This window comes from Brevibacillus borstelensis, assembly GCF_003710865.1.
Classification (GTDB): Bacteria; Bacillota; Bacilli; order Brevibacillales; family Brevibacillaceae; genus Brevibacillus; species Brevibacillus borstelensis.
Genome location: NZ_RHHO01000002.1, coordinates 57,672 through 173,014, shown reverse-complemented (window position 1 = coordinate 173,014; position 115,343 = coordinate 57,672). Strand labels below are relative to the sequence as shown.

The 115,343-nt window shown below is 50.2% G+C and carries 126 protein-coding genes and 1 pseudogene (2 of these 127 cut by a window edge); 12 read left to right on the top strand and 115 right to left on the bottom strand.

The window, feature by feature from the left end; translation table 11 throughout:
* The 5 genes from mutS to miaB form a co-directional block, all read right to left on the bottom strand.
* Positions 1-489: the start of a DNA mismatch repair protein MutS gene (gene mutS / locus EDM54_RS02000; protein ID WP_003385753.1), read on the bottom strand. Its footprint begins 2,088 nt before the window's first position; 489 of the gene's 2,577 nt are visible here — the first part of the coding sequence; it begins with the start codon at positions 487-489; its stop codon lies off the left edge, out of view.
* 110 nt (positions 490-599) lie between these two features.
* Positions 600-1,922: a putative amidoligase domain-containing protein gene (locus EDM54_RS01995; protein WP_259676337.1), complete on the bottom strand. Its 1,323-nt coding sequence runs from the start codon at positions 1,920-1,922 to the stop codon at positions 600-602.
* 118 nt (positions 1,923-2,040) lie between these two features.
* A complete protein-coding gene (cotE, locus tag EDM54_RS01990) occupies positions 2,041-2,601 on the bottom strand; it encodes an outer spore coat protein CotE (RefSeq protein ID WP_003385755.1) in 561 nt (186 codons plus the stop codon).
* A gap of 132 nt (positions 2,602-2,733) precedes the next feature.
* Positions 2,734-3,177, bottom strand: coding sequence for a YlbF/YmcA family competence regulator (locus EDM54_RS01985; RefSeq protein WP_003385756.1), 444 nt, complete (start codon positions 3,175-3,177; stop codon positions 2,734-2,736).
* A gap of 6 nt (positions 3,178-3,183) precedes the next feature.
* Complete coding sequence (miaB, locus tag EDM54_RS01980; protein ID WP_024983809.1) at positions 3,184-4,695, bottom strand: tRNA (N6-isopentenyl adenosine(37)-C2)-methylthiotransferase MiaB; 1,512 nt, start codon at positions 4,693-4,695, stop codon at positions 3,184-3,186.
* 449 nt (positions 4,696-5,144) lie between these two features.
* Between miaB and EDM54_RS01970 the strand changes: the two genes are divergently transcribed.
* From EDM54_RS01970 to EDM54_RS01960, 3 genes are all read left to right on the top strand, one after another.
* Positions 5,145-6,374 carry an S-layer homology domain-containing protein gene (locus tag EDM54_RS01970; RefSeq protein WP_003385760.1) on the top strand — a complete coding sequence of 410 codons (1,230 nt, stop codon included), beginning with the start codon at positions 5,145-5,147 and terminating at the stop codon, positions 6,372-6,374.
* 161 nt (positions 6,375-6,535) lie between these two features.
* Positions 6,536-7,384, top strand: a complete 849-nt coding sequence (locus EDM54_RS01965; RefSeq protein WP_003385762.1) for a lipoate--protein ligase family protein — start codon at positions 6,536-6,538, stop codon at positions 7,382-7,384.
* Positions 7,385-7,454: 70 nt separating this feature from the next.
* Positions 7,455-8,591, top strand: coding sequence for an acyltransferase (locus EDM54_RS01960; RefSeq protein WP_003385763.1), 1,137 nt, complete (start codon positions 7,455-7,457; stop codon positions 8,589-8,591).
* Between the two features lie 16 nt (positions 8,592-8,607).
* Here EDM54_RS01960 and EDM54_RS01955 read toward each other — a convergent pair whose 3' ends face one another.
* On the bottom strand, positions 8,608-9,315 hold the full coding sequence (locus EDM54_RS01955; RefSeq protein ID WP_024983811.1) for a hypothetical protein: 708 nt from the start codon (positions 9,313-9,315) through the stop codon (positions 8,608-8,610).
* A gap of 289 nt (positions 9,316-9,604) precedes the next feature.
* Here EDM54_RS01955 and cbpB point away from each other — a divergent pair, with 289 nt between their 5' ends.
* Positions 9,605-10,081 (top strand): cyclic-di-AMP-binding protein CbpB, encoded by a 477-nt coding sequence (gene cbpB, locus EDM54_RS01950; protein WP_003385765.1) that lies wholly within the window; start codon positions 9,605-9,607, stop codon positions 10,079-10,081.
* A 64-nt stretch (positions 10,082-10,145) separates the two neighbouring features.
* On the opposite strand, the gene EDM54_RS01945 is transcribed toward cbpB, so the two are convergent.
* The 3 genes from EDM54_RS01945 to EDM54_RS01935 all read right to left on the bottom strand — a co-directional run bounded on the left by EDM54_RS01945 (position 10,146) and on the right by EDM54_RS01935 (position 12,785).
* A complete protein-coding gene (locus EDM54_RS01945) occupies positions 10,146-11,225 on the bottom strand; it encodes a YheC/YheD family endospore coat-associated protein (protein ID WP_003385766.1) in 1,080 nt (359 codons plus the stop codon).
* Between the two features lie 223 nt (positions 11,226-11,448).
* On the bottom strand, positions 11,449-12,009 hold the full coding sequence (gene mnmM / locus EDM54_RS01940; RefSeq protein WP_122957671.1) for a tRNA 5-(aminomethyl)-2-thiouridylate-methyltransferase MnmM: 561 nt from the start codon (positions 12,007-12,009) through the stop codon (positions 11,449-11,451).
* A gap of 20 nt (positions 12,010-12,029) precedes the next feature.
* Complete coding sequence (locus EDM54_RS01935) at positions 12,030-12,785, bottom strand: MBL fold metallo-hydrolase (protein ID WP_122957670.1); 756 nt, start codon at positions 12,783-12,785, stop codon at positions 12,030-12,032.
* A 52-nt stretch (positions 12,786-12,837) separates the two neighbouring features.
* Here EDM54_RS01935 and EDM54_RS01930 point away from each other — a divergent pair, with 52 nt between their 5' ends.
* Entirely contained in the window at positions 12,838-13,878 is a 1,041-nt protein-coding gene (locus EDM54_RS01930) for a YkvI family membrane protein (protein ID WP_003385769.1), read from the top strand.
* Between the two features lie 99 nt (positions 13,879-13,977).
* Here EDM54_RS01930 and EDM54_RS01925 read toward each other — a convergent pair whose 3' ends face one another.
* From EDM54_RS01925 to EDM54_RS01475, 89 genes are all read right to left on the bottom strand, one after another.
* Positions 13,978-14,844, bottom strand: a complete 867-nt coding sequence (locus EDM54_RS01925; protein WP_003385771.1) for a 2-oxoacid:ferredoxin oxidoreductase subunit beta — start codon at positions 14,842-14,844, stop codon at positions 13,978-13,980.
* Positions 14,816-16,594 carry a 2-oxoacid:acceptor oxidoreductase subunit alpha gene (locus EDM54_RS01920; protein WP_003385773.1) on the bottom strand — a complete coding sequence of 593 codons (1,779 nt, stop codon included), beginning with the start codon at positions 16,592-16,594 and terminating at the stop codon, positions 14,816-14,818. Before EDM54_RS01920 ends, EDM54_RS01925 begins: the two co-directional genes overlap by 29 nt.
* Before the next feature lie 194 nt (positions 16,595-16,788).
* Entirely contained in the window at positions 16,789-17,727 is a 939-nt protein-coding gene (locus EDM54_RS01915) for a dipeptidase (RefSeq protein WP_003385774.1), read from the bottom strand.
* A 146-nt stretch (positions 17,728-17,873) separates the two neighbouring features.
* Positions 17,874-18,134 carry a stage V sporulation protein SpoVS gene (gene spoVS, locus EDM54_RS01910; protein WP_003385776.1) on the bottom strand — a complete coding sequence of 87 codons (261 nt, stop codon included), beginning with the start codon at positions 18,132-18,134 and terminating at the stop codon, positions 17,874-17,876.
* 117 nt (positions 18,135-18,251) lie between these two features.
* Positions 18,252-19,046 carry a TIGR00282 family metallophosphoesterase gene (locus EDM54_RS01905; protein ID WP_122957669.1) on the bottom strand — a complete coding sequence of 265 codons (795 nt, stop codon included), beginning with the start codon at positions 19,044-19,046 and terminating at the stop codon, positions 18,252-18,254.
* A 251-nt stretch (positions 19,047-19,297) separates the two neighbouring features.
* The gene (gene rny / locus EDM54_RS01900; RefSeq protein WP_003385780.1) at positions 19,298-20,824 is read right to left on the bottom strand and encodes a ribonuclease Y; all 1,527 of its coding nucleotides are present in this window, start codon (positions 20,822-20,824) and stop codon (positions 19,298-19,300) included.
* A gap of 306 nt (positions 20,825-21,130) precedes the next feature.
* Positions 21,131-21,772 (bottom strand): regulatory protein RecX, encoded by a 642-nt coding sequence (locus EDM54_RS01895; RefSeq protein ID WP_003385781.1) that lies wholly within the window; start codon positions 21,770-21,772, stop codon positions 21,131-21,133.
* Positions 21,773-21,837: 65 nt separating this feature from the next.
* Positions 21,838-22,896 (bottom strand): recombinase RecA, encoded by a 1,059-nt coding sequence (recA, locus tag EDM54_RS01890; RefSeq protein WP_003385782.1) that lies wholly within the window; start codon positions 22,894-22,896, stop codon positions 21,838-21,840.
* 162 nt (positions 22,897-23,058) lie between these two features.
* Positions 23,059-24,645 (bottom strand): DEAD/DEAH box helicase, encoded by a 1,587-nt coding sequence (locus EDM54_RS01885; protein WP_003385783.1) that lies wholly within the window; start codon positions 24,643-24,645, stop codon positions 23,059-23,061.
* On the bottom strand, positions 24,642-25,892 hold the full coding sequence (locus EDM54_RS01880) for a competence/damage-inducible protein A (RefSeq protein ID WP_122957668.1): 1,251 nt from the start codon (positions 25,890-25,892) through the stop codon (positions 24,642-24,644). Before EDM54_RS01880 ends, EDM54_RS01885 begins: the two co-directional genes overlap by 4 nt.
* 53 nt (positions 25,893-25,945) lie before the next feature.
* A complete protein-coding gene (gene pgsA / locus EDM54_RS01875; protein ID WP_003385785.1) occupies positions 25,946-26,521 on the bottom strand; it encodes a CDP-diacylglycerol--glycerol-3-phosphate 3-phosphatidyltransferase in 576 nt (191 codons plus the stop codon).
* Positions 26,522-27,868 (bottom strand): 30S ribosomal protein S12 methylthiotransferase RimO, encoded by a 1,347-nt coding sequence (gene rimO, locus EDM54_RS01870; RefSeq protein WP_003385786.1) that lies wholly within the window; start codon positions 27,866-27,868, stop codon positions 26,522-26,524.
* A gap of 114 nt (positions 27,869-27,982) precedes the next feature.
* Complete coding sequence (locus EDM54_RS01865) at positions 27,983-28,891, bottom strand: RodZ domain-containing protein (RefSeq protein ID WP_003385787.1); 909 nt, start codon at positions 28,889-28,891, stop codon at positions 27,983-27,985.
* 18 nt (positions 28,892-28,909) lie between these two features.
* Positions 28,910-29,689, bottom strand: coding sequence for a YmfK family protein (locus EDM54_RS01860; RefSeq protein ID WP_003385788.1), 780 nt, complete (start codon positions 29,687-29,689; stop codon positions 28,910-28,912).
* A 124-nt stretch (positions 29,690-29,813) separates the two neighbouring features.
* The gene (locus EDM54_RS01855; protein ID WP_003385789.1) at positions 29,814-30,083 is read right to left on the bottom strand and encodes a DUF3243 domain-containing protein; all 270 of its coding nucleotides are present in this window, start codon (positions 30,081-30,083) and stop codon (positions 29,814-29,816) included.
* A gap of 90 nt (positions 30,084-30,173) precedes the next feature.
* The gene (gene ymfI / locus EDM54_RS01850; RefSeq protein WP_024983819.1) at positions 30,174-30,908 is read right to left on the bottom strand and encodes an elongation factor P 5-aminopentanone reductase; all 735 of its coding nucleotides are present in this window, start codon (positions 30,906-30,908) and stop codon (positions 30,174-30,176) included.
* Positions 30,909-30,917: 9 nt separating this feature from the next.
* Positions 30,918-32,210 (bottom strand): EF-P 5-aminopentanol modification-associated protein YfmH, encoded by a 1,293-nt coding sequence (gene yfmH / locus EDM54_RS01845; RefSeq protein ID WP_031932893.1) that lies wholly within the window; start codon positions 32,208-32,210, stop codon positions 30,918-30,920.
* A 1-nt stretch (position 32,211) separates the two neighbouring features.
* Entirely contained in the window at positions 32,212-33,507 is a 1,296-nt protein-coding gene (gene yfmF / locus EDM54_RS01840; RefSeq protein ID WP_122957667.1) for an EF-P 5-aminopentanol modification-associated protein YfmF, read from the bottom strand.
* Positions 33,508-33,683: 176 nt separating this feature from the next.
* Positions 33,684-34,394 carry an ABC transporter ATP-binding protein gene (locus tag EDM54_RS01835; protein WP_003385795.1) on the bottom strand — a complete coding sequence of 237 codons (711 nt, stop codon included), beginning with the start codon at positions 34,392-34,394 and terminating at the stop codon, positions 33,684-33,686.
* Positions 34,381-36,150 carry a branched-chain amino acid ABC transporter ATP-binding protein/permease gene (locus tag EDM54_RS01830; RefSeq protein WP_003385796.1) on the bottom strand — a complete coding sequence of 590 codons (1,770 nt, stop codon included), beginning with the start codon at positions 36,148-36,150 and terminating at the stop codon, positions 34,381-34,383. Before EDM54_RS01830 ends, EDM54_RS01835 begins: the two co-directional genes overlap by 14 nt.
* Before the next feature lies 1 nt (position 36,151).
* Positions 36,152-37,042 (bottom strand): branched-chain amino acid ABC transporter permease, encoded by an 891-nt coding sequence (locus tag EDM54_RS01825; protein ID WP_259676336.1) that lies wholly within the window; start codon positions 37,040-37,042, stop codon positions 36,152-36,154.
* Positions 37,043-37,096: 54 nt separating this feature from the next.
* Positions 37,097-38,314 carry an ABC transporter substrate-binding protein gene (locus EDM54_RS01820; RefSeq protein ID WP_003385798.1) on the bottom strand — a complete coding sequence of 406 codons (1,218 nt, stop codon included), beginning with the start codon at positions 38,312-38,314 and terminating at the stop codon, positions 37,097-37,099.
* Between the two features lie 30 nt (positions 38,315-38,344).
* Positions 38,345-39,136: a 3-hydroxybutyrate dehydrogenase gene (locus EDM54_RS01815; protein WP_003385799.1), complete on the bottom strand. Its 792-nt coding sequence runs from the start codon at positions 39,134-39,136 to the stop codon at positions 38,345-38,347.
* 161 nt (positions 39,137-39,297) lie between these two features.
* Positions 39,298-41,007: a sigma-54-dependent Fis family transcriptional regulator gene (locus EDM54_RS01810; protein WP_003385800.1), complete on the bottom strand. Its 1,710-nt coding sequence runs from the start codon at positions 41,005-41,007 to the stop codon at positions 39,298-39,300.
* A gap of 82 nt (positions 41,008-41,089) precedes the next feature.
* Positions 41,090-41,245, bottom strand: a complete 156-nt coding sequence (locus tag EDM54_RS26315) for a hypothetical protein (protein WP_170208368.1) — start codon at positions 41,243-41,245, stop codon at positions 41,090-41,092.
* An 81-nt stretch (positions 41,246-41,326) separates the two neighbouring features.
* Positions 41,327-42,499: a stalk domain-containing protein gene (locus EDM54_RS01805; protein ID WP_039071453.1), complete on the bottom strand. Its 1,173-nt coding sequence runs from the start codon at positions 42,497-42,499 to the stop codon at positions 41,327-41,329.
* An 80-nt stretch (positions 42,500-42,579) separates the two neighbouring features.
* A complete protein-coding gene (locus tag EDM54_RS01800; RefSeq protein ID WP_003385802.1) occupies positions 42,580-43,539 on the bottom strand; it encodes an ABC transporter permease in 960 nt (319 codons plus the stop codon).
* A complete protein-coding gene (locus EDM54_RS01795; protein WP_003385804.1) occupies positions 43,539-44,609 on the bottom strand; it encodes an ABC transporter permease in 1,071 nt (356 codons plus the stop codon). Before EDM54_RS01795 ends, EDM54_RS01800 begins: the two co-directional genes overlap by 1 nt.
* Complete coding sequence (locus EDM54_RS01790; RefSeq protein WP_003385807.1) at positions 44,602-46,143, bottom strand: ABC transporter ATP-binding protein; 1,542 nt, start codon at positions 46,141-46,143, stop codon at positions 44,602-44,604. The genes EDM54_RS01795 and EDM54_RS01790 overlap by 8 nt, the downstream gene beginning before the upstream one ends.
* Positions 46,144-46,240: 97 nt before the next feature.
* On the bottom strand, positions 46,241-47,302 hold the full coding sequence (locus tag EDM54_RS01785) for a BMP family lipoprotein (RefSeq protein WP_003385809.1): 1,062 nt from the start codon (positions 47,300-47,302) through the stop codon (positions 46,241-46,243).
* 59 nt (positions 47,303-47,361) lie between these two features.
* A complete protein-coding gene (locus tag EDM54_RS01780) occupies positions 47,362-48,087 on the bottom strand; it encodes a GntR family transcriptional regulator (protein ID WP_003385811.1) in 726 nt (241 codons plus the stop codon).
* Positions 48,088-48,301: 214 nt separating this feature from the next.
* Complete coding sequence (locus EDM54_RS01775) at positions 48,302-50,725, bottom strand: FtsK/SpoIIIE family DNA translocase (protein ID WP_122957665.1); 2,424 nt, start codon at positions 50,723-50,725, stop codon at positions 48,302-48,304.
* Positions 50,726-50,831: 106 nt separating this feature from the next.
* On the bottom strand, positions 50,832-51,065 hold the full coding sequence (locus EDM54_RS01770) for a YlzJ-like family protein (RefSeq protein ID WP_003385816.1): 234 nt from the start codon (positions 51,063-51,065) through the stop codon (positions 50,832-50,834).
* Entirely contained in the window at positions 51,062-51,859 is a 798-nt protein-coding gene (locus EDM54_RS01765; RefSeq protein ID WP_003385817.1) for a ClpP family protease, read from the bottom strand. Before EDM54_RS01765 ends, EDM54_RS01770 begins: the two co-directional genes overlap by 4 nt.
* A 77-nt stretch (positions 51,860-51,936) precedes the next feature.
* The gene (locus EDM54_RS01760) at positions 51,937-53,202 is read right to left on the bottom strand and encodes a hypothetical protein (protein WP_122957664.1); all 1,266 of its coding nucleotides are present in this window, start codon (positions 53,200-53,202) and stop codon (positions 51,937-51,939) included.
* A gap of 527 nt (positions 53,203-53,729) precedes the next feature.
* Positions 53,730-53,864, bottom strand: coding sequence for a hypothetical protein (locus EDM54_RS26845; RefSeq protein ID WP_255320328.1), 135 nt, complete (start codon positions 53,862-53,864; stop codon positions 53,730-53,732).
* 48 nt (positions 53,865-53,912) lie between these two features.
* On the bottom strand, positions 53,913-54,098 hold the full coding sequence (locus tag EDM54_RS01755; RefSeq protein WP_122957663.1) for a hypothetical protein: 186 nt from the start codon (positions 54,096-54,098) through the stop codon (positions 53,913-53,915).
* 134 nt (positions 54,099-54,232) lie between these two features.
* Positions 54,233-55,330 (bottom strand): HigA family addiction module antitoxin, encoded by a 1,098-nt coding sequence (locus EDM54_RS01750; protein ID WP_122957662.1) that lies wholly within the window; start codon positions 55,328-55,330, stop codon positions 54,233-54,235.
* Positions 55,323-55,661, bottom strand: coding sequence for a type II toxin-antitoxin system RelE/ParE family toxin (locus tag EDM54_RS01745; protein ID WP_122957661.1), 339 nt, complete (start codon positions 55,659-55,661; stop codon positions 55,323-55,325). Before EDM54_RS01745 ends, EDM54_RS01750 begins: the two co-directional genes overlap by 8 nt.
* Positions 55,662-55,960: 299 nt before the next feature.
* On the bottom strand, positions 55,961-57,376 hold the full coding sequence (locus EDM54_RS26310) for an N-acetylmuramoyl-L-alanine amidase (RefSeq protein ID WP_183189144.1): 1,416 nt from the start codon (positions 57,374-57,376) through the stop codon (positions 55,961-55,963).
* Positions 57,373-57,840 (bottom strand): phage holin family protein, encoded by a 468-nt coding sequence (locus EDM54_RS01730; protein ID WP_170208369.1) that lies wholly within the window; start codon positions 57,838-57,840, stop codon positions 57,373-57,375. The genes EDM54_RS26310 and EDM54_RS01730 overlap by 4 nt, the downstream gene beginning before the upstream one ends.
* Before the next feature lie 88 nt (positions 57,841-57,928).
* On the bottom strand, positions 57,929-58,084 hold the full coding sequence (locus EDM54_RS26305; RefSeq protein WP_170208370.1) for a CD1375 family protein: 156 nt from the start codon (positions 58,082-58,084) through the stop codon (positions 57,929-57,931).
* Entirely contained in the window at positions 58,081-58,278 is a 198-nt protein-coding gene (locus EDM54_RS01725; RefSeq protein WP_122957659.1) for a hypothetical protein, read from the bottom strand. The genes EDM54_RS26305 and EDM54_RS01725 overlap by 4 nt, the downstream gene beginning before the upstream one ends.
* A complete protein-coding gene (locus EDM54_RS26300; RefSeq protein WP_174768856.1) occupies positions 58,278-60,755 on the bottom strand; it encodes a hypothetical protein in 2,478 nt (825 codons plus the stop codon). Before EDM54_RS26300 ends, EDM54_RS01725 begins: the two co-directional genes overlap by 1 nt.
* Positions 60,756-60,770: 15 nt before the next feature.
* A complete protein-coding gene (locus EDM54_RS01715) occupies positions 60,771-61,406 on the bottom strand; it encodes an integrase (RefSeq protein ID WP_122957658.1) in 636 nt (211 codons plus the stop codon).
* Between the two features lie 2 nt (positions 61,407-61,408).
* A complete protein-coding gene (locus EDM54_RS01710) occupies positions 61,409-61,708 on the bottom strand; it encodes a hypothetical protein (RefSeq protein WP_122957657.1) in 300 nt (99 codons plus the stop codon).
* Positions 61,702-62,253, bottom strand: coding sequence for a putative phage tail protein (locus EDM54_RS01705; RefSeq protein ID WP_122957656.1), 552 nt, complete (start codon positions 62,251-62,253; stop codon positions 61,702-61,704). Before EDM54_RS01705 ends, EDM54_RS01710 begins: the two co-directional genes overlap by 7 nt.
* A complete protein-coding gene (locus tag EDM54_RS01700) occupies positions 62,250-63,065 on the bottom strand; it encodes a baseplate J/gp47 family protein (RefSeq protein ID WP_122957655.1) in 816 nt (271 codons plus the stop codon). The genes EDM54_RS01705 and EDM54_RS01700 overlap by 4 nt, the downstream gene beginning before the upstream one ends.
* Positions 63,053-63,487, bottom strand: a complete 435-nt coding sequence (locus EDM54_RS01695) for a DUF2634 domain-containing protein (RefSeq protein ID WP_122957654.1) — start codon at positions 63,485-63,487, stop codon at positions 63,053-63,055. The genes EDM54_RS01700 and EDM54_RS01695 overlap by 13 nt, the downstream gene beginning before the upstream one ends.
* Entirely contained in the window at positions 63,488-63,736 is a 249-nt protein-coding gene (locus EDM54_RS01690; RefSeq protein ID WP_122957653.1) for a hypothetical protein, read from the bottom strand.
* Between the two features lie 3 nt (positions 63,737-63,739).
* Positions 63,740-64,693 carry an XkdQ/YqbQ family protein gene (locus EDM54_RS01685; protein ID WP_122957652.1) on the bottom strand — a complete coding sequence of 318 codons (954 nt, stop codon included), beginning with the start codon at positions 64,691-64,693 and terminating at the stop codon, positions 63,740-63,742.
* A 12-nt stretch (positions 64,694-64,705) separates the two neighbouring features.
* Entirely contained in the window at positions 64,706-65,296 is a 591-nt protein-coding gene (locus EDM54_RS01680) for a hypothetical protein (protein WP_122957651.1), read from the bottom strand.
* Positions 65,296-67,758 carry a phage tail tape measure protein gene (locus tag EDM54_RS01675; protein WP_141334186.1) on the bottom strand — a complete coding sequence of 821 codons (2,463 nt, stop codon included), beginning with the start codon at positions 67,756-67,758 and terminating at the stop codon, positions 65,296-65,298. The genes EDM54_RS01680 and EDM54_RS01675 overlap by 1 nt, the downstream gene beginning before the upstream one ends.
* Before the next feature lie 476 nt (positions 67,759-68,234).
* On the bottom strand, positions 68,235-68,615 hold the full coding sequence (locus EDM54_RS01665) for a hypothetical protein (protein ID WP_122957648.1): 381 nt from the start codon (positions 68,613-68,615) through the stop codon (positions 68,235-68,237).
* 2 nt (positions 68,616-68,617) lie between these two features.
* Positions 68,618-69,073 (bottom strand): hypothetical protein, encoded by a 456-nt coding sequence (locus EDM54_RS01660; protein WP_031931971.1) that lies wholly within the window; start codon positions 69,071-69,073, stop codon positions 68,618-68,620.
* Positions 69,074-69,075: 2 nt separating this feature from the next.
* Entirely contained in the window at positions 69,076-70,410 is a 1,335-nt protein-coding gene (locus EDM54_RS01655; protein WP_122957647.1) for a phage tail sheath subtilisin-like domain-containing protein, read from the bottom strand.
* A 211-nt stretch (positions 70,411-70,621) separates the two neighbouring features.
* Positions 70,622-71,068 carry a hypothetical protein gene (locus EDM54_RS01645; RefSeq protein WP_122957645.1) on the bottom strand — a complete coding sequence of 149 codons (447 nt, stop codon included), beginning with the start codon at positions 71,066-71,068 and terminating at the stop codon, positions 70,622-70,624.
* Positions 71,068-71,565: a hypothetical protein gene (locus tag EDM54_RS01640; RefSeq protein WP_039071462.1), complete on the bottom strand. Its 498-nt coding sequence runs from the start codon at positions 71,563-71,565 to the stop codon at positions 71,068-71,070. The genes EDM54_RS01645 and EDM54_RS01640 overlap by 1 nt, the downstream gene beginning before the upstream one ends.
* Complete coding sequence (locus EDM54_RS01635; protein WP_170208363.1) at positions 71,565-72,170, bottom strand: phage head closure protein; 606 nt, start codon at positions 72,168-72,170, stop codon at positions 71,565-71,567. The genes EDM54_RS01640 and EDM54_RS01635 overlap by 1 nt, the downstream gene beginning before the upstream one ends.
* A 10-nt stretch (positions 72,171-72,180) precedes the next feature.
* Positions 72,181-72,465, bottom strand: a complete 285-nt coding sequence (locus EDM54_RS01630) for a head-tail connector protein (protein WP_039071464.1) — start codon at positions 72,463-72,465, stop codon at positions 72,181-72,183.
* The gene (locus EDM54_RS01625; RefSeq protein WP_052259767.1) at positions 72,446-72,808 is read right to left on the bottom strand and encodes a hypothetical protein; all 363 of its coding nucleotides are present in this window, start codon (positions 72,806-72,808) and stop codon (positions 72,446-72,448) included. The genes EDM54_RS01630 and EDM54_RS01625 overlap by 20 nt, the downstream gene beginning before the upstream one ends.
* 59 nt (positions 72,809-72,867) lie before the next feature.
* Positions 72,868-74,055, bottom strand: a complete 1,188-nt coding sequence (locus EDM54_RS01620; protein ID WP_039071466.1) for a phage major capsid protein — start codon at positions 74,053-74,055, stop codon at positions 72,868-72,870.
* 37 nt (positions 74,056-74,092) lie between these two features.
* Positions 74,093-74,674 carry an HK97 family phage prohead protease gene (locus tag EDM54_RS01615; RefSeq protein ID WP_122957644.1) on the bottom strand — a complete coding sequence of 194 codons (582 nt, stop codon included), beginning with the start codon at positions 74,672-74,674 and terminating at the stop codon, positions 74,093-74,095.
* Positions 74,658-75,980, bottom strand: a complete 1,323-nt coding sequence (locus EDM54_RS01610) for a phage portal protein (protein ID WP_039071491.1) — start codon at positions 75,978-75,980, stop codon at positions 74,658-74,660. Before EDM54_RS01610 ends, EDM54_RS01615 begins: the two co-directional genes overlap by 17 nt.
* A gap of 89 nt (positions 75,981-76,069) precedes the next feature.
* Entirely contained in the window at positions 76,070-77,797 is a 1,728-nt protein-coding gene (locus EDM54_RS01605; protein WP_039071492.1) for a terminase large subunit, read from the bottom strand.
* A complete protein-coding gene (locus EDM54_RS01600) occupies positions 77,797-78,324 on the bottom strand; it encodes a phage terminase small subunit P27 family (protein ID WP_039071467.1) in 528 nt (175 codons plus the stop codon). Before EDM54_RS01600 ends, EDM54_RS01605 begins: the two co-directional genes overlap by 1 nt.
* 395 nt (positions 78,325-78,719) lie before the next feature.
* Positions 78,720-79,088 (bottom strand): HNH endonuclease, encoded by a 369-nt coding sequence (locus EDM54_RS27500; protein ID WP_122957643.1) that lies wholly within the window; start codon positions 79,086-79,088, stop codon positions 78,720-78,722.
* Positions 79,078-79,329: a hypothetical protein gene (locus tag EDM54_RS01590; protein ID WP_122957642.1), complete on the bottom strand. Its 252-nt coding sequence runs from the start codon at positions 79,327-79,329 to the stop codon at positions 79,078-79,080. Before EDM54_RS01590 ends, EDM54_RS27500 begins: the two co-directional genes overlap by 11 nt.
* 239 nt (positions 79,330-79,568) lie before the next feature.
* Complete coding sequence (locus tag EDM54_RS01585; protein WP_122957641.1) at positions 79,569-80,063, bottom strand: hypothetical protein; 495 nt, start codon at positions 80,061-80,063, stop codon at positions 79,569-79,571.
* Positions 80,064-80,110: 47 nt separating this feature from the next.
* On the bottom strand, positions 80,111-80,500 hold the full coding sequence (locus tag EDM54_RS01580) for a hypothetical protein (RefSeq protein WP_122957640.1): 390 nt from the start codon (positions 80,498-80,500) through the stop codon (positions 80,111-80,113).
* A gap of 69 nt (positions 80,501-80,569) precedes the next feature.
* The gene (locus EDM54_RS01575) at positions 80,570-81,001 is read right to left on the bottom strand and encodes a hypothetical protein (protein ID WP_141334184.1); all 432 of its coding nucleotides are present in this window, start codon (positions 80,999-81,001) and stop codon (positions 80,570-80,572) included.
* A 133-nt stretch (positions 81,002-81,134) separates the two neighbouring features.
* A complete protein-coding gene (locus EDM54_RS01570; protein WP_122957638.1) occupies positions 81,135-81,623 on the bottom strand; it encodes a sigma-70 family RNA polymerase sigma factor in 489 nt (162 codons plus the stop codon).
* A gap of 21 nt (positions 81,624-81,644) precedes the next feature.
* A complete protein-coding gene (locus EDM54_RS01565) occupies positions 81,645-81,935 on the bottom strand; it encodes a hypothetical protein (RefSeq protein ID WP_141334182.1) in 291 nt (96 codons plus the stop codon).
* A 188-nt stretch (positions 81,936-82,123) separates the two neighbouring features.
* Entirely contained in the window at positions 82,124-83,128 is a 1,005-nt protein-coding gene (locus EDM54_RS01555) for a zinc-finger domain-containing protein (protein WP_122957635.1), read from the bottom strand.
* Between the two features lie 204 nt (positions 83,129-83,332).
* On the bottom strand, positions 83,333-83,983 hold the full coding sequence (locus EDM54_RS01550) for a hypothetical protein (RefSeq protein ID WP_039071478.1): 651 nt from the start codon (positions 83,981-83,983) through the stop codon (positions 83,333-83,335).
* A 36-nt stretch (positions 83,984-84,019) separates the two neighbouring features.
* Complete coding sequence (locus tag EDM54_RS27305; RefSeq protein WP_170208362.1) at positions 84,020-84,232, bottom strand: helix-turn-helix domain-containing protein; 213 nt, start codon at positions 84,230-84,232, stop codon at positions 84,020-84,022.
* A gap of 14 nt (positions 84,233-84,246) precedes the next feature.
* Positions 84,247-85,113 (bottom strand): phage antirepressor N-terminal domain-containing protein, encoded by an 867-nt coding sequence (locus EDM54_RS26840; protein ID WP_255320325.1) that lies wholly within the window; start codon positions 85,111-85,113, stop codon positions 84,247-84,249.
* Complete coding sequence (locus EDM54_RS01530) at positions 85,110-85,751, bottom strand: hypothetical protein (protein ID WP_122957633.1); 642 nt, start codon at positions 85,749-85,751, stop codon at positions 85,110-85,112. The genes EDM54_RS26840 and EDM54_RS01530 overlap by 4 nt, the downstream gene beginning before the upstream one ends.
* A 35-nt stretch (positions 85,752-85,786) precedes the next feature.
* A complete protein-coding gene (locus EDM54_RS01525; RefSeq protein ID WP_039071479.1) occupies positions 85,787-86,020 on the bottom strand; it encodes a hypothetical protein in 234 nt (77 codons plus the stop codon).
* A gap of 337 nt (positions 86,021-86,357) precedes the next feature.
* Entirely contained in the window at positions 86,358-87,683 is a 1,326-nt protein-coding gene (locus EDM54_RS01515) for a replicative DNA helicase (RefSeq protein ID WP_039071481.1), read from the bottom strand.
* Entirely contained in the window at positions 87,680-88,642 is a 963-nt protein-coding gene (locus EDM54_RS01510) for a DUF4373 domain-containing protein (protein ID WP_052259770.1), read from the bottom strand. The genes EDM54_RS01515 and EDM54_RS01510 overlap by 4 nt, the downstream gene beginning before the upstream one ends.
* A 55-nt stretch (positions 88,643-88,697) precedes the next feature.
* A complete protein-coding gene (locus tag EDM54_RS01505; RefSeq protein WP_039071482.1) occupies positions 88,698-88,955 on the bottom strand; it encodes a hypothetical protein in 258 nt (85 codons plus the stop codon).
* Positions 88,937-89,245, bottom strand: coding sequence for a hypothetical protein (locus EDM54_RS01500; protein ID WP_039071483.1), 309 nt, complete (start codon positions 89,243-89,245; stop codon positions 88,937-88,939). Before EDM54_RS01500 ends, EDM54_RS01505 begins: the two co-directional genes overlap by 19 nt.
* Entirely contained in the window at positions 89,217-89,519 is a 303-nt protein-coding gene (locus EDM54_RS01495; protein ID WP_039071484.1) for a hypothetical protein, read from the bottom strand. The genes EDM54_RS01500 and EDM54_RS01495 overlap by 29 nt, the downstream gene beginning before the upstream one ends.
* A gap of 143 nt (positions 89,520-89,662) precedes the next feature.
* A complete protein-coding gene (locus tag EDM54_RS26295; protein ID WP_170208361.1) occupies positions 89,663-89,824 on the bottom strand; it encodes a hypothetical protein in 162 nt (53 codons plus the stop codon).
* A gap of 2 nt (positions 89,825-89,826) precedes the next feature.
* The gene (locus EDM54_RS01490) at positions 89,827-90,045 is read right to left on the bottom strand and encodes a hypothetical protein (protein ID WP_255320324.1); all 219 of its coding nucleotides are present in this window, start codon (positions 90,043-90,045) and stop codon (positions 89,827-89,829) included.
* Between the two features lie 28 nt (positions 90,046-90,073).
* Positions 90,074-90,721, bottom strand: a complete 648-nt coding sequence (locus tag EDM54_RS01485; protein WP_307723550.1) for a BRO-N domain-containing protein — start codon at positions 90,719-90,721, stop codon at positions 90,074-90,076.
* Positions 90,718-90,930: a helix-turn-helix domain-containing protein gene (locus EDM54_RS01480; RefSeq protein ID WP_255320323.1), complete on the bottom strand. Its 213-nt coding sequence runs from the start codon at positions 90,928-90,930 to the stop codon at positions 90,718-90,720. Before EDM54_RS01480 ends, EDM54_RS01485 begins: the two co-directional genes overlap by 4 nt.
* 156 nt (positions 90,931-91,086) lie before the next feature.
* On the bottom strand, positions 91,087-91,299 hold the full coding sequence (locus EDM54_RS01475) for a helix-turn-helix transcriptional regulator (protein ID WP_039071486.1): 213 nt from the start codon (positions 91,297-91,299) through the stop codon (positions 91,087-91,089).
* A gap of 104 nt (positions 91,300-91,403) precedes the next feature.
* Between EDM54_RS01475 and EDM54_RS01470 the strand changes: the two genes are divergently transcribed.
* From EDM54_RS01470 to EDM54_RS01460, 3 genes are read left to right on the top strand one after another with little or no spacing between them, the layout of a single operon-like run.
* Positions 91,404-91,802: a helix-turn-helix domain-containing protein gene (locus tag EDM54_RS01470; RefSeq protein WP_052259771.1), complete on the top strand. Its 399-nt coding sequence runs from the start codon at positions 91,404-91,406 to the stop codon at positions 91,800-91,802.
* Positions 91,803-91,816: 14 nt separating this feature from the next.
* On the top strand, positions 91,817-92,386 hold the full coding sequence (locus EDM54_RS01465) for an ImmA/IrrE family metallo-endopeptidase (protein ID WP_039071487.1): 570 nt from the start codon (positions 91,817-91,819) through the stop codon (positions 92,384-92,386).
* A gap of 27 nt (positions 92,387-92,413) precedes the next feature.
* On the top strand, positions 92,414-93,553 hold the full coding sequence (locus tag EDM54_RS01460; RefSeq protein WP_039071488.1) for a site-specific integrase: 1,140 nt from the start codon (positions 92,414-92,416) through the stop codon (positions 93,551-93,553).
* 117 nt (positions 93,554-93,670) lie between these two features.
* Here EDM54_RS01460 and EDM54_RS01455 read toward each other — a convergent pair whose 3' ends face one another.
* Entirely contained in the window at positions 93,671-95,347 is a 1,677-nt protein-coding gene (locus tag EDM54_RS01455) for a ribonuclease J (protein WP_024983824.1), read from the bottom strand.
* Positions 95,348-95,560: 213 nt separating this feature from the next.
* Here EDM54_RS01455 and EDM54_RS01450 point away from each other — a divergent pair.
* The 4 genes and pseudogenes from EDM54_RS01450 to EDM54_RS01435 all read left to right on the top strand — a co-directional run bounded on the left by EDM54_RS01450 (position 95,561) and on the right by EDM54_RS01435 (position 99,744).
* A pseudogene (locus EDM54_RS01450) lies at positions 95,561-97,220 on the top strand (spore germination protein).
* Positions 97,204-98,325, top strand: coding sequence for a GerAB/ArcD/ProY family transporter (locus EDM54_RS01445; RefSeq protein WP_122957632.1), 1,122 nt, complete (start codon positions 97,204-97,206; stop codon positions 98,323-98,325). The pseudogene EDM54_RS01450 and the gene EDM54_RS01445 overlap by 17 nt, the downstream one beginning before the upstream one ends.
* Positions 98,294-99,520 (top strand): Ger(x)C family spore germination protein, encoded by a 1,227-nt coding sequence (locus tag EDM54_RS01440; RefSeq protein WP_003385822.1) that lies wholly within the window; start codon positions 98,294-98,296, stop codon positions 99,518-99,520. Before EDM54_RS01445 ends, EDM54_RS01440 begins: the two co-directional genes overlap by 32 nt.
* An 11-nt stretch (positions 99,521-99,531) precedes the next feature.
* Complete coding sequence (locus EDM54_RS01435) at positions 99,532-99,744, top strand: CLC_0170 family protein (RefSeq protein WP_122957631.1); 213 nt, start codon at positions 99,532-99,534, stop codon at positions 99,742-99,744.
* Positions 99,745-99,805: 61 nt separating this feature from the next.
* On the opposite strand, the gene dapA is transcribed toward EDM54_RS01435, so the two are convergent.
* The 16 genes from dapA to infB all read right to left on the bottom strand — a co-directional run.
* A complete protein-coding gene (gene dapA / locus EDM54_RS01430; RefSeq protein ID WP_003385825.1) occupies positions 99,806-100,672 on the bottom strand; it encodes a 4-hydroxy-tetrahydrodipicolinate synthase in 867 nt (288 codons plus the stop codon).
* 47 nt (positions 100,673-100,719) lie between these two features.
* A complete protein-coding gene (dapG, locus tag EDM54_RS01425) occupies positions 100,720-101,946 on the bottom strand; it encodes an aspartate kinase (protein ID WP_122957630.1) in 1,227 nt (408 codons plus the stop codon).
* Between the two features lie 11 nt (positions 101,947-101,957).
* Positions 101,958-102,998 carry an aspartate-semialdehyde dehydrogenase gene (locus tag EDM54_RS01420; RefSeq protein WP_122957629.1) on the bottom strand — a complete coding sequence of 347 codons (1,041 nt, stop codon included), beginning with the start codon at positions 102,996-102,998 and terminating at the stop codon, positions 101,958-101,960.
* 40 nt (positions 102,999-103,038) lie between these two features.
* Positions 103,039-103,635 carry a dipicolinate synthase subunit B gene (locus tag EDM54_RS01415; protein WP_003385828.1) on the bottom strand — a complete coding sequence of 199 codons (597 nt, stop codon included), beginning with the start codon at positions 103,633-103,635 and terminating at the stop codon, positions 103,039-103,041.
* Positions 103,628-104,530: a dipicolinate synthase subunit DpsA gene (gene dpsA, locus EDM54_RS01410; RefSeq protein ID WP_024983827.1), complete on the bottom strand. Its 903-nt coding sequence runs from the start codon at positions 104,528-104,530 to the stop codon at positions 103,628-103,630. Before dpsA ends, EDM54_RS01415 begins: the two co-directional genes overlap by 8 nt.
* A 136-nt stretch (positions 104,531-104,666) precedes the next feature.
* The gene (locus tag EDM54_RS01405; RefSeq protein ID WP_003385830.1) at positions 104,667-104,927 is read right to left on the bottom strand and encodes a YlmC/YmxH family sporulation protein; all 261 of its coding nucleotides are present in this window, start codon (positions 104,925-104,927) and stop codon (positions 104,667-104,669) included.
* A gap of 146 nt (positions 104,928-105,073) precedes the next feature.
* Positions 105,074-106,327: a M16 family metallopeptidase gene (locus tag EDM54_RS01400; protein WP_003385831.1), complete on the bottom strand. Its 1,254-nt coding sequence runs from the start codon at positions 106,325-106,327 to the stop codon at positions 105,074-105,076.
* 101 nt (positions 106,328-106,428) lie between these two features.
* Entirely contained in the window at positions 106,429-107,406 is a 978-nt protein-coding gene (locus tag EDM54_RS01395) for a polysaccharide deacetylase family protein (RefSeq protein ID WP_122957628.1), read from the bottom strand.
* 174 nt (positions 107,407-107,580) lie between these two features.
* The gene (gene pnp, locus EDM54_RS01390) at positions 107,581-109,716 is read right to left on the bottom strand and encodes a polyribonucleotide nucleotidyltransferase (RefSeq protein ID WP_003385833.1); all 2,136 of its coding nucleotides are present in this window, start codon (positions 109,714-109,716) and stop codon (positions 107,581-107,583) included.
* 161 nt (positions 109,717-109,877) lie between these two features.
* Complete coding sequence (gene rpsO / locus EDM54_RS01385) at positions 109,878-110,147, bottom strand: 30S ribosomal protein S15 (RefSeq protein ID WP_003385834.1); 270 nt, start codon at positions 110,145-110,147, stop codon at positions 109,878-109,880.
* Between the two features lie 129 nt (positions 110,148-110,276).
* On the bottom strand, positions 110,277-111,218 hold the full coding sequence (locus EDM54_RS01380) for a bifunctional riboflavin kinase/FAD synthetase (RefSeq protein ID WP_003385836.1): 942 nt from the start codon (positions 111,216-111,218) through the stop codon (positions 110,277-110,279).
* Between the two features lie 2 nt (positions 111,219-111,220).
* Positions 111,221-112,147 carry a tRNA pseudouridine(55) synthase TruB gene (gene truB / locus EDM54_RS01375; RefSeq protein ID WP_003385838.1) on the bottom strand — a complete coding sequence of 309 codons (927 nt, stop codon included), beginning with the start codon at positions 112,145-112,147 and terminating at the stop codon, positions 111,221-111,223.
* The gene (locus tag EDM54_RS01370) at positions 112,140-113,135 is read right to left on the bottom strand and encodes a DHH family phosphoesterase (protein WP_031932903.1); all 996 of its coding nucleotides are present in this window, start codon (positions 113,133-113,135) and stop codon (positions 112,140-112,142) included. The genes truB and EDM54_RS01370 overlap by 8 nt, the downstream gene beginning before the upstream one ends.
* Entirely contained in the window at positions 113,128-113,499 is a 372-nt protein-coding gene (rbfA, locus tag EDM54_RS01365; protein ID WP_003385841.1) for a 30S ribosome-binding factor RbfA, read from the bottom strand. Before rbfA ends, EDM54_RS01370 begins: the two co-directional genes overlap by 8 nt.
* Before the next feature lie 22 nt (positions 113,500-113,521).
* The gene (locus EDM54_RS01360; protein ID WP_003385842.1) at positions 113,522-113,803 is read right to left on the bottom strand and encodes a DUF503 domain-containing protein; all 282 of its coding nucleotides are present in this window, start codon (positions 113,801-113,803) and stop codon (positions 113,522-113,524) included.
* Positions 113,803-115,343 carry the 3' portion of a translation initiation factor IF-2 gene (gene infB / locus EDM54_RS01355; RefSeq protein WP_003385843.1) on the bottom strand. It continues 922 nt past the right edge of the window, so 1,541 of the gene's 2,463 nt are visible here — the last part of the coding sequence; its start codon lies off the right edge, out of view; it ends in the stop codon at positions 113,803-113,805. The genes EDM54_RS01360 and infB overlap by 1 nt, the downstream gene beginning before the upstream one ends.

The window sequence follows — 115,343 nt, the reverse complement described above, 5'->3', positions numbered from 1 at the left end:
ATCCAGCGCTGCCTCTCGTCTGCCAATCAGCGAGGTTACGTACATCTCGCCGGTACTCATGTCACAAGCGGCGACACCCATGCTGCCCTCCGCTTGCGCAATCGCAACCATGTAATTGTTTTCCTTGTCGGAGAGCCATTTGCCCTCCATCATCGTCCCGGGAGTAATAACCCTCGTGACCTCCCGACGGACGACTCCTTTCGCTTCCTTTGGATCTTCTACTTGTTCACAGACGGCTACCTTGTAGCCTTTTTTCAGCAATTCGGCAATATAAGCATCAGCAGAGTGATGAGGAACGCCGCACATCGGGATTTTTTCTTCGCCGCCGCCCTCGCGCCCTGTCAAGGTAATTTCCAGCTCACGCGATGCCACGACTGCGTCTTCAAAAAACAGTTCATAAAAATCGCCCAAGCGAAAAAATAAGAAAGTATCCGGATAGTCACGCTTGATCGCCAGATACTGCTGAATCATCGGTGTATATTGTGCCATTGTAACCTATCTCCTAGCTTCATTCTCGTTCGTCCATTATAACACGGGGAAAGCCGTATGTTGAACCTTTCCCCGTGCATGGCTGCAAGAGATCGCGCTCATCCTGGCGATTATGCTTTGCCGACGTAATGGCACCATACCTTCCTCAGATCGCTGTTTGCCGGCCAAGTATGACCTGCCAGCAAAAAAGAAAAGTAATCGTCCAGACAGCTCCGCGAACGCTCGTATCCAGGCAGCGCAGATATCTCCTTCCAAATGCTGTTTACGTAAGGGACCAATTGTTCCTTTTCCCCCTTGTAATAGGCACGGATCAAGGCAGGGGCGATACAGCCTCGTGATAATATATCCGCCGAAGACGCAACCAGTCGCGCCAGATGAAGAACGCCTCTCGCCACGACGGGATGCACGAGCCAACTGGGCAAGGTGCGATACTCGAAGCCTTTTACGATTCCGTATTCCTTTTCGCGAACATCACCGAGAAATCCATAGCGTGGACGCCGTTTTTGACAGCCTTCATCTTCGATCAGGACAAGCGGAATCGCGAGGTATGCATCCAGGCGGCGCAGCAGGGAAAAATGGGGTCTGATCCCGCTGAAGTGTATATGGCCGCCTGTCGGGTAGCCGTCGAATGGCATCCCCCCGCTGATCCATTCCACTTCCTTGTCGACGATTTTCTTGGCTGCAGCTCCGAGCGCTTTGACAATGCGCGAGAACAACGCGTCCGGCTCTGCCGAGGGCGCGGGGCGGAGCTCGACCAGCGGATGCTGATGCAGTGCAAGGTCTTCGCGATAACGGGTTGAGTCGCACCCTACTACACCACTGATCCCCATGAAATCAGAGGCAAGCGCCATTTTTCCGTCGGGATGACGAAGCGCAAACTCCGGATCGGCCCCAAGCTGGATTTGAGGACTTTCCCAGCTACCCTGTTCCTTCAACCACCACGCTTCAGCCTCGGCGAGAAATCCCGGCTTATGCTCCGCGTCCCATTCGGCGGAGATACTGCGTACTTTCACACGAAATGGAGAGGCCGCCTGCAGGATGATCTGACCTAGGTGCAAACCGACCGCATACAAGCTGCGGATCGCGAGGCGGATAACCGCCCTTGCCTCATAATCGTCGACAGCCGGATCTATTCGCTGGAAATCGCTATGAGCGATGGAGTACTTGGTCCACTGCTGCTGCACATAGGATTTTTCGACCATCAGCACGTGATTTTCAAAAAGATGAACGCGGTAGATTCTGGTTCCGGGTTCAGGGGCCGCTTTCGTCGTCACCGGTATGCCGCTGGTTCGCAGCAAATAAAGAATTCGATCCGGTTTTTGCATAAATTTGATCGTACTCTCTTCATTTCCGGGCAAGGCTGTCTGGCATCCAGGATCTCCCCATCGAGCTGGAGAGCAATCCACTTCACTTTTTGCAAACAAGGGCCTCACCTCCACTCTGATGTGATAGCCTATGTCGCAATCCGGCAAAAAGTGAAGCCGCCGCGCTCTGCTTTTGCAGACGGGCTTCATTTGGCAAAAAGAAAAAGAGGAGACAGTTTCTCTCCTCTTAATCCAATTCGTCCAGCAGGGTGGCCGAATCAAAGTCATCAAACTCGTCGCTGTTGTCTTCGTAATCACCAATCAAATGGTAATCCTTGTCGTCGCAGCTATGGCAAACGACTACGCATACCTTGGTTTCCCCGATTATTTCGACGGCATATTCACTTTCGACTCTTACAGTGACGGTGCCACCGCCGCTCAGTTCGGCTTTGACGCACTTCGGCTGTTCAACGGCGCGGGCCAGGATTTCCAGGTCTCCGCGGCTGTTTCTGTCGAAGAACGTAAGCGGAACGAGTACGGAGAAATTGACTGTCTCCCGCTTTACTTCGGTTTGCGTGTTATCTGCAAACGAGTACCAAAGGTTGACGTCATACGTACCAGATACCTCAACCGCGTCCCCTACCTTCTCTGCCTGGAAGTTCGTGTTTATCACCCAGCATCCGAGGATCGTCGAAGGAGTATGCGACGGTATGATGGTGTGGGTCGTTTGTGTGAATTTATGACCTTTACCGCAGACGGCTTTTGCGATGAGTTCCCGGCACTGCAGGTCTTTGTCTGTACCCGACATTTCGTTACCTCCTCCATACAACTTTTCTGTACATTTGTATGCAGGGCATCCGACTAGGGTGCAAACACCTACTGCCATTTTGGCAGAGCTTGTCGCCGGTTCATCCTCCCGTATCTTTCCGTTGCCGGAGTATCAGGAGCAGCAGCCGCCTTTATGCTTTTTCTCTGGTCCGCCGCCAGTCTCGCCTGTCAACGGGTTCCCGCCGGTATCCAGTACGATGCGCTCTGAAACGGTGTTGGTGATAACCGTGGTGACCATTTGCAGAAGATCGTTTACATCGACTTGCGATTGCTTAAATTCCGTAACAATCGGAATGCTGTCCAGCTCATCGTGAAGCTGATTGTATTCTGCTTCCACTTTGCTGACCAGCTCCGGCTTGTTCATCGATTCAAACATGACCATCTGTTTTTGTTTCTTCTTTAAATCGTCGATCAAATCTTGCACGCGCTCATTGTGCTTGATCTGCAGTTCTGCCCGCTTGTAAAAATCTACTTCTTTGGTCTGTGCAATCATAGCTGCCAGCTCTCTTGCTTTATCCAAAATCTCTTTTTGCGTGTACAGGCCTGTTTGTTCCATCATTCATTACACCTCGATTTTTGTCACGATTTCGCCGTGCAAGGTCCATGTTTTTACGTCATTGATCTTTACATGCGTGTATTGTCCGATCAGCGATTTATCACCCGCAAAGTGAACCAGCTTGTTTGTCCGGGTACGCCCAGCGAGCACGTTCGGGTTGTTTTTCGATTCGCCTTCAACCAATACCTCGACGACTTGATCCTGCAATGGTTTATTTTTTTCCAAACTGATTTTTGCCATCAGCTCATTCAAGCGATACAGCCGCTCTTTTTTCACTTCCATGGGAACATTGTCTTCCATGACAGCTGCAGGGGTACCTTCGCGCGGCGAATACACAAATGTATATCCGGAGTCGTAGCCTACCTCTTCAACAAGCGAAAGCGTCTCTTCAAACTGCTCGTCGGTCTCTCCCGGGAATCCGACGATAATATCGGTTGTCAGCACTACATCCGGAATCACCGCTTTAATTTTACGCACCAGCTCCAGATAGTGTTCGCGCGTATATTTGCGGGCCATCCGTTTGAGTACCTCAGTCGAACCGGATTGGACAGGCAGGTGAATGTGTTCAACGAGATTGCCCCGTTTACCCAGCACCTCGATCAGATGATCGTCAAAATCACGCGGATGACTCGTCGTAAAGCGGATACGCGGAATGTCGATCTTGCGGATTTCGTCAAGCAGGTCGCCAAATCCGTATTCGATATCCTCAAAATCTTTTCCGTAGGCGTTGACGTTCTGGCCGAGCAGAGTGATTTCTTTAAAGCCTTGGCGGGCCAGTTCCCGCACCTCTGCGATCACGTCCTCGGGACGGCGGCTGCGTTCTTTGCCGCGCGTGTACGGAACGATACAGTACGTACAGAACTTGTCACAACCGTACATAATATTGACCCAGGCCTTGATATTGCCTACGCGGTTCTTCGGCATGTTCTCGATAATGTCGCCCTCTTTGGACCACACTTCGACGACCATTTCCTTGCTGAATATGGCATCCCGAAGCAGGAAAGGAAGCCGGTGAATATTGTGCGTCCCAAAGATCAGGTCTACCTGCTGGTAGCTCTTCAGGATCTTGTTGACAACCTTCTCTTCCTGGGACATGCAACCGCAGACACCGAGTATCAAGTTGGGATTGTTGTTTTTCAGACGCTTCATATGTCCCAGCTCGCCAAAAACCTTATCCTCGGCATTTTCGCGAATCGCACAGGTATTGAAGAGAACTACATCAGCCTCTTCGAAATCCTCTGCAAACGTATACCCCATCTGTTCGAGAATACCTGCAATGGTTTCTGAATCATGCTCGTTCATCTGACAGCCATATGTCCGTACATGATAGCGCTTGCCCTTCCCGATCTCTCTCATCTCTTCCGGGATATCAAAGTTGTAGTGTACCTGAATTTCTTCTTTGCCCCGTTTTTTTGCTTCCTTTAAAGAGGGCGGTTGAAAATATTTGGCGAAATCCTCTACCGTTTTGGATGACTTCCCGGATTTTAAGTCCGGAGTCGCTTCCTTGTTTACTGACATCAGTCTATCACCTCATCTGCAAGATGTGTTTGTAGGTAGTTACAACTCATGATTATAGCATATCAATGCCTTTTTCCTGAAATGAAATACGAATATCCTATGAAGATTCCAGAGAGCTTTATCCGCTCCTTCGCTCATCCAACCGAACGGTATGGCATGTCCGCGAAAAGCGGATTCATGAATGAGGAAACGGTCCCATATAATTTCCCAAGAGCACATCTGCTGTGGTCCGTGCCTCCCCTGTTTCCTTGTACTTGTCTCATACATACCGGCTCCCCTTTCAGAGCCCCTGCGTCATAGCCTTTTCCTGCTTTCTTCATAGAACAGCGTTTCTGCGTGAGACTAATTACACAATTTTGCCAAACGGGCTTGGTTTTCTGCAACTTATCCTTGTCCCCTGGCGTCATAGAAGCAGGCCGAACGAAATCAAAAGAGATCAGGAGGTTTCTATGAAAAGAGTTCTTACGTTTTTAATGGCGGTGATGCTCTTTGTCACTGTCGTGCCGTTCGTCAGCGCGTCGACGACCTTCTCCGATGTCCCTCGGAGTCACTGGGCGTACAAAGAAATCCAGGCAATGGCGTCCAAAGGGATTATCAAAGGCTACGAGGATGGAAAATTCCGTCCCAACAACAAGGTAACCCGTGCCGAATTTGCCAAAATCATGATTGCAGCAGCTGGCGTCGATATTCACAAGCAAAAGGTGAGCCAGACCTTCCAGGACGTTCCGCGCAATCACTGGGCGTTCTACTATGTAGAATACGCCAAGCCGTACCTGACCGGGTATAAATCCGGGAACAAATACACCTACAAGCCTGATCAGTATGCTGTACGGGAAGATATTGCCGTCGCGCTCGTCCGCCTGTTGGGCTACGATCGCACACACAAAGCCGACCTTAGCGTACTGAAGCGCTTCAACGATGACGACCGCATTTCGGCTGCGCTTCGCCCTTACGTTGCGATCTCGATCCAGACCGACCTGATGAAAGGAAGCAACAACTACTTCCGTCCGCAAGATGCGATTACTCGTGCGGAAGCGGCTTCTCTCCTGTATCGGGCTCTGTTGGATCGCGAAGATGATGAAACAAAAGTGGTCTTCCCATCCCCTGACAAGCCAACTCCGGAGCTTCCGACCAGCGTCAGCGACAATTTCTCTTCGGAGGAATTGAAAAACTGGGATACAGACAATGCAGTAGGCACATGGGGTGTCATTAACAAGCAAGCAACGGCCACGACTACTGACCGCAAGCTGGAGCATTTCTTCCTGCCTTTGATCTGGAACGAAAAGGCCAATACGGATCACTTTGAAATGTCTGTGGATGTCAATGCGAACGGGACAAACGGTTTGGGCGGCCTTTACTTTAACGCAAAGGACGGCAAAGCGCATGTCGTTTTCCTGAACAAAGATCGTGTGACCCTTGCGACCGTGGATGACGTCAATGACGACGATTTCGATACCATTGCATCCGGTTCTTACAAGCTGAAAGGGACGAACAAATTGAAAATCGTGGTAAAAGACGATGCCGTTTCGATTTACATGAACAACCAGTACTTGTTTGGCCAGGAAAAATTGAAGCTTTCCAATACTCAGCTTGGCCTTTATTTGCAAAAAGATGCGACAAAGGATGCTCCGCGCAAGCTGACCTCTCTTGATAACTTCACGTTTAAAGTGCTTGACTGAGTTTCGATATCACCGTTTCCGTCGGTTGTGCGGTCCGCTTGTGGCCGCCAGCCGGAAACGGTTTTTTTATTCGCGGCAAAAATTGCGTGTAGAAGATCACTAGAAATGAATGGCGTTCAGAGTTATAATGGTAGCGATTCTTGACCGGGAAGGGGTTTCCTATGTCATTTCTTGTAAACCAGCCGTTTTTGTGGATGGATTCGGGCATCTACCGGGAAAGCCCGCTTGAGCCTCTCTCCCGTGACGAAGCGTTGGCGGCTCAGATGAAGAGAGATGGAGCAGCCCCCATTTTACATTTGTGGGTGTATGACAAAGCCCTGTACCTGGGGCGGCGCGATGCCAAGCTCCCCCGGTTGGAGGACGCTTTACGCCATTTTGGACAGCAAGGCTTTGGCTGTGTGCTGCGGTCTTCCGGCGGCGCCTGTGTCCCGCTCGATGCTGGTGTGCTAAACTTGGCCTGTTTGCTGCCCGATACCACCATCTCTATCGATGCATTTTTCCGCTTCGTTACCGGCTTGCTCGCAGTCGGACTGCGTGACTACGGTGTCATCGAGTTCGGGGAGGTGACAGGCTCTTACTGTGCCGGAGAGTATGATTTTTCGATTCACGGAAAAAAAATCGGCGGCATGGCTCAGCGCCGCACTCGTTTTGGTTCCATCCTGCAGTTGTGCATCAATGTGGAAGACCAGCCCCGCGGAGAGTGGATGGAACATTTTTACGATTTGGCCGGCCTGGCTGAAATGGAGAAAAACAAGCCGATCCCCTTTATTGACGGAAAAACAGTGGGCAGTATTGATGCCCTCACCGGCAAAAGCGTCTCTGTAGCCGACGTCAAAGAACGGCTGCTTGCTGCCATTCAATCAGAATGGCCCGTACAGCCTGCAGCGTTTGCCGTTGATGCGCAAACACTTTCCGAGTCTCGTGTCCATTTGGCAGAAAGGCTTGACTTATTTGCATTTACAGCGGAAGAGTTGCGTAAACCAGACTGGAAATTAACAGCCGAACCGTAAAAACGTATTTCCTGGCAACCAGAAAAAAGCACGTGGATAAAACGTGCTGTTAAAAGCTTTAGGAGGAGATATGAATAGCAATCGAAAGGGGACTTTTCAGGATCTGAATGCCCTTTTTGTTTTTGGGGCTGCTACCGTATTGGTCATTCATATTCTGGGTTTCTTTATTCAGACACAGAGCGAGTATCCCTGGAATACGGACATCGAGGCTGTCTTGCTCATATTGCTGCGGTTTGGACGCTCGCTGTTTATCTTTGCAACGGGGATGCTGCTTTTTTACTGGTATCAGAAACGCCAGGTCGACTGGGGGGCATTCTGGCGAAAGCGCTGGAGAGTCATCGTTCTTCCCTATATCATTTGGACGGCGATTTATACAGTTTTCAAGCTGCAAACCGTTAACGTGGCCCAATTGGCTCCACAATTTTTTCACAGCCTGCTAACCGGCAGTTCTTTTTATCATTTATATTATATTCCGTTATATCTGCAGCTGAATTTGCTCTTTTTTGTTTGCAAGGAGTGGTTTGAGCGGTATTTGCGCTTTTGGATGGTCGCTCTGCTGTTTTTCTTGCAAAATGCGCTGTACGTCGCATTCCACTATTTATTTGCCGATCCTCAGTGGGCAATCGATTGGTCTGCGGGCCCGCTGCTCTCTCTGATCGAGCACGGATACGTAAGCGGTCAAAATTACGTCTATATGTACTTCTTTACTTTCGCACTGGGGGCATATGCCGGACTTCATGTGGATAAATGGCGGCTCTGGACAGATCGCATCAAGCTGCCAGCATGGATCTTGACAATCAGTCTGGGCGTTTGGATCGCGTACCGCTATTTGAACAACCACATCAGTTATGAACAGAGCCTGAATATTTTTGATCCGATTTACTTGATCTATACGACGAGCTTCCTGGTCAGTTTTTATCCGCTCTCCCGGTATCTTGGCAAACTACCGGCGCTCAGCGAATGGCTGTCCAAATGGGCGAGGTATAATATGGCCATCTACCTTGTGCATCCGCTGATCCTATTCCTGCTGGAGAGCTACGTCATCTTCCGGCTGAATTGGTCAACTCCGGTCTTAATGGCGGCAATGTTTGTAATTACCCCGCCATTGTGTATTTTCCTGTATGAGCACACCCTGATTTCCTTCTGGAACCAAAGGCCAAAACGCAAGAGCCGTAGACGGGTACAAATAAACACACATGGCGCCTAAACAACTTAGGCGCCTTTCACTTTTCAAAGCGATGGGTCCGTTCATTGTAACGCAGAAGCTGGTAGGAGCTCTTCTCCATCAAAGCGACTCCCGTCTGGTCCAAAGTGCGTTCCAAACTGAAATAAACCATGGTTTTTCCCTCTGGGTCCAGCTTTACGGTGGCATCGAGCACATCCATCGTCTCTTGTTGATTGCGGCGGTGGGCGATACCGCTCCAGGCCTCATGATAACCTTCGGGCGTCTTATGAATCACGTATAAGGCACGCTCATCTCCTTGCACAGCGGAGATGTCTGTCGTCAGAACCAAGTAATCCTCCCCGACAACCTGATAGCTGTATACGCTCTCCTGCTTGCTGAATACAGCTTCATAGTCACCATTTCGGCGTTCGTACAGGATTGTCGCCCCTAGTCCCTCTGGCAGTTTTACAGCCGCGAGCAGATCAGGAGCATCCGGCGTACCCTCAGTCGCCGAAGAGGGCTTTATAGATGCGTCTATTTTCCTTATCCCTATAGGGACAACTGTAATTTGGGCAGGAACAACCAGATTGCGCACGCTTTCATCCAGCTCTTTGCGCAAATCCTCCACGAGCCAGTCGGGGACTTCAGACATTTGGGCGCGATCAAATCCTGAGCCGTGCAAAGATAACTGTCTGCCCACAAAAAAACCGGCTCCTGCAGATAAGATCATGAACAGGGCAACAGCCCCCCAAATTGTTTTTCGCATGGCAACACAGCTCCTAGCAAAAGGGGATCCATCAGTAAGACGATTGAACCGGTAAAAAAGTTACGCCTGTTTTCCTACAAAATCCTAGTGTAAATAGCCCTGCGATCCTGCATACTACAGGGTAAGGGACGTTTGTTCCACACCTCGATATTTGCCCGGCTGTTTTGCCGGGCATCTTTGTTTTGTTTGCACGCAGCCCTACCCTTCCCTCTCTCCATACGGTATCATAGAGGTGAACCACATAAGGCGAATCAGGTTCGCCAATGTAGAGAAAGGTGGTGGACGTTGTTTGAATCCGGACTGGCAACTGCTCCATACAAAAATAAAAGATCTCGTAATTGCGTCGACAAAAGTAGCTCACGTACAACTGGGGAATTCTTTGGAACATGCCCTGCTCGTACTCATCAAGTCTGGCTATTCGGCAATTCCCGTATTGGATCACTCCTATCGCCTGCACGGTCAGGTCAGCACAACGAATATTTTAAACAAAATCTTGGGCTTGGAACGATTTGAATATGAAAAAATGGATGATTATACAGTCGATGAGGTGATGACGACCAAAATTGCCCGGATGAAGAATTCTGAGGAGTTTTTGAAAGCGTTGGAAATGTCGATCAACCATCCATTTATATGTATTGAGGACGAAGAAGGGGTTTTCCAGGGCATCCTGACGCGAAAATCCATCCTGGCAGTGGCATATCGCCATTTCCGCCAACTTCCTTACCCGGCGGCAGAAAATCAGGCCACTCCATCTGATGCTACATAGTGTCCCTCATTTTTGCTAAAAGAAAAAAGCAGGCCTGGCCTTTCGGCAAACAGGTCTGCTTTTTTTACTGGCTGCTTTTTCTGATAGACGGAACCATCCCTCTCATCAGGGAGCTGGCGTATTCAAGGGGATGGCGATAGGTCTGCTTAAACATTGCCATTTCCCCCGCGCTATAAAAGGAGTAGCGCTGATCTCGAATATTGATCTCGATGAGATAGGGGTTCCCTTTCCCATCAATCCCCATGTCCATTCCCAAATCGGCAAGCGAAGGGTAGTAGCTTTCATACTGCCTGGCCAACTGTATCGCTGCAAGCCCGATCCTTTCGATGATTTCCTTCTGCTGCTCAGGAGAAAAACTCTCTCTCAAAACGGTCTCCAGAGGGAAAGCTCTACCTCCGCGAGCCAAATTGCTCAGCTTGTTCTTTTGATTGGCCACTTTCGCAACCATTCCGCTTACAGACCACTTCTGCTCCCGGTTTTTTTGCACGGAGACCCGTATGTCAAATGTTTTGCCTTCATACCGGGCCAGAGGGATACCTTGCTGGATCAAGTACCGTTTGTTTCCGATCCACCTGGCAAGCTCCACAATCAGACCTTGCCGAGACAATACTTTTCGATACTGTGAAGAGATGAAATGGTAATGGTCCCCCTCTCGCTCGATGCGAACCACTCCGATTCCTACCGAACCAATCGATGGTTTCACGTAGACGATTCGATAGCGGTCGAGGAAATGACGCAGGTTGTCTCTTGAATAAGGGACCGTATGGGGCAAATAGCTGCGCACTTGCGGGTTTTTCCAAAGCATTTGATGGACTTTCCGCTTGTCTCTGACGACCAAACCGTTAAAAACGAGCTGTGTCTTACTCAGGCTTCTGATTACTTGACGGGCTTTCAGGTCTCCTGTCAACACGCGGTTATGGATAACCCGCGGCACAGGAACCACTCTCGGAACCAAGCGGCTCCCATTCCAAAAATAGCCTTTCACCTTTCCGTTCGACAAGACATGGCGAGGATGAAAAAAGACTGGCTCAAGACCTAATTCTCTCCCGATTTCCACATAATAAGGCAGTCGTTCATACGATTTTTTGCCGTTGATGCCGTGTTGGATGATGTTCCAATCCAGCATGATTCCGACTTTATTCACGGAGTTTTGCCCCCTTGATGCATTCCTCATCATAGGGTATGTATATGACCCGGGAAGGGCGTGCCTATTTTCCCGAACATGTTTGTTTGCTCCTTCGACACCCTTTTGCATTCTTTTTTAAGGTTGTCGGAACATGCGCTTGCCCGGGAAAGAAAAAATCTCTGCCGCCAGTCCAAAGCTGCGAAATACAAAAATCAGGCCTCCGTAAATGGCAAAACGCTCCTCACATTTCTCTCCGTTCTATCGCCAGCAAAAAAGGGGCCTGGTTCTGCTGATTGAGATACTGGTATTGGAGCACCAAAAATTCCAATTGGCTGAGTTGCGAGCAATATAACTGCACCGCTTCCTTTTCAGCGGAGCCAGCCGGATGCCCCCAATAAACCATGACGGTCATAATTCCGCCGGGCTTCAAAAGGGACAGACCCGCTTCGATCGCCCGGATCGTAGTCGCTGCCTGGGTCGTGATCTCTTTGTTTCCCCCTGGCAAATACCCCAGGTTGAACATAATCGCCCCGACCGGCCCCGTCAGCTGCGTCATCTCCTCGTGGCTCGCCAATTTCATCTCGACCCGTTCGAGGACTCCCTCTCGCTCGAGGCGTTCTTTTGTTTTCTCCATGGCTTGGGGTTGGATATCATAAGCGATTACCTTGCCGGTTTCACCCACATGACGAGCAAGGAACAGGGTGTCGTTCCCGTTTCCCATCGTTGCGTCGATCACCGTTTCCCCGGCAGCAACTCTCTCCCGTATTAATGTTCGTGCTACTTCCAAGACATTGGGAAACATCTTGCTTCTCTCCTCTCTTTCTATACCGATAGATCTATCTGCAAACCGATTTTTGCTACATAACAAGTGCCGCTCCGGTACGCTTTCGCTTCTTGCCGCACTTCCTCTTCTGTGTACTCGTGAAACAGATGAGTGATGAGAAGGGAGCCGCAGCGCAGTCTCTCCGCCCATTCCGCCGCCTGCCCAACGCTCAGATGTCCATTTGGGCGTGCAGGCTTGTTTCGCTCCAGATAAGTACCCTCGCAAATAAACAAATCGGCCTGGCTGGCGAACGGTGTCCAATCCGTTCCCGGACCGCTGTCTGCTCCATATACAATCGTTTTTCCCGACGATTCCAATCGGATTGCATGGCAAGGGTCGCCATCTCCATGATCGGTGCGGAGGAATGAGACGCGGATATCCCCGATCGTCAAAGTTGTCGTTTCATCTACCGGGTAAAAACGAGTCGCATCGCGGTACACCAGTTCCGCCGTTTTTTCAGCAGGTTTGCCCGGAGCGTAAATCGGCAGCGGAGACTCTTTGTCCCGCTGGCCAAATAATTGATGGACCATGAGGCCGTACTGCAATACGCCGACATCGGCTACGTGATCATGGTGATAATGGGAAAGGATGAGCGCATCCAGATCGTAAACCGGCAGATGACGGGTAAGCTGAGCTAATACACCACTCCCGCAATCGAGCAGAAGGTTGGTATATGCGGTCTGAATCAGGTAGCCGGGAGTCGCTCCGGCAGGGCCCGGATAAGGGGACTGAAACCCCAGGACAGTAAGGAGCATATTCATCGCTTCCTCTCTCATAGGATGAAGTAAGTGGGACAGGAGGTTTGTCATGCAGCGTTCTTGGAAGGCCGCACTGCAAATTGCCTTTACGTATATCGGTACGGTGGTGGGAGCAGGCTTTGCTTCCGGCAAAGAAATTGTTGAGTTTTTTGTTCAGTATGGCTCTCAGGGGCTGGTAGGCATTCTGCTTGCCACCGGCTTGTTTATCTGGGGCGGAATCCGGGTCATGGTGCTATCCTATCGGATTCAGGCCGATTCTTACCAGGACCTGAGTACCTATTTGTTTGGACGACCCGTCGGTACTATCTTCAACATGCTGCTCTTGACTGTGTTGTTTGGAACAACCTCAGTGATGCTGGCTGCAACTGGAGCTGTCTTCCTGGAGTCTTTCCAATTATCTCCGCAGCTCGGGATTTGGGTAAGCATGATCCTGATTTTTTTGGTGGCACGAAAAGGCTTGTTTGCCATTCATTCCGTCAACAGCTTGTTCGTCCCCCTTTTGATCGGCTTTACCCTGCTCGTATTTCTATATTCCCGGCCTTGGCTGGATGACGAGCCCCTGATCGAAGCCGTCAAGCCTTGGGCCTGGCTGAGCTCCCCTCTCTACTATGTTGCCTTAAATATCTCGCTGACACAAGCTGTGCTCGTTCCAATCGGTCGTCACAGCTTTAGCGAGAGACCGCTGATATGGGGAGGCATACTGGGCGGTTTGGGCATTGGCATTCTTTTGCTGTTGGCCTATGCTTCGATGTCCGTTCGCATGCCGGCGATCGGCCACGCAGAGATGCCCATGATCGCTCTGCTGCAGGGCCTCGGCAAAGGGATTCCGTTTTTCTTCTCGATTTTGGTCTACACGGAAATATTCTCAACGCTCGTCGCGAATGTTTTCGGCCTCTCCGAACAGATCAAGAAGGCAACAGGCCTACGCCGCTATACGATTGTAGCAGGCATCCTGCTGGTCGGATACGCCATCAGCTTCATCGGTTTTGGTCCCTTGCTTCGTCTTCTTTATCCCATGTTTGGACAACTCGTAATCTTGTTCCTCCTGATGCTGTTTATCCAGCAAATCCGCGGGAAACCGACATCGTGACGCATTCTGGAAGAGCACTCCGCAGCCATCAAAAAAACCTCTCCATCACCCGGAGAGGTTTTTCTCATGCTTTTCATCAAAAGGTGCGAATATGCATGCTTACGCGAATTCAGCTACCAGTTTCGCAAAGTCTTCTTCGCTCATGCGAATATCTTGACCAGCCAAGGATTCTTCTTTAAATCCGGTTACCAGCTGCTCGTAAGCTTTTTGTTCTGTGTTTTGGTAGATCAGACCGGTCAACAGGCCTTTGTACTGCATGGAAGTAGCCATCGCTTTGATGCGGTCATGCGGATCATAGCCTTCGATGGTGTCTACCGGCACAATGTTTTCTTTGAACCAGTCATAGGTGTTTACCTTGTTGTAGGTTACACAAGGACTGAATACGTTGATCAGAGAGAAGCCCTCATGCTTGATACCCATTTCGATCAGTTCAGTCAACCCTTTCAGGTCGCTGGAGAAGGATTGGGCTACAAAGGTAGCGCCGACAGACAGAGCCAATTCAACTGGAGAAATGGCAGATTCAATCGAACCAGCCGGAGTCGACTTGGTTACGAAACCGGTCGCGGAACGTGGAGACGTTTGACCTTTTGTCAAACCGTAGATTTGGTTGTCCATTACGATATAGGTGATGTTCATATTGCGGCGGATCGCATGAACAGTGTGGCCCATACCGATCGCGAAACCGTCACCGTCACCGCCGGCAGCGATAACAGTCAGCTCGCGGTTCGCCATTTTCAGACCTTGCGCGATTGGAAGTGCACGACCGTGCACGCCGTGGAAGCCGTAGCAATTGATGTAACCGGAAATACGTCCGGAGCACCCGATACCGGATACGACTGCCAATTGTTCAGGTTCGAGACCTACGTTAGCAGCAGCGCGTTGAATCGATGCCTGTACGGAGAAGTCTCCACAGCCCGGGCACCAGTTTGGCTTTACGTTATTGCGAAACTCTTTCAAAGTCGCCATGTTTAATCAGCCCCTTAACTTCGCTATAGATTTCCTTCGGCAAGAACGGGTTTCCGTCGTATTTCAGCACGGATTGGATCTTTTCAGCGTGTCCGACGTGCTGTTTGAGCAGATTGGTTACTTGCGCTTGTGCGTTATGTTCAACTACGATCACTTGTTTTGCTTTTTCAACATGCGCTTTCAGTTGTTCAGCCGGGAATGGATGAATCAAACGGATTTGTGCATGGTTTACTTTTACGCCTTCGTTTTCGAGACGAGCTTTTGCTTCCTGGATCGTACCGATCGTGGAGTTGATTCCTACGATCAATACATCAGCCTCTTCGTGCTTCGCATCGAATACGACTGGGTTTTTGAAGGTTTTCAGCACGCCTTCCAGTTTGCGCATGCGCTTATCCATTTGAGCGACACGGTTAGCTGCGTTCTCAGATGGACGACCCGTCTGGTCATGCTCAACGCCTGTAACGTGGTGCAAGCCGTATTTTTGTCCCGGAATAACACGCGGGGAAACGCCGTCTTCCGTTACTTCATAACGCTTGAACAGGTCGTTCTGCTCTTTTTCAGGCAGTTCTTGTCCAGCCAGCAGTTTTCCGCGGCGGATCTCAACCTTGCTATAGTCAAATGGGTCAACGGTTTGTTTACCCAAAGAGAGTGTCAGGTCGGTCATGAGAATGACTGGGAGCTGATATTCTTCCGCGATGTTAAACGCTTCCACAGTGTCATAGAAGCACTCTTCAACCGTGCTCGGCGCGATAACGACTTTCGGAATATCGCCGTGAGTACCGTAGATCATTGCGTTTACATCGGATTGTTCTTGCTTGGTAGGCATACCTGTAGATGGGCCGCCGCGTTGTGTATCCACGATCACAACCGGTGTCTCTGTAATACCTGCCAGACCGATTGCTTCCATCATCAGGGACAGACCAGGACCTGCAGAAGCAGTCATCGCGCGAACGCCACCGAAGTTAGCGCCGATAGCCATTGTAATGGCAGCGATTTCGTCCTCAGTCTGAATAACAGTACCGCCAAACTTCGGCAGCTTTTTGATCAGATATTCCATAATTTCGGAAGCCGGAGTAATCGGGTATGCAGGCATGAAACGGCAGCCTGCGGCTACTGCACCGAGGGCAATCGCGTCGTTTCCGATCAAGAACAATTGTTTTTGACCTTCAGCCTTCTCCAGTTGGAATTCAGGGAGTTGTCCACCCGTCAATTCGTTGACAAAGTCAAATCCGCGGCGAATAGCCTCCATGTTCTTTTCGACTACTTTTTCGCCTTTGCGGAGGAACATATCTTCAACAATGTTACGGTAGCTTTCCGCCGGAATGCCGAGGATCGCGCTGGAAGCACCAATGGACACCATGTTTTTCATCAGGGACGTACCCAGTTCGTCTGCAATCTCGGACAAAGGAACGGTAAAGAAGCGAACTTCTTTCAGACCTTCCGGCAGCTTCGGGTTAAATTTCGCGTCCGCAATGATGATACCGCCTTCGCGCAGCTCGTGAGCGTTAAAATCAATGGTCTCCTGGTCGAAAGCAACGAGGATGTCCAGATCGTCGGAGATTGCGCGCATAGGCTTGGTGCTCACACGAATTTTGTTGTTGGTGTGTCCACCCTTAATACGGGAAGAGAAGTGGCGATAGCTGTACAGATGGTAGCCCATCCGATTCATGGCCATCGAGAAGATTTCACCAGTACTCTCGATACCCTCCCCTTGCTGTCCTCCAACTTTCCAGGAAAGTTGACTAATCATTCAGATTCCACCCTTTCAGTGACTGTGAGAAAAAGCTGCCCCACCTTACACGACAGGTTCCGATAAGATGTGACAAAATTGTGCATAGACTGTACCAATTGTAGTCCGAGCCATGCAAAAAAGCAAGTGCTTTTACTCAACTTAACTTTGACCTGAATAAAACGTTGAACTTGGTACATTAATGTTCTCAATGACTATTGTAGCACGTTTCGGAAAACACGCAACCAGTTTTCACGCATAAATTTCTGTACTTCCGCCTCTTTATAACGCTTCTGGAGCGCATTCACCAGATTGTGGTAATCGCCCGCTCTGGCAAGGTCTCCAAAGGTTGTCGTGATGCCGTCAAAATCGGAGCCGAAAGCAACATGGTCGACTCCTCCCAAAGCGCAAACATGATCCAAGTGACGAAGCAGGTCGTCGATCCAGACCGTTCTCTTTTCCGAGGTGACAAAGAAGTCTACAAAGGTCAGGCCCATCACGCCTTTATTGGCAATGAGCGCTTTGATCTGCTCATCGGTCAGGTTGCGCGGATGATCACATATGCTGCGGGTATTGGAATGGGAAGCGATGACCGGATCTTTCGACAGCTCCAGCGTATCCCAGAAACCGGGCTCGGCCACATGCGAGAGATCGATCACCATCCCCAGGCGATTCATTTCCGCAATCACCTTTCTGCCGAACATTGTCAAGCCTCCCGGATTCGGTTCCTGGCAGCCTGACGCCACGGCATTTCCGTGATTCCAGGTCAAGGTCATGCCTCGCAAACCCAGACGGTGCCAAGTTCTCAGTTGAACCAGGCTTTCTTCCAGTGCATGCGCGCCTTCTACAAACAGAATAGCCCCTTTGGTTCCCTTTAATACACATTCCTCCAAATCAGCGTTGCTTAGAATTGGACGGAACTGTTCACTCGCCACGCGCTCATGAAACAGGTCAAGCATCTCCAGCACGGCCTGAAAGCGCCTTCCGAACGGAACATGCTGCGGCACGTAGCAAGCGAGCACTTGTATATCCACATTCCCTTTTTGGAGGTCAGGGAAACCTGCCTGCAGCTCCTCATGCCCCTGGTAAAAATCAAGCTCCGGTCTCTCCCACAGCTTGGACAACACGTCGCAATGGGCATCAAAAATCCCCACAGCCACCCCTCCATATCTATAGAAGCTCTCTGACATGCATCACTCTCAAATCAAACCGTACCATACCTGCCCTGCTTTCGTATACATGAAAAAAACCTGTTCATTCTACGAACAAACAGGCAGTCCAAAGCATGTTCAGTTAGGAATTATCTGGGTTCTACGATCAGCTTGATTGCTGTGCGCTCTTCTCCATCAATCACGATGTCGGTAAAGGCTGGAATGCAAATGAGGTCAACACCACTCGGCGCTACGAACCCTCGTGCGATTGCTACTGCTTTTACAGCTTGATTAAGTGCCCCGGCGCCAATGGCTTGAATCTCAGCCGCCCCGCGTTCGCGAAGCACACCTGCTAGGGCACCAGCAACGGAGTTGGGGTTAGACTTTGCTGAAACTTTTAATACTTCCATCCTTTTGAACCTCCCGTCTGATAGGAATCCTCTCATCATTAGAATGATATTCGCATAACCCCTAAAAATTCCTGCAACTGCACATGAAAGATTCAAAAAATTCAAATCTTATTCTTATTATTCCATAAATGGATGGTCGGCGTCAATTCGGATTCTCTCTAGTTTCTTCGCATTCCCTGTTGCTTTGTCGATGGTTATGAGCACAGCGTTCAGTTGGGCCGGTTCCCCGGCTACCTCGAATCTCGCAGGAAGCTGGGTCATGAACTTTCTGATGACGGCCTCGCGATCCATACCCAAAATACCGTTCATCGGACCGCACATCCCGACGTCACACAAAAAGCCTGTACCCTGCGGGAGAACCCGCTCGTCCGCTGTCTGCACATGGGTATGCGTGCCGACTACCGCGGTAACCCGGCCGTCCAGATACCAAGCTAGCGCTTGTTTCTCTGAGGTTGCCTCCGCATGAAAATCGACAAAGATGTATTTGGTACGCTTTCGCGCCTGCTCTACAAGCTGATCCGCCGTTTGAAACGGACAGTCCAGCGGCGGCAGAAAAGTCCGGCCCTGCAGATTGATGACCGCCAGCTCTCCTTCTGATTGCTTGATATACGTAATCCCGTTGCCCGGAGCTCCCTGCGGGAAATTGGCGGGACGGATCAGGCGAGGCTCACCGTCGATGTAGTCGAATATTTCTTTGTTATCCCAAGTGTGGTTTCCCATTGTAATGGCATGGACGCCTAAGCCAAACAGCTCCTTGGCAATTTTCTCTGTTATCCCTCTTCCGTGAGCAGAGTTCTCTCCGTTTACAACCACAAAAGCGGGTTGGTACTTTCTTTTCATTAATGGAAGATACGTTTTGACGATGTCTCGTCCAGGAGATCCCATGATGTCTCCAATAAACAGCAGTTTCATTTCGCCTTCACCTCAAGTACTAGTATAGCATTTCTTGCTCGCAGAAAAAAAAGCGGCCCTTCTCTTGGCGCCGGCACTTCCGCAACGGCTTTGCACGGTCGTAAACATTTCGGCCATCGAAGCTTTTGACGCGCCGCTGCTGGCTCTTTTGTGATGAAGAAGCATTTTATTCGCTCGAAAAAGGGCAGCAACTATGACTCCGCTCATTCCCCACAGCGACGATAAAAAAAAGTAAAGTGGCATCTGCCACTTTACTTTGCATACTCGACTGCCCTGGTCTCACGAATAACGGTAACCTTGATGTGACCTGGATAGTCAAGTTCATTTTCAATTCGCTTCGTAATCTCACGTGCCAGACGAGTTGCTTCGGCATCGTCGATTTTCTCAGGCTGCACCATGACGCGAATCTCGCGTCCAGCCTGAATGGCGTAAGATTTTTCCACGCCATCGAACGACTCGGAGATCTCCTCCAGCTTTTCCAGACGCTTGATATAGGTTTCCAGCGTTTCGCGGCGCGCACCTGGTCGTGCGGCCGACAGAGCATCCGCGGCTCCAACCAGCATGGCGATAACAGAAGTTGGTTCCGTGTCTCCGTGGTGAGATGCAATACTGTTGATAACCACAGGATGTTCGTTGTACTTCTTGGCCAGCTCGACGCCAATTTCCACGTGGGAACCTTCCACTTCGTGGTCGATTGCTTTTCCGATATCGTGCAAAAGGCCTGCCCGTTTTGCAAGCTTCACGTCCTCTTTCAATTCCGCTGCCATCAAACCGGCGAGATGAGCAACTTCCATCGAGTGCTTCAACACGTTTTGACCATAGCTGGTCCGGTAACGCAGGCGTCCCAAGATCTTGATCAGATCTGGATGGAGGCCGTGAACACCTGTTTCAAAAGTAGCCTGTTCTCCGTACTCACGAATTCTCTCATCCACTTCCCGACGAGCCTTTTCAACCATTTCCTCGATACGAGCCGGATGGATACGTCCGTCAGCAACAAGCTTGTCCAGAGCGGTTTTCGCAATCTCCCGGCGAATCGGGTCAAACCCTGACAAAATAACGGCTTCTGGAGTATCGTCGATGATAAGATCAATCCCGGTAAGTGTCTCCAACGCGCGAATGTTTCGTCCTTCTCGACCGATAATTCGCCCTTTCATTTCATCGTTCGGCAACGTGACGACCGAAACGGTTGTTTCCGCCACATGATCTGCAGCACAACGTTGAATCGACGTTGTGATGATTTCGCGAGCGCGTTTGTCGGCTTCCTCTTTGGCTTGGGTCTCGATCTCTTTGATCATGACGGCCATCTCGTGGCGAACCGTGTGCTCTACCTCAGTCAGAATGATGGTTTTCGCTTCTTCTTGCGTCAAACCGGAGATGCGCTCCAGCTCTGAAACCTGCTCTTTATATAAGTGCTCCACCTTGCTTTGCATGTCCGCAATGGTTCTGTCGCGTTCGGCCAATTCTTCTTCCTTGCGCTCCAGCTGTTCCATTTTGCGATCCAACGCCTCTTCCTTTTGCAGAATGCGGCGTTCCTGGCGCTGGATCTCGTTGCGCCGCTCGCGCAGTTCCGTCTCTGCTTCGGAACGAAGTTTGAATACTTCATCCTTCGCTTCCAGCACCTTTTCCTTCTTGACGGCTTCCGCGTCCCGTTTGGCTTCTTCCACGATCTGTCGTGCCGCTTCCTCAGCGCTGGAGATTTTTGCCTCCGCGATGGATTTGCGTACGAAGTAGCCAATGGCAAGTCCGACAAGCAGCACGGCAACAAGCACAATCATCATAACTATGGAGTTTTCAAAAATGGCACTCATAGGCTTTCTTGTTTCACCTCCTTGTGGTAAGACATCTCCCCGCTTTCCAAGCATTCGTTATTCACGGCGTACTGCTGTTCTATCGCTCTTACGAAAGGCTAAAAAACAGGACCGATTTTACTCGGTCCGCTGAATCCGTACATCCCGTACGGTTCTTCAGTTGTTCACTGGGTACGAGCGATCAAATCAGCGAAAAGGTATGATACAGCTAGTAAATACATATCTATTTTATTATTTGTGAACAAGAATTGTCAAGAACATGCAAATGGAGCCATTCTAGTCCGCACCGTGCTCTCTCAGCTCTCGGCGAATCTCCTGAATGACTGATTGCGAGAATCCCTTCCTGTACAGCATGGCCAGAATTTTTTGCTCGTCGTTTCGATCTAATTCCCCTTCGAAGCGGCGCAGTTTCTTTTGAACCAGTGCACGTGCGGCACCAAGCTCATCGTCTCTGGTGACTGTGCTCATCGCTCCTTCGGCTGTCTCCTTGTCGATCCCCCGCTGTTTCAGCTCCATCCTCAGCATCATCGGACTTCTCGGCTTTAACCGCAGCCGTTCATTTACCCATTGCCTCGCAAAGGCCTGATCATCGATATATCCCATTTGCTTGCATCGATTCACAATAGTTTCCGCCACTTCCAGCGGATACCCTTTCTCTTGCAGGTAGGAGACTACCTGCTGGGAAGTACGCGGTCTGATCCCCAAATAGCGCAGGGCAAGCAAAAATGCTCTGTGCTCTTCCTCAGCCAAAAGGATTTCCCGCACAAACCCATCGTCTACTTCTACGCCTTTGGCAAGCTGATACTTTACCAATATATCTTCGTGGACCGAGAAAACCAGTTCATCACCGATATAAAAATGATAGCGATGCTTATTTTTTATATCGCGGTGAACAGCGGTGATCTTGCCGCTCTTCATCGGCTTCTCCCCTCTCACAAAACAGGAACAGCCTGTCTAGAGCGACAGGCTGCCACATTTTCAGTTTACTCCAGATCGAACATCGGTTCCTCATCTTGCTCAGGATCGACGACCGGTTCGGTTGCCGGGATGGAACCTGGGTTCAGGCTGTAGTATTCACGTACCTTGGCCTCGATTTGGGCTGCGATTGCCGGATTTTCCTTTAAGTAGATCTTGGCATTTTCACGGCCTTGGCCCAAACGCTCATCATTGAAAGAATACCATGCTCCGCTCTTTTGCACCACGTCGATTTCGGCACCGATATCAAGAATGCTTCCTTCCTTGGAAATCCCTTCGCCGTACATAATGTCCACTTCCGCAGTCTTAAACGGCGGCGCTACCTTGTTCTTGACGACCTTCACCTTGGTTTTGGAGCCGATCACGTCATTGCCTACTTTGATCGATTCAGCCTTGCGGACATCCAGGCGAACGCTGGCATAGAACTTCAGAGCTCGTCCACCAGGCGTTGTTTCAGGGTTTCCGAACATAACCCCTACTTTTTCACGCAGCTGGTTAATAAAGATCGCAATCGTCTTGGACTTGTTGATGGCACCGGAGAGCTTGCGCAGAGCTTGCGACATCAGACGGGCCTGCAAACCGACGTGCGAATCGCCCATCTCCCCTTCAATCTCAGCCTTCGGTACGAGTGCCGCAACGGAGTCGACGACAATGATGTCTACCGCGCCTGAACGAACCAGCGCTTCCGCGATTTCCAGAGCCTGCTCGCCAGTATCCGGCTGGGACAGCAGCAGTTCCTCGATGTTGACGCCCAGCTTGGCGGCGTAAACAGGATCGAGTGCGTGCTCCGCATCGATAAATGCTGCCTGTCCTCCCTGACGCTGTACTTCTGCAATCGCATGAAGGGCGACAGTCGTTTTACCGGAAGATTCCGGTCCATAAATTTCAATAATTCGGCCACGCGGGAATCCTCCCACACCGAGAGCAATATCAATGGCTAGAGCGCCAGTGGATACGGTGGAAACTTGAACGTTCGCCATATCCCCCAGCTTCATGATGGAACCCTTACCAAATTGTTTTTCTATTTGACGCAATGCACTTTCTAAAGCGGCGCGGCGGTCTGACAAATACGACACTCCCTTTCCAAATCGTTACTGTTATCTTCTTGTCTTCATCATACATCGAGACAGAAGGGTTTGCCAAGTATTTTTTGCGAACAAATATTCGCATAGAAAAACCACCTGCCCGAAATGCGGGGCTCGGTGGTTTTTTCCAGCCTTGCAGAAGGATCAGGAGCGCTTGCCGCGCGGCTTTGCAGGCTCCAGGTTGATCCGCTTGCCGTTTATCCGCGTCTGGCGCAGCGACTCGTATACAAACGGCGCCACTTCCTCAGGCACCTCGACAAACGTGAAGTTTTCGAAAATGTCGATGCGGCCGACTGCCTTGCCGGGGATGCCGACAGACTCGGAGATTTCGCGAACCAAATCTTGCGGGCGAACATTCGCGTTGCGCCCTACATTCAGGAAGAAACGAACCATGCCTTTTGCTGCGCCGGTTTCACCAAAGTTGTAGGCTTCAGCCTCTTCCGTTTCGCCAATTTCACTGTGGAAGGCAAGATGCAGGGCTGCGGCTGCCACCTTTTCAGGAGGATACTGTTCCGTCAGCGATTCTGCGACCTTCGCGTACATTTCGGCGATCGTATCGTTTTCCAGAAGCGAGATCAGTTGCTCTCTTAGCTGCTCCTGCTTGCGCTCCGCCACTTCCTCCAGGGACGGAACATTGCGGGAGATGATCTGCGCTTTCGTCTGTTTCTGGATAAACATCATTTGTCTCATTTCGCGAGGGGTCACCAGCGTCATGGCGATACCTTTGCGTCCGGCGCGGCCCGTGCGTCCAATCCGGTGGACATAGCTCTCGGAGTCCTGCGGAATGTCGTAGTTGATGACGTGAGAGACATTTCCGACGTCGATCCCGCGGGCAGCTACATCAGTTGCGATCAAGAACTCGATCGAGCCTTCACGGAACGCATTCATTACTTTGTCCCGCTGCGCCTGAGAGAGGTCCCCGTGCAATCCGTCCGCCAAATATCCGCGTGTCTGGAGCACCTCTGTCAGCTCGTCTACGCCTCTTTTCGTCCGGCAGAAAATGATTCCAAGCTCGACGTCTTCGCTGTCCAGAATGCGGCAAAGGCTCTCTACCTTGTTGCGGTCAAAAACCTTGTAGTAGACCTGTTCAATCAGGGGAGCGGTCACTTCCTCGCGGCTCACTGCAATCGTTTCCGGCTGCTTCATGTACCGGCTGGCGAGGCGTTTGATCTCAGGAGGCATGGTTGCGGAGAAGAGCAAGGTTTGTCTCTCTTCCGGGAGGTGGTTGATAATCGTTTCGATGTCATCCACGAAGCCCATGTCGAGCATTTCGTCTGCTTCGTCCAGTACGAGTGTATGTACATTTTCCAGTCTGAGCGTTTTTCGGCGCAGGTGGTCGAGCACGCGTCCCGGAGTCCCCACGACCACTTGCACGCCTTGACGAAGCGCACGGATTTGGTGGCCGATCGATTGTCCTCCGTAGATCGGCAGGGTGCGGATTTTTTTGTACTTGGCAATTCGCATCAGTTCGCCTGCTACCTGAATGGCCAATTCGCGCGTCGGCGTCAATACAATGGCCTGCACTCTGTTGCCTTGCGTCACTTTTTCCACGAGCGGAATCCCGAATGCTGCTGTTTTTCCCGTACCCGTCTGGGCTTGACCGATCAGGTCTCCGCCCTCAAGCACTTTCGGGATGCACGCCGCCTGAATCGGTGACGGCTCCTCGAAGCCCATGTCATAGATGGCTTGCACAATTGATTTATGTAAAGGAAAATCAGAAAAAATCGTCATATACGTTCACCTTTCTTTAGTCGCTGAAGCGCGTAGAATAAAGCAAATTTGGCAGCACGTCCCACGATAGCGTGTCTTCTGCCGGCAAGTCGGAGCTCTTTGACAACAGTCGGCAGTCCATCTATTGCCACTCCAATGTAAACAAGTCCCACGGGTTTGCCCTCTGAAGGGTCCGGACCGGCAACACCGGTTACCGAAATGCCGCAGGTCGCGCGCAGTTTTTGACGCACGTTTTCGGCAAGCAGCCTTGCTGTTTGCTCACTTACCGCTCCGTCAGTGTCGAGTACAGCTTGGGGAACATCGACCAGCTCGCGCTTGGCATCGTTCGTATAGCATACGATTCCCCCGCGCATGACTGTTGAACTGCCGGGAACGGAGGTAACTAGCGAGGCGACTTTGCCGCCTGTGCAGCTCTCGGCGCATGCGATGGTCTTCCCGTTTTGTTTCAACTCTTCTACAAGGACCTCGTGGAGAGAGGTTTCCCCTTTGGCATAGATAAATTCGCCCAAACGTCTGTAAATCTCCCGCTCGACCGGCTCGATCAGCTTCTCTGCTTCGGCCACCGTTTTTGCCCGTGCCGTAATCCGCAGTGTAACCTCAAACTCTTTGGCATAAGGGGCAATCGTCGGATTCTCCTGGCTTTCAATCAGATCGAGCAGCTGTTCTTCCAACGCGGATTCGCCAATCCCGTAAAAACGCAGGACATGGGAGTGAACCACCTGCTGCTCCGGCAGCAAGCCGATCAAATAAGGCATGACGTACCGATCGGCCATCGGGTACAGTTCGCTCGGCGGCCCCGGCAAAAGTACAAATGTACGGCCATTGTGCTCTGCTGCCATCCCCGGCGCCATCCCCGTGTCGTTCGGAAACACCTGCCCGCGGTCAAAAACGAGCGCCTGCTTGCGATTGTTTTCTGTCATGACAATGCCGCGCTGGTGAAAAAACGATTCAATGCGTTCCATCGCCACAGGATCAGTCACAAGTCCGGCGTCAATATGTGCCGCGACCGTTTCCTTGGTCAAATCGTCCTGAGTCGGGCCCAGACCGCCGGTAAAAATAATCAGGTCGGAGCGGACAGAAGCTTGCTTGATGACCTGCATCAGCCGCTCGGTGTTGTCGCCCACAACCGTATGGAAATAGACTCCTACGCCGATCTCCGCCAATTTTTGCGACAAAAACTGCGCATTGGTATTGGCGATCTGCCCCAGTAAAAGCTCTGTTCCAACAGCAATAATCTCCGCTTTCATGCCCCTCATCCATTCTCTTTGAGGATTGAAAAAAGAGTCCAATACCCGTTTTCTTACGAGTATTGGATTACGTTGCGATTCTTGGCGAAGTAGTCATAGCCCGAGTATAGAGTGATCACTACCATGGCCCAGATCGCTACTGTATCAAATGGAATCCCAAAAATAGCAAACGGGAAGTTGCGGATAATCACGGCCGTGATCGCCACGATCTGAATCCACGTTTTTATTTTGCCCAAGGCGCTGGCTGCAATTACCTGTCCCTCTGCCGCTGCGACGAGACGCAAACCGGTAACAGCAAACTCCCGGCTGATGATGATAATCGCAATCCATGCCTCCAGCCTTTGCATTTCCACGAGAGAAATCAAGGCCGCAGAGATCAGCAATTTGTCAGCCAGCGGGTCGAGAAACTTCCCCAAATTGGTAACGATTTTTCTTTTACGGGCGATGTAGCCGTCTAGACCATCCGTACTGGCCGCTAGGATAAAAACCAATGCCGCAATCAGCTCGTTGTAGGTCATCGTCAGGCTGCCGATGGTAAAACTCCCGATATTGTAACGCACCAGCAGAAAAAACATGACTACGGGCACCAGGAAAATCCTGGCAAGGGTGATGCGGTTGGCGAGATTCACCTAGACTACCTCCCCGGCCAAGTCATATTCGTAGGAGTGCGTAATCTTTACTTTCACGATCTTGCCCAGCTCGCCTTTGTAGCCGGAAACAAACACTTCACCGTCAATTTCCGGTGCATCGTACTGGGTGCGACCGACGAAAATGTCATTGCGCCCTTCGTAACGTTCGATCAAAACATCCAGTTCGCGACCGACAAAACGTCCGTTCCGCTCAGCGGCAATCTCCCGCTGGATCTCCATCAGAATGTTTGCTCGCTTTTCCTTTGTTTCTTCATCGACATGGTCAGGAAGCCGTGCTGCTGGTGTATCGTCCTCATTGGAGTAAGTAAACACACCCAACCGATCGAATTTCACGTCCTTTATGAACTCGCAAAGCCGCTCGAAATCCTCTTCGGTCTCACCCGGAAAACCGACGATCAGAGATGTACGGAGAGCCACATCCGGCACCTGAGCCCGGATCTTGGCCACCAGTTCACGTGTATCCCGCTGGCGTCCTGGGCGGCGCATTTTTTTAAGGACATGGTCCTCGGAATGCTGCAGGGGCATATCCACGTATTTACATACTTTCGGGTTGGAGGCGAAAACGTCAATCAGCTCGTCCGTAAAGAAGCCCGGATAAGCGTAGTGAAGCCTCAGCCACTCTATCCCTTCCACCTCTGCCAGGCGGTTCAGCAGCTCGGGAAGCATGTGTTTTCCGTCGTAAATATCGGTTCCGTAATTGGTTGAGTCTTGCGCAATCAGACTGATTTCGACAATGCCCTGTTCGGCCAGATGCCTTGCTTCTTCCACAATGGATTCGATCGTGCGGCTGCGAAATCCTCCGCGCATGATCGGAATGCTGCAAAACGTACAGGCGTTGTCGCAGCCCTCGGCAATTTTCACATAAGCGGAGTAGGTGCCTGCTTTTACTTTCCGCTTGACTACTTCCTCGTACGTAAAAATGGGATTGCCCACATAGACCGGACGTTTTCCTGCAAGTGATTCCTCGATAATGCCGGTGATCGACATGAAGTCGCCCGTACCGACAATTCCGTCCACCTCGGGAATCTCGTTCAGGATATCCTCTTTGTATCGTTGCGTGAGACAGCCTGCCACTACCAGCGATTTCAGCTTTCCGGAGTCTTTCAGCTCGGCCATATCGAGAATCTTGTTGACCGATTCTTCCTTGGCAGCATCAATAAAACCGCAGGTATTGACGATGACGACAGTCGCTTCATCAGGATTGTCGACCAGTTCGTAGCCTTTCTCATCTATCAAATGGGCCATCATATCCGAATCGACCAGATTTTTTTCACAGCCCAATGTTACGATCGCAACTTTTTCTCGTGAGCCTACCTTCTCTGTCATCCTTCATTTCCTCCAATTGGTCACACCAGCCCAGATTACACCTATACAGTATAATATAAGCTACAACGGAGTGTCAAAGTTGAAGAACGCGCAAAAGGCAAGCAAAATGCTTGCCTACTCAGTGACTGGCTGCCCCAAAGTGATGCTTACGTTGGATGGCATGAACTTCAGTTTTGATGTATCCAATGCCGTTCCGTTGACGGTCACTTGCACTGCACCCGGTTTGCCAAGACGTATATACGCTGTTTTTCCCAGCTCGATCTCAACTTCCTGATCCTTGGTCAGCGTACCCTGTTTCGGGAATTTCGTCGTCTTCGCCTCCGCCGCGCCATACCAGCAGTTTTCTCCAACCGCTTTTATTTTTACTTTGATTTTGTCGCCGCCAGTCAGGGTGTACTTGTACAGAGAACCTTGCTGGGATTCAAACGTCAGTACCGACTGCGGCACCTCCTCCGGAACAACCGGTGCTGTCGAACCGTTATCCGGCGTTGTTTCCGGCGTTACAGCAGGCGGATTGGGGGTTTGCGCCTGTGGCACTTGTGGCACTGGTGTCGGATTTCCTGCCTGGCCCGGTCCTACAACCTCTGCCCCTGGATTCAAATTGCCTCCGGGAACCGGCTGCGTCGAAAACCCGTCGCTATTGACAGCAGCTACGTAAATAACCCCGATGATCAGCCCTACAAAGAGCACCAGCAGCGTCTTGGTAACCCACTTGCCTGCTTGAAGCGGATTGCTTGTTGTAGCGACTCGCCGCCGGCGGAGCCGTTCCAATTGTTCCTGTGGAGGTTGGGCTGGCAGGTCCGACTGGAAATGGCTCATGATATGGTTTGGATCTAGCCCAACAGCTTCCGCATAGCTCTTGATGAACGCGCGCGCGTAAAAGTGGCCGGGCAGTACGTGCAAATGGCCCCTTTCAATGGCTTCTAAGTAACGCCGTTGAATTTTTGTGATCCGCTGAATGTCGTCGAGCGTAATTCCTTTTTCTTCGCGGGCCTCTTTTAGTACTTGACCTAGCTCAGACACAGCTTACCCTCCTTCATCTTATGTCATGTCAAAATTGTCGAATCCGCGGTTGTTGATCAGTTCGTATGTAATTTCCTCATCAGGGTGCTGCCGCAGCTCGATAATGTAATGGAACTCTGACAGTTCGTACTCCGACTCCCGCACGAAGACATCGGGATGTTCGATAATTTTGGCTGCCGGAAAGCTCATGACTTCCCGCAGGAGAGAATGATGCTTCTCTGTCGCACGCATGGTGGAAACAATCCCGTCAATCAAATATACATGATCAGCGGACATCTCATCAATGGCAAGCGAGCTGCGGACCGTCTGTCTGAGCAGGGTTGAGGAAAGAAAGGTCCATCGCTTGTTGGCAGAAACACTGGCGGCAATCATCGATTCCGTCTTGCCTACGCGAGGCATTCCCCGGATTCCGATGAGCTGATGTCCTTCCCGCTTCAAAATCTCTGCCATGAAATCGACGAGCAAGCCCAGCTCATCCCGCACGAAACGAAATGTCTTTTTATCTTCGCTGTCACGCTCGATATAACGGCCGTGCCGAACCGCCAACCGGTCGAGCATCGTGGGTGGACGCAACCGCGTTATCGTTATCTTGTCCATCTTTTGGATAACATTGCGCAGAACTTCCATTTTCTCGTCATCATCCGTCGTGAGCAGCATTCCCCTTCGCATATCGTCAACACCGTTGATCGTCACGATGTTGATCCCGAGCATCCCCAAAATGGATGCGACATCTCCCAATAAACCGGGGCGATTTTTTGAAATTTCGTATTCCATGTACCACTCTTTTTGCGCTTCCATGCCCGATCCTCTCCGACACCCAAATTTCTCTTCCTAAGTAGTATAACACGTTCCGAATAATCGACAATGGACGGAAAAGAAAAATCCCCAAAAGACGGGGATTTGTGATTCATTACGACCCTATTTAATTGCCGCGATTTACATTGTTTGGATCTTGGACCAGCTTGACCATCAGAGAAGCGAGCGCCTTCTGCTGCTCTTCGTCGCCGGCGTCCCAGAGCTGCTTCAGCAGGCGTTCCTGATCGTTTTTCGGATCGACCTGCTCAGCCAGGTAGCCCCCGATTTGATAGGCTACATTTTGCAGCGTGTCGCTCTCCATCCCCGCTTGCTTCGCCTGCTCAACCCGCTCGCCGAGAAACGCTTTCCAATCGCGAAAATTGTCAAGAACTGACATGTATTTTCCCTCCTCCTATGCATTGCGGTCCCCTATGCGACCGTTACATTGGTAGAGTTCCAACAAGCAGGGAAAAATATGCACGATTTTCTACGCGTACCAACCGCCGTTCGGACTGATGATCTGCCCGGTCACGTAACCGGCTTCCGCAGAAAGCAAAAACCTTGCGACGGCCGCAACTTCCTCTGGCGTGCCCAGACGTCCGGCCGGAATCTCGCTTGCAAGCATACTCACTTCCTCGGGTGAAAACCGGTTCATCATGCCGCCCTGTATGGCACCGGGGGCAACCGCGTTTACGGTAATGCCGTTTGGCGCGAGCTCCTTGGCCAGCGCCTTCGTAAAGGAGTTGACCGCTCCCTTGCCAAGCGAGTAAAGCACCTCGCAGGACGCTCCCGTCATCCCCCAGATGGAGGAGATGTTGACAATCCGACCAAAGCGCTCGCGAAGCATAGCGGGCAGTGCAGCCTGGGTCACAAAAAATGCGGACCGTACGTTGGTCGCGATCAAGTCATCGAACTGCATGGGCGACACGTCAGCAAAAAGGCCTACGTGATCGACCGATGCATTGTTGACGATGAGCAGCGGTGGGGTGATCATTGCTGCGAACATCCCGGCGATCTGGTCAGTCTGACGCAAATCAGCCTGAAAGGCGTAGGCCGGGACCCCTTTTTCATGGCAAGCCTGAAGGATCGGCTCTACCTTGTGCGGCGACTGATGATAATGCAGGTAAAGCGGGATGCCTCTTTCGGCGAGAGCCAGGCTGATCGCCTGCCCGATCTCGCCGGAGGCTCCCGTAACCAATGCCCATGGCGGCGTACTGTACATAAACCTTCACTACTCCTGTGGCGAAGCGGAACGAACAATCGAGACAGCCATTTGCTCGGGAACAAAATGCTCCTTCATGCGCGCTTCTACGTCTTCGCGGGTGATCGACTCAAGCGTCGGCACCACGGAGAACAGCTCGTTCCCGTTGAACTTGTAGCTGGTAAACTGGTTGGCGATAAACTCAACCGAATTGAGCGAACGGAGGAACAGCCCGATTTTTTTCCGTTTCGCCCGTTCAAAGTCTTCCTGGTTGATTCCAGCCTGCTGCAATTGGCGAATTCCCTCTTTGATCTGTGCCGCGAGCTTGTCGGGATCAGGCGTATCTCCTCCCATAATGGAGTAGCCGTACTCCTTTTCTCCGCTGTAGTCGAAATCAAAGCTCTCCGTAATCAGCCCCTCGTTGTACCATTTTTGGTAGAGCGAAGAACTGGTGCCGAACGCGATGTCCAATACCAGTTTAGTGGTCAGGTCGCGCTTTAACAAGGCCTCTCCCGTCAGACCGTCTGCTTTTTCCTTATAGCCGATCAGGCATTTGGGCAAGCCTACCGGCAACTGAAATTCTATGCGCTCTTTGGCGACCGCAGACGGCTCCTGCGGAAACAAGCGCTCGATGACCGGCGTTGGCGGAAATTCTTTCGCTGCCTGGTTGTCGCGCACCCATTTCATCACGGTTTCCGGATCAAAGGAACCGACTACCAGCAGCACCATGTTCGCAGGATGGTAGAACGTTTCATAGCATTGATACAACGTATCCTTGGTGATATGGGAAATGGATTCGATAGTCCCGGCAATTTCAATGTTGATCGGGAACTTCTGGTACATGGCTTTCAACAGGTTCATGTACACTTTCCAATCCGGATTGTCGTCGTACATCGTAATTTCCTGACCGATGATGCCCTTTTCTTTTTCTACGCTGGCCTCGGTAAAATACGGCTCTTGCACGTAATCAAGCAGCAGATTGAGATTGCGGTCAAGGTTTTCCGTGCAAGAAAACAGGTACGCGGTCCGGTTGAAGCTGGTAAATGCGTTGCACGAGGCACCATTTCTACTGAACTCATGCATGACATCCATGTCTTTCTTCTCAAACATCTTGTGCTCCAGAAAGTGGGCAATCCCGTCTGGAACATGCACTTCTTCGCCGTTTTTCAAGCGAAAGTGACTGTCAATCGAGCCGTAACGAGTCGTAAATACAGCGTAGGTCTTGCTGAATCCCTGCTTGGGCACCAGATAGACAGCCAGTCCGTTTGGTAGCTTTTCCTCGTAGACAGTCTCATTCAGCTGTTCAAATACGGTCGTCTGCATATCAGGCATCTCCCTTCTTGTCCCGCAGCAAGTATATCGTGTCAATGGCCACCTGTGCCGCTACCCGCTTCAAATCCTCGACGGTGATCCCGTTGATCTGGGCGAGCAACTCCTCCAGATGCCGCTTGCGTCCGCTAATCACGCCGTTATAGGCAAAGTCGATCATCATCCGGGCACTGTCCAGAAGCTCGCGAAATTGGTTGGAGAGTGTCGCCTTCGTCTGCTCAAGCTCCTCCTGACCGACATTTCCCTGCTTCATGCTCTCCAGTTGTTCCTTGATAATCGTGACAGCCCGGTCGAAGTTTTTCACATCGATCCCGGACATCATCATCATGATACCCTTGTGGCTCTCCAGTCTGGAGACCGCGTAATAAGCGAGGCTCGCCTTTTCGCGCACATTGACAAACAGCTTGGAGTGCGGGAAGCCGCCCAATACGCCGTTGTACACAAGCAGCGCCGGGTAGTCTTCATCCGCATAGCTGATCTGGGTACGGCAGCCAATGTTCAGCTTGGCCTGATTTACTTCCAGCCTGTCGATCACGACACGCTCTTCGGCAACCTGTTTTTTTGCTTTGGTCGGCCCGATTTGCTTGACATCCTTGCGGTCAAGCTGAACGAATTTGCCGATTGCCGCCTCAACCTCTTTTTGCTCCACGTCTCCGACTACAAAAATGTCGATCGGACTGTGGCTCATCAGCTCTTGAAAATGGGCGTACAAGCTTTCGCCGCTGATGCCGGCAAGATCCTTCGTCCGCCCTTGGGCCAGGAGAGCAAACGGCTCGCCTTGGCACATCTCTTCCGTCACGCGCTGGTTGGCGTATTTCATCTTGTCGTCGATCAGGCTTTCGATCCGCTTGCGCAGCGTCTCTTTTTCCTGTGCAACGTATTTTTCCGCGAATGCATTCCCTTCCAGATAGGGACGGCTCAGCACGTCGCCCACAAAGCGGATCGCGCTTTCCAAAAGAGCGTTTTCCTGGGACAGGTACTTCTCGTTTAGGACCTCCATGTAGATCTGGAGGATTTGCCGCTCGCCTTTTTTCACAACGTCCACATCAAAGATCGCTCCGTAAAGAAAATCCAGATGCTCACGAAGCTGCTTGGTCTCCGGAAATCGGGCTGTTGCCCGCTTCATCACCATCGCCAGCAGAGCCGTCTTCGTGACGGTTTCCTCTGAAAGCTCTTGTTCGATCATGGTCACGATTGTCGTTGTCTTAAATTTGGCTGTAGGCATGATATGTACGTTTATACCGTTCAAAGCGGTGGTATGAAATGAAATTTCCTTTACGCTTTCGCTCATGGCCAAACTCCCTTCTCCGTCGACTTACTCCCCTCTATTGTAACCAATTGGAAGGGGGTTCAGCAAAGATCACTCCCTGAAAATAACCCACCCGGCAATAGCAGGAGCTACGGCCGGGCGGTTTGCCCTGCAAAAAGCGGCATTTACACAATCCGCCTTTTGCTGCTTTTCTTACATTATGCGCCGAGATAGGTGCGTACGACTTTTTCGTCATGCAAAAGCTCGTCGGCAGCTCCGCTCATTTCCACCTGGCCGGAGGAGAGGACATAGGCCCGGTCTGAAATGGCCAAGGCAGCGGCAGCCAGCTGTTCTACCAAAAGGATCGTTTTGCCTTCGCTGCGAAGCTGTGTCACCGTATCCAAAATGAGCTTCACGTATAAGGGCGACAGCCCCATTGACGGTTCATCCAGGACGAGCAGCTCGGGATCCGACATCAGCGCACGGGACAGCGCCAGCATTTGCTGCTCTCCCCCGGACAAGGTCCCGGCCATTTGCTTCGCGCGTTCCTTCAGTCTTGGAAAACGGGTGTATTCCCGCTCCAGCCACTCGCGAACCTGACGTGGCTGCTGTTTGATCTTTGTGTACGCCCCCAGAATGAGATTATCCTCCACCGTCTGGTCTCCGAATACTTGCCTCCCCTGCGGTACATGGCCGATGCCGAGACGCATGATCTCATGAGCAGGCATGCCGGATATCCGCTTTCCTTGGAAATGAATCTCCCCTTCTCGCAGTTTTACCAGTCCCGTAATCGCTTTTAACAGCGTTGTCTTGCCCGCGCCGTTGCGCCCGATCAGAGCGACGACCTCCCCTTTCGCGACCTGGAGATTGACCCCACGCAGTGCTTCGGCCATCCCGTAATGAACCCGAACGTTATTAACCGACAACAAGCTTCGTCACCTCCTCCCCGCCCAGATAGGCTTCGATGACTTGTGGATGGTTCTTGATGAAAGCGGGATCGCCCTCTGCAATCTTTTTCCCAAAGTCCAGCACGGTGATCGTATCGCAGACGTTCATGACGATTTCCATATGGTGCTCCACCAGCAAAATGGCAATCCCCGAGTCCTTCACTTTGCGGATGACCCGAACGATATTGTCCACCTCATACAGACTGGCTCCTGCCGCAGGTTCATCGAGGATCAAAAGATCGGGCTTGGTGGCGAGTGCACGGGCGATTTCGACCAAGCGCTGCTGACCGTAGGAGAGCGCTGCCGCCTGCTCGCCCGCTTTTTCGGCCAGGCCGACAAATTGAAGCAGACGCATCGCTTCCGCCCGGAAATGGCTTTCTTCTCTCAAAAAGCCGGGCGTATGCAGGATATTGGCGGCAAAGCCCTTCCGGTAGTGGAGATGGAAGCCGAGCATCACGTTTTCCAGTACGGTCAATTCGTGGAAAAGCTGCAGATTTTGAAACGTTCGGGTAATCCCGGCGGCAGCCATCCGATGAGGCGGAAAGCTGGTTACGTCCACACCCTTCCACGACAGCTTCCCTTTGGTTGGGACATAGACGCCGGAGAGCATGTTGACAGTCGTACTTTTGCCCGACCCGTTCGGCCCGATCAGCCCTCTTACCTCCGAGCCTTTTATCTGCAGATCGATGGCATCCACCGCCCGAAATCCGTCAAACTCCATGACCGCTGCCTGTACGTTTAAATCGGCTCCGTCCCGGCTGCCCATCTGGCTCGGCCCATCCGAATCAGGAGCAGGTAGCGAAGGTGTGCCGGAATATTGGTTCCTTTGTTTGAAGATGCGCTGGATCCCCCCGACGATCCCCTCAGGCAGGGCGATCAGACTAAGCAGCAGAATTCCGCCGAATATCAGCAGGTGGTAATTGTACAAGCTTTGCACCCATTGCGGCAGGAGGAAAATGACAATCGTCCCGACCAGCGGTCCCAGTCTCGTACCGGCACCGCCGACAATGACGCCGACAAGAAACAGAATCGATTTGTCGAAGGTGAAGGTATCGCTGTTGAAATACGCATTTTGAAACGCAAACAGCGCTCCTCCGAGACCGGCCGTGCAGGCGCTGATTGCAAACGCCAGCACCTTCCAGTTGCGGACGTGTACGCCTGCTGTGGCCGCAGCTACTTCACTGTTCCCCATCGCCCGGAATGTTCTGCCATATCGAGAGGTAAAGAGATTGTCGATCAAAACGGTGACGACAAGCGCTATGACAGCAATGAACCAGTAGTAAGACACCGTTCCAAGACCAAGTCCAAACAGCTTTGCTTCCGGCAAATACAAGCCTGCCGGTCCACCCGTCACTTCTACCCAGCGATTGGCTACAATCTCCACGAGCAAACCAAAGGCGATCGTCACCATTGCAAGATACGGCCCTTTGGCCCGGAGCGACAGCATTGCCACGAGTCCGCCCGCTCCGGCACAAATCAGGACCCCTAGCAGCAAGCTGAGAAGAAACGGCACCCCGGCTACAGTGCAAAGGCCGGTGACATAGGCGCCTATGGCATAAAATCCGGCATGCCCCAATGAAAGCTGGCCAGACAAGCCGACAAGCAGATTGAGTCCGGCTACGACAATATAGGTGTAGAGGAAGCCTTGGGCCATATGCACGTAATACGAGCTGGGAAACAGCCAGGGAAAGAAGTACAAGGCAAGCGCTATCAAGAGATAAAGGAGCCACTTTTTCATATCAAAACTTCTCCTTTACTTTCTTTCCGAGCAATCCTTGGGGCATAAAAATAAGGACGATCAGGATCAGCAAAAACGCGCTGGCATCCTTGTAGGCAGAACTGTAGAGAGAGAATACCTGCTCGATGACCCCGAGCAGCAGTCCGCCGATCAAAATTCCGAGCGGATTGGTCAATCCCCCGATAATGGCAGCAGCAAAAGCCTTTAAACCGAGTGTTGCTCCCATGAAAAACGCGGTATTGGTGATCGGTCCGACCAGGATGCCGCCGACGCCGGCCAACATTGACGAGAGAGCAAAGGCGAGTACCGCCATCCGCCTTGGGTTAATGCCCATCAGCGACGCAGCATCCGGGTTGAAAGCGACAGCAGCGAGAGCCTTTCCGAGCAGCGATCGGTTCAGGAAGAAAAACAGGCAGGCCATGATGACGATGGCACAGATCGCGACAAAGATCTCGTGCTTGGTGATGCCCACGGAACCAAATCGGTAGACCTCATCTCCAAAAGGGGACGGAAACGGGATCACATTTCTCCCCCAGATCAGCATCGCAATATTGCGAATCATCAAGGAAACGGCAACCGTACTGAGAATCCAGCCCACGGACAAAACGTGGCCGAGGGGCCGAATCGCTCCCCTCTCCAGCCCCCAGCCAAGCATGGCCATAGCCGCTGCCACGACCACCATCGTGACGAGAACTGATACAAACAGGTTCATTCCTGCAGAAGTCACCGTACCCAATGTTGTCAATCCCACCAAAGCGCCCAGCATCAGAAAGTCTCCCTGGCCGAAGTTCATCGTCCGGTTGGTCACAAACGTAATGTAATAGCCTTGGGCAATAATCGCGTAAATGCTCCCCAGAATCAATCCGCTCACGATGGCTTGCAGCAATAACACTACCTCCTCTCCAGATCTTCCGTGCCACGAAGTCGTCAAGAGAACTTCGAAGCGCTAAGGCTTGACGATTACGCCGTCCCTATAGGTCGCCAAAAACATATTGGAGCTGGTCAACGCTTCGTGATTCTCTTTTGTAAACGGCTGTTCCCCAATCGCCGTGATGCCGGTAAAGCCGGTCATATTTTCGATAGCGTCCCGTATCGCCTTCGGGTCTGTTCCCGCTTTCTTGACGGCCTGCAGGATCAGCTGCATGCAATCGTACCCTTGAGCCGATGCGATCGGGAAGATGTCTTCGCCGTATTTGGCTACCACCTTGTCGTGAAATGCTTTTGATTCAGCGCTTTGATCGATCGTAAAGGACTGAACCATGTAAACGTCCTTGTTGACCAGATCTCCCACCAGCTCTTTCACTGTCGGGTCCCCCATCGCCCAGGACGCGACCGTCAGCGGATAGTAGTTCAGCTTTTGCCGGGATTTCAAATATTGAGCCGCCTCCGGGGCAAGACCGTAAAAGATCACGACTTCAACCTGTGCATCGCGCATTTTGCTCAACTGCGCCTCCATGTTCGTATCGTTTACCTGGAACGACTCGGTTGCGGTCAAAGTCATGTTGTATTTGTCTTTCAGCACGCCTTCCACGTCCGTCTTGCCGCCCTGCCCGTAACCGGTCGTATCATGCAGCAGACCGATCTTGGTCAATTTTTTCTCTTCCACGACCCACTTCAGGATGGTTTCTACCTGCCCCTTGTCATAGGGCGCTACCCGAAAGATGTAGTTCTTGTCCTCCTTTTCATAGGTCTGGGTAATGGTCGTTCCCGTCGCGACCGGGATGATCTCCGGCACCCCGGCTTCCTGAGCAAACTTGATGTGGGCTTTTGCATTTCCGGAGTTGGCAGGCCCGACAAAGCCGACCACTTTGTCCTGCTGTATCAATCTCTGAACGATCTCAACCGATTTCTCGGGTTTGGCCTCGTCATCGTACACGATCAGCTTCGCTTTCTTGCCATCAGCTCCGCCCGCTTCGTTAAACTCGTCGACCGCCATTTGGGCAGCCCGCTTGACCGCTTCCCCGAACTTGGCCGTTCCGCCGCTGAGCGAAATCGCCAATCCGACGTTGAACTCTCCCCCGGAGCTCTGGCTGCCGGGTGCTGCTCCCGCCTGCGTCTGCCCGCCGGATTGACCGCCTGAAGATTGGTCCAGCTTCGGTCCGCATCCCGCTGCCCCCACGGCAAGTACCATCGCCAACGTAAACCACCATCTTGCCTTTTTCACTGCTGCCAGTCCCCCTCTTACCCAAAATTATTAGTGCATGACATATCCGCCCGAGATATTGATGGCCTGACCGGTGATTGCCGCAGCTTGGTCAGATGCGAGAAATACCGCAAATTCGCCAATTTCCCCCGCCTCCAGCAAGCGGTGCTGGGGCACGTTTCTGAGAATCACCTCTTCGAGCACTTCTTCTTCTGGTACCTGGTAGCTTTTTGCAAGATCAGCCAATTGATTGCGGACGAGCGGCGTATCCACATACCCGGGGCAAATGGCGTTACAGGTCACACCTGAGTCTGCCGCTTCCATCGCCGTCACTCTCGTCAGTCCGATAATCCCGTGTTTTGCAGAACAATAACCGGCTTTAAACGGAGCACCGATTTTGCCATTGATCGAGGAAATGTTGATGATTCTGCCCCAGCCCCGCTGTTTCATCTGGGCAAAAACGGCTTGTGTCGCCACGAATGGTCCTACCAGCATGACCTCAATCATTTTTTGAAACGTCGCAGGATCATACGTCTCAATCGGAGAAACATGCTGGAAGCCGGCATTGTTCACGAGGATGTCGACAGCGCCAAGCTCTTTTTGGCAAACAGCAACCATCTCGCGGATCGAAGCGAAGTTGGACAAATCCGCCTGAATGGCGATTTTCTTTTGGCTGTCCCTCGCTTCCATGGAGTCAACAGCAGACCGCGCCTTCTTTTCGTCGATGTCAGCGATGGCGATCTGACACCCCGCGGCATACATTTTTTCTGCGATCGACAGCCCGATCCCGCTTGCCCCCCCTGTAATCAAAGCGACTTTGTCGAGTTTCAGATTTGTTTGCATAGGTCCTCCTTCCACACTTGTAACCGTTTGTAATTCAGAATATTTGCAACCTTTGTGCCAAGTGGAAAGGAGCAGAATTGATCGCTTTCTTGAATCTGAATGTTTCATTTTTGCGACACATTCTTGATTCAACTTTGCGACATGTTGCGTTTTTGCGACGATCATTCGTTGGGTATCCGGTGCTTTTCCAGCTTCCGGTACAAGCTTGCCCTATGTATGCCTAGCAGTTGGGCTGCCTGGACTTTGTTTCCGCCGCAGTGAGCCAGTGCAGCTTCGAGCACGCGTCTTTCCGTCTTGGCCACCTCCGCCTCGAGGTCAAACGAAGCATTTTCACTGTCAACAGTCACCTGTCTGTCCAGCAAATAAGGCGGCAGATGCTCCACCTCCAGCTCCCCCTGTTCCGCCAACTGTACGGCCCTCTCCAGCACATTGTTCATTTCCCGCATGTTGCCCGGCCAACGATGCGCCAAAAAAATCTCCTGTACCTGCCGGCTGATGCCTGTTACATCGGTATACAGCTCGTTGTTCAGCTTTTTGATCAGCTCATGGGCCAGCGCAATGATGGAGAGTCCGAGCACCCGGAGAGGCGGCAGGTTAATCGTGAAGACATTCAGTCGATAATACAAATCCTCGCGAAAGCTGCCTTCCCGAATCAATTTCTCCAAAGGACGATGGGTGGCCGCGATGACGCGAATATCCACGCTGACCGGTCTGGTCGCTCCGATCCGCTCCACTTCCTTTTCTTGCAGGACGCGAAGCAGCTTCGCCTGCATATCCAAAGGCATGTCCCCGATCTCATCGAGAAACAGCGTCCCGTTGTTTGCCAGCTCAATCTTGCCGGGCTTTCCTCCTTTTTTCGCTCCGGTAAACGCTCCGTCTTCGTACCCGAACAGCTCTGCTTCCATCAGATCCTTTGGGATGGCGGCACAGTTTACCCGGACGAACGCTCCATCCGCCCTGCTGCTCTCTTCATGGATTGCATGAGCAAACAGCTCCTTACCGGTCCCGCTCTCACCGAGGATCAATACCGAGGATTTCGTTTGCGCGATCCGTTTGGCCAGATGGACGGCTTCTTTCATGAGGGGGTGCTCGGCAAAAATATGGGCGAACGAGTATTTCGCTCCCATCATCCGCTTTAGCTCCTGACGGTAAAAGTCCAGCTTTCGCTCCATGATGTTGTAGCGTTCCACGATACTGCGCAGCTCGCGCAAATCGCTGAATACGACCTTGCCCAATGCGCCTACCGTCTCCTCCCCTTCCTTCAGCGGCATACGGCTTACGATGATCTCCCTGTCACCGATCCGCATTAGCTGGTCTATCTCGGGTTTGCCGCTCTTGATGACGAGATGCATTCTCGTATTTTCAATCACTTCCGTAACATGGCGTCCGATCGCCTCCTCAATCGTCGTGCCTAAAAAATCGCAGTAGCTTTGATTGATCATCGTAATGATCCCGCTTTTGTCACACATGACAATTCCGTCATATAGCTGCTCGACCAGCTCTTTGAACTGATGCAGCTCGCGTTCTTGTTCGGTCCACCTTCCGAGGCTGTCTGCCATATGGCCCAGAGGCTGAAAAATGGAAATGCCACCTACCACTTCTCCTGCAACAGAGAAAGGGAGGCGGTCAACGAGAAAAAGCTTTTCGCCATAGCGAATCTCTCTGCGTAAACTGGGTCGTCCCTGGCTCATGACCTGCAGCATATCAGAGCCGGGGGCAATACTGCTGATCGGCCGCTCCACAATCTCTTCTCTCTTCAGTCCCAAAAGCTGTGAACCGGCCGTGTTGACAAAGGTAATCATTCCATCCCGATCAACCAAAACAATCCCGTACGGAATCAAGTCTAAAAATTCGATCAATTCAATCTGCATCGGATTACCTCCTTTATGCTTCCACTTTACCGAAAAAAAGGAAAAGAAAAAAGGAGCGATTCGCGCTCCCTCTAATCATGCACTAAAAATCCGTGGCGTCCCATTCACTGAGATCGTCGTGGTCTGAAACGCTTTCCGCAAATCGCCCGCAATCGGGTTCCAGACAAAGCATGCCGTCCAGCTGACCGTCATGAAAAGGCAAGCCGTGATTCCCGCCACAGTAGGGACATGTCCACATATGGTGTCCTCCTTCTTCCTCATGGTTGAAGTCCTTCCATACAGGTAGTCTGCCCCAAATGCTTCCTTTGCTAATCAGCTGCTAATCAACCTTGTTGTTTTCCCAGTATTGCAGGTAGTAGTACGGATTGATTGCCCGATCGTCTGCAGTCCGATACAGTCCGAAATGCAGGTGAGACGGAAACATGCCATCTGTCCCGGGTGGTCCATAGCCTGTCGTGCCGACAAATCCAATCAACTGCCCGGGTCTGACCGTCGAACCTACTTTCAGATCAGGCGGGTAGGCTGTCAAATGGGCGTAATACATCCGGTATTTCCCGTTTTCATCGGTGATGTTGACTCGCCACCCGCCATAAGTGTTCCAGCCGATCCGATTGATCACGCCGTCTCCTACGCTGTAAACAGGCGTCCCCTGTGGTGCCATGATGTCAATTCCTTCATGGGAGCGGACTGTTCCCGAGTTTGATTCTGTCCACTCCCGCCCAAAGCCAAAGCTGTCTCCAAATGGCTGATACTCGCTTTTGCTGTCAAATGGGAAGACGTATCTTTCCGAGAGAAGCACAGAATGGTCCACCGCGGCAGACAGAGGGTTCACTGCCTTTTTCGCGTTACCCGGCAAAAACAGCAGTTGACCCGTGAGCAGATACCCGGCGTCGTCAGCATTGTTGCCTTGAATTGCAGAAACACTTGTACCATGCCGCTTGGCGATCGTCTCCAAGGTATCTCCAGCCTGGACGATATACGGGTTTCCTCGCTCCAAACGCTTCCTTTCATTTTCGGCGACTGGCTTTGTCCAAATCTTCGCCACTTTTGCCCGTTGGTCCCACGTCACTTCGTATCCCAAGGATTCACTGACAAACCGAATCGGTACAAGTGTCCTTCTATTTCTGACTACGGGTGCTGTATCCAGCTTTTTGCGGCTTCCATTTACATATCCCACTCTGCTTTCAGGGAACACAGCCACCTGATGGGCTCCATCCCGCAAGGTCACCTGGCGTGTATCCGGATCATAGGAAACATCTGCGCCCGAGTGCTCCGCAAGCAGGCGGATTGGAACCAAAATGCGTCCGTTCTGATGAAGAGGCTGTACATCGGAGAGCACCCCTTTGCCATCTATCATCATCGAGATGACGGGGCGTGATGTCTGGGCATGAGCATCCATGCTGTGGGTTATCGTGAAAGATGTCACAAGCAAAAAAGCGCCCAGAAGCCTGCTGATAAGACGAGGGCTGTTAGTATGTACACAGCGAGTCATCTTTTTCCCCCCTATGCGTTCAAACTCGTACACATTATCGCACAGGGGAGAAAGCAGGTTCCAGACGCAAAAAATGTTAATCAGCGAGATCCGGTATCATACACTTTGCCCAATGCGGCAGGAGCGCTGGAGCGTCCAACCACACCAGCCAACACCAGGATGGTGAGAATGTATGGAAGCATGAAAATCACTTCGGTCGGGACGTATTTGGTGAGACCAAAAATTTGAACCAGCGATTTGATCGCTTGCGCTACCCCGAAGAACAGGGCAGCCCCCATCGCGCCGGCAGGATGCCATTTCCCGAAAATGAGAGCGGCAAGGGCGATAAAGCCTTGTCCGGACACGGTATTGTGAGAAAAGTTGCTGGTGGTAGTAAGCGCAATCGTTGCTCCACCCATAGCTGCCAAAGCGCCGCTGATCATAACAGCCGTGTAACGCATGCGTTTTACGTTGATCCCAACGGTATCGGCAGCACGCGGGTGTTCCCCGACCGCCCGCAGGCGAAGCCCGAATGACGTTTTAAACAGCAGATACCAGGAAAGCGCAACCAGTGCGAAGGCAATATAACTGGTCGGGTAGCCTTCGAAAATGGCATGTCCCAAAATGGGAATGTCGCTGAGCACCGGGATGTGCCACTTGCTGAATACTTGCTGCAATGTCGTCGTTTGTCCTGCACCGTTGAAAATGATCTTGGTCAGGTAGACAGACAGACCTGTTGCCAAAAAGTTGAGGGCGACACCACTGACGACCTGGTCGGCTTTAAACGTGATAGAAGCGACCGCGTGCGGCGTAGCGAATAGCGCTCCGGCAATGCACGCTCCCACCAAACCGATCCAAGGAGCCAATGAGCCGAATGAATCCTGAGCAAAGAAAGTAAACACTGCACCGGTAAAGGCGCCGATGACCATCATCCCTTCCAGCGCGATGTTCACCACGCCGGATCGCTCCGAATACATACCGCCCAGAGCGGCGAATATCAAGGCAGTGGAAAACACGATGGTATCATGAATAAGGTTGCCGATAATCACTCCCCAATCCATCAGTTTCCACCCTCCTTCTTCTGTAAAAGTGGCTTAATGAAAAACTTGACGATTCCATGCGCTGCAACGAAGAAAATGACAGAGGAGATTACTACCCGAATCAGCTCGACCGGTACCCCTGCACCGAATTTCATACCGGCAGCTCCAAATGTAAGCATTCCAAACAGAATGGCCCCCAAAATGACACCAAGCGGGGTGTTTCCTCCGATCAGCGCTACCGCAATACCGTCAAAGCCGTATCCGGGCTGTGCAGCCATAATCGATTGGTAATGGAATACGCCCAAAATCTCGCACGCTCCGCCGATACCTGCGAACATGCCGCCGACGAACATGGCATTGACCACATTGCGGTTCACATTCATCCCCGCGTATTCCGAAGCATGCGGGTTTAACCCTACAGCGCGGAGCTCGAAGCCCGATTTTGTCTTCCAGAGAAGGATATAAAAGAATACCGCGGCCAAAATCGCAAGCAACGTCCCCCAATGCAGGCGGGCACTGTCAAACATCTGGGAAAGCCATGCAAAAGAGATAGACGCCGAATCCTTGATCATTTCCGAGCGCTGCTGGCCTTCTTGAAGGTAAAACGCCTTGACAACGTAGTTGGCAAAGTACAAGGCAATCCAGTTTAACATGATTGTCGTGATCACTTCGTTTACGCCTCGCGCAGCCTTGAGCCATCCCGCGATAGCGCCCCACAGTCCCCCGGCAAGAGCACCTGCAATCACTGCGAGCGGAGCATGAATATACGCCGGAAGATCAAAAGAAATCCCTACTGCCGTAGAAGCGATCATCCCGATAATAAATTGCCCCTCGGCACCGATATTGAAAAGACCGGTCCGGAACGCAAATGCCACGGAGAGACCTGTAAAGATCAGCGGGGTAATCTGACGAATCGTTTCCCCAAAGTTATAAGAGCTTCCAAATACCTTTTCAACCAGGGACGCATATGCCTGAATTGGATTAAAACCGCCTGCCAGCATGGCGACAGCGCCCGTCAACAGGCCCAGAATAATGGCAGCAACCGGTACGAGGAACGACTCCTTGGTAAAGATGGCAATGACTCTATTCACCGTTGCCGCCTCCTTGCATTCGTTTTCCACCAGACATCATCAAGCCAAGTTCTTGCTCGTCCGTCTGTTTCGCATCAACAATGCCGACGATCTGGCCTTCGTAAATGACCGCGATCCGGTCGGAAACGTTGATGATCTCGTCAAGCTCCAGGGATAGCAACAAGACGGCCTTTCCTTTGTCCCGCTGTTCAATCAGACGTCTATGGATAAATTCGATGGCTCCAACGTCGAGACCACGTGTAGGCTGAGCTGCAATCAACAGATCCGGATCCTTGTTCACTTCGCGGGCGATAATCGCTTTTTGCTGATTGCCCCCGGAAAGAGCCCGTGCAGGGGTGTGAATACTCGGTGTCCGCACGTCAAACTCCTCGATCAGTTTGCTCGCATGCTTGTCTATTGCCGCGTAGTCCAGGAAGCCGTTTTTATTGAACTCTGGATGGAAATACGTTTCCAGCACCATGTTTTCACTCATCGGGAAGTCAAGGACAAGACCGTGCTTGTGGCGGTCTTCGGGAATGTGCGACAAGCCCGACTCCGAAATGACGCGCGGTGTCTTGTTCGTTATATCTTGACCTTTGAGCAGCACACGTCCGCTGGAGGCTTTCCGCAGCCCTGTCAATACCTCGATAAGTTCACTTTGCCCGTTGCCATCGACACCCGCGATGCCGAGGATCTCCCCGCTCCTTACTTCCAGCGAGATGCTGTTGAGCGCATTGACGCCTCTGTTGCCCATCGCCGTAATATTTTCCACAGACAAAATGACTTCTTTCGGATTTGCTTCCTTCTTATCGACACGGAAGTTAACTTCACGACCGACCATTTTTGCCGCAAGGTCGTCCGGATTTGTATCCTTTACCCCTACGGAATCGATGACTTTTCCTCTGCGGATGATGGTAACCGTATCACAGACAGCCATGATTTCTTTTAGCTTGTGGGTGATCAAGATAATCGTTTTGCCTTCTTTGACGAGGTTGTGCATAATCTCGATCAGTTCCACGATTTCTTGAGGGGTTAACACAGCTGTCGGCTCATCGAAGATCAGAATATCGGCGCCGCGGTAAAGCGTTTTCAAAATCTCTACACGCTGTTGCATCCCCACGGATATATCCTCAATTTTGGCTCGCGGATCCACCTTCAAGCCGTATTGATTGGACAACTTCTCGACTGCTTTGATGGCACTCTGCATATCTATCTGTAACCCGGATTTCGGTTCATTTCCTAATACAATGTTTTCTGTAACCGTAAACTTTTCTACGAGCATAAAATGCTGATGAACCATTCCAATACCAAGATCATTCGCTACGCTGGGGCTGGTGATTTTCACCGGCTTCTCGTTAATGAGGATTTCGCCCTCTTCAGGCTGATACAAACCGAACAAAACATTCATCAGTGTGGACTTGCCAGCGCCATTCTCTCCCAGGAGGGCGTGGATTTCCCCTTTTTTCACAACAAGGTTGATGTTGTCATTGGCAATAATGCCGGGGAAGCGCTTTGTGATACCGCGCATTTCAACAACAGTCTGTACAGGTTTCAACCATGTTCCCCCCGTTTTTGTGGGTCTAGTGTAGAAGGTAAAGAACAAGGCTAGTCGCTCGAACTAGCCTTGTCCGTGTGCAGTCTTAGAGGTCTTCTTACTTTTCTGGTACTGTAATTTCGCCTTTAACGATTTTTTGCTTGAACTCATCTGCCAGCTTCAATACGTCTTCAGGCACATTTTTCTTCGAGGTTTCTGCCAGGCCTACACCGTCTTCAGCCAGACCGAGCCATACGATTTTTCCGCCTTCAAATTTGCCGTCGATCACGTCTTTGGATACGCGGTAAACAGCTTCATCCACGCGTTTTACCATGGAAGTCAGCGTTACTTCATCACCAAATGTCAGGGACTGGTCTTTGTCTACACCAATTACCCAAACATTTTCGCCTTTGGATTTGCGGTCTTTTGCTTCGTTGAACACGCCATCGCCAGTTGCGCCGGAAGCGTGGAAAATGATGTCTACGCCTTGGCCGTACATTTGGGATGCAGTAGATTTACCGAGGTCAGGCTTGTCAAATGCACCCGTGTATACTTTTACTACTTCAACACTTGGATCAGCTGCTTTTACACCAGCTTCAAAGCCAACTTCAAAGCGCTTGATTACTGGGATTTCCATACCGCCCACGAAACCAACTTTTTTGCTCTTGGACATTTTCGCCGCTACGACACCAGCCAGGAAGGAACCTTCATGCTCTTTGAACAGAACGGATTCCACGTTTGGCGCGTCTACTTCTGCGTCGATGATAGCGAGCTTGCTGTCAGGGTTTTCAGTAGCTACTTTCTTCACGTGGTCACCGATAACGAAACCGATACCCCAAGTCAGATCCCACTTGTCTTTTACAAATTGAGTCAAGTTCGGGATGTAGTCAGCATCAGAGGTGGATTGCAGGTAGCTTACGTTGTCCTGCGGCAGGTTCAGGTCCTTCTGCAGTTTTTGCAGCCCTTCCCATGCACTTTGGTTAAAGGAGTTGTCGTTTACCCCGCCCACGTCGGTAACCATGCCGATGCGTGCAGTAGGCGCTGCTCCGCCTTGGGCTCCCCCTTCTGCTCCACCTTGGTTAGCACCACCTGGTTGTCCTTCTGGTTTGCTTCCACAGCCGGCCAAAACCAAAGACAGGCTAAGGGTTGCCACGGACAGGACAGAAAGTACCTTTTTCATGTCAGAATACCCCCTATTTTTAATGAGATGAAATTGTTGAGTGAGGTTTCCCTCACGTGTTACAACCGTCTGCGTACAACGTGAAAGTGAAATTTGTCAGCCCGAAAGTAATTGTGTGAATACAAGACAGGCCGTTCACTTTCGTCGTAGTGAATCTGTTTCAAGAGCAAGAGAGGCGTCGCCTTGTTGCACTGCAACAGGGGAGATACCTTTTCGCAATGTCCGAGCGGTTCCATATCGGCAATCGCATAAGCGATGCGGATCCCGGTCACGGACTCCAGCCACTTGAAAATAGATTCTCCACCCTCCGTATAGCCTCCAGGTACCAAATGGGCGGGTATGCGGTCAAAACAGTAGACCACCGGTTCCCCATCTGCCGTGCGAATCCGTTCTACCATGAGAACGCCCTCTCCCGGATTGAGAGAAAGCTTTTTCCGCTCTTCCTCCGCAGGTTCGCCGTAAGCTGTACGCAAAATGGTTGTGCCGGCAACATAGCCTTGGCGTTCGATTGCATCCGTCACACTAAAGAGTTCCCCAATTCCACCTGAAAAAACAGGTCGAGAATTAATAAAGGTCCCCACACCGTGTCTCCGAATGACAATCTTCTCTTCTTCAAGCAAGCGAAGAGCTTCCCGCAGCGTCGCTCGGCTCACACCCAACTGCTTGGAAAGGTCGGCTTCGGAAGGTAGACGTTCACCGGGTTTTAGCTTCCCGGAATCGATGTCGCTTTTGATCTTGTCCATTACCAAGAGACAAAGCGAACGGAAATTCCCCTTGATGCTCATCTTCCTCCACTCCTGCTTCCTCAGCTATTCGAATAGGTAGGACGTCAGACCTCTTGAAATCAAGAGAGGATAACAACAATTTCCTTCAATCCCGTAAAAATTGTACCCTAGGGGCGAATATCATGCAAGCCAATTTTTTTGACTAGATGACAGTTTTCTGACGATCGTCTCGTCTCTGCGCCCCGCAGGTACATATATGAAAATCATGTTCATTTTAGGAAATGTTGCTCTCGGGAGTGGGCCTTGGCAAACGCACTTCTCTCGGCTTGCTTCCCTCGTAAGGCCCCACGACGCCTTGTGCCTCCATCATGTCAATCAAACGGGCCGCACGTGTATACCCAACCCGCAGTCTGCGCTGCAGAAGCGAAGCCGATGCCGTCTGGGCCTCTACTACGACTTGGACAGCCTGGTCGTACATATCATCGTCGACTACCGGCTGCGCGTCTTCTGTTGTCTCTTCCGGAATCATGTCTTCCTGGTAGCGTGCCTCTTGCTGTTCCTTGACAAACGTTACTACTTCCTCTACTTCCTTGTCAGAAACATAGGCCCCCTGTACACGGGTCGGCTTGGAAGCGCCCATCGGCAAATAGAGCATGTCTCCGCGTCCGAGGAGCTTCTCCGCACCGCCCATATCCAGAATGGTTCGGGAATCGGCCATGGATGATACGCCGAAGGCAATCCGGGAAGGGATATTCGCCTTGATCAATCCCGTGATGACATCTACTGACGGGCGCTGCGTAGCGATGATCAGATGGATCCCCGCCGCACGCGCCATCTGGGCGAGACGGCAAATCGCATCCTCCACCTCACCGGGCGCGACCATCATCAGGTCTGCCAGCTCGTCCACGATCACGACAATGTAAGGAAGTGGAGCCCCTTCTGCCTGCTGGTTGTACATCTCAATGTTGCGGCTGCCTGTCTTGGCGAACAGATTGTACCGCCGCTCCATCTCAGCCACGACTTTTTTCAGCGCAACCGAGGCTCTTCGCGGGTCAGTGACTACCGGTGCCAACAGATGCGGGATGCCGTTGTATACGTTTAGCTCGACCATTTTGGGATCGACCATCATCAGCTTTACTTCGTCCGGGCTTGCTTTGAATAGAATACTCATGATCAACCCGTTGATACATACAGACTTCCCGCTGCCCGTAGCGCCTGCGACGAGCAAATGCGGCATTTTCGTCAGGTCGGCAACGATCGGCTCGCCAGATATATCGCGCCCGAGGGCAACCGTCAATTTCGCGGAGGCATCCTGGTAAGAGGCCGATTCCAGCACCTCTCGAAGCGAGACAACCGCAACCTCGGAATTCGGGATTTCGATCCCGATCGCTGATTTTCCCGGAATAGGCGCTTCGATGCGAATGTCCTTGGCAGCGAGCGCCAGCGCCAAATCGTCTGTCAGACTGACAATCCTGCTCACCTTCACCCCGGTTGCAGGCTGCACTTCATAACGGGTAACGGCCGGACCGCGGTGAACCTCGGAGACGATGGCATTGACCCCGAAGCTTTTGAGCGTTTGCACCAATTTGTTCGCGTTGGACGTATGATCGACATCTTTGCCTGGAATGTACGCCTTTGGTCGGGTCAGCATCTGAATGCTGGGGAGCACATAAGGAACGCTCGGCTGCGCGCCTTCCTCCTCCAGCGTGCCAAAGATCTCTTCGTCCCCCTCAAGCGAAAAGGTAATCTCGCGCTCTACCAGTGGCTTCGTGCGAGGAGTTGCAATCGCTTCCTCGTCCGCCTCGCTTCCCTGCTCGGTCACCAGCCTTTCCGCAAAATCGCGAATAAGCGGTGCGCTTGCATGCTGTGTCTGCTCTTCTCCGCCTGTTCCAGGCTGGCTGTCCCCGGAAGTGGCAGCATTGCCGGCATCAAAGGCTTGTGTTGCGTTCGACGCGGCTGCCATCTGCGCTTCCTTGGCTTTCTTCGCTTCGCGCTCTTCTTCAGCCAGTTGCTTCCGCTTTTCGCTTTCATTTTGCAGCATTTGAACAGAATCTTTGACCGAATCTTTCATCTTGGCATACAGCAGAGCGATTTTGTCTCTCGCAAAAATGGCGATGTCCACGTAAGAAAGGTTGAACAAAAACATGATTCCGGCCAAAATCAAAAAGCCGATAATCAATCCGGTACCGATCGGCCCGACGAGACCATTGCATAGAGCGAAAAATACCGCCCCCACCATCCCGCCGCCGACTCCGGTCGTCGACACCTTCTGGCTGTGGTCAAGCCAGATCCGATCCCAGGTGACGCGGATGATGCTCTGATCGGAAAACGTTCCTCCAGCCGTTACCTGCTTGTACAAAAACATGTGATCCCAGGTCAAAACAGCGACAAGTATGAGCAGCAATCCAAAAACGCGCAACGACATCCGCGGCGGTTTTCGGGTAAACATCATATGTACGGCCAGCCCCATGATCAATAATGGGATGGTAAAATCCCACGACCCGGCCAAAAAGCGGAATAAAAAGGCGAGAATGTTCTTTCCAAGCCAGCCGCTTTCCAAAAGTCCGATGAGACAAAGCACGATCATGACCAGTCCCAGCAGCTCCAGTTTGACAACAGAGGCAACTGCCGCTTGCGACTGTCTTTTTGCTCTTCTACTCAGGTGGCATGCCTCCTTTCTTTCGTTTCCATCACTCATCTATCACTCAAAAAAAGTCCGGACGTATAAAAAGGCAGCCGTTTGTAGGTCGGCTGCTGTTTGTCCACATCTAGTATAACACAGGAAATTCATAGAAATACAGGTCTTATTGCCCGAAACCTTCCGGCCGAAAACGGATCACTTGACCGGGTGCAAACGCCGGGTTGAGATAGTCCTGCGGATTGGGACTGATCAGGCGAACCATCTTGCCCTCGTAAGGACCTGTTTGCTCAACCACCATAGTCGCCTCACCCATCGGGAGCTCACGCAGGACTTGTTTCTCTACCTGATCCATCCCTTCGAACACTACTTCCATCGGGACCACGGAATAGAAAATCACTGCAGCACCTTCTCTCCGTTCCGGGCTTTTTCGATCAGCTCGTTCAGCTTTTTCAACGCCTTGCCGAGCCCTCCTACCTCGTCAATCAACCCGTACTTGACCGCATCTGCTCCGATGACATTGGTGCCGATATCCCGCGTCAATTCGCCTGTCCTCAGCATCAGCTCGCGGAACTGGTCCTCTGTGATCCTGGAGTGGCGGGCGATAAAGCTGACGACTCGATCCTGCATTTTATCCAGGTATTCAAAGGTTTGCGGGACACTGATCACAAGGCCGGTCAAGCGTATCGGGTGAATCGTCATGGTCGCCGTTTCTGCTATGAAGGAATAGTCGCCAGCGACGGCGATTGGCACGCCAATACTGTGTCCTCCTCCAAGGACCAGTGTAACGACCGGTTTCGAGAGAGAAGAGACCATCTCCGCGATCGCCAAGCCTGCCTCTACATCTCCCCCGACCGTATTCAAGATCACCATGACTCCCTCAATTTTGCTGTTTTGCTCTGCCGCAACCAGTTGCGGAATGATATGCTCGTATTTCGTCGTCTTGTTTTGCGGCGGCAGCTGGATGTGACCTTCCACCTGTCCGATGATCGTCAAACAATAAATATTGCTTTCCAGTTGAGGAACATTGGTTTGCCCCAACTGCGTGATGGAGTCGAGCAAACGCTTTTTCGGATCTTCTGCACCCGGAGGCTGGCCAGGCTGTTGCGGTTCTGTCGGCGCGGTTTGCGGGGCCTCCTGATTGCTCCCAAAAGGGGGGCGATTCAAATAATCGGGCCTTTGTCTGTTTTGCATGAATCCTCCTCCTTCGCTGTCTGTGATAGTATGGGTCGCAGGAGGAGAAAAGATGCAAGCTTTGGAAGACAATCCGTTTATTTACCGTTCGCCAGCTTTGTCAGCTTTGTCAGCTTGGCGATTGTTTGGTTGTATTCCGCCTTGTTTTCCGGATTTTTTTCTTCCTTCAGTTTTGTGAGCAGCTGTTTGGCCAGCAGCTTCCGCTCATTTGGAAATTCTGCGTTGAACAGCTTCAAGTCATTGTCAACCAAATAGTTAACATACCAATAGAAATTCCCTTTGTAGACAGCCGGGACATCGAGCTTGCCAAGTCCCTCCATAAAGGAACGGTACCACTGCAGCTTCATCGCCTTTTTCTTGTCGGCAGCGATATCTGGAAGCTTGGAGACCTCATATAGGTTTCCAAGAGAGATGGCATAATCCTGGTAGTATCGTTCGTTCTCTGTGATCGTCTGATTATTGGTTTTGATCATTTCAATGATTCTGTCTCCCAGGGAAAAAGACAGACTGCCTTTCCCTGCTGTTCCAGGCATCGCTTTGTAAGTGTTGTAGATCGAAAGAACAGCCTGTAATCTTTCATCCAGCTTCGCTGTGTTGTCTTTTTGCAGATCATCTAAAAATTTCACTGTATATTTTTCGGTCCAGGCGTGTACAGTCTCAGGGTACGCTGATGCCAACGGCTTATGAAATTCTTTAAGGACATTCATCGTAAAAGCGTGCCCCCATTCAAAGCGGGCAAAATGTCCACCAGGGATATGGTCCCGGTACTTGTAAATGTCCTCCCGAAAACGGTCGAGAGCTTTCTCTACGCCTTCTGCATACTGGTAAGCAAAATTGATATCCCTGTCCTCCACCCACTCTTCTCGCAGGTCGTCCCAGAGGTGCAGATTGCTTGCGACGCGGACAGCCTCCTGCAGGATCTTCACTTCATTCGGAGAAACGTCCTGCATTGACCCGACACGTGCAAACATGTCGAGCACAATCCCCTTTATTTCCTCTCTCTGCTGAGAGTAGGGAGCGGAAACCTTTTGCTCCCAGACAAGCTGCAGTATTTTCGTTTGCTGCAGATACAGATCGTTCAACCGCCGCAAAAGATACAGTTGATCGGGTGAAAGCTCAGCACCGTTAGCCATGTCGGGATATGCGAAAAAATCGGGTCCAATCTGATGGGACCATCCCCTCGTCGTCCGGCATCCCATTGTGCACTCTTTGTTTCGTTCTTCGGCCAGCTGTTTTTGATCCGTTTCTTTCATTTTTTTGACGATGGCAGATTCGGCCCACACTTGGGATGAGGGTACCAGCAAGCAGGCTACAATCGCCAGAGGAATGATCTTCGTTTTCAATATGATCGCTCTCCTTTGCTTCTAAACACATATAAGGGAAGAACCTTCAAGAAATACGTGTAGCATGTAATGTGACGTTGTACGCTTCGTGATTGTTTCAATCCAGGACTGTCAGCAACTTGGGAATTACATCCCGGGCATGGGATTGGTTCATTTTACCGTGCTATTCCATTTTTTTCAAAATAAAAATAAGGAGAGCAGGGCAAAAGCCTTGGCAAGTAGTGCAGGGCCACTAATTTCGCTGCAGTAAAGAGGCTTTTCAAGAAAAATAAAACAAGCCGAAAACCCTTGTGCAAACAGGATTTTCGGCTCGGATGTTGCTTGTAAGAAAAAAGCATTTTTAAACTTCCATTTTAATAGAAGAAACTCGTTTAAGTTACTTCCTCTGTATGAACCGCATTTGTCTGCGGTTCTTTTTTACTTTGATGTTTTGATCTATACCACATTTACTTATGTGCGTTGTCAGTTTGGTTGTCAAAGGCGTTGTCGATCACACCGACCTGAAATTTGGAGCGACTGGTATCCACTTAATGCGAAGGCGGGTCTTCTTTACTCCATGTCAGCTGCTTCATTACTTCATTGACCTTCTTCTGAACTCCCTGCAGCACAATGTTATCGTGCAGCCGGAGCATCTCCACCTGCCCGCGATGCGACCATATCACAAAGTATTCCCGTTGATCGTAAAACTCTTTGACAATCCGAATACCATTCTACCGTAGCTCTTTGGCCGCCTCCCTCTCCCGGGCATAGACTGCACTGCCCATGGCACGGATTCCGTTTGACAGAATACCCGGGATTTTCAACGGGGCCGATTGGGTTAATGCCAGATCGTCCTTCGAATATGAAACGGTCTTGTTCAAAATGAACCAGTTGTGAAGTAACTCCTTTGAATCCATCCTATATCACCTGTTCGTATTATATGCGAACGTTAGTTCGTTTATCAAGGCAAAAAAATACTCCACGTGTTGTGAAGTATTTATCGTGCAGAATATTTGATTGTTGATGACGCCTTTCTACTTTCACAAACTAATTATTCGTCTTCAGACCATTTCAACCTCACCTTTAGATCGTTAAAATAACTAAACTTAACATATCGATCATGTTGCAAGCGACCAACAATTATTCCTGGAGCAATCCTTAATTCATTGGCAAAGGCCACTATCTTAGCTCTTGAAATGTTACCTTCCAATAAATCAGTGTATTTATCCGGCGGCATCAAAAAATCGGCCGCAAATTTATTGGCCTCTTCTTCTTGATCACCATCATTATTGACACCCTCCAAAAAATACCCCTTTTTTCCATGCAACAAAATGTGGCCAGCTTCATGAAAGAAAGTAAACCAAAGGTGGTCATCAGTTTTGTATCTTAGACTTAATTGAATCAATGCTTTGTTAGGCGAAATCCATCGGGTTGCTCCGTTCACTCTGCATTTTGGAATTTCGGGAACAAAAACTACACAAACGCCTGCATCCGCACATAACTCAATCATCTGTGGGACAAAAATCTCTGGAGGTTGAGTCGTTAGGAGTCGAATTTTTTTTAATGCTTGCTTAAAAGCGGATGTATTGTATGGTTTGCACTTTATATCATGAGCTTGCAGTTCTCCTTGCCGTAGCCAAGCAGCTACCGCCCCAACTTCGCTTTCGTAAGCTGTAGATTTGCGGAAGACCACTTCTTGTGAGTAAAACAACTTTTGCCAGTATTCTTTCCAAGCATCAACAGTGGCGCAACCAAAGAAATTCAGGGCGTTTTTTACTTGCTCGGCATTGTCACTCCCCTTTTTAATCCATCCTCTGTCTAATAAAACCTTTAGTGGGAGTTGTTTTAACCAATTTACCTCTGACTCCAGTTGCTCCCGTTCTTCCAGTTCGGCAAGCTTTTCACGATAATTAGCTTCCAGGTTATTCCAAAAAGTCGCCGGCACTCCTAAAACTCTTTCGAACTGCAGTGCTGTCCTCGGAGTAATAGCAGCTCTTCCTTTAATAATCCCATTTATATGTTTGGCTGTTAACCCGGTCCTTTCTGCAAGTTCGGATTGGCTCATTCCAAAAGCTTCGATCGTCTCCAATAAGGTTTCTCCAGGGGCCACGACATAATCAGGGTTAAAACTATAAAGTTGTTTAGTCATGATAATTCACCACCTCGAGAATAATTACTGAAGTGACTAGCTTCCTGTCTATACTGCCATCCGCTTTGCGAGGTACTGGGTCTTCTCCCGGTGTAAAGATAAGCCTATGCGGATGTTTTAGGTCAACTGCAAATTGTCCCGCCCTTTCTCCATTCAATTCATGGCAGCGGGCAGGGGGCAAGTGGCTGATGTCATCCAAAGAATTAGCCGCATTTAACTCAAAGAGGCGCTGCTGTATTTTCTTAGAAATATCAACCCCGTACGTTTTATCTAAGTTTTTCTTTGAGTCGAATACCCTTGCTATCCTCTTATTAGCATAGTATATGTTCATTATTGTCTCCCGTCAAACTTAAATTAACCAAGTTGGTAAATTTTTTGTTGTACGTTAGCTGTGTACCTAAGGTCATATAACTTTCAGGATAATTAGAACTATTAAGTAAGTCAATATGAGCAGGGAGAGACAATGAGACATTTAATTATAGGTTAGAACATCTGATATTTATATTTCAGAACAGGCAAGGAGGCTTATTTGATCTCTCGGAGTGAGGCGAGACCGCAATGTGCTGCTATCTATTTAATGCCTAAACAGCAAAAGCCCCTCCCCGGTGTTAAACCGAAGGGGGGCTAAATTTAGGTTTTCTCGTCGCGCCTATATCCAGTTTTTTTGTTTATGCAAACACACTGATTCTTCAGCAATACGGTTTTAGTAGGTCCATCCCACTCCACCTGCAGGTCGAGGGCAGCAGCAAGTTCTCGAGCTGGAGCATAGGCAACGCCAGCTTCTATTGTCGCCGTTAGGTCCTTTCCGTTCACTCGCACCTGCTTTGTCTCTGGCACCCATTCCAGAGTAACCCCGAGAGCTTCCGAGACAGCACCAACTGGCAGTACAGAAACACCGTTCCGAAGATCACCTTGAGCTGGGATGCGTATGCCATTTATCTGAATGTTCACTTTCTCCACAGATTTATCAACAGGCGGTGTGGATACTTTGGTCGTCAGCAAGCCTGCCAGCAGCTCCGTGATCGCCTTCCCATAATCAGCTGCAGGCGCCCACTTCCCGCCGAGTGATTCCACCGTCTTGGCTGTCCCGCGTACTGATGGGAAGTGTCGTGGGTCGACGATCTCGCCCTTTACTTCCACACCGGCATACAAAGCCAGATGCTGAAGATGTGCCCGGACTCCTTCCTCGTCATTGAGGAACCGGGCGTGTGCAAGGGGATCGGTATTGCTGCCGCCCTTGGTTGTCTTCAGGCCGCACCAGTTATGGAAATCGCGGGATACGACCCCACCGAACCGCCCGAAGCCGGTCTCTTTCGCTGCTTGGGTGTAGCCGATTTCTGGACGGATTCCCAGCTCGGCACCAACGCGCCAGTACACGGATGCCAGATCGATGAAAGCCTGAGTTGCTTTCTTCTGTCTTGCCCACTCTTGGGCTTGCTCGACGGTAGCTTGGGATTGTCCGGCTATTGGTGTGCCTGTTGTGGCTGATCCGGCCTTCTTCAAGCCGTATACCTCGGCAATGGCTTGGACGATGGTTGCCGCGCACTTACGGCGGTACTCGTCGCTCTTGAGCAGCTCTGCCTCTTCCCGGTTGGTCATAAACCCGCATTCGATCAGGATCGCGGTCATTTTCGTTTCGCGCAGGACGTGCAGGTCGCCCGCCTTTACCCCACGATCCCGGCGGCCTGTGGCCCGGATAAGGGCACGCTGCACAGCTTCGGCCAGCTTCACGGCTGCGGCAGGGCGCGTGGTGTAGACAAACGTCTCGATACCGTTAGCTTCGTTCCAGTTGTTGCCGAAGGCGTTTGCGTGGATGGAGACAAAGGCATCTGCTTTCCAGGCGTTCGCCTTATCTGTGCGTTCTTTCAACGGTACGTCCCTGTCGTCAGCATGGGTGAAAAGGACCTCTACACCTTCGTATTGCATTAATCCATCCCGGACATAACGAGCCACAGCGCTATTGAAATGGAATTCCCGCATGCTGCCGTCTGGTGTTCGCTTTCCGGGAGTGTCCGGCCCGTGTCCGCCTTCAATGACGAACCTCATGACTTATCACCGTCCAAATATTTTTCTTTCTCTTCTCGCCTTTTGATGGCCCGGGCCAGTTTGTGCTCCACTTCGTCAGATACAGCATTCATTGCCCACCCAGGAACCCATTTGTCCCAGCCAGCTCGAATAACATTGGCCGTCATGCTTTTCCATATGTGCAAGCCGAATGCCGCAACCAGAAAACCAAACGCAGTACCAGGCATGCCTGTCACTTGATCAACAAGGTTCCCAATAGCAGGCATAAAGAGAATGAAAGCCGTCCGGAATGCACCTTCAATGCCGTATTCCGAGGCATAAGAGCCATCTATCTTTGAAGCCCTATATCCAGATATCCAGTCCAGGGCAATGAGCATACCAAACAGGGTCATGGTGATATACTTTGCAGGCCCTTCTCCGTAAAGAAAATGAAACGTGGTAAGCAGAAAAGCGCCAATTGCGCCTGACATAAATGATTCTTTCATCTTCGCCGCCTTCTTTCGTAACAAATGAGGGAGCCGCCTGCTGCAGCTCCCCATGAAAAAACGCCTCTCTCATTTAGAGAAAAGGCGCTTACGCTACTTCTTGAGCAGCGAGGTATTCAGCTACCGGTACGCGGTAAGCTTCGGGGACCGCTTTCTCCCCTTCAGCTCCAGTTGGCTCAATCTGCCAGCCACCGGACTTTACAAGCAGTCCGTAAACCGGAATCATGTACTGCTTCACCATCATTGACCACCTCCTTTCAGAGCCTTTACTTCCGCTTCAAGAGTGGTGACTCTTTCCTTCAGGCTGGTCATTTCCATGTCCATGAAGGCTACAGTCTCCAAAAGCATCTGTACCTCTGGCGCTAAACCTTCAGTATGGCCAGGTGTCTCCACCCAATCACCAAAGGTTCCGTCCGGATTTCTTTTTCGGTATCGCACTACTTAAACACCCCCACCAGCATTGTTGCTGCTTGCGTTGAATTTTCGTTGGTTCTGGACAGTGTTTGCTTGAAGACCACGTCTGCTTTCGGCGAAGCTGCAGTGCCGATGAACTGGTCCTCTGTAATTTCCGTGTTTAAATCTACGCTGTCTTTACTGCAGGAGATATACTGCTCCGGGTGCCCTGCGTCAACAAAAGAAGCCTCTGCATCGATAACCAGGTCGCCCTTTTCTCGTTTCTGCCAAGCAAGGATCTCCTTCACTGAACCGAGAGGCGGGAGTATTTTGTAACGAGCAACGCCCTGTTTCATCGGCTTTTCTACGACTTCGTTTTTGACATTGAAGGTCCTGACGGTTGAGGCTCCGAACTGGTCGGTGGCTGTGATCGTGACCGTGTTTGTGCCGGCCTTCAATTCGCTCACCTTGAACGGGAACGACCAGTTGCCGCTCGAAACGCCGCTCAGCAGTGTTTTCTCTGCTCCTGTACTCAGCTTTCCTTTGACCGTAACCGTGTTGCCGTCTGGATCGGAAGCAGTCCCGGAAAGCGTGATCGTATCAGGCGGAATCAGGCCCGACTGTACAGGCGTGAAAGTGTTGACGGTAAGGGCTGGTGCTTTGTTGTATTTGACCGTAAAGGACCTGGTTACGACCGCCGACTGCCCTCCCTGGTCATCTACAGCCCAGACAGAAAGAGTATGGGTCGTACCCTCCGCCAACAGCCCAGACACGTCTGTTGAACCATCGTAAAGACGGCCGCCGCGGTACGTCAGTGCCTTCGAGAAGGGAATTGGGCTGCTGCCGTCCGAAACCCCAGAGGAAAGATTCAGCTCAGATCCGTTGTTAATTTTGTACTTCACCGTAACTGCGTTTCCGCTGTCAGTATCTTTCGCGCTTCCCGCAATGCTGAAAGTGTTTCCTTCAGTTAACACCTGGTTGTTGGATGTTGACAGGGATACCGTTGGAACAGAATTAAGAACTTCAAGAACGGGTCGCCAGCCTGTAGAACTCGAACTGGAAATGTTTCTGATCGTTGAAATCTGTCCAGCTGAAAGCTCTCCTCTGAGCCTCCTTGTGTCAGAAACTCCATCACTTTCCTGCACCATCGTATATATATACATCCAGTTCCAGAATCGATTAAGTTCGCCCTTGAATTGGATATTCCAAGCGTCCAAGTCTCCGTAATCGCTTCTGAAATCTGAACTACTTGGTATAGGAAGGCCAGGTATGTTCGCTTTGTTTAACACATACCTATTCCACTCGTTATCTCCTGATTGCGCGTCAGAATTGGTCATGCCCCCTGTCAAAACTCTCAGGGTATATTTTTTGCCATCAATTGTAACCGGAGTCCCCGAGACTCTTCCCATATTGTCTAAATCGACAGGCCGGAAATAGCACAAAATCGCCCGATCGCAAATCAGAAGTGTTTTATTCCCGTCTCGTATTTTATGCCAGTACAACTGATTTTCTTCGGCCGGGTTGGTGTTTCCAATACTCCACCCACTTAAAGGCTCAGTCCAAGCTGATGGCAGGTTCCCTTTTCCAATGTTATAATTTGGGGCTACATCGGGAACCCATGGCTTTGTCGGCCTTGGACGAGCAGCAGAGCCGTAGTATAGCGTCCCGAGCTTAACGAGGCCAAGATACTCTGGACGATTAACTTTAACCAATATTGCGGAAAAGGTGGTTACTTCTCCGAAGTTATCCCGGACAGATACCTCAAACTGGTTCCTGTCGTTGGTGTAATCTGACGATCGGAACGTGTAATCAACCGATGAGTTTCTGGATATCGAAGTCCAGTCTTTTTTGACGGTCCCGTTCAGTTTAATTTGGTACTGAAGAGTGTCTGCCGGATTTGAATCGTCGGCTGTCACGCGAATGGTGAAGTCGCTTGTCCCCATATAGATGGATTGCCCTTCAACAAGTGTTTGATTGTTCGCAGCAGACTGAATAGTTAGTGTTGGAGGTTTATTTAGAACTAATCTGATTAACTCGATACCAAATGCTCCATCGCCAACTGAGCGAGAACCTGTCCACATACCACTACCGTTAACCAAGGTATAGCAGTGCCTTCCTCTAAGAACAGGAACCCCGAAAGCCTTCCCGTAATATTCCGGTTTATCCGATGGGTAAGTGTTTGTAACGGCATATAAATACCCATCTTCAAAGGTGTAGGATTTAATATCGCCAAAGATCCCTACTACTTCCCACGGTATAGAGGGGTTTATTTTCATTCTACGTAATCTTACATTGTACGATCTACCTTCGCCGTAGCCAGCACTTACGCTAATGGTCCCCTTTAACCTGCCCTTATTGCCAATTAATACATAGTTTCTGACAAGGATAGGCGACCCAAATCCAAGTCCGTAATATATTCTGCTATCAGCGGAATCATTCATCGCTGCATACAGATAACCATCCTCAAATGTATAGGTATCGGTGTCGTTGAACACCCCGACATCTTCCCAAGCGTACTCCATGTTCCTCCCCCTTTCTTACGTCAGTAAGATCGTGATCGTATGAGTGCCCCATCCGCCGATCCGCATTTTCTGTGCCGCTGTATCCCGAACCACTGTAGACCGGGCGACCAGGGCGCCCTTCTTGTAGCTGTTTACCAGCTTGACCACCGTGATCGATTCCGCTCCAATTGCCGTGATCCGCTGATTCTCGAATGCCACGTCGTCGCAAATCGTGACCTCCTGGCCGACTTTTAAGCCAGCTGTAGAAGCGACCGGGATAGTGACTGCCGAAGTGCTTGAAGCCAGGGCTGCGGTGCTGTACGTCTTCGTCTTGTCCAGAACCAGCACCGGATCGTCAAGGCCGTCATAGGTGTCAGCGAAACGCGCCTGCGCTCCGTCGACGTCGTGACTATCCAGGTCAAGGTGGGCCTCAATCCTTGTTACCCGCCGTTCAAGCCGGTCGTAAAGTAAATAGGCTCCCTCAATCCCATCTTCCATATGGTTGAGTCTGATTTCATCGACAAGAGTTCCGGCCAGCACGTTGTATGCTGGCTCGATCAGCATCACACCTTTTGCAGCGAGCTCAGGGTCGGGGTGCGGCTGAATCGTATAGGCCCCTGGGAAATCCACTATTCGGTTGATATGCGTCTGCTTTTGATACCTCTCTATCACTGTTACTCACCTACCTTCCATTTCAGTTCTATCGGGAGGCTTAACGATACGGCTCTGGCTGGCTTGTACAGATTCACCGAGTCCTGCCAGACGATTTGGCCATTTTCATCCTTGATTACCCGCTTTGTAACCATACCTGTTTCAGAGTCCTGGAGCCGAATCAGGAAATTCACTTTATTCGGCCCTTGTCTGACTTTCAGAAGAGTGACCGGTTTCATTTCGCCGTTTATTTCCACCTCCGCGCTGTCGAAAAGTGACTCAAGGCTGTTTGCTTGTCGTTCCAATGCGTGTTCGGTCAGCATAGATCGTTTTCACCTCCGGCGTAGAATGTGCCACACATGAGAGGATCATCGTAGTAAATATGCACTGGTCCTGAAGCTAGGACGAGACTCCCCTTCTGCTGAATGACAATTCTCTCTCTATTCACGTGAACCGGGCGCATTCTTTCAAACATGTTGTGTAGGGTCAGGAGATCTATTGGCCCTCCTTGTTGAAACTCGAAAATGATTTCCTTTGCTGCGAAATCCTCCGTCACAGAGAGCAGGTTCCCGACCGTTCTTCCTAATGATTGAAGGACCGGCATGGTAAACGGGAGTCTGGCCCAGTGCTGAGCTCGAATGTTTTTTCGTCTTTCTTCGATGCTCAGGGGCTGCTTTTTTCCGAAGTAAATCCAGTCCCAGGCATCAAGTCCCCAGGTGGCTGACCACGGACTGAACTGTTTTATAATATCTAACCGCTGGGCATTAAAGGCGTCTATTGCTGCCTTCGCTCCCTCGAAATGGTATTCAGCCGCTTTGTTCTCGTACCACTGCGGTGGGAGAACACGCCTATATTGTTCTGGAATCATGTTGTCACCGCCAAGTTGAGGGAAGCGATAGCATCCAGCGGTACGGTAAGATTGGCTTCCCCGTCGTTCAAAGTGTAATCGACAAAGTCTTCTACGCCGTCAACGAAGAAGAGCGCCCCGATCTGCTGGTAAACGATCTGGGAACGCCCTTTCAAGTAGGTTTTGATTTGGTTGGTGATCAGCTCCTGTACCCTGTCCAACTCAGCATCATGGCGAAGTACCAGCCGCACAGATACGTTGACAGGGAAAACTTTGGCCGGAAATACCTGCAGGTCATGCAAAGCGCGCCGTTTGTCTTCCAGCTTGTCACGGACCTGCTTCGCCAATTCTGCTGTAGCAGGCTGGCCGTTTAGGTCCGTAATGTAGACATCGATGGACAGGTCGTTTCTTGCTTTCTCAATCGCCACAGCCCCGCCTACACCCTCCACGTTCCGAGCCCAGCGCTCATAATCCTGGCGACGCCCGTCTCCTTCCTCTGAGCGAGCTCGATCAATAAGACGCTGCCGGTAATGCTCGTCTTCCTCCCCTGCACTTCGGGGAAGACCAAAAAATACCCCGCAAGCGTCCAAGTACTCGCCGTCAGCCCAGGGCAAAAAGTGCTGTAGAAAACCATATTCAAGTAGCTGCTGTTGTTCGCTGATCTCAACGGCCAAGGGGTATTCAAAGTCGTAAAATATTTCGCCTTCTTCCGTCGCCGGTGGTGTTTCCCCGCGCTGCTGAGCAATCTCCGCCATGCGGTTGGCAATCCTTTGGTAAATCTGATCCGGCGTTTCCCTCAGAATCGGCATCTCAGGTTTGTTCATCGTCGCCATGCGCTCACCTCCGTTCTGGTTGTGCCTCGTACACCCTCAATCTCAAGCGAGAAAATAACCCGATTGCCTTCAAAACGAATGTCAGTAACCTCGGCCCGTTCAATCTCACTGTGGGCCTCCAGCGCCTCTTCTGCCTGTGTTTTGATAACCGGAAGAGACATGCCAGACCTCATCCGTCCAATTTCGTACAAGAAATCTACTCCGTAACGTTCAGAGTAAATCTCATAACGGAACCTGCGCGTGTTGAGAATCTTCTTTGCTGCTTCCTCCAGGTATTCGGCGTACGTCTTTGTCCGCAAATACCGGCCATCTGGTCCCTGCATGAGCTGCTTTGTGTGCCAGTCGAATTTGTAGGTCCAAGGGATGGGATTGTCTGGCGACTGCTGCAGTCGCGATTCGTCTCCAGTCAGCTCGGGAAACATCTATCCCACCACCCCGAGAAGAAGGTACTGGCCGTTCGTACAGCGAATCACGGCCACTTTCTTACCCACGTCTTCCGGGCGCCATGCGGTGGGGTTCAGCCTCACCAGTTCGTTCTCTTCAAGTGGTGCTGGATCCTCGTCCAGTTTGACTGACAGGGGAGACAGCGAAAGAAGGCTACCGAGTTCCACTTTTGTATCCGTTAGCCCATCACGGGCACCTTGAAAAAGCTTCTGTAATGCTGCTTGCACAAGCTACCCCCTCCTTTCCAATTGCAAGTCCATTGTGTATTGACCGCCCTTCCAGCGTGCGTTGCAGCTTGTGACAATCCAGTCTGTTATTGTCTTGTTGTCCTTCTCCATGATCTTCACCAGCCAGCCTGCGCGGATCCGGGCGGCCTGATTGTCTTCGTGCTTAACGGTTATGGGTCGGGTCTTGGGTATTTTCGACAGGTTCGCCAGCTGTTTTGAAGCGAGAGCATCCAGTCCCTTTTCTTCACCGGCATCGAAAACCTTTTTCATTCGTCCGATCTGCTTGATCAGGTTGGCGTTTTCCTTCGTCACGCTGGCAGCTACTTTGTCATCTTTGTACCGTTCCGCTGTAATGACAGTGTACACTTCCTCGATCGACTCGCCCGTTGAGCTGCTTTCGAGCAAGCTTGCCGCGAACATTGGGACTACGCTGTTCCCGCCTTCTGGGAGAACGGTCAGCTTGTCTCGTTCATGTTGGACGAAATACCTCTTGCCCGTCTTGTCATAAGCCTGCTCTGTCAAAGTCGTGAATAAGGAAGCAAAGGATTGGGAAGCAAGCCGGTCCTTTACTTCAAAGCCAAAGGCCGGACAGCTGAAGTTGATTCCCGTTGCCCGGATAAGTCGCTCCAGCTCCTTACCGGCATCACCATTTAGCTTAATCCGTGACGTTTCGTTCTTCTGTAGGTACCAACTCAGCTCGTACGCCGTTGCCGATGTATCTCCACTCTTATCGTCACGCTCAAAACGGACGATTGGCCCATGGAAAAACTGCTGTGACTCCTTGAGCAGATCACCGGAGAATAGCATTAAAAAACCCGCCGACTCGAGAGGCGGGGCACTCAGGACTTGGATATCACAGTTTTGGGCGATCTGGCCGCGAGAGGAGGACCAGGATAATTCCTTCGTCGCAGGCGTTAGATCAATGCGAGTTGACTCCTTGCCATAGATGACTTTCATGGAACCACCTCACTACGTCCCGATAGCCCGGTTCAGACTGGCTAGTTTTCGGTCAATCCTGTCACGTTGTATAGCTTGAATATCAGACGCGACTAATGACTGGCCGGTGCTCTTTTTCGCCTTCTTACCGCTCGTATTTGGTCGCGCTTTCTGCTGCTTGGCAATGACTTTCTCAGGACTCAACAGCTGAGTTTGATTGCTCCAAGTCACAAACTCTTCTTTTACATATAAAGGCAGTTCAATCGACCCGTGAAAATCCACATTCTTGCCTGAAAACCTGCCGTCACATGGTCCAACGAGAACATTCCAAGCCAAGTTTAGCTCGTCTATTGTAAGCAGAACCTCTGCCCCGGTTAGCCTGTCCAGACCGGCCAGCCACGCTCGTGGCCCCTGGTATCCTTCTACCTCGATAAAAGGTGACTCAAGATTCCCCGGTAAAATAAATTCAAAGGCGATGGATTTCGGGCGTCGACCAGATATCCTGTTATTCGTCAGGAGTGCAATGGTTGTTGTGCTTTCTACTTCGTTTCCATATCCTCGAAATTCCACTTCCCCAGGAGTGACTGGAAAGGTAAGGCGGTACTTGCCCTGCAGTCGAATCATCAGGAAACACCCCCGCTTGTTTCTATGGCGTCGATAATAAATTTCTCCATCATTTTTTTGAATTGAGCGCTTACTTGTGGATCCTGCATCATCTTTAGCATCGACGGGATGTCCTGGAGTATCCCATCTGCATGTACCGGCATATTTAGACTCTGAATGTTCACGGATGCCGCCTTTGGTTTCTCTGTGGCTGTTTTTCCCGGCGGTGTGTTAGGAGCCGGAGGGCCAAACACAACAGGTTTCGGACGTAGCCTTTGTAGCTCCTCTTTCGGAATTGGCTTCATCATAGGACGCGGGCCTTTCGCATTGAGCACTTCTTTTGCCTCGTCGTACAGTGCTCCGCCGCCGTAAGAACCACCAATACCGCCGATAATCCCGCCAATCGCGCCTCCTATGGCTGTCCCTAAGAGGGGGATTACTGATCCGACAAGAGCCCCTGCCGCTGCCCCGGCTGCCGCACCTCCCCAGCCCCCCAATGCTTCGGCTCCCAAACGGCCGGCAGCATCCAGTTTGTTGTCAGCTGTAGCCACCTCCGCAACCCCCAAGGCAGTCCCAAGATAGGGCACTTTCCGTATAACACCACCCGCCTTGCTTACTTCCGGTATGAGTTTGTTGGCTTTTGAGATATCGCCCAGAGTTTTTTCAAACTTGTAGTCCCGATAGGCAGGGTCTTGCTTCCATGTCGTCCCTTTTCCTAAGCCTATGTTTGAATAGTCCGGGCCCTTTGTAGGTAGATCGACCGGCGAACTTCGCTTGTTTCCGAACGGATTAATTTTGTCCAGCCAGCTCCATCGCTCTTTTCGTGCGCCCTGTTTCTCAAGCCGCTGCTCCTCCTTTTCCAGCCAGTATTCAGGGGAGCTTTTATCCCGGCCATTCCCGCCCCATGAACGAGGGTTCCACCATCTTCTTCTGCCTTTCCCGGAGACTTTCTTTCCACCGTCAACGTCGATATCCATGCCACCGACACCACCCGAAGCGCCAGCTCTCGCTAAGGCTTTGGCGGCTAACAGTTGCATAGACGCTGCTCGGATCAGCATGTAGGCTCCAGCAGATATGGCAACGCCAGCACCAACGAATTCAAGGCCATATCGGGCCATGTCCGGCATCGCGTTAAATTTATCGGTCACCCACTTGGCCGCTTCGGATAAACCTGCTAAAGCAGGGGTAACGTCTTGCGCGATCTTTGCTCCAAGATCAAGAGCGGCCTGCTTTGCTTCGTTTTGCGCCTTCTGGTATTCAAACAAAGGGTTGCTATCGACGGCAGCTTTGTATGCTTTCTCCAATTCGTTCCCGATTTGCGGCCTTATTTCTCCTATGGAAAGCTTACCCGCGTACTCCAACAGCGGCGCAAAATGTCTGCCAAGGTCTTCCCCCGGACCAGCACCTAACTCATTAAGAACTTGTCTCTGGACGTTCTTATCCTGAATGGTTGCCAGGCTCATCATCATACGCCCCATGGCCGTACGAGAATCATCTTCATTTCCGGAATGGATGAGTTCATTGATAAGAGCAGCCTCTTTTTCAGCAAGCTTTCTGGCTTCGTCTGCTTCCATCCCCTGCGTCTCATATCCTGTTTTCAAGACATTGGCCAGATCGCCCTGGTTGGTTAATTTCAAGGTACTCTCTTTTAGAGAGTCGAGAGCTTTGTCGTCTGACCAGATGCCCATCCTGCCAATTTCCCCAACGAGGGCCGCAATCTTTTCAGGGGTATCCAGAAACTTGCTCATCTGGACGGAGTATTCAATCATACTGTCGACAAATTCATCCCTGAAGTCTTTCATATTGTTGGACATATACTGAATGGAATTGCCTAAGCGCTCAGCATCTTTCACGCCAGTTTCATTCCCCATAACAGCCATGACCTTCAAGTGCTCTTCAGGAGAAAAAGCCGTTGTAACACCGAGCTTAGCTGCCGTTTCAGCGTACTTGCCGGAAGCATTCGCACCGTTCAGTTTCTCGCTTTTGGAGACGAGTGCCATAGCCTCCGCACGATTCAGAAATGGGTTTTTGAGAAGCATCTCTTTCGCTTTTTGGTCGAACATTTCCAGCTCTTGCTGGGTCTTTCCTCTCGCTGCATAAAGGGAGCGCTCTTTAAACGCCGCCTCAATCTCACTCATTGCCCCGCCAATATTGGTGCCAATAGACAAGCCTACGGCCAAGCCGCCGAGCCCCATTAATTTTTCGCGTAGGTCGGCTATGTCCTGGCTGGCCCTATCATCGAGCTCGACACGCGGCTTTTCTTTCATGCTCCCAAGCCGATTTAAGTCATGGCGAATTTCTTGAATTTCTCGCTGAATCCGACTTGAGTCACGTTGGAAACCTCTTGCTGATCGGTTAAAGCCCCGCTCAATTCCTCCAAAAGAGCGCTCTGTTTGATTTACATCTCGTCTAATCTTCACCAGCTCGGGGGTAATTCGGTCCCTCGCTTCTAATATCGCGGTAACCCGTGCCAAATGCATCACCTACCTCTCATCCAAATGTGGTAATATATCCCTATACAAAAAGGAGGGTCACTTATGGAGTTCCTTAAAATTATTCCAATGGCTCTATTCGGGATATTTCGTATTCTTGTTAAATCGTTGCTGTTCGTGGGAGTCTTAATCTTAATTGGTGTTCCCGCTTTCTTACTCTGTTGGATTCCGCAGGTTTTGTGGGACTGGGGACCAGGTCCAAGTTTGGGCCTTACCTACGGCATCTGTCTGCTTACGTACATCGGTTATCGAATCAACAGAGGGTACTAGCCCTCTCCCCGACCAGCAGACGTCCGGGAGAAGGGGAGAAACCTATGTTTTTGATCTCTCCACTTCGATTTCTTGACAGGCAAAAATGAACAGCTTCTGTTTGTATGGATCCACTTCATAATCAAGTAAATCCGACGGCTTGCCCCGGCCATTTAAAAAAGCTTGGCACATATGCCAGGCTTCGCCGTCGGACATGATTAGTTTTTTGCCTCGTCCACCGCTTCTCTTTCCGTTTGATCTGCGTTCACACGTCTCACGGCATCGAGAAGCTTACTGTATCCATCCAAGTTGTGCTCAAACAGTTTGGCAGGCAACTCGTATTTGGTATGGACTCCATATGCCTCTTTCAAGGAATTGTCGTTCCATGGAAAGTCATGTTCCGTCGCTTTGACGATGCGAGCATCATTAAAGCGATGCCAGTCAAACTTTTCTCCTTTATCGGCTTGATTTTCGCAAGCACGAATTTCCGTAAGGCTCAACTGCCGAACTCTCCACGTATCCCCGTCGATTTCAACTGTAATCTCTTTACGAACTACATCCTGGCTGGCCTTTGCTAAAAATTTCTCCAATTTACTCATTCTTAATCCTCCTCGTATTCAGGCAATTTATTGATAAACACTGGTTCGTCACTGGACATTCCCTTCAATTCGAACGTGGCGATATCATTTCCCTCGGCTTTTGCTGCCCACAGTATGATTTCCTCCGGGTTAAGGACAATATTCGTAAGCTTCACTCGCTCAATGTTGCCTGCTTCCTTATCCCATTGCTCACCAATCATCATAGGAATAACCGGTGTCTTTCCCTTGTGGAGCTGACTCACCACGTAATATTTCAGATCGGCATTGACCGACGAGACTCTGATTGTCACTTCGACGTGTGCCTCGTCAATTGATTGCGTCTTCCCCTTTTGGAGCCGATTTACATCCACGTACGAGAATTTGGAAACAAAAGACGCTTCCTGGACAGCGAGAAAAACATCCCCGTTTTCATCATAAAGCTGGTTATTTTTGAGTTTTATATCTCTCGCTCTTGCCATCGTTATTCCACCCCCCATTCGATATCAAAGTACTCGACAGCATCCAACGGTTTCGCGCCAAGATAAAACTTGCGCCGATCCCCTTCGCCGCCGCGATCCTCAAACACCCAGCCCGCGTCAATGACCCCCTGTCGCTCCCTTTCTGCCAAATAGGTATCGGCAGCTCCAACAAAGACAGCGCCGCCTAAGTCGTTGTTATTGAGCCTGCCCTTGTACTTTTTGGCTACCGTCATCAGGTCGTTGACGATTTGATCCAGCGTCATGGAAACCCGGATTTTCCCGTAGTCCTCGCGATCTTTCGGGCCGAGTACAGACAGCGTATTGACCGCGCTTTCGATGATGTATACGTCGCCGTCCCGGGTGGCAATCAAAGTACCGGTACTGAGCGCGTTCAGGATCTCCGTGTAACCCCAATCCTTCAAGGCTTTTTTCAAAGGGACAACAACCGCTGTCAGTGACTCGTGCGCAGGTGTCGCCGCGATCATCCCGGCCACCCATGCTGCCCACGCCAGACTGTCGTACGACTTGCCATTGTTATGCTGGCCCGCGATGGCACAGTTTACAACGTACCGTGCGTTTTGCGCGACGGAGCGCCCCACGTGCTTGTCCATGTTTCCGTCATCGTTACTGTTCCCTCCGATGACCAGCGTGCTGAGCTTTTTGTTTTTCGTCCGTCGGTCAGTCATGAACTGTTTGGCTGCAGCTTGGATAGCTGGATCGTCGAACGGCAAGTACATTGCGTCGAAGTCGGCGCCAGATACGGTAAGAAACAGCTTTGTACTATCTGTGGAAGTCAACGGAGCCGTACCGCTCGTCCCGCCTTCCAGCGCTGTTTCGTCCAGGTCGGTAACAGCTGTTGTTCCGAGGCGAGTTACACGCACGTAAATAGATTGAGCCGTCTTTTTCACCAACTCGTCGGCATCTGTAAAGGAAAATTTCTCAGTCCTGATAGGGCCGGTTACCTGCAGCTCCTTCTTACCTGGTTCAGCTGTAGACGGCGCAATGGAGATTTTCAAATCGTTCCCACGGAGGCCAGGGTACAGCGCCTCTACTTTGATCGAATCCATCTGCGTGTAGGACGCTTTCGCAGCGCTACCATTGGTCATCCGGTAGCCGAGGACGGTTGCACCGCCTTCCGCTGCCAATTCGATAACATCCACTTCTCCGAATGTCTCCGCAATCCGCTCGTCGTAGCCGGTCATTTTGACCATCGTGTCGGGTGCACCCCATTCAGCCTGATAAGGCACCAGAACAACACCGCTTTTTGGAAGGACACGCTCTTTTGCCTTTGCAATCAGCTCCACCCTTGCACCGGGTCTTTCACGCATGATCGTCACAGTCTTTCACCCCTGTATGCTTTGATTTTTGATCGGACTTCAGATTCCCTAATCAGATCAGTGTCCCTCAAATGAAAGAGAGCGCCTGCAATCTCGAACCGTTCGGCCCCGAGGTAAGCTGCGCTCTCGATCCATTCTTGTTTTGTTTTTTGGCTCTCGCTCCTGAGGGGTTGCTCATCTGATACCTCTTCTTTTTTTCGCACAGCCACGATCATCCCTCCATTTCTACCTCAAATGTGTTGATCTTCGTTACCTCTGGTTTCGGTATGGATACCCGATACTCAAAACGGAATGTGATTTCGGTCCGGTCTTTCTTTTCGGAGTCGATTTCCAAGGTCTCGTTATCGATATCGATGTATAGAGCCTCCGCCGTCCCCTGGAAGCTGTATTTTTCTCTCCGAAGCAGGCTTCGAAACGGCTCCGAGGATATAGGTTGATAAATGCCCTTCACTTTCGGGTGGTGCAACACAATACCAGCATCTGCTAGAATCTTGTAACTGGTTAGCGTGTTCCCTCTCTCCGTAACCGCTTGAGTCTGGATAAAGGCGCACGGCGGGTTAAAGTTCCCTGCCAGCCATTCCTCCAGGTCAGTAATGATGGTTATGGATGGGTAGGCTGCATGGACCAATTGAACCACGGTCAATAAATCTTTTTCCATTAACCTAGCACCTTCTTCAATTCTTTTTCGAATAGCCGGTCAATCAGTGCCACCATTCCACCCTGAAACCCTTCCAGCGCGATATCGATGTAGTGACGACCAATGAACGTCCGTGGCTTCATGATCACACCGCGCTTTACGCCGATTGCTTTTCCATAGCCTTCGTAGACAAACTTGGAACCGGAAAAGTACCCAGGTACAAAGTGCGGCTCCTTGATCTCGTATCCTTCATCGAGAAACCGAGCAATATACCACCAGGAGCCCACTTCCAGCGTGAACGTATTTCGATCCTTGTCCAGCTTCCATACGTTTCCGCGCTTCCCTTTCATGAATGATTGCCAAGTCTTTTTGCTGTCCGTCAAACCTTGTTTTTTCAATTCGTCGCGGATCATTTTCAGGAAGGTAATCCCCATTCTCTGCAGGATCTTTTTCTCGATCTTTTCCAGTTCTCTATCTGACAACCGTTTCAGGAGCGCCCCATACTTATCAAAATCCATCACTCTGCACCCCGTTTCGCTTGTGTAGCTGTCACCGTCAAAAAATGCTTGGCTGGCCGGGCTTCCGTTACAAAGAAGTCTCCAAGATCAGACAATCTGATCGTGTCTCCCTGTATCACGTCTTCGCCCAAATAGCAATCAATCTGAATTTTTGTTTGCCAAGTAACAGGGTCTGTACCAGCTTGATTATGATTGTGCTGAACGTCAACGATGCAACAAGAAATTTCACGAGGCGGCAATGGCACAGATGTAACGACATTGTAGGCTCCAACCTTGCTTTCTGACCGTATGACTGAAACGGTATCGTACATTTCGTGCAGCTCCTCACAGATCATCTCCTGACGATCCCGGTCCCGGTAGTGAGGTAAAATGGATTGGATGTCGTAGATGCGACCGGCGAACAGCAAACGCATGGTAGACTTGACGTCTTTCCGCCGTCGAATCACGACTCGATGGGTCGCGTTCTGCTGCACGTCGCCCCGGTCAAATGGCTCTTTCGCAGATAGGGGATAGATTGCTGCCCAAACCTTGACGTAATCCGTCCACAAGCCCGCTGAATCCCTTTCCTGAATCGTGATCCGGTTTTTTAAATCGCCGATATTCACCATCTACACCTCACTTGCTTTCCGGATAACAATAGGTCAATTGGGCGAGCATGCTTTGCACTGTTTGCCTTGTGTTTTCGCTGATCTTACCAACCGCCTGGCGATTTTCAAACCAATCGGCTACCAAAACGAGAACAAAAATTTTGGCAAGGTCATTCGTGTTGTCAAATTGCTTCCCCGTAGCGTTCACCAGGTATGTTTCAGCAGCTGCGATCAGCGTCGCAATGGTTGTATCCTCTTCGTCACCATCTACCCGCAGCCAAAGCTTCGTTTCCTCAAGTGTCAGAATCGACATCGATCTTCACGTCTCCGCCATTTTCTGAACCTGTTGGACCCACTGCCTCGCTACCAAGGTATTGCTTGTAGAGTTCTTCCCGCTTTTGTGCGTTGCTATCGTCACCATGGATACCCAAACTGGTGAGCAGCTTTTTCTGATCAACTGCTGAGAGGTCTGTAAATTCTTCGAGCGTTAGCTTTTCAGAAGATGCAGGGGCAGCTTCGTTGGTTATCTCCAAAAATCCCTGTGACACCAGATACTCCACTCTCTTTTCATCCTCCACCCGATACGTATCCCCAATGGTGTAGAGCCTCATATCTTGGTATCTCTCCCGGAAAGCCTTGATTACTTTTACAGCCATGAGCATTCACCTCCAAATGGGAAAGAGGCCGGTTTCCCGGCCTCTCAGACCATTAGTTCTTAGGGCGTTGGCGTAATGTCGAGTTGGCCATAAACGGCTGCCTCTGTATCCCACTTCACATAATCGTCGCGCATAATGGTTCGCATCTCAGTTGTGTTTCGACGCCATGCGTCGCCGCCCTCTTTGGTAGACGCGAGCTCAAAGTATCGACGGTTAAACAACACCATGAATTGCTTCAGATTGCCAATGATAAGTGGTGCTTTTGTTCCATCAGAAGGGAGGTTACGATTGCTCACGACTGCAATCGGTCGTCCTTTGAACAGTTTTCGGCCTGGCTGTGTAATGTCGTCCATAAGGAGAGGTCGGTTCATACCGTCAACCTGGTTGTCGAGCCAGTTGAATCCATCTTGGTTTGTTAAAATAACCGAGCTGCGGCTAATTGCCGGGTCAAGATCGACATTAAGGACAGTATTTATGGCCTTGAGGTCGGACAATGCCTTTGGCGTCAAGGTTTTCAGTAGGTTAACAATATGCACATTGCGGGTATGGGCCGCCTTTCGAGCAATCCAGCTTGTGATGTACCCCATCAGATTGGCATCGGTATCGGCAAGCAAATCATTAGTAAGAGGTAGGAAGCCCGCACGAGACTTAACTTTATAGCTGATCGGTTTAAATTTCGGATTATCTGTTTCTTTGATTTCGCCGTACTCATCCATATCCGCGAATGGAGTCATGTCCGCATCCGTTTCAAGAACGCGAGTTCCGGAAAGTGTCGAGACATTCTCAATCGTTACATACTGGCTTAAATCATTCCAGTCGCGCATCAGCTCATTAATACGAGTTTGGATATCTTGCGGGACAATGATGCCAACGTCACCTTCCGGAATAGGCGGGTTCGTGCTGCCTTCATTCATAACCGCTCGTTTCTCGTATTCACGGACAACACTACGCATTTCTTCCGAGATTGGACGACGACGGATGCCGCGCAAAACAATGCTGGTGTACTCTTCCTCCAACTCCTTCATGTCGCGCTCTTCCACATTCCCATCATCGTTTAATTCACGTCCGCCAAGTCCACGAGCTTCGGTTTCTTCCAGCTCGCGTTGCAGGTCCACCTTCGCCTGTAAGGTTCGTACTTCATCCATCTTCTCTTTCGCTTCGGTCACCTTATCCTCGGCCAACAGGCTACGAGCTTCTTGTTTCGCGTTGTCCAACTTCTGGAGCAGCGCACGCAATTCTTTTGTCATGGGATCACCTCATGGGATATTTGGTAATACAAAAAGCTCAACCAAATAGGTCGAGCTCAATCAACATCTTTTCTTTTTCATACTGATCAGCGGCCCGCTTTTCGGAAGCTTTGAATTCCTCGAAGGACCGAGCGGAAACTTCATTGGCCGGGTAAGCCGGAAAGGCTACCGGGCTAATCTCGTACAGTTCTGCTGACAAAATGGTGCGGCGATACAGCTTGCCGTTTTCTCGTTTTTCGGACGACCATTTATCCTTGGTGACGCGCATACCGAAGGACACACCATCTACATCTCCACGTTGAACGAGCGTCCATGCGTCGTTCCCCACCGCTGTGTCGGGGAGGTCAATCTCAAAACGCAATTCCTTTGCGCCGTCAAACAATCTCACCGTACCTGATTTGGTATTACCCAGAACCTGACTTGTATCGTGGCTCCACAACCCGACGACCGCGCGCGAAGCGATGCTATCGGCAAATGCGCCAGCCGCGATTTGCTCCACAAATGGGTCGCCATACCAGTCGCGCATTTCTGCACTGTCTGTCTCGTACTTGATCGCTCCGGTGATGGTCCGTTTTCCGTCGTCACCTTCACTCGCTCGAATTTCAAGCTTCACCGGCATCGCCCGGATCTCCTTTGCCTGGGGCGTCTTTTTTTCCTTGTCCAGCTCCAACACCCCCTTTCGCTTGATATGCCTTGCCGGCCTCCGTAATCGGGAGCATGCTGCCATTTGTAAGCAACTGGTCGCCACCCTCTGCCGGTGGCAGCTCCTCTTTCGCTCGTGCTTCATTCGGTTTCAAGAAGCCACCTTGCACGCCGATTCGATATGCTTCGTACCTTGTTTTGATATCGCTTCGAAGAATCGCGTCGACGTTGAAACGGAAAAAGAAACCGTTCTGAATCTCTTCGTCGAGCAGCAGCTTGTATGTCAGCTCTTGTTCGTACATCGTCAGGATCGGCTGCAGCGTGTCGGTATAAAACTCTTTTTGCTGCTCGGCTACATTCGTATGTGTCGCCCTGGATAGATCGTTCAGTTGGTGCATTTTGATCCCAAAGGCAGATGCTATCTGCCTGATGGTTAACTGGTTGTTCTCCAGGAACTGTGCGTCATGCATGCTCAGGGAGATAGGTTGAAATTGGTATCCAATCGGTAAAAGAGCAATTCTATGGCTATTATTTAGCCCGCTTGACATCTGCTCAAAATTGGAACGGAATGTTCTTTTGGCATCCTCATTTAGGTCGCCAACATATTGCACGATCCCTTTTACCTGGAGGCCTTGCTTAAAGAAATTGTTGACGAATTTGTTTGCTGATGCTCCGTTCTCAAGCGTTGCCCGCAAACAATCCAGTGGAGATAAACCGGAAATCCCGTCAAGCGTCACCCCTCCCTTGAAGTGCAGAATTTCGTGTGGAAGGAGCTTTCGTTTCTCGTAACCAAGATTCACCTCGTACCAAACCTTTGATCGATTGGTGACGACGCCAGTCGCGCTCGTGTCGTTATCTACGACGATTTTCACCCGGCCCGCGTCCATTGGCCATAGTCCGACAATACGCCCGCGCTTATCAAACTCGATTGATGCGTACGCGTTGCCGTACATGCCGTTCTGCGCCTCGATGCACTTCCAAAAATCAAAGGCGCTCATATACGGATTGGGACGCAGCCTTAGCAATTGGTACACTGTATGTCTCGTCTGCTTCTGTATGCCGTTTTCGTCTTCCTGATATACCTTGATCGGCAGTTTTGCGACTGATTCTGATCGGATACGGATACAAGCATACACGGTATCCACCTTGAGTGCATTTTTTCCTCTTACGTTCACCTGACCGATGTCGATACCTAGAACTTCAAGCAACCGCCGATCATCGACGTTCAACTCCAGTGTTTCCCGCCTTTCTGGTAAGCCGATTATTCGACGGGCTATGTTCATGATCTTCACATCTGCACCTCCCTCCTTTCGGAAAAACGAATCTAAACACTAATTATTTTGAATGGTCCAGACACACCAGTGCTTGGCGTTTACCCCCACAACTTTTTCAAGAAGTCATCTCTTGAAAACTCAGAAACATCTATCGTTTTCATAAACATCGCGCGACTATGCGCATTGATGGTAGCAGCCAAAGGGTCGATCCTATCAGTTGATTTGTCCTTGTCGAGCATCAGGTTTTGATTGTGATCTTGACGGGTTACGGCATTACTCACTGCCCAAGCCAAAACGGGATTTCGATCATGGATGATTTTTTTCTCCAAAACCATTTCGCGAAAATGTTTGATTGGTTCTGAAAGGGTACGGTATCCCTGCCTGATCTCCACCGCTGTGTACCCCTTTGCGTCAAACTCCTGCGCAAATTGGGTGGCGTTCCAAGGGTCAAAACACAATTCTTTCAAAATCCAACCATTTTTATCGAGTTGATCTACGATGTATTTCTCCACAAATTTGTAATCTACCGCCGCTCCTGGCGTAACCGTAATCCATCCTTGCCGCGCCCAAAGAGCATACGGCACCTTATCCGTATTTTGCTTGTGTTTCAACGTATCTTCTGGCATGAATGAGTGACTGAGTACGAGATACGAATCGTCTCCCAAAGGGATTTCAAACGTAACGCTGGTGAGGTCAATTTTCGACGATAAGTCGATTCCAACAAATACCTCATGCCCGCGAACATCCGGCAGTTCTGTCTCGCTACGACCGCACGCTGTCCATTTCTCAGCCCGAAGATACTTGTTCTCTCCTGTGCTTATCCACACATTCATGTTCTTGGTAAGGAAGTCGTCCATAGCTTCGGGCTTTTCCAGTGCTTCTGCAAGTCTCGCTCGAATGTTTGCAAGACCTTCCGGGTACGAAGCTGCAATTGGATTCGCTTTTAGCCATGCTCGTTCGTCCTGAATATCGTCGATAAGGTTGCCATCGTCGTCCTTATCCAGCTCGTTCACCATTACAAAATACTGCTCATTTTCGGTAGGTTCGTTTGGATTGAGCAGTCGAGAAACATAGTCATACTCCACCCGATAGCAAGGGCCGCTGGTGTCTCCTGCTGTTGTTATGACCATGAGCAGAGGTTGCGGCCGTGCCACCATGCCGGAATCCAAGACGTTGTACACTTCGTCAGTATCGTGTGCATGGTATTCGTCAATGATAGCAGCCTGGGGGTTTAATCCGTCGCCCGTCTTCTTATCCTCTTTTGAGAGAGGACGGATGATCGAATCTGTTCGTAAGTGCGTGATTCGCCCATATGCCTCTTTGAACTTACCATGCAACTCAGGACAAGCGTTCAGCATTGCTTTCGTTTCGTTGTATACGATCTTCGCCTGCTCTGTCTTTGTGGCGCCGATATATACTTCAGACATTCCTTCGCCCAACGCCATAGCTTCATAGGATGCAACACACGCCAAACTTTGCGACTTGGCATTTTTTCTTCCCACCTGCCAATACGCTTTACGGAAACGGCGATAGCCAGTGTCTTTATGGACCCACCCGTAAATGTTCCCAAAGACAAAGACCTGGATTTCATGAGGTTGAATCCGCTCGCCTCGGAGCACACCCTTTGTGTGCCGAAACAAACTCATCCATTCGAAAAAGCGAAGAGCCTTGTCTTCATCAAAGACATATGGAAATGCATCCGTCCCCGCCCGCTCAATATCTCGGAGGAATCGTTCACACGCCCACTTGTGCTTTTGGCAAGCAATAATTTCTCCATTTATGACATCGTGACAGTAGTGAATCAGCCATTGTTTCAAACCAAGCATCACACTTCACCGAACCTTTTATCAAACTCTGTTTCTGGCTTTTCTTTGGGCTTGGGTACAACCAGTCTGCACCGCGAGGAAATGGTCAAGCCCAAATCACCCGCTGCAGCTCTGCACTGTTTAAAGAGCTTGTCCTGCATTTGAAGAAGTTCACCATACGCTTCGCTGACAACCTCATGTTCCTGTACGCCCAAAACCTTACCTTCTTCATCTTTGATTGTTTCAAGCACAGTCCTGACAGGCTGACGCTTCAACAATTCCTCTGAGACTTGGAGATACATCTTTTGAGACATCAAAAAACGAGCCAATGCATCGACATCAAGATTACTCATGATCTCGATTCGTACCAGCTCGTCGGATATTTTCTTAAATTCCTTTTTCAACTCTTTGGGCAGATAAGAAGGGGCTCTGATTTTGTCTGCTGGAGCCTTTATTTCTTGCTCTTTTCGTTCTTCAATTTCCTTTTTGGTTAGATGCTTGTTCCCCTTTAAAAGTATGAGTGCAACGGGTTCTTTTGGCTTCGGCATGTGTCCGCCCTCCTCTCATTTTCGAAATTTTGATTGGGGAGTTTTGTAAACATTCGACTGGGGCGCGGTGTATAAAACGCCCTGTGCGAAATTTTTTGCCCTCCCCCTCCCCCTTTCTTGTCCATCCGATGTATTTTGTTCACCCAGACAGAAAGGCGTCTGTTTGCCCCCTTAGAATCGCTCTGACGACGTGCTTGTTCTACTTGAGGAAAAGACCGTTTGGATTGTTCCGCCTATTAGCTGGTCCGGCATATGTCTTTGGGCAGTATTCGACCATGTGCTTGTTGCTGCCACAGTAGGAGCAATACAGATTCCAACGCCGATTTGCGCTCCCGCTCCATGTCTTCGGACACAGCTCGAGGGGATGCTCGTCCGATCCACAATAACTGCAACGTCTATCCATGGCTCTTTCCTCCATGCACCTGATTATGGCATGCATTGCACAGGCTGATGAGATTTGAAGGGACAAGGCGTAAATGCCAGTGTTCCCGCAGCGGATGGATATGATGAACCATCTCCGCTTTTGTAACCCGCTTCTGCTTCAAGCAATGTTGGCAGAGATAATGATCACGGATGAGAACCTGCTCACGTACCCGCTGCCACTCCTTGCTGTGATAGAACTGATCGGCCCGCTTATCACGGACGAATCGGTCGTAGTAACGCTGGTTATCCTTTTCCTTGTCCTGATGTTTGTCGCAATATCGCTGCCGGGTCAAGCCAGAACAGCCGACAGAGGCACATGGCTTTAGCGGTCTATTTGCCATTTGTTTCAAGGGAGCTGATGATGATTTCTTCGATGATTTGTCTTACTTTTACACTGACTTCCGGCTCCTGGATGCTCGCCAGTAGCCTACTTATGGGAACAACGTCTGCTCTGAGCAGTCCTAATTCAGCGCGAATTGCATTTACGCATTCTTTTACCCATATTTGCGGAACGCCTCCTGGTGTGGCTGCCATCGTATTGAGCCTATCCAGATATTTCAAAAGCAATAACACTCTTTCCACTCAAGATCATCCTTTCTTCAAGCGTTGGTGTTCTTCTCTGGCGATAGATATAAGAATAAAGAATATCGCCAGTCACAAAATCGCTGAAACCCATGCTACGCAAGGATTGACGGACAATTTTCGACCGCCGTCAAAAAGCTATTTTTTGGGCGAAAAGTATATGTTTCGCGGCGGTGTCAAAAACGGGCTTCGTCCTTACAGACTCAAAGCTTGGCGGCCTGTTGGCTTCTGGCAACCCCCTACTCAGAATTCGGGTCTTCTCCCGCCTCTCTGATTTCGGCTCGGAACAGATGCAAAAGCACTGTATCTGCTGCCTTACCATTGAGAGAGTATAAAGGATTGATAGCCAGAGCAGCTCTGCCGTCAAAGTTTGCTCGCCGAATGATGCGCTGATCGATGAATAGCTGCACGATTCTACGGGCCGTTGAGTACGAACAGTCGGCAATTCGTGATAAATCCATGATTGTTAGCGGTACGCCTTTCTGCCCCCGCTCGTTATCCCCGACCAACAGGTTCGCTCCCTCACTAGCATACGGCGCGATCTTCAACAAAAAGCCAGCCTCAGCGAGCGACAGCTTCCTGAGCCGTCGTTTCGCCTTCTGGCTGGCTTTGATCTTCACGAATTTGGAGCTGCGTCCGGCAGGTCGGAAAACCTTTACGATCTCATCTGGCCGCCGGAGGATCTGCTCCTCATAAAACACTTCGCCGGTGTCAGGATCAACAAACTGACGCACTACATCTCACCCACCTCCATGAAAAAAAAGCACCAGAATCGGTGCCTTTACAAATATTTATTCAGATATTCAATCCCGTTGGGCCTAATATGGACCCTATCCCACGATATCATATGCACACTATTGCCAAACTTAGGGTGTCTCTTCCCACTGGGAGTTATTACTTCGCCATCGAACTCCACCATGTCCAAATTTTTCAAACTGCTTAAATTATAAGCAGCTTCGTACTTACGTTCTGTTCCTTCTGTTTCAGTGTACTCAAAGCTATTAATTGTAATCTTGGGACCATAATTGAAGTCTCTTTCTTTAATAGCTTGTAAAATACTTACTTGTAGTTTATTTAACATATATTCACCTCCCTCTCCTTTTCCATTTTGAGGGAAGTTTTTCTGCTTGTCTATACCAAAAGCCCCACTTCCTTCGGCAGGGACCTCCACCGCGAACCATCCTTACACCCGGCAGTCACCATAGGAGATAATCCTCAGTTTAATGCTGCAACTATAGAACTAGTGATCAGATTTATTATTTTTTTCCGTTTCTATTAGGCATATATCTATTATCTCCTTTACGAGTGTAACTGTTGTAATTCTTCTTGAAAAATCAAATGCATTTCGCCCCATTAGTATATACACGATAATCGGGATTGATATTGAAATTATTGGTGCCGGCTGCCATGATTCTTTCATGATCATCCCTAAAAAAGCCAAAACAAATCCGAAAAGGGCTAACATAAGTTGCTGATTTTTTAATTTATTTTCTATCGCGTTTGCATGTGCTTTTAATAACTTCAGTTCAGTATGGTTATATTCTTCCATAAGTTTATTTTTAAGCAAATCTAAGTGCAACATCAAACTCCATTTAATCCCATCACTCTTTACAGATTCAACCAGTTCCCTGTAGATACTGTCAGCAATAATCCAGTCCTTAACTTTTCTCACTCCTATCACCTCAATCTCCAGGATTCGACAAGGCGACCTATTTCCCTTTAGAGAAAAAAACTCCCAGCTTTTTTAAGCGGAGCGAGAGGTTCTCATTTCATATATAGGTGGCATCTGCACGACAAAAAACAGCCTATCCGACAAGAAATAGGCTGTTTGTGAGACGTTCTGAAATTTTTTTTTGCGCTCTTCGGATGTGTGTGTCCACGCTGCTCTTTGTGATCCCGAGCAAACGAGCGATCTCTGCGTGTGAGAAACACTCACCATATGCCATTAAATAGCAATCCCGTTCCCTTTCACTCAATACACAAAGGGCGTCTTCGATCTGTTGTCTTTGCCACTCTGACAGATTCGATGGGCTGCCAGCTGTACTTCTTGCAACAAACGCTTGCATACGGATCGGGTCCATTAGTTTTTCTTTTTGGTATGACGCTCTCCGCTCAATCCCACGTCTGTTTCCCGGCCTCCTACCGGTTTCCAACCATTCAATGACCCATTCTATCTCCCTGATCATGGATGACAGTATTTGACGACCAGTCACTTCATACTTACCCTGACATTCCTTGTGCATTCGCTTCAGCATCCGTCTCGTCTCTTTATACCCTTGCAGCAAATCTTGCATGAGAACCCCTCCTCATTACGCCTACTTGCGTCTGCTGCCCAAGTCTTTTAAGAAACGGCGCGGGCCGATGTCTCCCATCATCCGGCGCAGTTGATCAAAGGAAAAGGATTCTGCCGGACGTTTTTGATTGTTAGAGTTATTTATTGAAGTGGTCCGGGCCACAGCTGACCTTCGCTGCGGGCCAATACTTCGTTCATTGTTTTCTAAGGTTCCGATTTCAATTCGGATCCTTCCCCGCTGGATTCGTGACAATAAGGCTTCAAGCTGGCTTTGTCCGAACTTCCATTCCAGGTATTCTCTGATCGTTATCACGTTTGTCCTCTCCTTCTGAAAAAGAAAAGAGCGCCAGACCACACCCATGCTGCAGGTGTGAATCTGACGCCCTCCCGTTGTCGGTCCCAGGCTATTCAAATCGATGGCTTTTACGCTCATCGTATCCGGTAATTTTTCCTTGGTAACATTTTACCACGACATCCCCGTGGTGGACGAGCGGGACCAGGTTAACTGTATTCCGCTTTGGGTCGATCAGGACCATAGCCGGGCCACTCCCCACTGGAACTAAAACCGTGTTCGTTGCTTGATCGATTTTCAACTCTTGTACGTGCATGACTGTCATCCTCCTGGATAGCTGCTAATGTTGTTGGTGTGCTGTCAACTTCCGTGGTTACTTCGATTACCCCGCTCCTGACACGGTAATCAAGGTCGGTGCCAAGCTTTTGTAAGGTGCGTCTGGCAGTGTCGGCAGCGTCCTCATTTTTCGTCGTAATGGAGAACCGGAGTGCCCCTTGGAGGAACAAAGAGAACGAATGAAGGTTGGCTGCTTGAATTTCCTTGGTCTGCTGCTCATACATGTCTCGCAGCTCTGCGTTCTCCGCTTTAAGACGATTTATCTCGTTCTCCTTAACATCGAGCTTTCTCTCGAGCTCTGACACTTTTTCCACATCCTCAATCGGCTGAGCCGATGGTGGCTGTTCTGCCGGATTCTTAACCAACGGCATTTCCGGACTGTCATCGGCTGGCTTTACCCGTGGACGACCAGGGCGTCCTTTTGCCTTTCTCTTATCTAAATCGGTCGGCTTAGCGGGACTGAGGCGTCTATCTTCAATCGCCCATTCTTTCTTACGTCGATTTAATGTCTGTGTAGAAATGTTATATTGATTCGCAATTTTGTAATCTGGCATCGTACCGCTTAATTCCAGATATTTTCCTCTTGTTAACTCATCCACTGTCTCACATCCCTCTTGATTGACTTCAGTATCCTCCTTTAGTGGTTCAATGTCGTCTTCAGTTATACTGCGCCCAGATAGTAAAGCCTTACCGAGAGTCAACAGTTTTTTTCCAATTTCACAATCCGTATTACAGAGCTCCTGAGCTTTGTATTGTCCATATTTCTTTCTATTTTCTGTAATTTTTTTGCAATCCACACAGTACCGGTCAATATAATTATTGATCGCTATGCGCGTTTCTTTTTTCTTTTTGCGTTCACCAGTTGTAAGCACGGTCATCTGGTAAACCCACCTCACATTAATTCACAATGGCGTTACCATCTGCATCTTCTTCGATCTCCAACTCTTCCACATACCCACTTAGGCATCCGAGGCAGCAAAAATGCTGCACACTCGGAGCCTTGCTGACTAAAATCCAGTCCGGCTTGCTATCCTCTATTGGGTGATCACAAAACGCGCATATCATGATATCATCCCGCTTTCTTAAACGATGTCTTCGCTGGCTTCGGGATGAATGTGTGCGGCATAGTCAGCATTTGCTTTGCCTAGCAATTCTGCCAACTTCGAAAGGTTAGCAGCCCTTTCATCGAACCCTTTTACATTCAGGTGGTTCCCCTCACGGAAATTGACCGCTGCCTTTTGCATGCTCTTATCTGCCTCATGCTCGATGCCCACCACTGCATCCAAGACGTCATCAAACTCAAGGCTTCTCAGGTAGTAAATCAACTCTTTCTCATCATCCGTGAATGGTTCGTCATTACCAACGGCATCATCATAATTGTTAGTTTCCCAGATACCTATAGGGGGGACAACGTTGCTATTGAACCATGCAGTATAGTCCCCATCATTTTCCGAGATGGCGATCATGATTTGATGGTCAGTAATATACTTACTGAATGAATGATCTTTCAGGCCGAAAGCAAAATCTACCTCATCTAGTTTTACAATTAACGTGTCACCATCCTTCCCTTCCAAATATTCGGTGTCAATTTTAGTGCCTGAGGTACCAATAAACGGATCGTCGGCCCTATCAAAATTAATTTCAAGCGAGCATGCCACCCCGTATTTCTTCATCACTTCAAAAAGGTGCTTCACTTCTCCAGCATTTGATTCGATCATTTGAATATTTGACATGTAAATCTCTCCTTCAATTTTGTTATTGTTAATTTCTTATTTTTTAAAACTCAATCGATCTATCGAAATGTTGTATAGATTTGATAATCTGACGGCTATATGAATCGGAGTCTTGCCAGGATTCTGTTCATACCGTCTGAGACTTTCCACCGACACTTTTGCTTCTTTGGCCGCTACATTTGGAGTGTAGCCGCTCAATATTCTGGCATCTCGTAGAGTGATCTTGCTCAACGGACTGCTTGTATGCATTGTCTCAGCTCCTTTCATGGAAATAGCCGTTCTTGCTTCGTCTTTGCCAACAATCCGACAAGGATCGCGTAAAACTTGTCCAAGACACCCATTCGCACCATCACATCTATACCGTTTACCATTTTCTTGAGAGTGGACTCGGCATATGGCCTGCCGGTCTTCTGGATTCGTTCAGCGTTAATCTTTTCCCGTTCACGATGTACACGCTCCAGTACACTGATACCGTGTTGGTCCTTCATGATGTCGTAGATTCGGTTATATATCTCGTTGTGGCCCATCCGTGTCCACCGAGAGTATTCGTTGATCAGATCAACAATCTTGGCAGCATCCGGGACAGCGGTTAGGTTATCCGTCAAAGTGGTAAACCCCGCTTGTAGGGACTTTACTTCCAGATCACGCTCTGCCTCCCGCCGTTTCCTCTCCATCTCCTCTCGCTCTTGTTGGGCCATTCGCTGGGTGATGGTGGCAAGTATCTCCATCTGCGTTAATACCCGCTCATGAGGAAGAAATGCTTGAGCTAACGCATCCTTGGCCTTTAACTGATATTCGATCAGCCGTTCAGCCACCTCGGGCTGTTCGCTTTGCATTGTTGGTGTGATTGAGATTTTCGCAAGCCATAGAGGAAGAAAGTCAAGCTCAATTGTCAAAACCTCTTGATTGCCGCCGTTTGTAGGGAGCGTCAAATTTGACGCACCTTTATTCAACACTACATCCGACTGAATCTTTTTAACTTGTGCGTCAGAATGATTCTTATCAAAACCAATACCTTTGCAGATCCACTTAACCCCGACATAAATCTTACCGTCATTCGCCTTGACGCCTAAAATGTCGGCACCGTTAAAGCGGATCATCTTTTGTTCCATTGGGATGAGTTGACTCAATGGACAGACCCCCTCTTTGGAACCACTAATTTCAAATGCTTGGGGCGCTTCTTCTTGATCGGCGTTGAACGGCCGTTTTCATCAACTACATATTGCTTTCCATCTGAAGTTGAATGCATGGTGTATGTTCGTATTCCATTTTCAGCAGCCCATTGCTCCATAATTCCCGGCTGTCCTTGTGCCCTTCTTATATCACTCATAAGCCCCATATATTCCACAAGGAAAATCATTACATCCCAGTTTTGATAGTCCCACAGAAACTCAAATACCTCTTCCGTTGTCACGCCAATAGGCTCATCCCATCCATGCTCGTTAATCATTTCTACCGTGTAGAAGTAGTCTTTCGTATCCCATCGCTTGCCGTCGTATCTCTTTTCTATCGGGAATATCTGAACAAACTTTCGAGGTGTAACCAATGTCACAAGGTGCATAACCATTTCAAAGAGTTGAAATTTTACAGTCAGCTCTTCATATGTCATGTGTCCTTTCTCACGACCGGCAAGTTTTACCCCATACAGGATAGAACGTGCAAGAGCGTTGTCATTTGAAAAAGCGTCAGGCAAAGCTGATACAAATGAATCCCAGTAGAGATCCAGCTTTTTTGAGAATTTCGAATCCAACTCAAGTTCTGCTGGCATTCCGTGTTCCTCCCTTGGAATAATTTTGGAATAATTTACGTGGATTTTGACACGGCCCGCGACACATAGATGTAATCTCCATCGTCGTATTTGGCCCCGCTACCACTTTCAACGGCCAAGTCCTCGTACTCAAAATATGGCGATATTTCGTTCCACCACAGGTAGTAGTTCAGGGCATCAAACACGTTACTGTCTGCCTCTTCATCAGTGACAGTTCCGACCTCTTCAATCACGAGGTTTTCAACATCGATTCGGAAGATGGTAAACATTCGCCTCACCGTCCTGGGCACACACGTAATGCCAAGTAAAATCAAATGACTTGTTGTCCTTGCATCTCAACTGAATCTCGCAATCTGCTGGGATGCTGTTCCAATCTGATTTGGCATACTCAATGTACCCTGATGTAATTAGATCGACTGGCACCCCTGGAAGCAATTCACGTAGAAGCCTTACTTTTTGCAGATGACTCAACTGTCTGAATGCTGCCCCTTTCACTTCCCACAGCTCCTTACACATTTCATAAATGAGCCAAATGTTTTTCTCGCCACTTCTCAACCTTGCTATCCATGATTCAAATCGAGCCTGGCCCACGATACTGCCGCCTCCTCAGCGTTGGTAATACACCTCAAAGATTCGTTGAATTGGTTTATTAAACTGGAGCAGGATATCCCTCTCAGTACTGCCGCGCCGAACTTTCCGCTTACGTAAACGATGGGTCGCACTCGGGAACTCTTTTATTTGTTCCTCCGTCAAGCGCTCCAAAAAGAACGTGGCATCTGTGTCGTTGATCATCTTACGGGCTCCCTCAAGGTTGCCTTCCTCTGTCAGCTGGGCCAGTAGAATGATCGGCACTTTTAGCTGCTGTGCAAGCTTTTTCGCCTCTTTGGTGATCTTTGCCATGACCTGCCATTCCTGCATGCCCTTCTTCATCTCGTCATCCATTTCCATCCGCCCAACGTAGTCGATCACAAGCAGATCCAGCCGGCCGTATTTGTGTTTAAACTTCCTCGCCAACCCCTTTGATTGACCAAGGGTAAGGCTGGGCAGTTCCGAAAGGTAGATGTTCGATTGAGAAAATTTTCCGTGTGCAATTTCAATCTGCTTTCGCTTGTGGGCGATCTGCTCCGGGGAGCCAGTTAACCGTCCAGTGTAAATTTCCTGAAAAGGTATCCCCGTCATTTGGGAAACAAAGCGTGTCACCATCTGCGATGCGCTCATTTCTGTGTTTTCGTAGTAGGTGAAATAGTCTTGGGATAGGGAAGTCATTGTTGCAATGTTTTGTGCTAACGCTGTTTTGCCTTCCCCCGATTGCCCCGCGATGAGAATCAAGTCGCCCGGCTGTAAGCCATACAAGCATTTATCAATTCCCGGGAACCCATAGATTGTGCCATTATCTTGTGTTTTACTAAGCTGGATCCCCAGTGGTTCTTTACTGGATTCCCTTGTATAAAAATCATCCATAGACTCCATAGCTGCTGTTTTGGGGTCGATGATTTCCCGATTCTCTTCAGCGAAGTGGATGGACATCATTTCGGTTTCAACAACGTCTGTCAGCTCGGACGGCTTGATCGAGCTATCAAGCGCCATTTCCTGAAGCTTTTGCCCAATCTTGAAATACGTTCTGCGCTGATGGTAATCAAGAAATCGTTTGACCAGGTATTCTGAACGCTCAGCACTTACGTACTCCGACGACGCACGGATGATGGTCTGGTTCACCGATGGATCGGTGGACTCCGCAACTGCAGTTACAGGGTCGGTCGGCTTACCTTCTTGATCAAGCCGAAGCAGCAAATCAAAGGCCCGTCCCGCATCTGGGAAGAAAAACTGTTCCGGCTTGATTTGGACGCTTAAATCAGCGAGTGTCGACTTGCTGTACATTGCCAATGCAAGGATTTCAATTTCCGTCTGAGAGCAATGCGGTAACGTAATCATTCCAAACCAACCCCTGGCATCGGCTCATATTGTTCTTTGGGTGACTCTGTTACGCTGATCGGATCGGCTTGTACGCCTCCTCCGTAACCAGATGACGTCTTTCTACTTCCGGCAGACGCCGCTGCCATCTCTATACACAACTTCTCGTAGTGCTTTCGGAGATTCGTCGGACTGAGTATCTGCCGCTGCCAAAAGTTATGGCTTGTAGTCCAGTCAATGAGTCGCCTAACCTCGTCCTTATCCCGCTTATCAATTTCGATGATTTTCCGACACTCATCCGCCCACTTCTGCAAGTTGGCATTCTTGACGAGATGCGATACCCCTAAAGCCTCTGCGTACTCCATGATCTTCTTGTGTAGATAGGCAGCAATTTTAAATGCAAGGGTGTCCTCGGCATACGTTTTCGGATGTCGAGGGGGATTTCTTTTATTCTTTACTTTACTTTCCTTTACTTTACTTTGTGGTGTTTCTGTCGCACCTGAGTCACTTTTACTTGGGTTAATGTTCTCATTAACTGTAGTTTTTGTAACATTAACCACTGTGATAGGGATTTTGAATTTTTGCGATAGCTCCTCGACATCGACAAGCAGGTATTCGTTCATGAGCACGATCTCTTTGCGCCGTTTGGCCGCTTCGATGTACCGCTTTTGGAACCCCTTTGAGGTCAAAATATGATGCTCCTCGTAAAGTTTTTGACTGAAGAAACCCCACTTAATGCATTCATTAACGACCTCAACAATTACGTTAATGTCAACATTAACCCTGCTTGCGAAAACGTATTGCTCCTTTTCGCCCCATTGATAGAAATAGCCATTCCGGTATATTTCCATCATGAGCTTGATTATGATACCGAAACCTTGCATTCCGAATTTTGCGATTGGGACAACAAGCTTGTCGTCTTGGTCAATATCCAAATCCAAAGGAAAATAATCCAGCCCTTCCTTTTGCGGACGCGCCATGAATACCTCACCTACTCTGTTGCCGAATTTCTAAATTGTGGTCCCCTACACACGCCTACACTGTCGCAATAGAAACTGCTCGTTCCCCTTCAGGATGTCGTTTGATCAAAGAGACATACACTGTATATGCCGCCTTAATGCCGGACATCTTCCATACGTCCAGAATCACCCGTACCTGTTTTTCGGTAATTAGTTCCTCCATGAGACCATGAAAAATATCCAGCGTTATTTTTGCATTCTCGTCTCCAGCTGTGGCGCGGTGGGTTATGGCTAAATACCTCAGTTTCAAATCCTCTACACTACCTCGACGCATGCAGGTTGCCTCCCCTCAGGTGAAGCCGTTCCAACTGGTGAAGCTAGCTCCGCAAGTCGTTCTCTAACCGCTCGATGCATAATCCCCAAAATGTCATCTCGCAGATAGTCGTCTCCCATCCATTCATCAAGGCAGAGGAGCTTATAAATCGGGACTTTAGCCACTACAGCACGGAACAAATCAGCTGGAGTCGAATAGTCCTCACGGTTGAGGCCGTAGCTTTGGCACATCGCATCAACATGGGACATGAACACGTAAAAATCATCCAACGCATTGTTCGGTTTTTGCATGTTCCCCCGCTCCTTTCGCGGCTTGTAGAAGATGGTCACGGTGAGCAATTGCTATTTCACGCATTTTTTGTGTTACGCAATTTTCTTTTGCTCCTGGATTTTCAGGTAACCCGAGAAAGACCAACACGTCTTCAAGAGTCATGCTGGAGACGATTGCCTCCCACCATTGACGAAAAAGGAAGCCATTCGGAGAAAAAAACTCCGTGATGTCCACTCCCATTTCTTTTGACCATTGAAGAACAGTATCCATAAGTTTTGCTTCAGCCTTTGTCAAATGAACCGCTCCTTTTTATCTGGAGGACAAACTTTATGTATACTTTTCCGAAGATTTAGCTATAATGAGTAGTAGCGAGGCTTGTCCTCCGTTTGTTCGGTTGTCATTTCCCCTATCCGCCAAGATGAACGGAAATGACCGTACTATCCCACCTGTTGGTAGCAGGTGGGCTTTTCATTTTCCGGCATGTTCGCCATCATCAGAAGCCCGATAAAAGCATCCGCACTGATCCGGCTTTGCAGGACCGGATCGGTCAGGATGTCCTCAACCATTTCCGCTGGCGTCGCCAGGTTTTGGTTTTTCATCCTCAACACCTCCTTTCAAATTGAGCAAGGATATGATCGCGCTCAGTACGTAGTTGGTCTATCCGAGCTTTCATTTCACTCACCACTGCTTCTGAGAGTTGTTTCCCCTCTTCAATCAATCGTTTTGCAAGCGACGCATGCTCCCTAGAGATTTGCACCAGACGGTCGCCGTGTTCGGAGTTAACGGCCATCCAGATCGCTCGTTTACTAAAGTTACTCAACCCCATTCCCCCTCTCAAGCTTGTTCAACTATCGAGCTGACTTATTTAGACCATGCAGATATTTCTGGTAAATCATCTTGGAAACAGACAACCCCAAGCCAAATTTTTCGTTAACTGACATCAAATCGACCGTATCGTCCAAAACCTGCTCCCGATGAACTAACATCACCGGTGTCATTTGCTCTTTCTTGATCATCTTCGGATGCCCGAAAGCGGACGATGTTGCTTTATTGGCAATCGTATTTGCCTTGATAAAATCCACCCTAACAGGTTGCGCCAGATTGGATTTTAACCGACTCATCGCTTCCTTCTGATGCTCCTTATCTAGCATACGGAACACTTGGAATCCTTCGAGGCCTGTTTGCTGGCGGAGCTGCTTGAGCATCAACTTAACCCACTTCTTAAACTCCTTAGCTTCTGGACGATGGCTGTTATAAACTGCGTCGTAGATTCCTGTTTCGGAGATTGCTGCCATCTTTTGTTTTCTTCCGATGCTGTCCGTTAAGTGGACATCATCTTTTTCCTCGTCATCAATTAGCCGAAGCATATGAGGCGTGTGTTTGTAATTTAGTGCTCTCGCAACATCCTGCGCCACTCCAAACCATTCGCCAGGCTCTTTCTCCACAAACCGGATCGGATGACCCATCCAGTTTTCGACACGAATGTTCATTGTCATCTGCATTCCCCCGTGCTCTCAATTTCCTGCAACCACCTTATGAACGACTCCCTATTTACCCTCTTGCTCCGGCCCAGACGGATCAACGGGAAAGACTTGAGATCCATCAATTCGTAAGCACGACGTTCTGAGATGTGAAGGTAGTTTGCTATGTGCTTTGCTGTGAGGATCGGCGGGAGATCAGCATAGCTTTTGGGCGCTGTTATCACCTTTTTAACACCTCCGAGTAATTTTTAGTAAACATTACGCAATTTAAAATTACGTTTCGCCCATTAAAAAAGCGCATAAAAATTACATTATTCGCTTCATTGCGAAATTACAACTTGCGTAAGTTATAATTACGTAATATAATGTTTTTGGGTGATTTAAATGCTAAAAACATCGGGAAATAGCTTTTGGATAGGCTCTCCAAAATGCGAAGCGATTTTTTTCATCAATTCTACACCTGGCGTCATATAGCCATTCTCAATGAAACGGAGGTAATCTTTCGAGATCCCTAAATCACGAGCTACTTTATCCTGACTACCCAGTTTTTTGCGAACTTCTTTGAAAAATGGCCGGTTAAACTTTTTTTCCATTGCTAGTTGTTTCACCACCTTTATTTGTGATGTGCTTACATAATAGCACGTAAGTTTAATTTACGCAATGCGTAAACCAAAATTTCTTTTTAAGGAGATTATTTATGGGGTCTAGTTTGGGCGAACGCATAAGGGAATTACGGTTGAAAAGGGGTTTCACTCAAGACGATATGGCAGAGAAACTCGGCATGAACCGGGCAAACTTTTCTAACTATGAACGAAATCTATCCATCCCTCCCAGTAGTACACTTGGGAAAATCGCGGACATATTAGGTACGACAACAGATTATCTTCTAGGGCGCACTGAAGATGTTCAGGTTTCTACATCTAAGGCTAATGTAGCCTACTTCGACGGAGCTAAAGAAGTATTAACTGAGGATGAAGTGGAATGGTTAAAAGAGTCACTAGAAATGTTTCGTCTTCGCAAGGCACAAAAGATGAAAGAAGCTAAAATCAATATAATTAGACCGGGCGGTCCACCAAAATCTGGACCAAAAAAATAGAGAGGGGAAACAACGTGGATTTGTCATTTTATAAAACCTCTGAAGTTGAGGAATGGCTTTACGATCTATATAAAGCAAACGGGATTTATCATGCATGCGACTTAGATATAGATCATATCGCCTCTATTTTTAACGCAGTAATTGTAGAATCAAAAAACTGTAGGTCACAAGTGATATTTGATGATGAGTTTTGCATGATTTTACTTGGTGAACATTTAGACAACAAGACAAGAAGGGAACATTTTTTTCATGAATTATGTCATCCTTTAATGCACGTGGGGAACCAGAATCATTTACCAAGAGGATTAGTTGATCTTCAGGAGATTCAGGCAGCTCAATTCCAGCTTTATTCGTCTATCCCAGTTTATATGATTGAGGAGCTTGTTGAAGAAGTGAATACCTGGTCTCAGTTTGAACATCTGCTGTCAGAAGAATTTCAATTACCACTTCATCTCGTGAAGAAGCGATTAGAGCAAATAAAAAACCGGGTATACGATGGATTCATCAGTGGTGGATGGTCTCATCGAACACTGTCAAAGCCAATTTTTCAATATGACTGGAGATTTCGTTACTTTTATCAATAATGCAGAATCATAATGGAGGTAATAGATGTGAAAGGACACTACAGAAAACGTGGTAGCAATTGGTCATTTGCGGTATCCTTAGGAGTTGATGAATCAGGAAAACGCCGGCAGATAACTCGTTCTGGATTCAAGACCAAACGAGAAGCCGAGGTGGCATGTGCAGAAATGATTGCACAATTTCAGCGGGGTGAGCTGTTCAAAGAATCAGGGGATACATACGAGGCTTATCTGCTGGACTTCATGGAGAACACGGTAAGGCTATCGGTTCGGCCATCCACCTATCAATTCCACCTTTTCCTTGCGAAGAAGCACATACTTCCGGAACTGGGGCAAATCAAACTGAAAGACCTCAGCCCGCGTCACCTTCAAAGACTTTACGCCAAAAAGGTAGATGATGGTTTGTCAGCCAGCTACATCCGAAACATTCATGCAGTAATAAGCAAGTCACTCCGAAAAGCAAAAGAATGGGGGTTGATTAAGGAAAATGTCACATCCCTTGTTACCCCACCACGGATCGAGAAAAAGCAGGTACAGACCTGGACTTTGGAAGAAATAAACCAGTTCTTAAAAGCAATCAAGAAGAGAAAAACCGGCAACAAGAAGTTCTATATCGTGTATGTATTGGCTATATTTTGCGGGATGCGAAGAGGAGAAATCCTCGGCCTTCGTTGGTCGGACTGCGATTTAGAAAATGGGCTTATTCGAGTCCAACAGACCCTTGTTAATGTCGGCGGAAAAGCGGTCATGCAAGAACCTAAGACGAGAGGAGCTATCCGCACTATTGATGTACCAGAATTTGCTTTGCAGGAACTGAAAAGCCATTATATCAAACAGAAAGAAATGAAACTCCAATTGGGCCAGGGTTATGAAGATAATGACTTGGTGGTGGCGAACTGGACAGGCACACCGGTACTTCCTGGCGACGTGAATCATGATTTCAAGATCGCTTGTAAGTTTGCTGGTATACCTATTATCAGGTTTCATGATCTCCGACATACCCACGCCACTATCCTCTTGCAGTTGGGTGAAAACCCCAAAATCGTGAGTGAACGATTAGGCCACTCAGATGTCACTATCACGCTGAACACCTACGCCCACGTTCTCCCTTCAATGCAGCGGGACCTCGCCAAAAATTTCGATCAGGCCATAAAGCGGGCCAAAGTCTAAGCTTTAACGAACTAAAGGTTGTCAATCGGTTGTCAGAGCCCTCGTTTTCAACCCCAGAAAACACCAGGAACCCCTGATGTACCAAGGGTTCCACGAATGTTATCTTGAAATGTTAAATTACACTTCCATGATGATGGGCAAGATCATTGGACGACGGCGGGTTTGATCGTACAAGAAACGGCCCAAGGCTTCCTTGACGTTATTTTTCAAAGAAGACCATTCATTCACATTTTCTTCCATGCATTTTACAAGTGTTTGGGTGACGATGCGATTTGCCTCGTCCAACAGCTCTTCAGATTCCCGAACATAGACAAATCCGCGGGAAATGATGTCTGGACCGGACAAAATCGTACCATTTTGTTTGCTGAGTGTAACGACAACTACCAGAATTCCATCTTGTGACAGTAATTTGCGGTCCCGAAGAACAATATTTCCTACATCGCCGACACCAAGGCCGTCAATCAAGACATTGCCAGCGTTGACCTTTGGCCCAAACCGTGCTTTTCCCCCGGAGATTTCCACTGTGTCACCGTTGTCCAACAGGAAAATGTTCTCACTTGGAACTCCCACCTGTTCTGCCAACATGGCGTGCATTCTCAGCATGCGGAACTCGCCGTGAATCGGGATAAAGTACTTTGGCTTCATGAGATTCAACATCAGACGAAGCTCTTCTTGACTGCCGTGACCGGAAACGTGCACAGCGCCATTCGGACCGTGCCCGCCGTAAATCACCTCAGCGCCAATCCGGGACAATTGATCGATGGTGCGTGCTACGTATTTTTCATTGCCAGGAATAGGTGTAGCTGCGATTACTACTGTGTCCCCTGGAAGAATATCGATTTTCCGATGGGCGGATCGGGCCATACGAGTGAGCGCGGACATCGGCTCCCCTTGACTTCCAGTGGATAAAATGACTACTTGCTCGGCAGGAAGCTTGTTCACTTCATCCGTATCGATGAACAGACCTTCAGGCACGTTGAGGTACCCCAGATCCTTACTGATATGGATGACGTTTTGCATGCTCCTGCCCACGACAGCGATCTTGCGACGATATTCGGTCGCAGCATCGACTACCTGCTGAATCCGGTGAACGTTGGATGCAAAAGTGGAAACGATGATCCGTCCTTCCGCTTTGCTGAACACATCCTTGATCGCAACACCGACAGAACGCTCCGAGCCGGTAAAACCGGGCCGCTCGGCATTGGTGCTGTCCGACAGCAGACATAATACGCCACGGTCACCGATCATGGCCATCTTGGCCAAATCAGCCTGTTGATTGTTTACCGGTGTCTGATCAAATTTGAAGTCCCCCGTATGCACTACGTATCCTTCAGGGGTTTCCAGACAAACGCCTACGCTGTCCGGGATACTGTGGTTGACGCGGAAAAACGTCGCCTTCATGTTCCCGAAATCAACTTCCGAGTCGCTGTTAATTAAAATGCGCTTTGTATCGTTTAGAATACCCGCTTCTTTTAATTTTGCTTCAATCAGACCCAGCGTCAATTTTGTCGCATATACCGGTACCTTCAAACGTTTTAGCACATAGCTAAGTCCGCCGATGTGATCCTCGTGTCCGTGCGTAACAATAATACCGCGAACTTTGTCGCGATTTTCCTCCAGGTACGTAATGTCCGGGATTACCATATCAATTCCCAGCATTTCCTCCTCTGGGAATTTTAATCCGGCGTCGATGACCACAATTTCATCGTCGCATTGGACTACGTACATATTTTTCCCAATTTCGCCTACTCCGCCCAGGGCGAAAATGAGAACAGAGTGATTCGATTTTGCCAAAACGTGTAACCTCCTATATTTAGTTGTCTTTCACACTCAAATTAACCGCCCCAAATCACTTAGATTCATTATACCCGAATCGAAAAGTGGAACACAAGAAAAAACAACCACCCGGAAAAGTCATTTTCCAGAATAAAAAAGAGCACCTACCAGAATGAATTGGCGGGAATCTGACAGACTATAGGATAACTTGCCGAAAAGGAGATGGCCCGCATGTCTGTGTGGCAGAGGCTAAAGTACAGGAAAGAGACTCAGAAGCTCTCTTCTCCCGAGGCCACGTCAGGCTCTTCCTTCGCTGACAATCGGCGGTTAACCGCCAATCTCGAAGAGACGCTTGCTTACATGAGGCAGACATTTGGAGACACCGACGACTTCAAGATTCGTCGGTTTGATGTGTTTGGCCGCTTTCCGGCAGCACTACTCTACTTGGAGCACCTTACGAATCAACGGGAAATGAAAGAAGACATCCTGCGTCCGCTCCTCCAAAAAAACGGTACGCAGGATGAAAACGGAATTGTTGATAAAGATGAATTGCTCACCATGATCACAAATGACATCCTGATCGGAGGGAACGTATCTACCCAACATGAGATTCGCTCCCTGGTCGAGCAGGTTTTGTCCGGTCAAGTCGTGATTATCATCGACGGATTCGATAGAGCAATCATTTCGGGTTCCAGCAAAGTCGAGCACCGTGCTATCAGTCAGCCCGAAACGGAGCAAGTGATCCGCGGTTCCCGGGAAGGCTTTATCGAAAGCCTTGGCGTGAATCTTGCCCTCCTGCGAAACCGGCTTCCTTCCGTGGATTTGCTCGTCAAAACCGTTCAGATCGGTCGAAGGACAAAGACGAAAGTGGCAGTCTGTTATCTGCGGGATGTGTGCAATCCTGCACTCGCTAAAGAGGTGATAGACAGACTGCAGCGAATTGACATCGACGGCGTGATCGATTCCGGCTATTTGGAACAGTTCATCGAAGATCACCATTTTTCACCGTTCCCGCAAATACAAAATACGGAGCGCCCGGACAAATGTGTGGCCAACTTGCTGGAAGGCAGAGTGATTATTCTCGTCGACGGCTGCCCTTTTGCCTTGATAGCCCCAGCTGTGTTCAGCCAATTTTATCAATCTGTCGATGACTATTCCGAACGGTTCGTGCTATCCAGCTTTGTCCGGCTATCGCGCCTGGTAGCCCTTCTGTTTTCCTTAATTTTTTCCATCTTTATATGTTTCTGTTATTTCTTTCAATCCCGAGTTGATCCCGACCGAGTTCGCCGTTGCTGTTGCCGGTGGTCGCGCAGGGGTCCCTTTTCCGTCCCTCGTAGAAGTGCTGATCATGGAAATCTCCATGGAAGTTTTGCGGGAAGCGACGATCAGGCTGCCTCAGCAGGTCGGAGGCGCACTGTCGATCGTCGGAGTGCTTGTGATCGGACAAGCTGCCGTATCAGCAGGGTTTGCCAGCCCGATTACCGTCGTTGTTATCGCTCTTACTACCATCGGGTCGTTTGCCACGCCAGCATATGACATGGCTCTGGCCCTGCGACTTCTTCGTTTTCCGCTGATTATCCTGGGGGGAATCTTTGGGCTTTATGGGGTCATGGTTGGCTTGATTCTGATCGTAAACCACATGCTTTCTCTGCGGTCTTTTGGGATACCTTACATGAGTCCTCTCGTGCCTGGCCAATGGCAGGGGATGAAGGATACGGCAGTGCGTGGTCCCTTTTGGCTTTCCCGCAAGCGTCCTGAACTCTTGCACCCTCTAGATCCTAATCGTATCGAGACAAAGTCCCAGGTAATCGAGCCCAGACCACATAATACGCTTGATCCGGTTTCTGTCGGAAATAGGAGGTGGGAGGATTCGGATGGAGACTCCACGTGAGATCACCTTTTTACAGGCAGCAGCAGTGTTGATCAGTACCATCATCGGAGTCGGGGTTCTTTCCTTGCCGGTCATCGCCGTAAAAGCGGTAGATACCGGCGCCCCGCTCCTTACCTTTATCGGAACCATGATCGCCCTTTTTTCCTTGGGTATCCTGGCGGCTTTGGGGAAACGCTTTCCCCGCAAATCGATCATTCACTATAGCGAAGACATTCTCGGCGTCTGGATAGGCAGGGTCGGGAGTGTCGCGATTATCTTCTTTTTTGCCGTGCTGTCCGCTCTGACAGCCCGAGAATTCGGAGAAGTCGTCGTCACTGCTGTGCTCAGAAATACTCCATTGGAGGTCACTGTCATTGTCATGCTTGCCTTAGCGGCGATCTCTTGCCGAAACGACCTGAGCACATTCTCTTACATCCATCTCTTCTACCTGCCTTTTATTTTGGCTCCGGGACTATTAATCGTCGCATTGTCGCTGCAAAACGCAGAGTTGATTAATTTGCAGCCCATCGCCCCGGTTCATAAAGGCCACTGGTTTTACGGCAGCTTGACCATTGCAGCTCTGTTTCAAGGTTCATTTATCGTCACCATGATCATTCCGTCCATGCGACATCCGGCGAGAACATCGATCGCCTGTGTGCTGGCGATTATCGTCTCAGGCGGTCTCTACCTGTTGATCGTGATTGCCAGCGTGGCGATCTTTGGAGCCGAGGAGACAAAGATGCTCATTTGGCCCACCCTTGAACTGGCCCGAATGACCTCACTCCCGGCCAATGTCCTGGAGCGGTTGGATATTTTGTTTCTGGCTGTTTGGGTAACGGCTGTATTTACGACCCTGTTTTCCACCTACTACTTTACGATCCATTCGCTGAGCAATCTGCTTCGCCTCAGAGATCACAAGATGTTTTCGCTGTTTCTGTTGCCGATCGTCTTCGTGCTGGCCATGGTGCCGCAAAATGTTATGGATACGTACCGATTTATCCTTACTATCGGTCTGTACGGACTCATCATCACCATCGGTTACCCCGCAGTCCTGTTGATTATCGCCATTTTACGCAAGAAAAGGGAGGATCAACATGATCGGGAACACGCACAAAAAACACCTTAATATCGTTTTGATACTCGCTCTGCTCCTGCCTTTTCTGACAGGATGTTGGGACAGAACCGAGATCGAGACGAGAGCCAACATTCTCGGAATCGCCATTGACGTATCCGAAGATAACCAACAGATGCATGAATCCGAAGTAAACCATATGACCGGTATCTTCCCGGAGCCGAACAAAAAGCTGATCCAGATTACGGCACAAATTGCTGTACCGGGAAGAATTCCTCTCGGGCCGGAAAGCGGAAGCAACGGTTCGCAAAAGCCGGTCTGGCTCGTCAGCACCGTCGGTCATACATTGGATGACGCGATCCTGAACCTCCAGCAAGAAATTGCGGATCGACTTTTTTTCGGTCATTTGCGAGTCATTATCGTCAGCAATGAAGTTGCCCGCAAAGGTCTTGGCGATCTTAACGATTATTTGCGCCGAAATCCTGAAGTACGCCGTACTGCATGGATGATCATCTCCAATGGCAGAGCCTCAAAGGTCATGGAGAGCTCACCGCAACTGGAACGCATCCCTACGCTCTATCTTTCGGCCATGATGGAAAACGCCGTTTCTCTGGGCAAGTTTCCACGAGCGTTCCTCGGCCTATTTTGGAGCGCCTCTTCCAAATTGGGCCAAGAACCGTTTTTGCCAGTCGTTGAAGTAAAACGGCATGAAAACACCGAAATCTCGGGGATGGCATATTTTCAAGGAGATCGGATGGTCGGGGTTCTCCAGCCTTTAGAAATTGGGTTTTATATGGCAGTGATGGGAATCAAACAAGGAGGCTATTCCGCTTTTACTCCTGTCCCCGGCCAACCGGGAAGCGTATTGGTCCGCTCCCGCTCTCGCGACGCGCAAATTGACGCCGTACTGGATCATGGACAGCCAAAGATCAAGCTCTTTATCCACGTGGAAGCTGATATCGTTGAAAAGACAAAAAATACCCGGTCTTTGAATCAGCCAGGCCTGTTAAAAGACATCTCTGCCGAAGTATCGGACCGTGGCAAAAATACCATTAAAAATATTCTTGCCATGACCCAAAAGAACGGATCAGATATATTCGGCTTTGGAGAGCACGTTCGGGCCAAGCTCCCCGATTACTGGAATACCCACATCAAAACGAAAGAAAACTGGCGGAAGAAATTTAAGGAGTTGGATGTGGAGATCAACTTTACGACCACAATACGCCGCGTCGGAATGAGGCTGGGTTAGGAGGTCAATACATGAGTTTCTCCCTGCATCTCGGGTACATCTACTATGTAGTGTTTCTGACGATAGCTACCGGCATATTCGTCCTTCTGATCGACTCCGAGACTTACCGGGCGGCAAACATGAAGAGAGAACGACGAGCCGCAAAGCTCCTCGGCTGGATCAACATCAGTCTGGGAGTGCTGGTTCTTTTCCTTCACTGGATGTTCAGTCCCTTGCTGGTCTGAGAACAGAAGCGAAACAGCAAAACGGGAGCCTTGGAGCGGCTCCCGTTTTTGGTTCGCTGTTTTATCCCAACAGCGAATGGACAAACGCTTTTTCTTCTTCGGTCAAATCGACCAATGGCAACCGAACGCCACCGGTCTGTACTCCGAGCTTCTCCAGGGCCGCTTTGACCGGTCCTGGGCTGGGATAGGCAAACAAGCCTTCAAATACAGGCAGGAGTTTGCGATGAATAGCCGCTGCCTGTGCATGCTCTCCACGGAAAAACGCGGACATCATCTCGGACATTTGTGCACCTACCACGTGGCTGGCCACGCTGACGATGCCTACGCCCCCGATAGACAGTACCGGAAGTGTCAACCCGTCATCCCCGCTGTACAGCTCAAACCCTTCCGGCGCATGCTCAATGATGGATGCCATTTGAGACAGGTTGCCGGATGCTTCTTTCACGCAAACCACATTGGGCAATTGCGCGAGCCGGAGAGTAGTCTCTGCTGTCATGTTTACACTCGTACGGCCGGGAACATTGTACAGCATGACTGGCAGCTTGGTAGACTCGGCAAGAGCCTTGAAGTGCTGATATATTCCTTCCTGGGAAGGACGGCTGTAATACGGAGTGACGAGCATGACTGCGTCAACGCCGATCTTTTCAACCTCTTTCGTAAACTCGATGCTCGCCGCCGTATTGTTGCTGCCTGTACCGGCAATAATATGGCATTTCCCTTTTGCATAGGACACGACATGCTTGAACAAATCCAGCTTTTCCCTGGCGGACAGCGTCGGCGACTCGCCCGTTGTCCCGCTTACTACTACCGCATCCGTCCCGGTGGCCAGCAAATGATCAATAAGACGCTCGGTTTGTTCATAATCGATTTCCAGTTGTTGATTGAAAGGAGTTACCATCGCGGTAACCAATCGGCCAAAACGTGCCACTGCCCCCAACTCCTCTGTCTATTCTCACATGTATAATGTCATAGCTGCTATAAGTGTCCGGTATGCAGTTGGAATTGATGATGCAGGGCGCGAACGGCCCGTACCATGTCTTCCTCGTGCACCAGAACCCAAATGGTCGTATGGGAGTCAGCAGACTGCAGAATGGGAATGTCCTCGTGCGTCAAAGCTTCCACAATCTGAGCCATGACACCGGGAACGCCCGTCATCCCCGCACCGATTACAGAGACCTTTGCGCAATGCGGCAATAACTGAGGCTCGTATCCCATATCCGTCAAGATGCGGGAAGCCTTTTCTCCCATTTCATCATGGACCGTATACGCGACACCCAACGGATTCACGTTGATGAAGTCGACACTGATGTCATTCTTGGCCATCGCCTTGAATACCTGCAGCTGCGTATCGTAACGGCCATCCTTGTTGGCGACTTTGATTTGCGTAATATTCGGGACATGCGCGATCCCCATGACCAGCCGATCATGTACAGTGTACCCCATTCGACCAATCTTCAAAAGGTTGGTAACCAGTGTACCTGGATCATCCGAAAAAGTGGATCGGACACGAATGGGGACATTTGCCTGCATGGCAATCTCGACAGCACGCGGATGGATAACCTTCGCCCCCAGATGTGCCATGTTGCAGATTTCCGAATACGTAACCGTCGCCAGCGGCTGGGCCTCATCCACAATCCGTGGATCAGCCGTCATGATTCCGTTCACATCAGTGAAAATGTCTACCATTTCGGCATGGAGCGCGACGCCTAGAGCTGTTGCCGTCGTGTCGCTTCCTCCTCGGCCGAGCGTCGTAATTTCCCAATCCGGCGTCCGTCCCTGAAAACCGGGAACGATAACCACTTTCCCGGCTTCCAGCTCCTGCAAGATTCGCTTTGGTTCAATCGTCTCGATCTGCGCATTAGTAAAATCATCGCTGGTGACAATATTCGCCTGCCCGCCTGTCAAAATCGTCGCGTGTATTCCCTCGGCATTCAGCATGCTGCACATGACCGTTGCCGAGATGATTTCACCCGTGTGCATCAACAGATCCGTCTCTCTTTTGGGCAAACCGTTCCCGTTGCTGCGAATGAGCTGCAGCAATGTGTCAGTCGCGTAGGGATCGCCCTTGCGCCCCATCGCTGACACGACAACGACGAGGGCATAGCCTTCGTCGATTGCTCTTTTTATATGCGTAATAGCCCTGATCCGGCAATCTTCTGTTGTCAGTGAAGATCCACCGAATTTCTGGACGAGAATTTTCACAAACCTCTCCCCTATGCTCGTGCTTTGATGAGTTCTTCAGCGATTTGTACTGTATTCCAAGCAGCACCCTTGAGCAGGTTGTCGGACACAATCCACATGTGCAGTCCTCTTGGATGATGAAGGTCGCGGCGTACGCGTCCTACAAACACATCCAGTTTGCCTGCCGCATCCGTAGCCAAAGGATAGCGCAGCTCTTCCGGTACATCGGTCAATACGACGCCGGGAGCTTTTTCCAGCAGCGATTTTACTTCTGCCAGATCGTAATCCTCTTTCAGCTCTACATAGACAGCTTCGCTGTGTCCATATACAACCGGGATGCGAACGCAGGTAGCAGATACGAGCACATTGTCGTCCCCGAAGATTTTCTTTGTCTCGTTCACCATTTTCATTTCTTCATACGTAAATCCGTTTTCCGTAAACACGTCGATTTGCGGAATAGCGTTGAACGCGATCTGATGATGAACAGGCAGTTTCCCTACCGGAAGCACCTTGCACTCCGGTTCTTTGCCATCCAAAACGTCACGGGACTGCGTCAACAGCTCTTGAATGGCAGACGCGCCCGCTCCGGAGACTGCCTGATAAGTAGAGACGATGATCCGATCTATTCCATAGCGATCATAAAGGGGTTTCAAAGCGGCTACCATTTGAATTGTCGAGCAATTCGGGTTGGCAATGATCCCCTTGTGGGCAAGAGCGGCATCCATGTTCACTTCCGGAACGACCAGCGGGACTTCCGGGTCCATCCGGTAAGCGCTTGTGTTGTCGATTACGACTGCGCCGTGGCGCACAGCGTGAGGAGCCAGCTCCTTGCTGATCGCTCCGCCTGCGCTGAACAGGGCATAATCAACTCCAGCAAAGCTGTCCGGTGTCGCTTCTTCCAGAACGATCTCTTGTCCCTTGAACATGACCGTTTTGCCTGCCGAACGGCTGGAAGCAAGCAGCTTCAACTGCTTAATTGGGAAATTCCGCTCTTCTAAAATTTTGATCATCTGCTGCCCGACTGCGCCGGTTGCACCGACCACAGCAACGTTGTAGGTCAGTTGGTTCGCCATCTTCTACTCTCCTCCTAATCGCGCTCAAACAGTACTGGTTTTAGTATTGGTATCTTTCTATCAACAAGGGTTGCAATTGTCGGCCTTCTAACGCAGCCTCACACGTTTCCAAAATAAGTTCCATACGAGCTACCAGCGAGGTAGGTTTTTTGTCAGGAGCATCCTGTCCGAAAGGCACAAAATAGACGTTTTTCGCCGCCAGAAGCTTTGCAATATTGGCTGCGTTCAAACCCAATCCGTCATTGGTCGAGATCGCTATTACAACTGGCCGCAAGTTTCGCATCGTAGCCTTGGCTGCCATAAGCACGGGGCTGTCCGTGATGGCATTTGCCAGGCGGCTGGTCGTGTTGCCCGTGCATGGAGCAATCACCATTACATCCAGCAGCTTGGATGGACCGAGCGGCTCCGCCTCCGGGATCGTTGTGATCAGCTTTTCCCCGGTTATGTCCACAAGCTGCTTTTGCCAGCTCTCGGATGTGCCGAAACGGGTGTCAGTGGTAAGGAGCGTATTCGTAACAATGGGAACGACACGGGCGCCCGCGTCCACAAGCCGCTTGATTTGCGGCATGGTTTCCTCAAACGTGCAGTGTGAGCCAGACAGTCCAAAACCGATCGTCTTTCCCTGAAGTTTACCCATGCTGATTCCCCCTGGTGATCGTTTGCTCCCCGATAAGACGCGACAAGGTTTGGGCTAAAATCTGTCCGGCTGTTTTGGGTGCGACGATACCGGGTAATCCGGGTGCAAGCAAAGCCTTGATTCCCCGTCTTTCGGCATAGCGAAAATCAGTCCCCCCCGGTTTGGAAGCGAGGTCAAGAATAAATGCCGTTTGCGGCATTTGGGCGATGATTTCCGCTGTCAGTACAAGCTTCGGGATCGTATTGAAAATAAAATCGGCATTGTTCACCTGCTGTTTCAATTCGCTCATATGAAAGGGCGTCAGCCCCATTTCAAAAATACGTGCTATGTGTTCCTGACGTCTTGCCCCTACACGAACTCTGGCTCCCAGCGAATGCAGCGCACGCGCCATGGACATGCCTGTCCGTCCCAAACCAAGCACGATGGACTGCGAACCGTGTATCGTGATGTCTGTATGCTGGATGGCCATCATCAAGGCTCCCTCTACGGTCGGGATCGAATTGTAAATGGCCACATCATCACGATCCAGAAGTTCCACCAGCTCAATTTGCTGGGCGGCAAGCAGTTGCTTCAAATATGTCTTTGCCATACCCGTGTAGACAATGCAGTGCTTTTGAAGACTCGCTACATGCTCATCCAATAGCTGCAGCGGCTTAGAGCAGAATATGCTTTCCACATAGCCGTTGTCATCCGACCCGACGATGGGAAGAATCAAGGCGTCAACGTCTTTCAACACATCGCATGTTAATGGTCTTTTGGTTGCCCCGGTGAAGATGCTTTCCAGGTTGTCAAAGCCAATCAGCGTGACACTGGCATCCAGTTGAATGCAACGCTTGATCACTTCCAACTGGCGTGCGTCGCCGCCGATAAAGGCAACGTGTTTGCCCGTTAGCATGCTGCGTTCCCCTTTCCACACATTTTACTGCATTAAACGATCGAAACGCAAAGGTTTTTCCGTGTGAAAAAGATAACGGAAAGCGTTACGTCTACCCCATCCTATTCGGCCGTATCCGGTTCGGTGACTAAAGCGCCTATTTTTCCAAAGCTTGTGACTGATTTTTATTTACCTGAATAATCACCATATCCGGCCCGATTTTGACGATGGCGTCCCAGGGAATGACCATGTCGTCGCGCTTCTTTCCGAAACCAAAAAAGCTTCCACCCGGTACGATAATCGCGTGGATGCTTCCTGTCTCGGTATTGATCTCCAGGTCAGAGTCGCCGATCACGCCCAATCGCTCCCCATTGTCCAACCCGATGATTTCCTTGCCGCTCATCTCGCTTAAACGCATGCACTCCATCCCCCTTATTTTGAACCGCCTCTCAAGCCAGTTCTATGAAGTGGCCGCTTCCTTTACGGACCCGCCATTCCGGGGCTCGTCAAGGTTATTCGTTTCTACTTTTATACGAAAAAAAATCCGGTCTATGCCGGATTTTTTCACAGGAGAATATCGCTTCTAACGTTGTCGGGGAAACCGTCCAATGGACTTACCATGGCCATGGCCAGCTTGGAGCGGAACAGCTGTCTAGCGACTGAAAGGACGGACTCATGCGAAACACGGTCGATCTTCGCGACAATCTCATCCAGACTGAGATGACGCCCGAGCAGCAATTCGTTTTTGCCGAGGCGGCTCATCCGGCTGTTTGTGCTTTCCAGGCTGAGCATCAAGCTGCCCTTCAACTGCTCCTTGCCCTTTTTCAGTTCTTTCTCGGTAATTCCATGTTCGGTAACATCGCGAAGCACATTGGCGACAATATCGAAAACCTGCCCAACCTGCTCCGGTGCGGTTCCCGTATAAATGGTGAATGTACCTGCCTCTTTGAAAGATGAATGATACGAGTACACCGAGTAAGCCAGGCCGCGTTCCTCACGAATTTCTTGAAACAGCCTGGAGCTCATGCTGCCGCCGAGCACGTTATTCAACAAGATCAGTGAATAGGTATCCTCATGGCCTACCTGAAAGCCTGGCAGGGAAATGCACAAATGTGCCTGTTCCGTTGCTTTATGGTGGGCAATCGAGCGTCCCTGGAACTCCGGCGTCCGTACCTCTTGCATCCTTGCATTTCGCTGCAGGGAAGAAAATCTGCGCTTGATATCCTCAATCAATGCTTCGTCAAAATTTCCGGCCACCGTCACGACGGTATTGGAAGGGAGGTAATGACCATCAATGTAATCGAGCAAATTCTCTCTTTTCAAAGAGCGCAGCACATCTTCCGTCCCGAGAATCGAATATCCTAGCGAATGGTCCCCGTAGCTTGCCCTTGCAATCAAATCGTGGACCAGGTCGTCTGGAGTATCCTCGTACATGCTGATTTCCTCGATGACCACATTTTTTTCCTTCTCCAGCTCTTCTGGATCAAATACGGAGTTAAAATACATATCCGTCAATACATCCAGGGCGATCGGCGCATGCTGATCGAGGATGCGCGCATAGTAACACGTGTACTCCTTGGAGGTGAAGGCGTTTACATTCCCTCCGATTTCATCAAACGTTTCCGCAATTTCCTTTGCTGAACGGTTCGTCGTTCCTTTGAAGAACATATGTTCAAGAAAATGCGAGATTCCGTTATCCCGTTCCGTCTCAAACTTGGAACCGGTTCCGACCCATACACCCAAAGCCACTGAACGTACGGATGGGATTTTCTCCGTAATGATGCGGAGCCCGTTCTCACATGTATATCGTTGTATCACATAAACCCTCCTCGGTTGCTATTCCATCCTTTGCTCGTTTGATTGCTTGCAAACAAGTTTTACTATAACAAAATTCGCCTATTCTCACAATAAAGGGGGTGTCATCGCAGCCGCTTACTGGAAATTACTTCTGAAACCGGCATCGGCATCAGGCCTTTTTTCTTGGCGTCCTGGATCATTTTATCCAATCCTGCAGCTGTAGGTGCCGTTGGGTGCATCAGAATCAGAACACCGTTGCCCAGCTTGGCCTCGATGCGACTGACCATCTCGCCCACTGGCGGCTTCCTCCAATCGACCGTATCTGCCGTCCACAAAATGGTCTTCATCTGAAACTCGTTGTGAGCAATGTTGACCACCGATTGATTAAAGGAACCGGAAGGAGGTGCAAACAAGACCGGTTTTATTCCCAGCGTCTTTTGAATCACTTCCTGGGTTTTTGAGATTTCCTGCCTCATCCGCTCCACGCCGATTTTTGCCATATCCGGATGAGAATAGGCGTGGTTACCGATCTCGTGGCCGCGCTCTGCAATTTTTTTGGCCAGCTCCGGGTACCGCTTCACCCAGGAGCCATCCAGGAAAAAAGTCGTTTTCACGCTGTGTTTGTCCAACGTATCCAAAATCGTATCCAAATATTCATTGCCCCAAGCAACATTGATCATAAAAGAAACAGCGGGTTTTTGCGGATTTCCGCGATAAATCGGATGGGCTCCCAGCTGTTCCAGCGAGATGGCGGGAGGGATTTCTTCGAAGACAAGCGCTCCGGGGCCTGCTGTCTGCGCGGTCTTCAGCTTTTCGAGGGAGGCTTCCACGTTCACAGCCAATCCGTTATATCCCGGAATGGCACGCCACACCCGGTCGACCTTCGCATTGATCGGCGCCTCCTCCCTCCCCTGCTTCCACTCGTCGATTTTCTTCCGAAGCTCATCCTCCTGCCCACCCGCAATCGGCTTGTCGGCCGTTATCGATTTGATTTTTACCGTTTCTATATAGCGATCGATCGGTCTGTAATTCAGGGTCAGTGCGAGCAATACGGCGCAGCCTACCGTAAACAGGATCCGAAATGTCACTGCTTTGTTCATCCACATGCCCCTCCCGGCTTTCACACGTACAAGTCCTTCTTTGTCCAATGTATGAGGAGAGCCGGGAAGATAGAAGGAAAAAGAAAAAGCTTCCGTACGCGAAGAGTCCTTCGAGTGACGAAGCCTTTGTCTGCGAAAAACGTCATGACGTTTTTCTGGGAAACGGTTAACCCGTTATTCTGCTTGTACTGGTGCGTTTTGCGCCGCTTGCTCTTTCAGAACAGCTTTGCGGGACAGGTTGATACGGCCTTGGTCGTCGATCTCGGTGACCTTTACCATCACTTTATCGCCAACGGATACGACATCTTCTGTCTTCGCTACGCGCTCTTCAGCCAGCTGGGAAATGTGGCAGAGCCCTTCTTTTCCAGCGAACAGCTCGATGAATGCACCGTATTTTTCCACGCGCTTCACAGTTCCCAGGTATGTTTGTCCGAGGGCTACCTCGCGCACGAGATCTTCGATGATCTGTTTTGCCCGCAGGTTTGCGTCGTGGTCCACCGATGCAATAAAGATGCGGCCATCCTGTTCAATATCGATTTTGACCCCGGTCTCATCGATGATCTTGTTGATGATACGGCCTTGAGGTCCGATGACATCGCGGATCTTGTCCGGATTGATTTGCATCGTGAGAATCTTAGGCGCATAGGGAGACAGCGTCTTGCGCGGCTCGGAAATCGTGCTGAGCATATGCTTGAGAATGGTCAAACGGCCTTCTCTTGCCTGTTCCAGCGCTTGCTCCAGAATTTCACGGTTGATGCCGGCGATCTTGATGTCCATCTGAATCGCAGTAACCCCTGTTTCGGTACCTGCGACTTTGAAATCCATATCGCCCAGATGGTCTTCCATCCCTTGGATGTCTGTCAGAATAGAGAAGGTTTTTCCGTCTTCGCCCATGATCAGACCCATGGCAATTCCGGCTACAGGTGCCTTGATCGGCACACCGGCATCCATTAAAGCAAGTACGCTGGCGCAAATCGAGGCCTGCGAGGTGGAACCGTTCGATTCAATTACTTCCGATACAAGTCGGATTGTATACGGGAACTCGGTTTCGGATGGGATGATCGGCTCAATTGCGCGTTCACCCAACGCACCGTGACCAATCTCGCGGCGGCCTGGAGGACGAAGCGGACGTGCTTCCCCTACGCTGTACGGCGGGAAATTGTAGTGATGCATAAAGCGTTTAGACTCTTCCAGCCCAAGGCCATCCAGGATTTGCACGTCGCCCAACGCGCCGAGGGTGCAGACACTGAGAGCCTGGGTTTGACCGCGCGTAAACAGTCCGGAACCGTGTGTACGCGGCAAGATGTTCGTCTCGCTGGACAGCGGACGAATTTCGTTCAGAGCTCGTCCATCGGGGCGAATTTTTTCTTCAGTGATCAAGCGGCGTACCTCTTCCTTGACGATGTTGTAGAGAACCTCGTCGATGGCCCGCTCTTGCTCCGCATAAGTCTCCGGATTTGCTTCGGCGAAATGCTGCTTGGTCTCCGCTTTTATCGCATCGATGGCGTCGTAACGAGCCTGTTTCTCTTCAATGCGAATCGCTTCTTTCAGACGCGCTTCAGCGTATTCCCGAACAGCCTGATTGACCTGCGGGTCTACCTCATGAAGCACCACAACCATTTTTTCCTTGCCGATCTCAGCTACGATCTTGTTCTGGAACTCTACCAGCTTCCGGATCATATCGTGACCGGTCATGATCGCTTCCAGCATGACTGATTCAGGAACCTGATCTGCTCCTGCTTCCACCATGTTGATCGCATCATACGTTCCTGCTACCACCAGGTGAATGTCGCTCTTCTCCATCTGTTCAACAGTAGGGTTAACGACGAGCTTACCATCTACACGCCCTACGATCACGCCGGCAATCGGCCCGTTGAAAGGAATCTCGGAAACGCAGAGGGCGGCAGACGTTCCGATCATGGCTGCGATCTCAGGAGAGCAGTCCTGATCCACCGACAGTACGGTGTTTACCACTTGGACGTCGTTGCGGAATCCTTCAGGGAACAGCGGACGGATCGGACGGTCGATCAGACGGCTGGCCAAAATAGCCTTCTCGCTCGGGCGTCCTTCCCGTTTAATAAACCCTCCGGGGATTTTTCCGACAGCGTATAGACGCTCCTCATAGTTGACAGTCAATGGAAAGAAGTCAAGCGGCTTCGGCTCTTTGGAAACCGTAACGGCAGAAAGAATAGCCGTATCGCCGTATCGAACCAAGACCGAACCTTGCGCCTGCTTTGCCATTTTGCCAAATTCCAGCGTCAGTTTGCGGCCTGCCAGTTCAAACTCGTATGTACGGAATTGTTGCTCCATGTTGCTAGCAGTCCTCCTTTACCTCATTGTGCACGATACACAATCATTTTCTACCTGTATGTATTATTTCCTGCCGCCATCAAAATTAAATGGGCAGCTTTGGCAGCGGTTTTAGATAATAGAAAAAGCGGGATGAACCCGCTTTTTTCTCCTGATACGAACTAGCGACGCAGACCAAGACGATTGATCAGTTCGCGATAACGTGTAACATCCAGCTCGCGCAGGTAGCCCAACAGGTTGCGGCGTTGACCTACCATTTTCAAAAGACCACGACGGCTGTGGTGATCTTTTTTGTGCGTACGCAAATGCTCGTTCAGATTGTTAATGTTTTCTGTCAGGATAGCGATCTGAACTTCCGGAGAACCGGTGTCATTTTCATGAGTGCGGAACTCTTGGATCAGCTGTGCTTTACGTTCTTGAGACAAAGCCATCTTGACTCACCTCCTACATTTTATCCCCGTCAGCCGAGTTTGCCGTCGGTGAGAATCGGACAACCAAGCTGCGGTTTTTCTGCAACGTTATGAATTATAGCATACAGGCCCGCTAAAAGCAAAGACGAATCATGCATTTCCCTCAGCGAATTTTTCCTTGGCGACCTGTACATCCTGCTGGATTTGCGCGATCAGGGCTTCAACCCCAGAGAATTTTTGTTCATCCCGAATGAAGAACAAAAATTCTACTTCTACTTTTTCCCCGTAGATTTCGCGTTTGAAGTCAAAAATGTGCACTTCCAACGATTTTTCTTTCTTCTCCAATTCAAATGTCGGCTTGATCCCGACATTCATGACACCTTGATATACTTGTCCGCCAACGGTAAACCGGACACCGTACACTCCGTTCTTGCCGATCAGATAAGGACTTGAGACGCGTACGTTCGCCGTCGGAAAACCGATGGTACGCCCGCGTTTATCCCCGTGTACCACTTCACCGCTGATTTTGTAAGGACGTCCCAGCAAGTGCCGGGTCTGTTCCACATCTCCATGGTGCAGGTATTCGCGAATGACCGTACTGCTAACTTTTTCGCCTAGGCGGTTGACCGGGCCAACGATGTCTACGCCGTATCTGCCTCTGGCAAGCTCCTGCAGAGTCTGGGCCGTTCCCATCCCCCGGTGACCGAATGTGTAGTCAAAGCCGACAACGACATGACGGCACCCCAATGGCAGCAAGCATTCTTCGATAAAGTCCTCGGGATAGACAGCCGCGAAGGAAATGTCAAAGCGAATGACGTACGCCAGGTCGACGCCCATCTTCTCGAGCTGCTCCAGCTTTTCCGGGAGGGGGGTAAGATACTGGCTGTACCCGGTTTGTCCCAGCACTTCCCGCGGATGCGGATCGAATGTCATCACAGCGCTTTTCCATCCATTTGCCTTGGCTGTGTCAATCGCTTTCTGGATTACCCGCCTGTGACCGATATGTACACCGTCAAAATACCCCAGAGCGACCGCGCAGGGGACAGGTAGCAAATCTTTTGGCAAAGGATAAGTCAAGGATATCGTTTTCACGGTTACACCTCAGGAGGAAAGACTTTTTCAGCCTTTGCAAAAAGGCCCTTGGGTCCAAGGCAGACGCGATGGATTCCCAGAAGCTGTTCTCCCGAAAAAAGACAGATCAGCGTACCTTCTTTAGCCGCAAGACCCGGGAGAGCGGTCGACAGTCCGTTCAGCACCGCTTTTTTTCGGTCGGGGGCGATTTCATACCGCGGTAGGAACGACAGCGCATGGGAGATCGGAATAACGTGCTTCGTTATATCCTCACCTGTCTGGACTGCTTCTTCCAGCCGCTCAAGCGGTATCGCTTCCTTTTCCAAAAACGGACCGCTTTTGACTCGCCGCAACTGCTTCATATGGGCAGGATACCCCAGAGCACGCCCAAGGTCAACACATAAAGTGCGGACATACGTTCCTTTTGAGCATGTGCAGGAAAAGGAAACGTCCACAAACTCGCCGTCCGTTTTTACCTGGTGAAAATCCAGCTCGTAAATGGTTACCTTCCTCGCGTTCCGTTCAATCACAATTCCTTCGCGTGCAAGGTCGTACAGACGTTTCCCGTTTACCTTTACAGCGGAGTACATCGGCGGGATCTGCTCGATTTCACCCAAAAACTGCCGGAACGCTTCCTCGATTTTCTGCTGTGTAACGTCATGCGGGTCGACCTGCTTGTGCTCGACTATTTCACCGCCAGCATCCTCGGTCGTTGTCGAGGAGCCGAGCCGCATGATGACGTCATAGCGTTTCGGCAGCTCCTGCAAATACTCCACCAGCCGCGTCGCATTACCGATACAAATCGGCAAGACACCGGTCACTTCCGGGTCCAGTGTACCCGTATGACCGACTTTCTTGGTTCCAAACATCCGGCGTACCCGTGCCACACAGTCATGGGAGGTCATGCCAGCCGGTTTATCGATCACCACGACACCGTGGACCTTACTCATTGTCCTTCACTCCCATGACTTCCCCCAGCAGGGCCAAGACTCGATCGCGAACCTCGTCCAATGATCCGTGAAGCGTACATCCCGCCGCTTTGGCGTGGCCTCCTCCACCGAGCTGCTTGGCTATCTCGGCTACATTGACGTAGCTGCGCGCCCGCAAGCTCACCTTGACCACATTCGGCTCCGCTTCCACGAAGGAAATGCCGACTTCGACACCCTCGATGTTGCGGCAGTAATTCACAAGGCCGCCTGCGTCTTCGCGGTCGGCATTCGCCTCGGCCAGATCCTGTCTGCTGACGCAAACAGAGGCAACCTGGTTCTGGAATGACAGTTTCAGACTGCCCAACGCTTGGCGCAAAATGTTCACATGCCCGAGTGTAATCACTTCGAGGCAACGCTCAGCGACCTCGCCCGGATTAACGCCATATTTGAGCAGACTGGCGGCACTCTCCATCACATGCGGCGTGGTGTTGGAATAGCGAAATCCCCCTGTATCGGTCAAGAGGCCGGTATAGAGGCATAGCGCCAAATCCGCTTGAAACGGCAAATGGCCGGCTACAGCCAGATCGTACAGGATTTCCGCAGTCGCAGCGGCATCGGTCCGGATCACATTGCATGTGCCGAATTCGTCGTTGGTCGGATGATGATCGATGTTTAACAGTTGCACATCCTGAGCAAAGAGATGCTCGACATTGCCCATGCGAGAGCGGTCCGCGCAATCGACAGCAATCACCGCCGAGAAAGACTCCTCCAGCGGTGACTGCGATACATTGCGAATCTGTTCAAATCCGGGCAAAAAGGAAAATCTGGCCGGTGTCTCGCCTTCGTTGATGACTACAAAGGTTTTGCCGAGATCACGCAGCATCTGGGCGACGGCCAACGCAGAGCCCGTGGCGTCCCCGTCCGGATTGACGTGGGAAAGAACCAGAAAACGGTCATGCTTCTTCATGAAGCTGACCGCTTCCTCCAAGGAACGGTTGTAATTACTCATCCTGTTTGTCCCCTTTTTCTCCATCCGTGGAGATTTCACGCAGGATGGTTTCAATTTTGCTGCCATAATCAATCGATTCATCCAATTTAAATACAAAATCCGGTATATGACGGAGCTTTACCCGTCTTCCGATCTCTGTGCGCAGGTAGCCCTTCGCTTTTTGCAACCCAGCCAGAGAGTCTCTCCGTTGTTCTTCGCTGCCAAAAATGCTGACGTATACTTTCGCAAGCTGCAGGTCGCTTGTCACCTCTACATCCGTAACGGTCACAAACCCGATGCGAGGGTCCTTCAAACCGCGCTGCAAAACGATGCTCAGCTCTTTTTTGATCTCTTCGCCAACCCGGCTCATCCGTGTCTTGTTCATATTTATCACCTCCGCTGGCTTCCTACTCGTAGTATTCCGTATCGGCTTGGATCAACTCCACACCGGGATGGTTTTCCACCAGCCGTATCATCGCTTGCATCTGATTTGCCAAAAAGGACATTTCATTGGCAACGGCAGCGATACCAATTTCGGCACGCTGCCACTGCTCCTGATAGGCCAGCTCTGCCGCGGAGACATGGAATCTGCTCCGCAGTTTTCCCAGAACGCTTTTGACAATGGCCCTTTTCTCTTTCAGATTTTGGCAGGCAGGCAGAAACAATTGAATCCGCGCACCCGCAATCATTATTGTTTTACTTCTTCCATGACGAAGGCTTCGATCACATCGCCAACCTTGATGTCATGGTAGCGCTCCAGCGTAAGTCCGCACTCGTAGCCTGCGGCAACTTCTTTGGCGTCATCCTTGAAGCGTTTCAGCGTATCCAGCTTTCCTTCGTAGATCACGACGCCTTCGCGGATCAGACGAGCACCGGCATCGCGGGTCAGCTTGCCCTCTGTAACATAGCAGCCTGCGATGTTGCCCACTTTGGACACTTTAAATACCTCGCGAATTTCTGCCTGGCCGATGATGGACTCTTTATAGACAGGGTCCAGCATGCCTTTCAGTGCTTGTTCAATTTCTTCAATCACGGTGTAAATAACCCGATGCAGTCGAATATCAATGCTCTCCTGCTCAGCCATGCTCCGCGCGTTTGGTTCCGGACGTACGTTGAAGCCGATCACAATCGCATTGGAGGCATTTGCCAGCGTAATATCGGATTCCGTAATCGCACCTACGCCTGTGTGAATGATTTTTACACGCGTTCCGTTGACATCGATTTTTTCCAGAGAGCCGCGAAGAGCCTCGACAGAACCTTGAACGTCAGCCTTGACGATCAGGTTGAGCTCCTTGATGTCGCCCTCTTGAATGTGCTGGAACAGATCGTCTAAAGATACGCGAGTGTTTGCGCGGCGCTCGGATTCACGCTGTTTGGAAGCACGGGCTTCCCCGATTGCACGCGCTTTTTTCTCATCTTCAAAGACCATGAACTGGTCCCCGGCTTGCGGCACGTCGTTCAGACCGGTAATTTCTACAGGCGTGCTCGGTCCAGCTTCCTTCATGCGGCGTCCTTTGTCATTTACCATGGCACGAACGCGTCCAAAGGCGGAACCGACGACAATCGGATCTCCGACTTTCAGGGTACCGTGTTGAACGAGGACAGTCGCTACAGGTCCGCGTCCCTTATCCAGCTCGGCTTCCACGACGGTACCGCGGGCCCGCTTGTTTGGATTGGCCTTCAGCTCTTGCACTTCGGAAACGAGCAGAATGTACTCGAGCAGCTCTTCGATACCTTGGCGCTGCTTAGCGGAAATTGGAGAAAAGATCGTATCTCCGCCCCATTCTTCTGCTACCAGCTCATACTCGGTCAGCTCTTGCTTGATTCGGTCGATATTGGCTTCCGGTTTGTCGACCTTGTTCACGGCGACGATAATCGGAACCTTTGCTGCCTTGGCATGACTGATCGCTTCAATGGTTTGCGGTTTTACGCCGTCGTCTGCAGCAACTACCAGAATGGTAATGTCCGTAATTTGCGCACCGCGCGCACGCATGGTCGTAAAGGCTGCATGGCCAGGCGTGTCGAGGAAGGTAATCTTCTTGCCTTTAATCTCGACCTGATATGCACCGATGTGCTGCGTGATGCCTCCTGCTTCGCCTGCCACTACGTTCGTGGAGCGGATGGCATCAAGCAGTGTCGTTTTTCCGTGGTCAACGTGACCCATGATCGTAACGACCGGCGGACGCTCCACCATATCTGCCGGATTGTCCACTTCTTCGATCGTTTCAA

Excerpts from the sequence above, each read along its gene's own strand:
- EDM54_RS01415 (WP_003385828.1), bottom strand. The coding sequence starts at position 103,635 with ATGGGTAAACTTCAGGGAAAGACGATCGGTTTTGGACTGTCTGGCTCA.
- spoVS (WP_003385776.1), bottom strand. The coding sequence starts at position 18,134 with ATGGAAGTATTAAAAGTTTCAGCAAAGTCTAACCCCAACTCCGTTGCT.
- EDM54_RS01640 (WP_039071462.1), bottom strand. The coding sequence starts at position 71,565 with ATGGATTTTGATAAGTATGGGGCGCTCCTGAAACGGTTGTCAGATAGA.
- EDM54_RS01965 (WP_003385762.1), top strand. The coding sequence starts at position 6,536 with ATGTCATTTCTTGTAAACCAGCCGTTTTTGTGGATGGATTCGGGCATC.
- EDM54_RS01515 (WP_039071481.1), bottom strand. The coding sequence starts at position 87,683 with ATGATTACGTTACCGCATTGCTCTCAGACGGAAATTGAAATCCTTGCA.
- EDM54_RS01775 (WP_122957665.1), bottom strand. The coding sequence starts at position 50,725 with ATGAGTGATGGAAACGAAAGAAAGGAGGCATGCCACCTGAGTAGAAGA.
- EDM54_RS01755 (WP_122957663.1), bottom strand. The coding sequence starts at position 54,098 with ATGGATTCAAAGGAGTTACTTCACAACTGGTTCATTTTGAACAAGACC.
- EDM54_RS01500 (WP_039071483.1), bottom strand. The coding sequence starts at position 89,245 with ATGCAAAAACCGAACAATGCGTTGGATGATTTTTACGTGTTCATGTCC.
- EDM54_RS01420 (WP_122957629.1), bottom strand. The coding sequence starts at position 102,998 with ATGGCGAACCAACTGACCTACAACGTTGCTGTGGTCGGTGCAACCGGC.
- EDM54_RS01615 (WP_122957644.1), bottom strand. The coding sequence starts at position 74,674 with ATGCCGGTGAAGCTTGAAATTCGAGCGAGTGAAGGTGACGACGGAAAA.
- EDM54_RS01765 (WP_003385817.1), bottom strand. The coding sequence starts at position 51,859 with ATGCAAAACAGACAAAGGCCCGATTATTTGAATCGCCCCCCTTTTGGG.
- EDM54_RS01510 (WP_052259770.1), bottom strand. The coding sequence starts at position 88,642 with ATGGCGCGTCCGCAAAAGGAAGGGCTGGATTATTTTCCTTTGGATTTG.
- EDM54_RS01785 (WP_003385809.1), bottom strand. The coding sequence starts at position 47,302 with ATGAAAAAGGTACTTTCTGTCCTGTCCGTGGCAACCCTTAGCCTGTCT.
- EDM54_RS26295 (WP_170208361.1), bottom strand. The coding sequence starts at position 89,824 with ATGAAAAACCAAAACCTGGCGACGCCAGCGGAAATGGTTGAGGACATC.
- yfmF (WP_122957667.1), bottom strand. The coding sequence starts at position 33,507 with ATGAGCGAAAGCGTAAAGGAAATTTCATTTCATACCACCGCTTTGAAC.
- EDM54_RS01440 (WP_003385822.1), top strand. The coding sequence starts at position 98,294 with ATGATCGGGAACACGCACAAAAAACACCTTAATATCGTTTTGATACTC.
- EDM54_RS01485 (WP_307723550.1), bottom strand. The coding sequence starts at position 90,721 with ATGACAATGAACATTCGTGTCGAAAACTGGATGGGTCATCCGATCCGG.
- EDM54_RS01895 (WP_003385781.1), bottom strand. The coding sequence starts at position 21,772 with ATGAAGAGCGGCAAGATCACCGCTGTTCACCGCGATATAAAAAATAAG.
- truB (WP_003385838.1), bottom strand. The coding sequence starts at position 112,147 with ATGAGTAAGGTCCACGGTGTCGTGGTGATCGATAAACCGGCTGGCATG.
- EDM54_RS01570 (WP_122957638.1), bottom strand. The coding sequence starts at position 81,623 with ATGCAAGATTTGCTGCAAGGGTATAAAGAGACGAGACGGATGCTGAAG.
- ymfI (WP_024983819.1), bottom strand. The coding sequence starts at position 30,908 with ATGTACAGTACGCCGCCATGGGCATTGGTTACGGGAGCCTCCGGCGAG.
- yfmH (WP_031932893.1), bottom strand. The coding sequence starts at position 32,210 with ATGCAGACGACCGTATTTGAACAGCTGAATGAGACTGTCTACGAGGAA.
- EDM54_RS01630 (WP_039071464.1), bottom strand. The coding sequence starts at position 72,465 with ATGTCGATTCTGACACTTGAGGAAACGAAGCTTTGGCTGCGGGTAGAT.
- EDM54_RS01970 (WP_003385760.1), top strand. The coding sequence starts at position 5,145 with ATGAAAAGAGTTCTTACGTTTTTAATGGCGGTGATGCTCTTTGTCACT.
- EDM54_RS01555 (WP_122957635.1), bottom strand. The coding sequence starts at position 83,128 with ATGACCGTGCTTACAACTGGTGAACGCAAAAAGAAAAAAGAAACGCGC.
- EDM54_RS01370 (WP_031932903.1), bottom strand. The coding sequence starts at position 113,135 with ATGAGTAATTACAACCGTTCCTTGGAGGAAGCGGTCAGCTTCATGAAG.
- EDM54_RS01830 (WP_003385796.1), bottom strand. The coding sequence starts at position 36,150 with ATGAAAAAGTGGCTCCTTTATCTCTTGATAGCGCTTGCCTTGTACTTC.
- EDM54_RS01475 (WP_039071486.1), bottom strand. The coding sequence starts at position 91,299 with ATGGAAAAAAAGTTTAACCGGCCATTTTTCAAAGAAGTTCGCAAAAAA.
- EDM54_RS27305 (WP_170208362.1), bottom strand. The coding sequence starts at position 84,232 with ATGCATACAAGCAGTCCGTTGAGCAAGATCACTCTACGAGATGCCAGA.
- EDM54_RS01610 (WP_039071491.1), bottom strand. The coding sequence starts at position 75,980 with ATGAACATAGCCCGTCGAATAATCGGCTTACCAGAAAGGCGGGAAACA.
- EDM54_RS26310 (WP_183189144.1), bottom strand. The coding sequence starts at position 57,376 with ATGAGGTTCGTCATTGAAGGCGGACACGGGCCGGACACTCCCGGAAAG.
- EDM54_RS01780 (WP_003385811.1), bottom strand. The coding sequence starts at position 48,087 with ATGAGCATCAAGGGGAATTTCCGTTCGCTTTGTCTCTTGGTAATGGAC.
- EDM54_RS01730 (WP_170208369.1), bottom strand. The coding sequence starts at position 57,840 with ATGAAAGAATCATTTATGTCAGGCGCAATTGGCGCTTTTCTGCTTACC.
- pnp (WP_003385833.1), bottom strand. The coding sequence starts at position 109,716 with ATGGAGCAACAATTCCGTACATACGAGTTTGAACTGGCAGGCCGCAAA.
- cotE (WP_003385755.1), bottom strand. The coding sequence starts at position 2,601 with ATGTCGGGTACAGACAAAGACCTGCAGTGCCGGGAACTCATCGCAAAA.
- EDM54_RS27500 (WP_122957643.1), bottom strand. The coding sequence starts at position 79,088 with ATGGCAAATAGACCGCTAAAGCCATGTGCCTCTGTCGGCTGTTCTGGC.
- EDM54_RS01395 (WP_122957628.1), bottom strand. The coding sequence starts at position 107,406 with ATGAACAAAGCAGTGACATTTCGGATCCTGTTTACGGTAGGCTGCGCC.
- EDM54_RS01700 (WP_122957655.1), bottom strand. The coding sequence starts at position 63,065 with ATGGCGACGATGAACAAACCTGAGATGCCGATTCTGAGGGAAACGCCG.
- EDM54_RS01985 (WP_003385756.1), bottom strand. The coding sequence starts at position 3,177 with ATGGAACAAACAGGCCTGTACACGCAAAAAGAGATTTTGGATAAAGCA.
- rny (WP_003385780.1), bottom strand. The coding sequence starts at position 20,824 with ATGATGATTGTGCTTGTTGCCGTGCTGCTTGTCGGACTTGCCATTGGC.
- EDM54_RS01360 (WP_003385842.1), bottom strand. The coding sequence starts at position 113,803 with ATGATTGCGGGTGCGCGGATTCAATTGTTTCTGCCTGCCTGCCAAAAT.
- EDM54_RS01930 (WP_003385769.1), top strand. The coding sequence starts at position 12,838 with ATGCAGCGTTCTTGGAAGGCCGCACTGCAAATTGCCTTTACGTATATC.
- EDM54_RS01505 (WP_039071482.1), bottom strand. The coding sequence starts at position 88,955 with ATGCGTCGAGGTAGTGTAGAGGATTTGAAACTGAGGTATTTAGCCATA.
- EDM54_RS01620 (WP_039071466.1), bottom strand. The coding sequence starts at position 74,055 with ATGACAAAAGAATTGCGTGCGCTGCTCCAGAAGTTGGACAACGCGAAA.
- EDM54_RS01745 (WP_122957661.1), bottom strand. The coding sequence starts at position 55,661 with ATGAACATATACTATGCTAATAAGAGGATAGCAAGGGTATTCGACTCA.
- rbfA (WP_003385841.1), bottom strand. The coding sequence starts at position 113,499 with ATGAACAAGACACGGATGAGCCGGGTTGGCGAAGAGATCAAAAAAGAG.
- EDM54_RS26315 (WP_170208368.1), bottom strand. The coding sequence starts at position 41,245 with ATGTGGACATGTCCCTACTGTGGCGGGAATCACGGCTTGCCTTTTCAT.
- EDM54_RS01885 (WP_003385783.1), bottom strand. The coding sequence starts at position 24,645 with ATGACGATTTTTTCTGATTTTCCTTTACATAAATCAATTGTGCAAGCC.
- EDM54_RS01435 (WP_122957631.1), top strand. The coding sequence starts at position 99,532 with ATGAGTTTCTCCCTGCATCTCGGGTACATCTACTATGTAGTGTTTCTG.
- EDM54_RS01445 (WP_122957632.1), top strand. The coding sequence starts at position 97,204 with ATGGAGACTCCACGTGAGATCACCTTTTTACAGGCAGCAGCAGTGTTG.
- EDM54_RS01680 (WP_122957651.1), bottom strand. The coding sequence starts at position 65,296 with ATGATTCGACTGCAGGGCAAGTACCGCCTTACCTTTCCAGTCACTCCT.
- EDM54_RS01920 (WP_003385773.1), bottom strand. The coding sequence starts at position 16,594 with ATGATTAGTCAACTTTCCTGGAAAGTTGGAGGACAGCAAGGGGAGGGT.
- dpsA (WP_024983827.1), bottom strand. The coding sequence starts at position 104,530 with ATGCTAACGGGCAAACACGTTGCCTTTATCGGCGGCGACGCACGCCAG.
- rpsO (WP_003385834.1), bottom strand. The coding sequence starts at position 110,147 with ATGGCTTTGTCTCAAGAACGTAAAGCACAGCTGATCCAAGAGTTCCGC.
- EDM54_RS01685 (WP_122957652.1), bottom strand. The coding sequence starts at position 64,693 with ATGAAAGTCATCTATGGCAAGGAGTCAACTCGCATTGATCTAACGCCT.
- EDM54_RS26300 (WP_174768856.1), bottom strand. The coding sequence starts at position 60,755 with ATGGAGTACGCTTGGGAAGATGTCGGGGTGTTCAACGACACCGATACC.
- EDM54_RS01960 (WP_003385763.1), top strand. The coding sequence starts at position 7,455 with ATGAATAGCAATCGAAAGGGGACTTTTCAGGATCTGAATGCCCTTTTT.
- EDM54_RS01860 (WP_003385788.1), bottom strand. The coding sequence starts at position 29,689 with ATGGAAGCGCAAAAAGAGTGGTACATGGAATACGAAATTTCAAAAAAT.
- EDM54_RS01880 (WP_122957668.1), bottom strand. The coding sequence starts at position 25,892 with ATGAAAGCGGAGATTATTGCTGTTGGAACAGAGCTTTTACTGGGGCAG.
- EDM54_RS01705 (WP_122957656.1), bottom strand. The coding sequence starts at position 62,253 with ATGATTCCAGAACAATATAGGCGTGTTCTCCCACCGCAGTGGTACGAG.
- EDM54_RS01665 (WP_122957648.1), bottom strand. The coding sequence starts at position 68,615 with ATGAGTAAATTGGAGAAATTTTTAGCAAAGGCCAGCCAGGATGTAGTT.
- EDM54_RS01750 (WP_122957662.1), bottom strand. The coding sequence starts at position 55,330 with ATGACTAAACAACTTTATAGTTTTAACCCTGATTATGTCGTGGCCCCT.
- EDM54_RS01710 (WP_122957657.1), bottom strand. The coding sequence starts at position 61,708 with ATGCTGACCGAACACGCATTGGAACGACAAGCAAACAGCCTTGAGTCA.
- EDM54_RS01815 (WP_003385799.1), bottom strand. The coding sequence starts at position 39,136 with ATGCAAACAAATCTGAAACTCGACAAAGTCGCTTTGATTACAGGGGGG.
- mnmM (WP_122957671.1), bottom strand. The coding sequence starts at position 12,009 with ATGTTTCCCAATGTCTTGGAAGTAGCACGAACATTAATACGGGAGAGA.
- EDM54_RS01810 (WP_003385800.1), bottom strand. The coding sequence starts at position 41,007 with ATGCAGATTGAATTGATCGAATTTTTAGACTTGATTCCGTACGGGATT.
- EDM54_RS01605 (WP_039071492.1), bottom strand. The coding sequence starts at position 77,797 with ATGCTTGGTTTGAAACAATGGCTGATTCACTACTGTCACGATGTCATA.
- EDM54_RS01645 (WP_122957645.1), bottom strand. The coding sequence starts at position 71,068 with ATGGAAAAAGATTTATTGACCGTGGTTCAATTGGTCCATGCAGCCTAC.
- EDM54_RS01905 (WP_122957669.1), bottom strand. The coding sequence starts at position 19,046 with ATGAAACTGCTGTTTATTGGAGACATCATGGGATCTCCTGGACGAGAC.
- EDM54_RS26305 (WP_170208370.1), bottom strand. The coding sequence starts at position 58,084 with ATGATGGTGAAGCAGTACATGATTCCGGTTTACGGACTGCTTGTAAAG.
- EDM54_RS01935 (WP_122957670.1), bottom strand. The coding sequence starts at position 12,785 with ATGCTCCTTACTGTCCTGGGGTTTCAGTCCCCTTATCCGGGCCCTGCC.
- EDM54_RS01805 (WP_039071453.1), bottom strand. The coding sequence starts at position 42,499 with ATGACTCGCTGTGTACATACTAACAGCCCTCGTCTTATCAGCAGGCTT.
- miaB (WP_024983809.1), bottom strand. The coding sequence starts at position 4,695 with ATGTCAGTAAACAAGGAAGCGACTCCGGACTTAAAATCCGGGAAGTCA.
- EDM54_RS01625 (WP_052259767.1), bottom strand. The coding sequence starts at position 72,808 with ATGGCTGTAAAAGTAATCAAGGCTTTCCGGGAGAGATACCAAGATATG.
- EDM54_RS01855 (WP_003385789.1), bottom strand. The coding sequence starts at position 30,083 with ATGTCAGTTCTTGACAATTTTCGCGATTGGAAAGCGTTTCTCGGCGAG.
- EDM54_RS01550 (WP_039071478.1), bottom strand. The coding sequence starts at position 83,983 with ATGTCAAATATTCAAATGATCGAATCAAATGCTGGAGAAGTGAAGCAC.
- EDM54_RS01530 (WP_122957633.1), bottom strand. The coding sequence starts at position 85,751 with ATGCCAGCAGAACTTGAGTTGGATTCGAAATTCTCAAAAAAGCTGGAT.
- EDM54_RS01405 (WP_003385830.1), bottom strand. The coding sequence starts at position 104,927 with ATGCGTTTAAGCGAGATGAGCGGCAAGGAAATCATCGGGTTGGACAAT.
- EDM54_RS01695 (WP_122957654.1), bottom strand. The coding sequence starts at position 63,487 with ATGTTTCCCGAGCTGACTGGAGACGAATCGCGACTGCAGCAGTCGCCA.
- EDM54_RS01470 (WP_052259771.1), top strand. The coding sequence starts at position 91,404 with ATGGGGTCTAGTTTGGGCGAACGCATAAGGGAATTACGGTTGAAAAGG.
- EDM54_RS01525 (WP_039071479.1), bottom strand. The coding sequence starts at position 86,020 with ATGTTTACCATCTTCCGAATCGATGTTGAAAACCTCGTGATTGAAGAG.
- EDM54_RS01600 (WP_039071467.1), bottom strand. The coding sequence starts at position 78,324 with ATGCCGAAGCCAAAAGAACCCGTTGCACTCATACTTTTAAAGGGGAAC.
- EDM54_RS01660 (WP_031931971.1), bottom strand. The coding sequence starts at position 69,073 with ATGGCAAGAGCGAGAGATATAAAACTCAAAAATAACCAGCTTTATGAT.
- rimO (WP_003385786.1), bottom strand. The coding sequence starts at position 27,868 with ATGACAGAGAAGGTAGGCTCACGAGAAAAAGTTGCGATCGTAACATTG.
- EDM54_RS01955 (WP_024983811.1), bottom strand. The coding sequence starts at position 9,315 with ATGCGAAAAACAATTTGGGGGGCTGTTGCCCTGTTCATGATCTTATCT.
- EDM54_RS01800 (WP_003385802.1), bottom strand. The coding sequence starts at position 43,539 with ATGGATTGGGGAGTGATTATCGGCAACCTTATTCATGATACCATCGTG.
- EDM54_RS01925 (WP_003385771.1), bottom strand. The coding sequence starts at position 14,844 with ATGGCGACTTTGAAAGAGTTTCGCAATAACGTAAAGCCAAACTGGTGC.